Annotated in this window: 100 protein-coding genes (2 of these 100 running past the window's edge); 53 read left to right on the plus strand and 47 right to left on the minus strand. The window is 57.3% G+C overall.

Features of this window, described 5'->3' with window-relative positions:
- Nucleotides 1-14 carry the 3' portion of a fumarylacetoacetate hydrolase family protein gene (locus Z945_RS0109480; protein WP_025051867.1) on the plus strand. The gene continues 697 nt to the left of window position 1, outside the view, so only the last 14 of its 711 coding nucleotides appear in the window; its start codon lies beyond the left edge, outside the window; it ends in the stop codon at nt 12-14.
- On the plus strand, nt 11-658 hold the full coding sequence (gene maiA, locus Z945_RS0109485; protein ID WP_025051868.1) for a maleylacetoacetate isomerase: 648 nt from the start codon (nt 11-13) through the stop codon (nt 656-658). Before Z945_RS0109480 ends, maiA begins: the two co-directional genes overlap by 4 nt.
- On the opposite strand, the gene Z945_RS0109490 is transcribed toward maiA, so the two are convergent.
- Genes Z945_RS0109490 through Z945_RS0109510 form a run of 5 tightly spaced genes read right to left on the minus strand, consistent with a single transcriptional unit; the run spans nt 659 to nt 5,801 of the window.
- A complete protein-coding gene (locus tag Z945_RS0109490; protein WP_025051869.1) occupies nt 659-1,468 on the minus strand; it encodes an alpha/beta fold hydrolase in 810 nt (269 codons plus the stop codon). It abuts the gene before it with no gap.
- Nucleotides 1,461-2,450, minus strand: a complete 990-nt coding sequence (locus tag Z945_RS0109495) for a P1 family peptidase (RefSeq protein ID WP_025051870.1) — start codon at nt 2,448-2,450, stop codon at nt 1,461-1,463. The genes Z945_RS0109490 and Z945_RS0109495 overlap by 8 nt, the downstream gene beginning before the upstream one ends.
- The gene (locus Z945_RS0109500; RefSeq protein ID WP_025051871.1) at nt 2,447-4,045 is read right to left on the minus strand and encodes an ABC transporter ATP-binding protein; all 1,599 of its coding nucleotides are present in this window, start codon (nt 4,043-4,045) and stop codon (nt 2,447-2,449) included. Before Z945_RS0109500 ends, Z945_RS0109495 begins: the two co-directional genes overlap by 4 nt.
- Complete coding sequence (locus Z945_RS0109505; protein WP_025051872.1) at nt 4,042-4,857, minus strand: ABC transporter permease; 816 nt, start codon at nt 4,855-4,857, stop codon at nt 4,042-4,044. The genes Z945_RS0109500 and Z945_RS0109505 overlap by 4 nt, the downstream gene beginning before the upstream one ends.
- On the minus strand, nt 4,854-5,801 hold the full coding sequence (locus tag Z945_RS0109510; RefSeq protein ID WP_025051873.1) for an ABC transporter permease: 948 nt from the start codon (nt 5,799-5,801) through the stop codon (nt 4,854-4,856). Before Z945_RS0109510 ends, Z945_RS0109505 begins: the two co-directional genes overlap by 4 nt.
- A 266-nt stretch (nt 5,802-6,067) precedes the next feature.
- Between Z945_RS0109510 and Z945_RS0109515 the strand changes: the two genes are divergently transcribed.
- From Z945_RS0109515 to Z945_RS0109525, 3 genes are all read left to right on the plus strand, one after another.
- Nucleotides 6,068-6,475, plus strand: coding sequence for an HdeA/HdeB family chaperone (locus tag Z945_RS0109515; protein WP_025051874.1), 408 nt, complete (start codon nt 6,068-6,070; stop codon nt 6,473-6,475).
- A 96-nt stretch (nt 6,476-6,571) separates the two neighbouring features.
- The gene (locus Z945_RS0109520; RefSeq protein ID WP_025051875.1) at nt 6,572-7,690 is read left to right on the plus strand and encodes an acetoin utilization protein AcuC; all 1,119 of its coding nucleotides are present in this window, start codon (nt 6,572-6,574) and stop codon (nt 7,688-7,690) included.
- A gap of 30 nt (nt 7,691-7,720) precedes the next feature.
- Entirely contained in the window at nt 7,721-7,936 is a 216-nt protein-coding gene (locus Z945_RS0109525) for a DUF2805 domain-containing protein (RefSeq protein WP_025051876.1), read from the plus strand.
- 63 nt (nt 7,937-7,999) lie between these two features.
- Here the strand turns inward: Z945_RS0109525 and Z945_RS0109530 are convergent, their stop codons facing one another.
- The gene (locus Z945_RS0109530) at nt 8,000-9,478 is read right to left on the minus strand and encodes an ABC transporter substrate-binding protein (RefSeq protein ID WP_025051877.1); all 1,479 of its coding nucleotides are present in this window, start codon (nt 9,476-9,478) and stop codon (nt 8,000-8,002) included.
- A 144-nt stretch (nt 9,479-9,622) separates the two neighbouring features.
- Between Z945_RS0109530 and Z945_RS0109535 the strand changes: the two genes are divergently transcribed.
- The gene (locus Z945_RS0109535) at nt 9,623-10,870 is read left to right on the plus strand and encodes an Hsp70 family protein (RefSeq protein ID WP_025051878.1); all 1,248 of its coding nucleotides are present in this window, start codon (nt 9,623-9,625) and stop codon (nt 10,868-10,870) included.
- Here the strand turns inward: Z945_RS0109535 and Z945_RS0109540 are convergent.
- Nucleotides 10,867-12,147, minus strand: coding sequence for an acetylornithine deacetylase/succinyl-diaminopimelate desuccinylase family protein (locus Z945_RS0109540; protein WP_025051879.1), 1,281 nt, complete (start codon nt 12,145-12,147; stop codon nt 10,867-10,869). The genes Z945_RS0109535 and Z945_RS0109540 overlap by 4 nt on opposite strands.
- Nucleotides 12,148-12,192: 45 nt before the next feature.
- On the minus strand, nt 12,193-13,446 hold the full coding sequence (locus tag Z945_RS0109545; protein WP_025051880.1) for an aminotransferase class V-fold PLP-dependent enzyme: 1,254 nt from the start codon (nt 13,444-13,446) through the stop codon (nt 12,193-12,195).
- A gap of 125 nt (nt 13,447-13,571) precedes the next feature.
- Between Z945_RS0109545 and Z945_RS0109550 the strand changes: the two genes are divergently transcribed.
- Complete coding sequence (locus tag Z945_RS0109550) at nt 13,572-14,432, plus strand: formate/nitrite transporter family protein (protein ID WP_025051881.1); 861 nt, start codon at nt 13,572-13,574, stop codon at nt 14,430-14,432.
- Nucleotide 14,433: 1 nt separating this feature from the next.
- The gene (locus tag Z945_RS0109555; RefSeq protein ID WP_025051882.1) at nt 14,434-15,360 is read left to right on the plus strand and encodes a YihY/virulence factor BrkB family protein; all 927 of its coding nucleotides are present in this window, start codon (nt 14,434-14,436) and stop codon (nt 15,358-15,360) included.
- Here Z945_RS0109555 and Z945_RS0109560 read toward each other — a convergent pair whose 3' ends face one another.
- From Z945_RS0109560 to Z945_RS0109580, 4 genes are all read right to left on the minus strand, one after another.
- Nucleotides 15,361-16,089: a Crp/Fnr family transcriptional regulator gene (locus tag Z945_RS0109560; RefSeq protein WP_025051883.1), complete on the minus strand. Its 729-nt coding sequence runs from the start codon at nt 16,087-16,089 to the stop codon at nt 15,361-15,363.
- Between the two features lie 405 nt (nt 16,090-16,494).
- On the minus strand, nt 16,495-16,866 hold the full coding sequence (locus Z945_RS20070; protein ID WP_025051885.1) for a phage holin family protein: 372 nt from the start codon (nt 16,864-16,866) through the stop codon (nt 16,495-16,497).
- Nucleotides 16,867-17,181, minus strand: coding sequence for an ElaB/YgaM/YqjD family protein (locus Z945_RS0109575; RefSeq protein ID WP_025051886.1), 315 nt, complete (start codon nt 17,179-17,181; stop codon nt 16,867-16,869).
- Nucleotides 17,182-17,301: 120 nt separating this feature from the next.
- Nucleotides 17,302-18,111, minus strand: coding sequence for a response regulator (locus tag Z945_RS0109580; RefSeq protein ID WP_025051887.1), 810 nt, complete (start codon nt 18,109-18,111; stop codon nt 17,302-17,304).
- A 111-nt stretch (nt 18,112-18,222) separates the two neighbouring features.
- Between Z945_RS0109580 and Z945_RS20955 the strand changes: the two genes are divergently transcribed.
- The 3 genes from Z945_RS20955 to Z945_RS0109595 are packed head-to-tail and all read left to right on the plus strand — an operon-like array spanning nt 18,223 to nt 20,656.
- Nucleotides 18,223-18,378, plus strand: coding sequence for a NepR family anti-sigma factor (locus Z945_RS20955; protein WP_025051888.1), 156 nt, complete (start codon nt 18,223-18,225; stop codon nt 18,376-18,378).
- On the plus strand, nt 18,375-18,935 hold the full coding sequence (locus Z945_RS0109590) for an RNA polymerase sigma factor (protein WP_025051889.1): 561 nt from the start codon (nt 18,375-18,377) through the stop codon (nt 18,933-18,935). Before Z945_RS20955 ends, Z945_RS0109590 begins: the two co-directional genes overlap by 4 nt.
- 2 nt (nt 18,936-18,937) lie before the next feature.
- Nucleotides 18,938-20,656, plus strand: coding sequence for a sensor histidine kinase (locus Z945_RS0109595; protein ID WP_025051890.1), 1,719 nt, complete (start codon nt 18,938-18,940; stop codon nt 20,654-20,656).
- A gap of 317 nt (nt 20,657-20,973) precedes the next feature.
- On the opposite strand, the gene Z945_RS0109600 is transcribed toward Z945_RS0109595, so the two are convergent.
- Nucleotides 20,974-21,525 carry a cupin domain-containing protein gene (locus Z945_RS0109600; RefSeq protein ID WP_025051891.1) on the minus strand — a complete coding sequence of 184 codons (552 nt, stop codon included), beginning with the start codon at nt 21,523-21,525 and terminating at the stop codon, nt 20,974-20,976.
- Between the two features lie 185 nt (nt 21,526-21,710).
- Here Z945_RS0109600 and gabT point away from each other — a divergent pair, with 185 nt between their 5' ends.
- Nucleotides 21,711-23,129 (plus strand): 4-aminobutyrate--2-oxoglutarate transaminase, encoded by a 1,419-nt coding sequence (gene gabT / locus Z945_RS0109605; protein ID WP_025051892.1) that lies wholly within the window; start codon nt 21,711-21,713, stop codon nt 23,127-23,129.
- A 65-nt stretch (nt 23,130-23,194) separates the two neighbouring features.
- On the opposite strand, the gene Z945_RS0109610 is transcribed toward gabT, so the two are convergent.
- Nucleotides 23,195-24,811: an FMN-binding glutamate synthase family protein gene (locus tag Z945_RS0109610; RefSeq protein WP_025051893.1), complete on the minus strand. Its 1,617-nt coding sequence runs from the start codon at nt 24,809-24,811 to the stop codon at nt 23,195-23,197.
- Nucleotides 24,812-25,223: 412 nt separating this feature from the next.
- Here Z945_RS0109610 and Z945_RS0109615 point away from each other — a divergent pair, with 412 nt between their 5' ends.
- The 7 genes from Z945_RS0109615 (at nt 25,224) to Z945_RS0109645 (ending at nt 36,676) form a co-directional block, all read left to right on the plus strand.
- Nucleotides 25,224-26,183: a TAXI family TRAP transporter solute-binding subunit gene (locus Z945_RS0109615; RefSeq protein ID WP_025051894.1), complete on the plus strand. Its 960-nt coding sequence runs from the start codon at nt 25,224-25,226 to the stop codon at nt 26,181-26,183.
- A gap of 111 nt (nt 26,184-26,294) precedes the next feature.
- Nucleotides 26,295-29,045 carry a TRAP transporter permease gene (locus tag Z945_RS0109620; RefSeq protein ID WP_025051895.1) on the plus strand — a complete coding sequence of 917 codons (2,751 nt, stop codon included), beginning with the start codon at nt 26,295-26,297 and terminating at the stop codon, nt 29,043-29,045.
- Between the two features lie 163 nt (nt 29,046-29,208).
- Nucleotides 29,209-30,321, plus strand: coding sequence for a carbon-nitrogen hydrolase family protein (locus Z945_RS0109625; RefSeq protein ID WP_025051896.1), 1,113 nt, complete (start codon nt 29,209-29,211; stop codon nt 30,319-30,321).
- A 77-nt stretch (nt 30,322-30,398) separates the two neighbouring features.
- Nucleotides 30,399-33,134 (plus strand): aminotransferase class I/II-fold pyridoxal phosphate-dependent enzyme, encoded by a 2,736-nt coding sequence (locus tag Z945_RS0109630; protein ID WP_025051897.1) that lies wholly within the window; start codon nt 30,399-30,401, stop codon nt 33,132-33,134.
- A gap of 17 nt (nt 33,135-33,151) precedes the next feature.
- Nucleotides 33,152-34,609 (plus strand): biotin carboxylase, encoded by a 1,458-nt coding sequence (locus Z945_RS0109635; RefSeq protein WP_025051898.1) that lies wholly within the window; start codon nt 33,152-33,154, stop codon nt 34,607-34,609.
- 13 nt (nt 34,610-34,622) lie between these two features.
- Complete coding sequence (locus tag Z945_RS0109640; protein ID WP_025051899.1) at nt 34,623-35,594, plus strand: C45 family autoproteolytic acyltransferase/hydrolase; 972 nt, start codon at nt 34,623-34,625, stop codon at nt 35,592-35,594.
- Nucleotides 35,591-36,676 (plus strand): CaiB/BaiF CoA transferase family protein, encoded by a 1,086-nt coding sequence (locus Z945_RS0109645; RefSeq protein ID WP_025051900.1) that lies wholly within the window; start codon nt 35,591-35,593, stop codon nt 36,674-36,676. The genes Z945_RS0109640 and Z945_RS0109645 overlap by 4 nt, the downstream gene beginning before the upstream one ends.
- 32 nt (nt 36,677-36,708) lie before the next feature.
- Here Z945_RS0109645 and Z945_RS0109650 read toward each other — a convergent pair whose 3' ends face one another.
- Nucleotides 36,709-37,269 carry a type 1 glutamine amidotransferase domain-containing protein gene (locus Z945_RS0109650; RefSeq protein ID WP_025051901.1) on the minus strand — a complete coding sequence of 187 codons (561 nt, stop codon included), beginning with the start codon at nt 37,267-37,269 and terminating at the stop codon, nt 36,709-36,711.
- 114 nt (nt 37,270-37,383) lie between these two features.
- Between Z945_RS0109650 and Z945_RS0109655 the strand changes: the two genes are divergently transcribed.
- The 12 genes from Z945_RS0109655 to Z945_RS0109710 all read left to right on the plus strand — a co-directional run bounded on the left by Z945_RS0109655 (nt 37,384) and on the right by Z945_RS0109710 (nt 49,402).
- Nucleotides 37,384-38,031 (plus strand): paraquat-inducible protein A, encoded by a 648-nt coding sequence (locus Z945_RS0109655; protein ID WP_025051902.1) that lies wholly within the window; start codon nt 37,384-37,386, stop codon nt 38,029-38,031.
- 11 nt (nt 38,032-38,042) lie between these two features.
- Nucleotides 38,043-38,645, plus strand: coding sequence for a paraquat-inducible protein A (locus tag Z945_RS0109660; RefSeq protein WP_025051903.1), 603 nt, complete (start codon nt 38,043-38,045; stop codon nt 38,643-38,645).
- Nucleotides 38,642-40,726: a PqiB family protein gene (locus Z945_RS0109665; protein ID WP_025051904.1), complete on the plus strand. Its 2,085-nt coding sequence runs from the start codon at nt 38,642-38,644 to the stop codon at nt 40,724-40,726. Before Z945_RS0109660 ends, Z945_RS0109665 begins: the two co-directional genes overlap by 4 nt.
- A 2-nt stretch (nt 40,727-40,728) precedes the next feature.
- Nucleotides 40,729-41,292 (plus strand): PqiC family protein, encoded by a 564-nt coding sequence (locus tag Z945_RS0109670; RefSeq protein WP_025051905.1) that lies wholly within the window; start codon nt 40,729-40,731, stop codon nt 41,290-41,292.
- Nucleotides 41,293-41,467: 175 nt separating this feature from the next.
- Nucleotides 41,468-41,953, plus strand: a complete 486-nt coding sequence (locus Z945_RS0109675; RefSeq protein ID WP_025051906.1) for an MgtC/SapB family protein — start codon at nt 41,468-41,470, stop codon at nt 41,951-41,953.
- Nucleotides 41,954-42,000: 47 nt separating this feature from the next.
- On the plus strand, nt 42,001-42,555 hold the full coding sequence (locus Z945_RS0109680; RefSeq protein ID WP_081780985.1) for a DUF421 domain-containing protein: 555 nt from the start codon (nt 42,001-42,003) through the stop codon (nt 42,553-42,555).
- 49 nt (nt 42,556-42,604) lie between these two features.
- The gene (locus Z945_RS0109685; protein WP_025051908.1) at nt 42,605-44,257 is read left to right on the plus strand and encodes an FAD/NAD(P)-binding protein; all 1,653 of its coding nucleotides are present in this window, start codon (nt 42,605-42,607) and stop codon (nt 44,255-44,257) included.
- A gap of 80 nt (nt 44,258-44,337) precedes the next feature.
- On the plus strand, nt 44,338-45,696 hold the full coding sequence (locus Z945_RS0109690) for a Y-family DNA polymerase (protein ID WP_241434487.1): 1,359 nt from the start codon (nt 44,338-44,340) through the stop codon (nt 45,694-45,696).
- Nucleotides 45,697-46,194: 498 nt separating this feature from the next.
- Nucleotides 46,195-46,704 (plus strand): hypothetical protein, encoded by a 510-nt coding sequence (locus tag Z945_RS0109695; protein ID WP_025051910.1) that lies wholly within the window; start codon nt 46,195-46,197, stop codon nt 46,702-46,704.
- Nucleotides 46,701-47,099, plus strand: a complete 399-nt coding sequence (locus Z945_RS0109700; RefSeq protein WP_025051911.1) for a phage holin family protein — start codon at nt 46,701-46,703, stop codon at nt 47,097-47,099. The genes Z945_RS0109695 and Z945_RS0109700 overlap by 4 nt, the downstream gene beginning before the upstream one ends.
- Nucleotides 47,089-48,390, plus strand: a complete 1,302-nt coding sequence (locus tag Z945_RS0109705; protein ID WP_025051912.1) for a DUF3618 domain-containing protein — start codon at nt 47,089-47,091, stop codon at nt 48,388-48,390. Before Z945_RS0109700 ends, Z945_RS0109705 begins: the two co-directional genes overlap by 11 nt.
- Before the next feature lie 64 nt (nt 48,391-48,454).
- A complete protein-coding gene (locus Z945_RS0109710; protein WP_025051913.1) occupies nt 48,455-49,402 on the plus strand; it encodes a YihY/virulence factor BrkB family protein in 948 nt (315 codons plus the stop codon).
- A 168-nt stretch (nt 49,403-49,570) separates the two neighbouring features.
- Here the strand turns inward: Z945_RS0109710 and Z945_RS0109715 are convergent, their stop codons facing one another.
- The 4 genes from Z945_RS0109715 to Z945_RS0109730 all read right to left on the minus strand — a co-directional run bounded on the left by Z945_RS0109715 (nt 49,571) and on the right by Z945_RS0109730 (nt 54,235).
- Nucleotides 49,571-50,668, minus strand: a complete 1,098-nt coding sequence (locus tag Z945_RS0109715) for a C45 family autoproteolytic acyltransferase/hydrolase (RefSeq protein WP_025051914.1) — start codon at nt 50,666-50,668, stop codon at nt 49,571-49,573.
- A 1-nt stretch (nt 50,669) separates the two neighbouring features.
- Nucleotides 50,670-51,677, minus strand: a complete 1,008-nt coding sequence (locus Z945_RS0109720; protein ID WP_037970923.1) for an extracellular catalytic domain type 1 short-chain-length polyhydroxyalkanoate depolymerase — start codon at nt 51,675-51,677, stop codon at nt 50,670-50,672.
- Between the two features lie 23 nt (nt 51,678-51,700).
- Nucleotides 51,701-52,117 (minus strand): CopG family transcriptional regulator, encoded by a 417-nt coding sequence (locus Z945_RS0109725; protein ID WP_025051916.1) that lies wholly within the window; start codon nt 52,115-52,117, stop codon nt 51,701-51,703.
- Nucleotides 52,118-52,186: 69 nt separating this feature from the next.
- Nucleotides 52,187-54,235: a catalase gene (locus Z945_RS0109730; RefSeq protein ID WP_025051917.1), complete on the minus strand. Its 2,049-nt coding sequence runs from the start codon at nt 54,233-54,235 to the stop codon at nt 52,187-52,189.
- A 336-nt stretch (nt 54,236-54,571) separates the two neighbouring features.
- Here Z945_RS0109730 and Z945_RS0109735 point away from each other — a divergent pair, with 336 nt between their 5' ends.
- Nucleotides 54,572-55,090: a DUF421 domain-containing protein gene (locus Z945_RS0109735; protein ID WP_025051918.1), complete on the plus strand. Its 519-nt coding sequence runs from the start codon at nt 54,572-54,574 to the stop codon at nt 55,088-55,090.
- 77 nt (nt 55,091-55,167) lie between these two features.
- Here the strand turns inward: Z945_RS0109735 and Z945_RS0109740 are convergent, their stop codons facing one another.
- From Z945_RS0109740 to mutM, 15 genes are all read right to left on the minus strand, one after another.
- On the minus strand, nt 55,168-55,425 hold the full coding sequence (locus Z945_RS0109740) for a DUF3253 domain-containing protein (protein ID WP_025051919.1): 258 nt from the start codon (nt 55,423-55,425) through the stop codon (nt 55,168-55,170).
- 555 nt (nt 55,426-55,980) lie between these two features.
- Nucleotides 55,981-61,848: a DUF3320 domain-containing protein gene (locus tag Z945_RS0109745; RefSeq protein ID WP_025051920.1), complete on the minus strand. Its 5,868-nt coding sequence runs from the start codon at nt 61,846-61,848 to the stop codon at nt 55,981-55,983.
- Nucleotides 61,849-62,133: 285 nt separating this feature from the next.
- Nucleotides 62,134-62,736 (minus strand): DUF433 domain-containing protein, encoded by a 603-nt coding sequence (locus Z945_RS20075; protein WP_025051921.1) that lies wholly within the window; start codon nt 62,734-62,736, stop codon nt 62,134-62,136.
- A gap of 73 nt (nt 62,737-62,809) precedes the next feature.
- A protein-coding gene (locus Z945_RS0109755; protein ID WP_420911456.1) for an IS3 family transposase occupies nt 62,810-63,939 on the minus strand; the annotation gives its coding sequence in 2 pieces (ribosomal slippage) (nt 62,810-63,696 and nt 63,696-63,939; 1,131 coding nt in all).
- Between the two features lie 135 nt (nt 63,940-64,074).
- Nucleotides 64,075-67,485: an AAA family ATPase gene (locus Z945_RS0109765; protein WP_025051924.1), complete on the minus strand. Its 3,411-nt coding sequence runs from the start codon at nt 67,483-67,485 to the stop codon at nt 64,075-64,077.
- Nucleotides 67,482-68,696 carry a metallophosphoesterase family protein gene (locus Z945_RS20080; protein ID WP_025051925.1) on the minus strand — a complete coding sequence of 405 codons (1,215 nt, stop codon included), beginning with the start codon at nt 68,694-68,696 and terminating at the stop codon, nt 67,482-67,484. The genes Z945_RS0109765 and Z945_RS20080 overlap by 4 nt, the downstream gene beginning before the upstream one ends.
- Before the next feature lie 781 nt (nt 68,697-69,477).
- On the minus strand, nt 69,478-71,019 hold the full coding sequence (locus tag Z945_RS0109775; protein ID WP_025051926.1) for an anti-phage dCTP deaminase: 1,542 nt from the start codon (nt 71,017-71,019) through the stop codon (nt 69,478-69,480).
- Between the two features lie 354 nt (nt 71,020-71,373).
- Nucleotides 71,374-71,703 (minus strand): hypothetical protein, encoded by a 330-nt coding sequence (locus tag Z945_RS20480; protein ID WP_152541099.1) that lies wholly within the window; start codon nt 71,701-71,703, stop codon nt 71,374-71,376.
- Nucleotides 71,704-71,907: 204 nt separating this feature from the next.
- Nucleotides 71,908-74,322: a DNA topoisomerase (ATP-hydrolyzing) subunit B gene (gene gyrB / locus Z945_RS0109790; protein WP_025051927.1), complete on the minus strand. Its 2,415-nt coding sequence runs from the start codon at nt 74,320-74,322 to the stop codon at nt 71,908-71,910.
- An 81-nt stretch (nt 74,323-74,403) separates the two neighbouring features.
- Nucleotides 74,404-75,513, minus strand: coding sequence for a DNA replication/repair protein RecF (gene recF, locus Z945_RS0109795; protein WP_025051928.1), 1,110 nt, complete (start codon nt 75,511-75,513; stop codon nt 74,404-74,406).
- Nucleotides 75,514-75,572: 59 nt separating this feature from the next.
- A complete protein-coding gene (gene dnaN, locus Z945_RS0109800; RefSeq protein WP_025051929.1) occupies nt 75,573-76,691 on the minus strand; it encodes a DNA polymerase III subunit beta in 1,119 nt (372 codons plus the stop codon).
- A gap of 132 nt (nt 76,692-76,823) precedes the next feature.
- Nucleotides 76,824-78,176 carry a chromosomal replication initiator protein DnaA gene (gene dnaA, locus Z945_RS0109805; protein WP_025051930.1) on the minus strand — a complete coding sequence of 451 codons (1,353 nt, stop codon included), beginning with the start codon at nt 78,174-78,176 and terminating at the stop codon, nt 76,824-76,826.
- Nucleotides 78,177-78,682: 506 nt separating this feature from the next.
- Nucleotides 78,683-78,946, minus strand: a complete 264-nt coding sequence (rpsT, locus tag Z945_RS0109810) for a 30S ribosomal protein S20 (protein WP_025051931.1) — start codon at nt 78,944-78,946, stop codon at nt 78,683-78,685.
- 514 nt (nt 78,947-79,460) lie between these two features.
- Complete coding sequence (locus tag Z945_RS0109815) at nt 79,461-80,237, minus strand: enoyl-CoA hydratase (protein WP_025051932.1); 777 nt, start codon at nt 80,235-80,237, stop codon at nt 79,461-79,463.
- A 62-nt stretch (nt 80,238-80,299) separates the two neighbouring features.
- Nucleotides 80,300-81,151 (minus strand): bifunctional DNA-formamidopyrimidine glycosylase/DNA-(apurinic or apyrimidinic site) lyase, encoded by an 852-nt coding sequence (gene mutM / locus Z945_RS0109820; RefSeq protein ID WP_025051933.1) that lies wholly within the window; start codon nt 81,149-81,151, stop codon nt 80,300-80,302.
- A 93-nt stretch (nt 81,152-81,244) separates the two neighbouring features.
- Between mutM and ubiE the strand changes: the two genes are divergently transcribed.
- Both ubiE and ubiB read left to right on the plus strand, forming a co-directional pair.
- A complete protein-coding gene (gene ubiE / locus Z945_RS0109825; RefSeq protein ID WP_037970931.1) occupies nt 81,245-81,988 on the plus strand; it encodes a bifunctional demethylmenaquinone methyltransferase/2-methoxy-6-polyprenyl-1,4-benzoquinol methylase UbiE in 744 nt (247 codons plus the stop codon).
- Nucleotides 81,985-83,517, plus strand: a complete 1,533-nt coding sequence (ubiB, locus tag Z945_RS0109830; RefSeq protein WP_025051935.1) for a 2-polyprenylphenol 6-hydroxylase — start codon at nt 81,985-81,987, stop codon at nt 83,515-83,517. The genes ubiE and ubiB overlap by 4 nt, the downstream gene beginning before the upstream one ends.
- Before the next feature lie 18 nt (nt 83,518-83,535).
- On the opposite strand, the gene Z945_RS0109835 is transcribed toward ubiB, so the two are convergent.
- Nucleotides 83,536-84,714 carry an acetyl-CoA C-acyltransferase family protein gene (locus Z945_RS0109835; RefSeq protein ID WP_025051936.1) on the minus strand — a complete coding sequence of 393 codons (1,179 nt, stop codon included), beginning with the start codon at nt 84,712-84,714 and terminating at the stop codon, nt 83,536-83,538.
- Between the two features lie 125 nt (nt 84,715-84,839).
- Here Z945_RS0109835 and Z945_RS0109840 point away from each other — a divergent pair, with 125 nt between their 5' ends.
- Nucleotides 84,840-85,838 carry a phosphatase domain-containing protein gene (locus Z945_RS0109840; RefSeq protein WP_025051937.1) on the plus strand — a complete coding sequence of 333 codons (999 nt, stop codon included), beginning with the start codon at nt 84,840-84,842 and terminating at the stop codon, nt 85,836-85,838.
- On the opposite strand, the gene Z945_RS0109845 is transcribed toward Z945_RS0109840, so the two are convergent.
- The 3 genes from Z945_RS0109845 to Z945_RS0109855 all read right to left on the minus strand — a co-directional run bounded on the left by Z945_RS0109845 (nt 85,835) and on the right by Z945_RS0109855 (nt 89,463).
- Nucleotides 85,835-86,569: a metallophosphoesterase family protein gene (locus Z945_RS0109845; protein WP_025051938.1), complete on the minus strand. Its 735-nt coding sequence runs from the start codon at nt 86,567-86,569 to the stop codon at nt 85,835-85,837. The two genes, Z945_RS0109840 and Z945_RS0109845, sit on opposite strands and share 4 nt — an antisense overlap.
- A gap of 76 nt (nt 86,570-86,645) precedes the next feature.
- Complete coding sequence (gene serA / locus Z945_RS0109850) at nt 86,646-88,241, minus strand: phosphoglycerate dehydrogenase (RefSeq protein ID WP_025051939.1); 1,596 nt, start codon at nt 88,239-88,241, stop codon at nt 86,646-86,648.
- Nucleotides 88,242-88,323: 82 nt separating this feature from the next.
- On the minus strand, nt 88,324-89,463 hold the full coding sequence (locus Z945_RS0109855) for a phosphoserine transaminase (RefSeq protein WP_025051940.1): 1,140 nt from the start codon (nt 89,461-89,463) through the stop codon (nt 88,324-88,326).
- A 157-nt stretch (nt 89,464-89,620) separates the two neighbouring features.
- Here Z945_RS0109855 and serB point away from each other — a divergent pair, with 157 nt between their 5' ends.
- Complete coding sequence (serB, locus tag Z945_RS0109860) at nt 89,621-90,496, plus strand: phosphoserine phosphatase SerB (protein WP_025051941.1); 876 nt, start codon at nt 89,621-89,623, stop codon at nt 90,494-90,496.
- 2 nt (nt 90,497-90,498) lie between these two features.
- Here the strand turns inward: serB and Z945_RS0109865 are convergent, their stop codons facing one another.
- The gene (locus Z945_RS0109865) at nt 90,499-91,479 is read right to left on the minus strand and encodes an asparaginase (RefSeq protein ID WP_025051942.1); all 981 of its coding nucleotides are present in this window, start codon (nt 91,477-91,479) and stop codon (nt 90,499-90,501) included.
- Nucleotides 91,480-91,662: 183 nt separating this feature from the next.
- Here Z945_RS0109865 and Z945_RS0109875 point away from each other — a divergent pair, with 183 nt between their 5' ends.
- The 4 genes from Z945_RS0109875 to Z945_RS0109890 all read left to right on the plus strand — a co-directional run bounded on the left by Z945_RS0109875 (nt 91,663) and on the right by Z945_RS0109890 (nt 94,351).
- Nucleotides 91,663-92,187 carry an invasion associated locus B family protein gene (locus Z945_RS0109875; protein ID WP_025051943.1) on the plus strand — a complete coding sequence of 175 codons (525 nt, stop codon included), beginning with the start codon at nt 91,663-91,665 and terminating at the stop codon, nt 92,185-92,187.
- A 119-nt stretch (nt 92,188-92,306) separates the two neighbouring features.
- Nucleotides 92,307-93,485, plus strand: a complete 1,179-nt coding sequence (gene rlmN / locus Z945_RS0109880) for a dual-specificity RNA methyltransferase RlmN (protein WP_025051944.1) — start codon at nt 92,307-92,309, stop codon at nt 93,483-93,485.
- The gene (locus tag Z945_RS0109885) at nt 93,486-93,965 is read left to right on the plus strand and encodes a protein-tyrosine phosphatase family protein (RefSeq protein ID WP_025051945.1); all 480 of its coding nucleotides are present in this window, start codon (nt 93,486-93,488) and stop codon (nt 93,963-93,965) included.
- A 173-nt stretch (nt 93,966-94,138) separates the two neighbouring features.
- Nucleotides 94,139-94,351, plus strand: coding sequence for a hypothetical protein (locus tag Z945_RS0109890; RefSeq protein ID WP_025051946.1), 213 nt, complete (start codon nt 94,139-94,141; stop codon nt 94,349-94,351).
- Nucleotides 94,352-94,375: 24 nt separating this feature from the next.
- On the opposite strand, the gene Z945_RS0109895 is transcribed toward Z945_RS0109890, so the two are convergent.
- Together Z945_RS0109895 and Z945_RS20610 are read right to left on the minus strand one after the other, a co-directional pair.
- Nucleotides 94,376-95,221 (minus strand): LOG family protein, encoded by an 846-nt coding sequence (locus tag Z945_RS0109895; RefSeq protein ID WP_025051947.1) that lies wholly within the window; start codon nt 95,219-95,221, stop codon nt 94,376-94,378.
- Nucleotides 95,222-95,251: 30 nt separating this feature from the next.
- The gene (locus tag Z945_RS20610; protein ID WP_161634087.1) at nt 95,252-95,389 is read right to left on the minus strand and encodes a hypothetical protein; all 138 of its coding nucleotides are present in this window, start codon (nt 95,387-95,389) and stop codon (nt 95,252-95,254) included.
- Here Z945_RS20610 and dapD point away from each other — a divergent pair.
- The 3 genes from dapD (at nt 95,388) to Z945_RS0109915 (ending at nt 96,929) form a co-directional block, all read left to right on the plus strand.
- Nucleotides 95,388-96,215: a 2,3,4,5-tetrahydropyridine-2,6-dicarboxylate N-succinyltransferase gene (gene dapD / locus Z945_RS0109905; RefSeq protein WP_025051948.1), complete on the plus strand. Its 828-nt coding sequence runs from the start codon at nt 95,388-95,390 to the stop codon at nt 96,213-96,215. The two genes, Z945_RS20610 and dapD, sit on opposite strands and share 2 nt — an antisense overlap.
- Nucleotides 96,216-96,273: 58 nt before the next feature.
- Nucleotides 96,274-96,528, plus strand: a complete 255-nt coding sequence (locus Z945_RS0109910) for a GlsB/YeaQ/YmgE family stress response membrane protein (protein ID WP_025051949.1) — start codon at nt 96,274-96,276, stop codon at nt 96,526-96,528.
- Between the two features lie 62 nt (nt 96,529-96,590).
- A complete protein-coding gene (locus Z945_RS0109915) occupies nt 96,591-96,929 on the plus strand; it encodes a hypothetical protein (RefSeq protein WP_025051950.1) in 339 nt (112 codons plus the stop codon).
- 6 nt (nt 96,930-96,935) lie between these two features.
- Here the strand turns inward: Z945_RS0109915 and Z945_RS0109920 are convergent, their stop codons facing one another.
- A complete protein-coding gene (locus tag Z945_RS0109920; RefSeq protein ID WP_025051951.1) occupies nt 96,936-98,030 on the minus strand; it encodes a Hint domain-containing protein in 1,095 nt (364 codons plus the stop codon).
- Nucleotide 98,031: 1 nt separating this feature from the next.
- Nucleotides 98,032-99,612 carry a Hint domain-containing protein gene (locus tag Z945_RS0109925; protein ID WP_025051952.1) on the minus strand — a complete coding sequence of 527 codons (1,581 nt, stop codon included), beginning with the start codon at nt 99,610-99,612 and terminating at the stop codon, nt 98,032-98,034.
- Nucleotides 99,613-99,897: 285 nt separating this feature from the next.
- Between Z945_RS0109925 and dapE the strand changes: the two genes are divergently transcribed.
- From dapE to Z945_RS0109950, 5 genes are read left to right on the plus strand one after another with little or no spacing between them, the layout of a single operon-like run.
- Nucleotides 99,898-101,043, plus strand: coding sequence for a succinyl-diaminopimelate desuccinylase (gene dapE / locus Z945_RS0109930; RefSeq protein ID WP_025051953.1), 1,146 nt, complete (start codon nt 99,898-99,900; stop codon nt 101,041-101,043).
- A complete protein-coding gene (locus Z945_RS0109935; protein WP_025051954.1) occupies nt 101,040-101,456 on the plus strand; it encodes a GNAT family N-acetyltransferase in 417 nt (138 codons plus the stop codon). Before dapE ends, Z945_RS0109935 begins: the two co-directional genes overlap by 4 nt.
- The gene (locus Z945_RS0109940; RefSeq protein WP_037970836.1) at nt 101,453-102,034 is read left to right on the plus strand and encodes a TIGR04282 family arsenosugar biosynthesis glycosyltransferase; all 582 of its coding nucleotides are present in this window, start codon (nt 101,453-101,455) and stop codon (nt 102,032-102,034) included. Before Z945_RS0109935 ends, Z945_RS0109940 begins: the two co-directional genes overlap by 4 nt.
- 21 nt (nt 102,035-102,055) lie before the next feature.
- Nucleotides 102,056-104,314, plus strand: a complete 2,259-nt coding sequence (gene rnr / locus Z945_RS0109945; RefSeq protein WP_025051956.1) for a ribonuclease R — start codon at nt 102,056-102,058, stop codon at nt 104,312-104,314.
- Between the two features lie 49 nt (nt 104,315-104,363).
- A complete protein-coding gene (locus Z945_RS0109950; protein WP_025051957.1) occupies nt 104,364-105,635 on the plus strand; it encodes a lytic murein transglycosylase in 1,272 nt (423 codons plus the stop codon).
- A gap of 29 nt (nt 105,636-105,664) precedes the next feature.
- Here Z945_RS0109950 and Z945_RS0109955 read toward each other — a convergent pair whose 3' ends face one another.
- Together Z945_RS0109955 and Z945_RS0109960 are read right to left on the minus strand one after the other, a co-directional pair.
- The gene (locus tag Z945_RS0109955) at nt 105,665-107,062 is read right to left on the minus strand and encodes an aspartate aminotransferase family protein (RefSeq protein WP_025051958.1); all 1,398 of its coding nucleotides are present in this window, start codon (nt 107,060-107,062) and stop codon (nt 105,665-105,667) included.
- 63 nt (nt 107,063-107,125) lie between these two features.
- Nucleotides 107,126-107,836 carry a GntR family transcriptional regulator gene (locus tag Z945_RS0109960; protein ID WP_025051959.1) on the minus strand — a complete coding sequence of 237 codons (711 nt, stop codon included), beginning with the start codon at nt 107,834-107,836 and terminating at the stop codon, nt 107,126-107,128.
- 144 nt (nt 107,837-107,980) lie between these two features.
- Between Z945_RS0109960 and Z945_RS0109965 the strand changes: the two genes are divergently transcribed.
- The 5 genes from Z945_RS0109965 to Z945_RS0109985 are packed head-to-tail and all read left to right on the plus strand — an operon-like array spanning nt 107,981 to nt 113,328.
- Entirely contained in the window at nt 107,981-109,066 is a 1,086-nt protein-coding gene (locus Z945_RS0109965; RefSeq protein ID WP_025051960.1) for a polyamine ABC transporter substrate-binding protein, read from the plus strand.
- Nucleotides 109,067-109,126: 60 nt separating this feature from the next.
- The gene (locus tag Z945_RS0109970) at nt 109,127-110,263 is read left to right on the plus strand and encodes an ABC transporter ATP-binding protein (RefSeq protein WP_420911457.1); all 1,137 of its coding nucleotides are present in this window, start codon (nt 109,127-109,129) and stop codon (nt 110,261-110,263) included.
- Between the two features lie 43 nt (nt 110,264-110,306).
- Nucleotides 110,307-111,182 (plus strand): ABC transporter permease subunit, encoded by an 876-nt coding sequence (locus tag Z945_RS0109975; RefSeq protein ID WP_025051962.1) that lies wholly within the window; start codon nt 110,307-110,309, stop codon nt 111,180-111,182.
- Nucleotides 111,179-112,000 carry an ABC transporter permease gene (locus Z945_RS0109980; RefSeq protein ID WP_025051963.1) on the plus strand — a complete coding sequence of 274 codons (822 nt, stop codon included), beginning with the start codon at nt 111,179-111,181 and terminating at the stop codon, nt 111,998-112,000. The genes Z945_RS0109975 and Z945_RS0109980 overlap by 4 nt, the downstream gene beginning before the upstream one ends.
- Complete coding sequence (locus tag Z945_RS0109985) at nt 112,000-113,328, plus strand: NAD(P)/FAD-dependent oxidoreductase (protein WP_025051964.1); 1,329 nt, start codon at nt 112,000-112,002, stop codon at nt 113,326-113,328. Before Z945_RS0109980 ends, Z945_RS0109985 begins: the two co-directional genes overlap by 1 nt.
- Here Z945_RS0109985 and Z945_RS0109990 read toward each other — a convergent pair.
- Nucleotides 113,325-114,002, minus strand: a complete 678-nt coding sequence (locus Z945_RS0109990) for a flagellar hook capping FlgD N-terminal domain-containing protein (RefSeq protein ID WP_025051965.1) — start codon at nt 114,000-114,002, stop codon at nt 113,325-113,327. The two genes, Z945_RS0109985 and Z945_RS0109990, sit on opposite strands and share 4 nt — an antisense overlap.
- Nucleotides 114,003-114,014: 12 nt before the next feature.
- Nucleotides 114,015-115,343 carry the 3' portion of a flagellar hook-length control protein FliK gene (locus Z945_RS0109995; protein WP_025051966.1) on the minus strand. The gene runs 201 nt beyond the window's last position, so only the last 1,329 of its 1,530 coding nucleotides appear in the window; its start codon lies beyond the right edge, outside the window; its stop codon occupies nt 114,015-114,017.

The raw sequence follows: 115,343 nt of genomic DNA on the forward strand, positions 1-115,343 counted from the left end.
GTCCGCGTCCATGAGCGATCTGGCCCTCCATAACTACTTCCGATCTTCGACATCTGTCCGGGTCCGCGCGGCGCTGAACCTCAAAGGTCTGGATTTCGATTACATACCGCTGGCCCTGTTGAAGGGAGAGCAGGCGAGTGCCACCCATCTTGCGCTGAACCCGTCGGGGCTTGTGCCCACATTGGTCACGCCGCAGGGGCCCTTGCCGCAGTCACTTGCGATCCTTGAATGGCTGGATGAAGAACACCCGGAGCCGCCGCTGTTGCCTGCCGATGCATGGGGTCGGGCGCGTGTCAGATCGCTCGCGCAAATCGTTGCGCTGGATATTCATCCGGTCAACAACCTGCGCATTCTCAGTTATCTGGAAACGGAGTTCGATGCCGATGCCACCGCCAAGGCCAAGTGGTTTCGCCATTGGGCCAGCGCGGGCATGCAAGCACTGGAAATGCGGTTGGCGTCCGAGCCGGAGACCGGTGACTTCTGCCACGGCAATACGGTCGGTCTGGCCGATCTGTGCCTTTATGCGCAGGTCATTAACAACGCACGGTTCGAGGTCGACATGACAGGCTGCCCGACAATCAGTCGCATTCATGCCAATTGCATGGCGGTTCCTGCGCTGGCGCGGGCCGCACCGGCCAATCAGCCGGACGCGACCTGATTATGCGGCAATCGGGTGGGCATTAAGGAATGCCAGCAAATGCTCCGCTACTTCCTCCGGGGCATCCCACACGATTGAATGGCCGGCATGGGAGATATGGGCTTCGGTAAGATCGGGGATCGCCGCAAAGCTGGGTTGAGCCAATTCCGGCGGTATCATTAGATCCTGACCAGCATAGAGAACTAGTGCAGGGCATGAAATTTCAGCCATTTTCGCTTTAGGTCGGAAGGCACGAAAGGCCTCAACCTGATGTGCCATTCCGTCCGCGCTTTGCGCATGAGGGTAGGCAAGAGCCGCTTGCAGGGCGTCTTCGATATTCTGACTGTTTTCGAAAAAACCGTTCCCGAACAGCCAGGGATAAAGCGCGCGCAGCCATGTTTCTTCGCCACCAGGCGCACGCCGCACCGCCAGCAATGCGTCAAACACACCCGCCGTGCGCGGCGAGCGCACGCGACCCGAAGCCAGTACCGTCGCGGTGGCGGCACGCTCTGGCGCGGCATGCGCAATCTCCAGCGACAGCAGGCCGCCCAGCGAATGACCCCCCACATGAAAACGATCAAATCCCAGATGGTCCATCAACGCCAGGGCATCGGTTGCCATCAGCGCGCAGTCTGCGGGAGCATCCCATGGGGTCGTGCGCCCGGTGGTGCGGTTGTCTGGCCGGATCACAGTGAAATGCGGGGTCAGCAAAGGCACCAGAATTGACCACGCGGCAGAGTCGCTCAGCATCCCTGCCAGCAGCAAAAGGGGCGGACCGCTGCCGTCGATCTCGTAATGCAGGGTGACGTCGTCCAGGGGCAATTCAGGCATTCAGGTCTCTCCAACAAGGCAGCAGATCGCCGGTGGCGGGCGTCGCTTCAAAGATTGCGCGGCCAATGGCGCGGGCCAAACACAGCGATGCCGCATGGCCGATCAGCCCTACATCGCCGGCAGGCCGGGCATCCGTAGACAAGGCAAAAACCAGATCACCGTCGAAGGGTGTATGCGCAGGAACGGTCGCACGCCCGATCCCGTCATGGGCGGTCACAGCCACACGCTGACACTGCGCTTTGGTTAGCGCGGCATCGGTGGCGACGATAGCGATCGTGGTATTCTCGCGGGGGGACAGTGCCTTGGTCTTACGGCTGTCGCGGCTCAGGCCGAGGCCGCTCGCCGGGTCCGGCCCCAAGCCGCCAAATTCACCGTTCATCTCGAAGGGCGCGGCATAGAAATATCTGTCGCTTGGTGTGGTGACAGCCCCCACCGGATTGGCCGCAACCAGCGCGGCAACTGTACTTCCATCGGGCAACACGAGAGAGGCAGAGCCAAGCCCACCTTTCATCATCGCACTTAGCGCACCTGTTCCAGCGCCCACGCTGCCCAGCGCAAAATCATAGCCCACCGCGTCAAAGGCGGCGCGCCCCAGGGCGCTGTAGGGGTTCTCGGCCCAGTCCTTTGCACCGCCATTCAGCAGATCAAACAGGATCGCGCCGGGAACCAGCGGGATCGTCGCTGGACCAACGCGAAAACCGCGCCCCGCCACGCGCAACCGATCCGCCACCCCAGAGCAGGCATCGAGGCCGTAAGCCGATCCGCCAGACAAAACCAAGGCATCGACCGCCGCAACAGATTTATCAGGGGCCAGCAAATCTGTCTCTCGTGTGCCAGGGGCACCACCCATGACGTGGACGGATGCCGTAAACGGCTTATCCCCGAGCAGGACAGTCGCACCGGATTTTAGCGCGTCATCCTGCGCATTACCGACCCGCAAACCGGCGACATCCGTGATCAGGTTCTTGGGTCCGGGGGTCATGCGGGTACTCCGATATCTGGCAGCACGGGCGCGGCTGCAATCAAGGTTTGCGTATAGATGTGCTGCGGGTTCTCGAACACCTCGCGCGTTGGTCCCTGCTCGACAATCTGGCCTGATTTCATGACCAACACACGGTCGGTGACACTGCGCACCACGGACAGATCATGCGAGATGAACAAATAGGTCAGATCATAATCGCGACAGAGTTCAGCCAACAGATCAAGGATTTGCGCGCGCACTGAAACATCAAGCGCCGAAACAGCTTCGTCAAAGATGATCAATTCGGGGCGAATGATCAGCGCACGGGCGATGGCGATCCGTTGACGTTGGCCGCCTGAAAACTCGTGGATGTACTTATCGCCATCGGTGGCGCTCAAACCGACAGCCTCCAGTGCCTCCGCAACGGCATGGGTGCGGGCGGCGCCGGTAGGCGGATCCTGCAATAGATGAAAGGGTTCAGTGATCAGTCGCGCAACGCGATGCCGTGGATTGAAACTGCCGAACGGATCCTGAAACACCACCTGCATCTTTCGCCGCACCACCAGATTGGGTTGGTTGCCGGTGAATACAGGCTCCCCATCCAGAGTGATGCTGCCATTCTGGACCTGCTCCAGCCCCAGAATAGCGCGGGTCAGGGTCGATTTTCCACAGCCGCTTTCGCCGACCAGACCCAGACGCTCACCCCTTTGCAGAGTAAAGGACACATCATCGACCGCCCTGAATGAACCGGGCGGGCCAAACGGCGTCTTACGCGGCAGACGGTAATCCCGCGTGATGTTGCGTACTTCCAGCAAGGGCAGGGGCGCGGGTGCGGCGGGCAAAGTCACCTCGTGGGACGAGGCGGCAAAGAGCATGCGGGTATAGGGATGCCGCATGTCGCGCAGCAGATCGCCGGTAGCCCCTTGCTCCACAATCTCGCCCTTGCGCATGACCACAATACGGTCCGCCATATCAGCCACAACAGCCAGATCGTGGGTGATGATCAGCAGGCCCATACCATCTTCCTGCACCAGCGATTTCAATAAATCGAGGATTTGCGCCTGCGTGGTCACATCCAATGCGGTGGTCGGCTCATCCGCGATCAGCAAGCGGGGGCGCAAGGCGATGGCCATGGCGATCACCACACGCTGACGTTGGCCGCCGCTCAGTTCATGCGGAAAGCGCGACAGGGGAAAGCGGTCTTGCGGCAACCCGACGCGGGCGAGGGTTTGCGCTGCGCGGTCTTCGGCCTGCGCCAAGCTGACCTGCGGTTCATGTATGCGGATGGTTTCGGCAACCTGCGCGCCGATGGTCTGGACCGGGTTCAGCGCGGTCATCGGCTCCTGAAACACCATGCCCATGTCATTGCCGCGCATCTGGCACAGGTCTGCTTCGCTCAGCCCGGTTATGTCTTGCCCCGCCAGTGCGATCCACCCGTCGGTATGAGCGCCCTTCGGCAACAGCTGCATCACCGCAAAGGCGGTCATGGATTTGCCCGATCCGCTTTCGCCGGTGATCGCGACGATCTCCCCCTCGGCCACGGACAATGATACATCGTGCAGCACCGGATAGCTCTGGATCGACAGGCTCAGCTGATTGATTTCCAACAATGTCATGCGCGGCTGACCCTGAGACGCGGATCAAGGTAGTCGCGCAAGCCGTCGCCCATCAGGTTGAGACCCAGAACTGTCAGGATGATCGCAAACCCCGGGATCAGCGCCAGATGCGGCGCGACGCTGACCAAGGTCTGTGCATCGGCCAGCATCCGACCCCAGCTGGGCGTGGGTGGTTGCGCTCCAAGCCCGACATAACTCAGGCCCGCCTCCGCCAGAATGCCCAGAGAAAACTGGATGGTGCCCTGCACGATCAGCAGATTGGTGACGTTCGGAAGGATATGTTCAACCGAAATGCGCGTGGCATTCTTGCCCGCCACACGGGCCGCCATGATGAATTCACGCTGCCAAAGCGACAGCGCGGCACCACGGGTGATACGGGCAAAGACGGGGATGTTGAAAATACCGATGGCAATGATGGCATTGATTGCACCTGCGCCGAAAATTGCCGTGATCAGAATGGCGATGACAAGGCTGGGAAAGGCAAAGACCAGATCGTTGCCCCGCATGATCAACTCGTCTACAAGCGTGCCCTGCCGCGCGGCGGCCCAAAGCCCCAGTGGTACACCAAGCCCCATCCCGATGCCCACCGCCACAAGCGCCACAGCAATCGAGGTGCGTGCGCCAACCATGATCATGCTGAGGATGTCGCGGCCAAAATGGTCGGTCCCCAAAAGATGCGCGGCATAGGGGGTGCGCAGTTTGTTAGGAATATCGAGTGCGGTGTGATCAAACGGCGTCCAGAAAAAGCTGACAGCGGCGGCTACCACAAACACGGCCGATAACGCGGCACCCAGGATCAGATTGCGTCTCATGCCCGCGACCTAAGCCGTGGATCGACGGCGGCATAGGCCAGATCGACCAGAAAGTTCACGACAATGACCGAAAAGACCAACAGCATGACGACGGATTCAACTACAATCAGATCGCGGGCCGAGATGGATTGAAACACCAGCCGCCCGAGACCCGGCAGATAGAACACCTGTTCAATGATGATCGACCCCGCCAGCAGAAAAGAAAACTGTAATCCGATGATGGTCAGCACCGGAATGAGCGCGTTGCGCAGCCCGTGCCGCCAAAGCGCCTGTCGCGCCGTTAAACCTTTGGCGCGGGCGGTTCGCATGAAATCTTCGCCCAAGACATCCAGTAGGGACGACCGCATGACACGGGCAAGGATTGCGGCTTGGGGCAATGCAAGGGCGATGGCAGGCAAGGTCAGCGCGTGCAGACCGGCCCAGAACCCCTGGTCCCAGCCGACAAAACCACCAGCGGCGAACCAGCGCAGATTGATAGCAAAGATCAGCACCAGCATCATTGCAAACCAGAAATTCGGCACGGCGACACCCAGTTGCGTAGCCCCCATAACGCCGATGTCACCTGCCTGCCCCCGTCTGCTCGCCGCATAAATCCCGGCGGGAAAAGCAACCAGCGTGCTGAGCGCCAGCGCATAAAGTGCAAGCGGCAAAGAGATCCAAAGCCTGTCCCCAATCATCTGCGATACCGGCGTGCGGTAGGTGTAGGATGTGCCGAAATCCCCGCTCAGCATGCCGGTTACCCAGGTCAGATACCGTTCCGGTTTTGAGGCATCGAGGCCAAGTTCGCTGCGCAGCGCGGCCAGTGTTTCAGGTTGCGCATTCATTCCCAACATAAAGGACGCAGGATCACCTGGTGCCACCTCGATGACCACAAAGATCACGATGGACGCAACCGCGAGGCTGATCACAAGCGAAAGCAAGCGTTTGAGGGTATAGCGCAGCATCGGCGTGAGGTTAGGTGCAGCGCTTGGCGGCGTCCAGTACCCATCGTCACGGCGGGTTATTCTTTGGCGGGTATGGCAACTTTTGCCGTGTATCAGGGCACCAGGAGGGGCTTGGATTAGAAAGAATGTGAGAATTTATTAGACATATAAAACAATTAGTTACGGACCATAGAATCACCTTTGATCGTAAAGCATGCTGTATGCGGTGGAACAAATGCCGACGGCATTTTGTTGATTACCCAACTTGAAACGAAGAGGAGATCAACATGACACACACACTTAAAACACTCGCCGCCGCTAGCCTGCTGACCGCATTCTCTGCGCCCGCATTCGCCGCGACAGAAGTTGATTTGAACAGCATGTCCTGTGAAGAGTACAACCAGCTTGGTGGCGCTGACCGTGACCGCGTCGCTGTACTGGCTGTAAAAGAACTGAACGATGATGTAGTACCAAGCGATGGCACAGCAACCGCAACCGAATCTTCGGTAGGGACCGCAGCCGAGGAGAGCAACTCAGCAGCTTCGCAGGGTTCCGCAACGGCCTCATCGATTGCAAATGCAGACGATGATCTGACTCGCATGCAGGAAGAGATAGGCGTGCTGAACCGCACATGCGCACGCAGCGCTGATGCGATGATCCTTGAAGCCGCAGCCGGCCAAGACGGAACGCGTTAATATCAATATGTTTTGAAGACAGAGGGTGCCTGGTTAGGCACCCTTTTTCTTTGGGCAGGCTCTGTTTTTTACGGCCCTGCAGGCTAAGTTTCGGACATGGAATTGCCGCTGTTCATTGGGCACGAAATTTTCCGGACCTCCAGCTATGGGCGCTGGCATCCGCTTCGGGTGCCTCGGGTGTCCACTGTTATGGATCTATCCCGCGCATTGGGGTGGTTGCCATCCACGCAGTTCATTACATCACCCCGCGCCAAACCGGCCGCTTTGCATTTTTGGCACACGCCCGCCTATGTTGCGGCCTTGCAGCGCGTGCAGGCGACACAAGATGCGACGGAAGCAGACCGCAAACGCCATGACATCGGCAGCGTGACAAACCCCGTTTTCCCGGAAATCTTTACCCGTCCTGCCACAGCCGCGGGCGGGTCTATTTTTGCCGGGGAACTGCTGCGCGACGGTGGGGTGGTCTATAACCCGCCCGGTGGCACCCACCACGGTATGCCCGATCGCGCCAACGGGTTTTGCTATCTTAATGACCCCGTTCTTGCGATGTTGAGCCTGCGTCATCATGGTGTACGCCGCATCGCCTATGTAGATATTGATGCGCATCATCCTGATGGGGTCGAGGCCGGTTTCGGCGGCGACCCTGATTGCCTGATGATCTCTGTCCACGAAGACAGGCTTTGGCCGCGCAGCGGACCGGTAGAGAACGACGCAGGCGGTAATGCATTCAACATGGCGGTGCCGCGCGGGTTCAATGACAGCGAAATGGCTCTCGTGCGCGACGTACTGATCCTGCCGAAAGTGGAAGCGTTCAAGCCGGATGCAATTGTTTTGCTGTGTGGTGCGGACGGTGTGGAAGAAGACCCGCTGTCGCATATGAAACTCAGCAACAACGCACAACTTGACGTGCTGCGCGGGCTGATGGGCATGGCACCGCGATTGCTGGTTCTGGGCGGTGGTGGGTATAACCCTTGGTCCGTGGGGCGGCTTTGGACGCAGGTGTGGGGCATATTGAACGGGCTGGACATACCCGATGTCTTGCCGTCCGAGGCTGAGGGGGTGCTGCGCGCCCTGCGCTTTGACGGCAACCGGCGCGGCAAGAACCCGCCAGAGCATTGGTTTACCACTCTCAAGGACGCGCCGCGCCCCGGTGTGGTCCGACCGGAAATAAAGCAGACATTGGCGACATTGCTGGCTCGCCCTGACTTGCCTTGAAAAAGAGCAGGGGCGGCTACGTTCATACGCATGACACAAACCGCGGATCTGTCCCCCGAAGATATCAGTGCGATAATCGAAATGGCGCTATCGGATCATACCAGTTTTGCGACCATTCAGCTGGAATACGGGCTTCGAGAGAAGCAGGTGAAAGCACTGATGCGCGACACGCTGAAACCCGCCAGCTACAGCGCATGGCGCAAGAGGGTCAGAGCGTTTGGCGACCGGCGCGAGGTCTATAAGTAGCCACGCCGACGCGAAAAAGGCCCCCGATTGTCCGGAGGCCTTTCGTAAATACAGGGATCAGGATCACTCGGCCCAGCTGACGCCCGTCAAATCAGCCGCCTGTGTTGGCGCATCTGCCCACAGTCCTTGAACCCCGGCTTTTGCCACCGTCGGGGCGGCCAGTTGGAACAGGTAGCCGTTCACGTAATCATCTGCGATGATCTGTTGCGCCTCTTTCAGCATGGCTGTCCGCTCTGCGGGGTCTGCCGTCACGTTGAGCGTGGCGATCAGCTCCTGAAAGGCAGGATTGTCGTACTGAAAATAATAGTCAGGGTTGGCATAGATGCCGATGTCCATCGGCTCTGTGTGGCTGACGATGGTCAGACCAAAATTCTTGCCTTTGAACACAGTTTCAAGCCACTGCGCCCATTCGACGTTGCGGATCTCGGCCTTGATGCCCACTTGCGCCAGTTGTGCCGCGATAATCTCGCCGCCGCGCCGCGCGTAGGAAGGTGGTGGAAGGTCGAGTGTGGTCTCGAACCCGTCGGGGAAACCAGCCTCGGCCAGCAACGCCTTGGCTTTCTCGGTGTCGTAGTTCGACTGCGCAGTCAGATCGACATAGTCGGGGTTATGTGGCGCGAAGTGGGTGCCGATCGGCGTGCCCAGCCCGAACATGGCGCCATCAATAATCGCCTGACGGTCAATCGCATGGGCCAGTGCCTCGCGCACCTTCACGTTGTCAAAGGGAGCAATCTTGTTGTTGGTTGACAGGATCGTCTCCCCCTCGGTCGAACCGACGAGCACCTGAAACCGGGGGTCCGCTTCGAATTGCGGCAGGTTCTCAGGAGCAGGGAACCCCGCGAACACATCGACATCCTCTGCCATCACTGCGGCAAAAGCGGCGGTGGGATCAGAGATGAACTTGAATGTCGCGGATGCCAGCGCGGGCGCTTCGCCCCAATAGGCGTCATTGCGTACCAGCTCGACCTTGTCGCCCTGTGTCCAGCTGCCGAATTTGAAGGCACCGGTGCCAACGGGCGCTTGCTTGATGTTTTCGATGCTTTCGGGGGCCACAATCACTGCGTCGCCCCAGGCCAGGTTGAAAATCATGCTGCCGTTGGGCTCTGACAGCTTCACCTCGACCGTCATAGGGTCAATCACGGTGACATCCGATATCGCGGTGTAAAGCGCCTTCTGCGCATTGGCGCTGTCCTCGGCCCCGATCCGGTCAAGGCTGAACTTGACATCTTCGGCGTCCATCGTAGTGCCATCGTGGAAGGTTACGCCCTCACGCAGCTTGAAGGTGTATGTCAGCCCGTCTTCTGAAATTTCCCAGCTTTCGGCGAGACCGGGTACAACCGATCCGTCCGACATAAAGCGCGTCAGCCCTTCGAAAACATTGGAATAGAGCACCGAATCGATGGCCCCGGCCGCGGCGGAGGTCGGGTCCATATGTGGCGGCTCCAATTGCAGTGCGACGGTGATATCGTCCTTGGCAACGGCGGCACCGGCCATGAGGGCGGCGGTACTGGCACCAAGCAGAAGGTGGCGAAGGTGGAACATGGGTGGTCTCCCTTGGGTGTTTTTTATCAAAGTTAGCCAAAAGCGGTCAGCGTGACCAGCCTTCCGTAACGCGGCAGCGATTATCGGTGTTTGCCTTCGGTGATATTTGGATTTAGGGACAGCCGCTTGACAGGGAGGCGCGGCATGTCTGGTGTTCTGGGTATTGATTTTGGCACGTCCAATTCGGCGGCGGGCATTTGTGTTGATGGAAAGCCGCATCTGATCGCGCTGGAAGGCGATGCCGATACCATGCCGACGGCTGTATTCTTCGATTACGATGCCAAGGAAATGCTGCTTGGCGCACAGGCAAGCGATGCACTGTTGTCGGGTGACGAAGGGCGGTACATGCGGGGGCTGAAAAGCCTGCTGGGCACCAATCTGATGCGCGAGAGCCGGATTCTGCTGGGCGAGCGCCTTGATTTCATCGACATCGTCGCGCGGTTTCTGGCAAGGCTCAAGGCGCGTGCCGAAGCGGCCACGGGCCGGAGCTTTGACACAGCGCTGTCGGGCCGCCCTGTGCGCTTTCATTCCGTGGATAAGCGCCGGGATGCACAGGCGCTGGTGGATCTGACCGAATGCTATCACCGAGCCGGCTTCGATACGGTGCATTTCATGAACGAACCCGAAGCCGCCGCACGCGCCAACCGCGATGTGCTGGCCCCTGGTGATCTGGGTCTGATCGTGGATATCGGGGGCGGCACCTCGGATTTCACCCTGTTCCGTCAAAAGGGCGAGACCGAGATCGACATTCTGGCCAGCTACGGCGTGCGGATCGGCGGGACTGACTTTGACCGACGCCTGAGCATTGCCCGCGTGATGCCGCAACTTGGCATGGGCAGTGCGATCCGCCACGCGTTTGGCGATGACACCCATATTGCGCCCAATGGCATGTTTAACGATCTGGCGACTTGGGCGAAAATTCCGTTTCTTTATACCGCTGACACCATTCGCGCGGCGAAGGACCTGCACAAATACGCGGTGCACGAGGGCCGTATGGCGCGTCTGGTCAAGGTGCTGGAAGAAGAACTGGGCCATGATCTGGCCTTTGCAGTTGAGGCGGGTAAGATCATGGCCAACACCCCCGGCGTGGAAAAACCGGTGATCCGCATGGACATGATCAAGCGCAAGGCGGTGCTGCCGCTGCCAGCCGAGATGATGACCGCCAAGCTGGCCAAACTGGCAAGTGGCATCGGCGAGGCCGCAGAGGCAACGCTGGCGCAGGCGCAGGTCAGTCCGGATGCGGTAAACAAGCTGATCTTTGTCGGTGGTTCAAGCCTGATGCAGGTGGTTGAGGACGCGCTGACATCGCGCTTGCCTCAAGCCGAAGTGCATCGCGGCGCGGCCCTGACGGCAATTGTGGACGGTCTGGCGCTGGCGACGGTCGAAGTCTAATTCTTGGGCAGCAACAGCGTTTCCAGCGCCGCACCCATTACGCAAGCGCTGTCGATCATATCGTCAATGCCGATATATTCATCGGGTTTATGCGCGAGATCGAGGATGCCCGGCCCATAGGCGATGCAGTTTTTCAAAGTGCCGATCCGGTCAATATGCTTTTGGTCATAGCTGCCGGGTGAGGCCACATATTGCGGGTCTACGCCCATCACGTCGTGAATAGCCTTGGCCACGGTTTGCACGACCGGCGCTTCCTTGTCCGTCATTGAAGGCAGCACTGAATTCCGCTCGGTCAACTCATAATCAAAGTTGGCGCGAGTAGCCTTTAGACCGTCCAGCAATCCCGTCACTTCGTCGCGCACCTGATCCAGCGGCTCTTCGACCAGAAAACGCCGGTCAATTACGATGCGACAGGAATCGGGTACGCAATGGGCTTGTAAGCCGGTGAATCCCGGCTCCGGCTCGTTTTCGCCGCCGTGGATCGAGTTGATGTTCATCGTTGAGTTGCGCGCACCTTCGGGGACGACCGGCATTTCGGTGTACCGCGCCGCCATCGCGGGAAAGAGTTTGTCTTCGAACTCTTGCAGCACTGCGCCCATGTGGCGGATCGCACAATCGCCCAGAAATGGCATGGCACCATGGGCAATCTCGCCCTTTGTTTCAATCTCCGCCCACCAGCCGCCGCGATGGCCGAGACAGATACGATCTTTGTTCAGCGGCTCGGGGATAATGACATGCTGGACGCGTGCGGGGTTAAAGTACCCCTGTTCGGCCAGATAGGCCACACCGCCGTAACCGCCGGTTTCTTCATCCGCCGTGCCGGAAATCTCGATTGCGCCTGCAAAATCCGGATGGGTTTCGATGAACGCCTCCGCCGCGATGATCGACGCGGCAAGCCCGCCTTTCATATCGCAGGTGCCGCGCCCGTAAATCTTTCCGTCCGACACCTCGGCTCCGAAGGGATCAAAGGTCCAGCCCGCCCCGACCTCAACCACATCCGTATGGCTGTTGAAATGCACACATTCGCCCTGATGCGCCCCTTCGCGCCGGGCAACGATGTTCCAGCGCGGATATTTGTCGCTGTCGCCTGGGGTGCCGTAGGCGCGGACCCTTTGCGTCTCGAACCCATGTGCGGACAGACGTCTGTCCAGATATTCGCATATCAGGAGATAATCCTGACCCGGCGGGTTCAGCGTGGGCATGCGGATCAGGTCTTGGGTCAGGGCGATCAGATCGTCGCGCTTGGCGGTGATGGCGTCAGAGAGAGCTGTTTTCATACCTCTACCGTTTATCGGATCGGACAATTTGGCAAGCCTTGTCCCCTAGCCAGAGATTTCTTTCATCGCCGCAAGCAGGCTGCGCACCTCGTCCAGCGTATTATAATGGCACAGCGACACACGAACAGCGGCGGGCAGCCCAAGCGGATCAAGAATGTTACCGGAATAATGGTCAGCTTTGCGAATGTGAGTGCGGATCCCTTTGGCGTTCAGCGCATCGACGATGTCGGCAGCAGGCACATGATCCAGCGCAAAACAGACCAGCCCTTCACGGTCGGGATTGTCGCGACCACCCAGAATGGTCACCCCCGGCAGATCGGCAAGACCGGGCAGGTTGCCGTCGCCGTTCAGCATAGCTTCGGTCAGTGCATGTTCATGGGCATGAATGGCGGTACCTGCTGCTTCGATCCGCGCGCGCGCATTACTGGCGTTTGATAACTCGCCACCCAACCAGTCTATATAGTCGACCACATCGGTAAAGGTGGCATAGGCGCCCGTATCGCGCGTGCCCATTTCCCAGTTGCCCTCTGGCCCGCCTTTGAGCGTTTCGATGGGCAGGGCTGTCAAGCGATCAGAAGCCCAGGCCACTCCGTAGCCATGACGCGAGAAAACCTTGTAGGGCGACACGACATAGCCATCGATATCATAGCTGGCGATGTCGATATGTCCGTGGCTGGCGTGCTGGATGCCATCAACGATGATAAAGGCGTTGGGGGCGACGGACCGGATTGCCCCCGCAATGCCGGCCACGTCGTTGGCGATTCCAGTGACCGGAGAGGTGTGCAGGATCGTGGCGACCTGCACCTCGGGCGTCATTGCGGCGGCGTAGGCCTGCGGTGTGACTTGTCCGGTAGCATTATCATGCTGCACGTTGATATAGGGTTTGCCCGTGACCTTGGCCCAATGCTGCGCGGCACTGCGTGACGCGGGATGTTCGACAGAAGACCCGATCACTGCACCACCGTCCGGCGTGCCGCTGACCGCTGTACGGATCAGACGAAAAGTCAGCTCTGTCCCTGACTCGCCGACAAAGAATTGTCCGTCAGGCGCATTGAAGAACACAGTCATTTTCGCTTTGGCCCGTTTGATCACATCCACCAGCGCAGCAGAGGCCGCATTGCCACGCCCCTGATTGTCAGGGATTGCCGCGTAGAGACCGGACGTTTCCACCACCGACTTGAGCGTTAGCGCCCCGCCGGCATTCTCGAAAAAGATGCGCCGGCCCTGAAATGGGCATGTGTCGACATGCGCGAACCTGTCGCGTATGGCATTCGTCAGGTCCGTAGATTGAGTAATCATTTTGCATCCTTTCGCGTTTGCCGCATCATTCCCGAAAGAAGCAGACCCGCAAGAGAAGATTGCAGCCTGTCAAATGACGCCGGACGCTCTAGATACACTCCAAGCGTAAGAAGAGTTTGAGAGACATGGCCCCTTTACCCACAAAATTCACCAGACAGCAGACGAAGGAAAAGGCCAAGGAGCAGAAGTCTATTGATAATGCAGCGGGATTATCCCCAAAGCTGATATATGAGGTGATCCGGCGCGAGGGTGAGGAAGAGCTTGCGCGCACAAAGCGGTCCTTGCTGTGGTCCGGTATAGCTGCGGGTATGCTGATCAGCCTGTCGGTACTGGGCGAAGCGATCTTGCGGACCTACCTGCCCGACACGCCCTCCCGCTATCTAGTCGAGAATCTGGGCTATTCGCTGGGGTTTCTGGCCGTGATCATGGGCCGAATGCAGCTTTTTACCGAAAATACGATCACGACAGTTCTCCCTTTGATGCGGGAGCGGACTTTGAACATGTTCGGTTGCATCCTGCGCCTATGGGGCATCGTCCTGATCTCGAACGTCATAGGGGCGTTTTTTGCGGCCTGTTTGTTTGTGTTCACTCCTGCGATTTCACCGGACATCCTGCCCGCGATTAACGAACTGTCGCATCATGCAACCAGCATGGGGGCATGGCAGGGGTTCTGCCGCGCGATCCCGGCGGGCATTATCGTGGCGCTGCTGGTTTGGATGCTGGCACAGGCCGATCAGGCGGCATTTTTCCTGATCCTCATCTTCACGTGGCTCATCGCGGCAGGGGATTTCACCCATATTGTGGCGGGATCTGTCGAAATGGCGGTGTTGATGGTTCAGGGTGAACTGGACATCGACAATGCCCTGTTCGGCTTTTTTCTGCCGGTATTGGCCGGGAATGTGTTCGGCGGCACACTGATTTTCTCGCTTGTCGCCTGGGGTCAAGTGCGCGACGAAGTGGAAGAACACGATCCAGCGGAGCTTTAAAGTGGCAGCGAAGACATCCTCATTCGGCTTTCGCCTGTATTGGGATGCGCTAATGGGCAGCATCGCCCACATCGGTGACTGCAACCTCTCGCTGGTTTCTGCGGGTGTGGCCTTTTTTTCGATGCTTTCGCTCTTTCCGGCCTTGGCAGCGCTAATCGCGCTTTTGGGGTTGGTGTCAGACCCCGTTCTTGTGGTGGCACAGATAGAAGACATGCGAGGGCTGTTGCCTGACGACGTGTACGACATCATCAATGCCCAAGTCGTGAGCCTGGTGACGACCAGCAGCGATACATTGGGATGGGCTGGCCTCGTATCTCTTGGACTGGCCTTGTGGTCGGCGCGGGCCGGGGTCGGTGCGATGGTGACGGGACTGAACGCGGTCTATAGCGAACGCAACCGCAACACTGCAAAGCACTATCTGAGGGCGCTGTTCCTAACGGTCGCATTGGTTGCCATCGGGATCATTGCCTTAATCAGCCTTGTGGTAATTCCGGTATTTCTGGCGTTCTTCCCGCTCGGGGTTGTCGGCACGCTCCTGATCGACGCATTGCGCTGGATCGTGGCACTGTTTGTTTTGTTTGCCGGGATCGGGCTGTTGTACCGATTCGGTCCCAACCGGAAGGCCGCGAGGTTCAACTGGCTATCCCCGGGCGCGGTGGTTGCGGTGCTCTTTTGGGTCATTCTCTCTTATGGCTTTGCCTTCTATGTCGCCAATTTCGGCAACTACAATCAGGTCTATGGTTCGATCGGTGCAGTGGTGGCGATGCTGATCTGGCTCTGGATGAGCAGCTTTGTCGTTCTGTTCGGCGCATCTTTGAACGCGCAAATCGAATTGCGAACCCATATCGACAGCACAATTGGCCCGGATAGACCCGTAGGTCAGCGCGGTGCCTACGTGGCGGATACAATCGTCGATGTGGATGTCTGATTACATCAGTGGTCGCTGTTGCGGCATGTCAGTTGACGTAATACCAAGCTCGGCCAATTTATCCAGATTGTTGATCTGAAGGATGCCATCTTGCCAGGCAGCAAGCTGATGATCCTTCAATTTTGCCAGAGTCTTGTTCGTATGCACAAGTGACAGGCCCAAAGCATCGGCGAGATCCCGCTGCGTGAAGGGGAACGATAACTGATTATGCGTCACCAATCCCAGCGCATGGCCGCGCAGGAAGACGCGCACCAAGGCCCATGAAACCGCTTGAATGGCGGTACGCTGACCCAAAGTTGCAAGGGACTCGCCCAGAAAGTGCTCTTCGACAGCGGACAGCCATGTAATGTCAAAGGCGCGGGAGGGGTGCGCGCGCAAAAAGCTCCAGAACTCAGAGCGATCAAAGACACAAAGGCGCATATGGGTGCGGGCTTCGACGGAGTGACCCATTTCCCCCAACACACCGGCCTGAAGGCCGATGAAATCACCGGGAAAGACAAAGCTGAGGACTTGTCGTTCGCCGTTCTCGAGCATCTTTTCCCGAATGCCCATGCCGGACAGGGCTGTAAACATCTGCGCTGCATTGGACCCTTCCATCAGCAGCGGAGTACCGGGATCGACTGTCAACTCACCGACCTTGAATTTCTGCATATACTCCAGCTCTTCCCGTGACATCGTCTTGAACAGATCTTTGCGGTGAAGCGGGCAGTTCTCGCATTGGGTTGTCATGAAAAATCTGCCTTCTGGTATGTCACAGTTTAATGCGGGGCTTTGATTACTTGGGGTAAGTATCAGCTTTAAGGGAGAGTATAACGCTGATGCCGTTCCTCGTATACGAACCAGATCATTTTGTAAGAGCTGATATTTGCGAAACCATCGCAATGACCTTTCAAGGGCAAGCTATTGCAATCGCAGACGACTTTGAAAGTCTTGCGGAAACGGCCAACGTGTTGGGCGGTCCGTTGATTGCTGTGCTTTCTGTGCCGTCCGACAAAATGCCCGAAGCATCAAAAGCTTTGCAATCCGGGTCGAAGGACGTGAAAACAATTTTCATTAGTGACGGAACGACAGGCGAGAGTAAGACGCAGTCTGACGTCTCGTTCCTGATACGGCCTTTCAGCTCCGAGAGCCTACTTAGCTTGATCCGGAACGCGTCTTTTGACCTGCAGCAAGCCCAGAAGTGAAGGCTGCAATCAGTTCCGGGACCATCGCGCCAGGTTCGTGACTTGCCGGTTTCGAGGCCTGTTGTGGCTTTGACTTAGGGGCCTCGTGTGCTTCACCGGCAGATGCAATACCCACAAGGATCAGGCCAAGGCCCGTGTATACACCACCGATGATCAAAGCTGTGTTGAGCGAAGTTGTCACTGTAATCAAAAATAGCCAAGCTGCGGCGGTCAAAAACCCCAGCCCGATGCCGATACAGATAGCACCGCCCGCACCGAACGCGGCTTTGCGGGCAGTGCGGGACGCTTTGCGCTGCGCCTGATGGATCAAGCCGGCGATCATTTAGCGACGTGCCGAAAACATACCGACAAGAAAACCCAGGCCCGCGGCGATGCCCAATGCGGTGGCTGGCTGTGTGCGTACAAATTCTTCGGCGTGCAATTGGGTTTCAAGTGCCTTGTCCCGGCCTTGGTTCGCAAGATTGGCTGCGGTTTCCTTGGCCGCGTCGCGCACTTCTGCCGTTTTCGCGGTGCCATAGTCAGCAACCGAAGACGTCAGCGCGGCCAAGTCGTTTTGCAAAGCTTTGATCTGCTCGGACACCTCCTGCATAGAGATTTCTGCGCTTGCGCCATTTGCGGATTTCGATGTGGTGGCCATAAATAGGGCCCTCCTGTTCAAAGTTCTTTCTCACCCAAACGCTGCACTGCGACATTTGGTTCCGAGAAACAAAAAGACCCCAGCCTAGGCCGGGGTTTTCTCTTGATTTCCAGCCTGTGATCAGGCGTTGAGCGTTTCAGTGCTTGAAAAGAACATCGCCTGAGACACTGACGAAATGACCTGATCCACAGAGTAAGGTTTGGAAATCAGGAATGCCGGTTCTGGCTTGTCCCCTGTCAAAAGCCGTTCCGGGAAGGCTGTGATAAAGATCACCGGACGTGCGCCTTGCGCTTGCAGTATATCGTTGACCGCATCAATGCCGGATGAGTTATCCGCCAGTTGGATGTCCGCAAGGATAAGGTCCGGCAGATCTGCTTTCGCTAAGGCGATTGCTTCATCACGTGTCCGCGCAACACCGGTAATCCGGTGTCCCATGTCCGCAACGATGGATTCGATGTCCATCGCGATGATCGCCTCATCCTCGATGATCATCACCGAACCCGACGCGCTGTCCGCCATCTCGTTCCGGGCGATGGAAATAAGCTCTTCCGCTTCCGACTGGGTCACGCCAACGATCTCGCCAACCTCGGAAAATGAGAACCCTTCGATCGTATGCAGCAACAACGCTTCGCGGCTGTTGTTGGTCAGGGTCGCAAGACGGCGCTGCGCTTTGGCATGGGCACCGTTTTCTCCTTCTTCCACGGGGGCACCAGCGCTTGCCCAAATGCTGTATAGAACCTTGAAAAGTCCGGTCTTTACATCATGTCCATCAAGGACGGAGCGGTCAGCGAGGATCGCTTCCAGTGTTGCGGCTGCAAAAGTATCTCCACTTTGCTGGCTGCCTGTCATGGCGCGAGAGAAGCGCCGCAGATACGGAATGTTTGCCCCAAGTTGATCACTGATGTTTTGGGGGTTTGCACCTTCGCTCATTTAAGCAGTCCTTTTCTTAAACTTTCTTGGAACCAAACAACGAAGGGTGGCGTTTGGTTCCCGTGTGGGTAAAATAAACTAAGCGGTAGCCGCTAACCAGAGGTCAAAGTTGTGACAAATAGTAGAAAAGACGAGCGTGAGCGGGCCATCGACGAGAATCTGAAGCGGGTGTTTGATCAAACTCTTGAAGAGGGTATACCGGATCGCTTCAAAAATCTGCTCAATCAGCTCAAGCAACAAGAGTCTAGCCCGGAGTCACAGAAGTGAGTGCCCCCGCAGACCCGCGCGACGAGTTGGTAGAACACCTGCCAGCCATGCGCGCATTTGCAATCAGTTTGACGCGCAACGGTGCTATCGCTGATGACATGGTGCAGGACACTCTGGTCAAGGCGTGGACAAACATCGAGAAATTTCAGGTCGGCACGAACATGCGGGCGTGGTTGTTCACCATCCTTCGGAACACTTATTATTCCAACCGTCGCAAAGCCAAACGCGAAGTGGCCGATGTGGACGGAATTTTCACCGAAAGCCTTGCCGAAAAACCCGCACACGATGGTCATATGCAGATGGCCGACTTTCGTCGTGCATTGTTGCAACTGAAGGACGAGCAACGCGAAGCGCTGCTTTTGGTTGGTGCATCTGGTTTTTCCTACGAGGAAGCTGCCGAAATGTGTGGCGTTGCTGTCGGAACGATCAAAAGCCGGACAAACAGGGCGCGTGCGCAACTTGCCGAGATATTGGGTCACAATGACAGTGAGTCGCTAGAAATGACCGACGACGCAACAATGTCTGTCCTTTCGGCGTCCAAAGTTTCCAGCTTCTAAAAATGACCTCCGGCTTTTTCAGCGGTCAGCTCATCCGAGGCCTTGCGCTTCGCGTCCTGTTTTTCCTTTCGTTAGCTCTGTTCCCCATCGGTTTGATCGCCGTGGGACAGACCCAGCAGATTTCAAAGCAGAACCGGACCAATGCGGAGCTATCTCTTTTAGCGATTACAGAACAGGCGTCCTCTGCTGAGCGGCAAATCCTTCAGGAAGCGTTTAGTGCAGGTGATGCGCTTTCGTCGATTATCCCGAGCTATCGCGAGAACCTCGGCGCCTGCCGCGACCTTTTCGGCCAATATCAGATGGCAAACCCTCAATATTCGGTTGCCGGTTTCATAGAAATTGATGGCCGTGTTCGTTGCTCTTCTATGGATGAGGCCTATGACGTCAGCGACAATCCCGTTTTCAAAGCTCTTGTCGATCCGCCTGAAAGACAGGCGGTAAGGGTTGAATTCGGAAGCATATCAAGACGACCAGTTACTGTTGTATCCGTGCCGGTGTTTGACGGCGAAGAGCTGGCGGGCCTGACCTTTGTTTCTATCCCGTCCGAGACGTTCAGCGCAATTGAAGAAAGCCCACGTGCCCTATCCCCCTTGGCACTGATGACCTTCAATTCCAAAGGGGCTATTATTACGTCGGAGCGGGGTTATGAAGATGTACAGCAGGAGCTGCCTGCCGATCTAGCGCTCAAGGTCTTTGTTGGCGATAAACCGACTGTGTTCGAGGCCAAGAATGCGCTTGGGCAAAATCGCGTCTATGCGGTCCAGGCTATAGTGCCGAACACGATTTATGCAGTCAGTGTGTGGCCGGATTCGACGCCGTTCCTCAATCCGTCCATCTTGGTAAAGATGACGGCGCTTTTGCCCATCGCCATGTGGGCCGCCAGTTTGATCGTCGCCTTCTGGGCGCTGAACCGGCTCGCCATTCGGCATATTCGTAAACTTGGTCGTCAGATGCGTCGGTTTGCTTTGAACCGCAACTTGCCGCGTACAACGCTGGGCGCGGGCGTTCCGACCGAACTGGTCGATATGGAGGCGGCATTCATCGGAATGGGCGAATCCATTCTGCGGGACGAGGCCACGCTTGAAGACAGCCTACGAGAAAAGAATATTTTGCTGAAAGAGGTCCACCACCGGGTGAAGAACAACCTTCAGCTTATTTCTTCGATCATGAACATGCAGATCAGGCAGGCGCGTACGGAAGATTCGCGGCTCGTTCTTCGGCGGCTTCAGGAACGTATCCTCAGTCTCGCAACGGTGCACAAGAACCTCTATCAGAACGATGATCTTGTGCGCGTTGATGCCTATATCCTGCTGCATGAAGTGGTAAATCAACTTCTGTCGGTCGGGCTGGCCCCCGGTTCACGGGTAAAGGTTACGCAGAACTATGCGCCGATCACCATTGATGCAGATGATGCCGCACCGTTGACCCTGTTGGTTTCAGAAGCGATGACGAACGCCCTGAAATATGTGCCGCAAAACGAGGATGGCGCTTTCATTGATATTCAGCTGACCTCAATCGACGATGAGAATGCGCAGCTCGTGTTGCGCAACACGGTGGGGGGCATGCCGCAAGAAGAAGGTACCGGTTTAGGCTCGCGCCTAATCGATGCGTTTTCCCGTCAGTTGAACGGGCAAGTGGAAGTCACGCAATCCGATGACGTCTTCCAACTGACGATCACTTTTCCTGTCCCACAAGCGGCAAAACAACAGCTTGATTACTAAGTTCATCAGATCGTGGTTTGGTCCCGAAAGCACAGGTTTTCTGCGTTTGCAAAGTAAGTCGGAACCTTTCCAAGCCCAAGCTGGTTTGTTTTTCGACACGACTAATGGAAAGGCTCAACATGACTACCGATATCTTCATAGGTGGCTTGGCGAGTTTGATTTTAGCGGCGGCTATTATTGTCCTGCTTACAACGACAACCCAGGGGCAAGACTCCAACGGATACGGCAAGAGGTCGGATAAGAATTCGAACTCTAAATCAAATCGTTAAGTGACTGATCCACGACACAAAGGCCTCGCAGAAAACTGCGGGGCCTTTTCAAAAGCTCGGTGGCGTACACGCACTGATTACTTCGCAGGTATCATCACTTCGATTGCGAAAACGGTGCGGCAATTTGCTATCAAACAAATAGCCGTCCCCGGCACCAAGCACCGACACCTGACCATCTACAGTCACCTCGATTGATCCGCGAACAACGATGCCGGCCTCTTCACCTTCGTGGGATAAGGCTTGGGGCCCGGTATCCGCACCGGCGGGGTATGTTTCATGCAGAACCTGCAAAGTATGATTCTGTGCATCACCCAGCATGCGCAGCGAAAGCTTCGCGCCGCTGTCTGGCGTGATTTCGGTAAATTCAGTAGATTTATAGAACACCTTAGGCGCCTCGCCTGTTTCGATGGTCGAGAAAAACTCGGCCATAGAGATCGGAATGGCATCGAGCAGACTTTTCAACGACGCAACCGAAGGGCTGGTGCGATTCTGTTCGATCAGCGATATCGTCCCGTTTGTCAGCCCGGCCCTGTTCGCCAGCTCGCGTTGAGACAACCCTTTTTGCTTTCGGATGGTCTTGAGTTTGTGTCCGATGTCCACTTGGGCGATCCTTGCTGCTGTCTGCACCGTTCGTAGCGCCGGTTGATTGTGTTGTCACAGGCAAAATTCAGCCCGTTCAGCCAAAATTCGTCATCCACCGAAAATCAACAATTGACAAGTATATTAAACGGGATGATAGGATTTTTTAAACGCACGATTTGCGTCCCAACCAAAGGATTTCAGATATGTCCGGTACTGCCAAGAAAACGCGCCGCAAGGCCGCTCCGAAAGCCAAGAAAACAACAATGGCTGAAGTGAACCCTGTTGTGGATACGATTGTATCCGATGCGGTTGCCGCGACACAGGTTGAGATGACGAATGCACAGTTGATTGCACGTCGCGAGGCTGCTGTGCCCCGTGGTGTTGCGTCTGCCGCGCCGATCTACGCCAAATTTGCTGAAAACGCCGAGCTTTGGGACGTTGAAGGCAACCGCTTTATCGACTTTGTCGGCGGTATTGGTGTGCTGAACACCGGTCACCGTCACCCCGGTGTTGTGGCTGCGGCCAAAGCGCAGGAAGACCTGTACACACACACATCCTTCCAGGTCGTACCATATGCGCCTTATATCGAGCTTGCCGAACGTCTGAACGCACTGGCCCCCGGCCATGCGCCCAAGAAGACGCTGCTGGTCACAACAGGTGCCGAAGCGGTTGAGAACGCTGTAAAGATCGCTCGCGCTGCCACAGGCCGTCCGGGTGTGATTGCCTTTACCGGTGGTTACCACGGTCGCACACTTTTGACGCTTGGTATGACCGGCAAAGTGTCGCCTTACAAAAAAGACGTGGGTCCTTTCCCGGCGGATGTTTTCCGTGCGCCTTTCCCAAGTGCCCGTGACGGGATTACTGTTGAAGATGCGATCACCGGTCTCAAGAACCTGTTCCTGACGGATGCGCAGCCCAGCCGTGTAGCCTGTATCATCATCGAGCCTGTATTGGGCGAAGGCGGATACACACCTGTTCCGTTCGACATGATGCGCCAACTGCGCGAGATCTGCGACGAGCACGGTATCTTGCTGATTGCTGATGAAGTGCAGGCAGGTTTTGGTCGTACGGGCACCTGGTTCGCGATTGAGCATTCCGGCGTTGTGCCTGACCTGATCACCGTGGCGAAATCCATGGCCGGTGGCTATCCGCTGGCTGGCGTTATTGGTCGTGCCGATGTGATGGACGCGATGGAGCCGGGCGGTCTGGGTGGTACCTACGGCGGCAACCCCGTTGCCTGTGCGGCAGCCTTGGCCGCAATTGACGCCATCGAAGGCGAAGGCCTTCTGGCCCGCTCCGCCGCGATGGGTGAAAAACTCAAAGCGCGTTTTGCCGAGATTGGCGCACGTTCCGCACCGTTCCGGTTCTGGGACATTCGTGGCTTGGGTGCGATGGTTGCGGTTGAATTCGTGACCGATTTTGACAGCGCCAATCCCGATGCCGCCTTTACCAAGAGCGTGATCGCTCACGCGATGAGCCGCGGTTTGCTGCTGCTGAGCTGTGGCATGCACGGCAATGCGATCCGTGTGATGGTGCCGCTGACAGCTTCCGATACGATCGTCGAAGAAGGTCTGGCGATCTTTGAAGCGGCTGTTCAAGCCGCGGTTGCTGATCACGCCTAAGCGATAAGGCTTCGTAATTGAAAAAGCGCAGTGGGAAACCGCTGCGCTTTTTTGTTGTGATCAGGCTATTCGATTGGCGCAAAGGAATCCGCGCGCGCCCGTGCCCAGCGACTTTTGTTTCCGCGAAAGTCTTCCGCTGTATCGTCCAGCAGATACCCTTCCGGCAAATACCCAAACACATCGTTGCCCTCGACCATACTCTTGTCGCCCTGACGTAGCATCAGGTGATAGGGCAAAAACCCGCTTGGATGGTCCAGACCGGCGGCCCCTGTCATCTCGCCCAGCGCTTCCATCGTATTGCGGTGGAACCGCGCGACCCGTTCGCTTTTGTGCGGAATATTCAGCGCTCGCATGCGAACCTCGTCCTGGGTGGCCACGCCGACGGGGCAGTGATTGGTGTGGCAAGCTTGCGCCTGAATACACCCAATCGAGAACATGAAGCCGCGCGCCGAATTGCACCAATCCGCGCCAAGGGCCAACGCCCGGGCAATATCAAAGGCCGAGACAACCTTGCCCGCTGCGCCCACCTTGATCTCGTCACGCAAGCCAGCGCCGCGCAGGGTGTTGTGAACAAAGGTCAGCCCTTCGATCATCGGCATCCCGACATGGTTTGAAAATTCGACAGGTGCCGCGCCCGTGCCACCTTCGGTACCGTCCACAATGATGAAATCCGGGTTGATACCGGTTTCCAGCATCGCTTTGACGATACACATAAACTCCCGCCGATGCCCGATGCACAGCTTGAAACCTACCGGTTTGCCCCCCGACAATTCACGCAACTGGCCGATGAACTCCATCATCTCGATCGGGGTTGAAAAGGCGGAATGCGCGGCGGGCGATATACAATCCTTGCCCATCGGCACGCCACGCGCCTCGGCAATCTCTGGCGTGATCTTGGATGCTGGCAGCAAACCACCATGCCCCGGTTTCGCACCTTGGCTCAGCTTCAGTTCAATCATCTTGACCTGATCAAGCGAGGCGGTTTCGCGGAATTTTTCTGGATCGAAAGATCCGTCCGCTGCCCGACTGCCAAAATAGCCGGAGGCAAGTTGATAGATGAGATCCCCGCCGCCCGCTTTGTGATAACGACTGACCGAACCTTCGCCCGTATCATGAGCGAAACCGCCCAGCTTGGCCCCGGTGTTCAACGCTTCGATGGCATTCGCCGACAGCGAACCAAAGCTCATCGCGGATATGTTGTAAAGTGAGGCGGAATAGGGCTGTTTGCACTGCGACCCCCCGATGGTCGTGCGAAAATCATAGTTATCGATGTGCACCGGTGCCACCGAATGTGTGACCCATGAATAGCCGGCATCATACACCCGAAGCCGCGTCCCGAAAGGCCGCGCATCCTCCTGGCCTTTGGCGCGTTGGTAGACGAGCGAGCGGGCATCGCGGCTGAAGGGTTCTTCGTCCTGATCGGACTCGATCAGGTACTGCCGGATCTCGGGGCGGATTCCCTCGAAAAAGAACCGCATGTGCCCCAACACCGGATAGTTCCGCAGGATCGAATGCTTCGTCTGGAGCACATCGTAGATGCCCATCCCGGAAAGCACTGCAAAAAGTGCGAAAGGCAGGATGAACCAACTGCTCCAGCTGAACATTAGGACAAACGTCAGTAAGGCAAGAAGGATCACTCCGGCAAAGGTCGCAAATCTGGTCATCAGGCGAAGGTCGGGCATGTAAGTGTCCTATGTACAGCAGGTTTGGGTCATTTCTTAACTGACGGTGAACGTGGCTTTGCGCAAGCCTTTGGTAGGGCAGGAGCGCTGCACGACCAATAAAGAAAAGCCCGAATATACCGCAGGCACCGTCCCCTAAATGTTTAATATACTAGGCAATTGTATGATTTTCTATTTATTCACGGAGCAATTGAAAACCTTCCTTGTGGATATTTAAAAACCTGCCTACGCTCGGATTCAGATTCCTTAACGTTCAGCCCAAAATGCGGGACTGATCGCCATAGGAGCAGGGGTATGATCCCGGTGAGCCCTGACGGTAACAACCGTCTTTCTGGTTTGCCTGCGCCATATCTCTAACGACGAGAGGTGCCGGGATAGGCATCTTTCGATAGACAAAATAAGGGAGAAATGCATGAAACTGTTTAAAATGCTCGCATTTGCCGGAGCAATGGCCGCAGGCTCGGCGGCAACGGCACAAGAGAAATTCATCACCATTGGTACCGGCGGCCAGACCGGCGTTTACTTTGTTGTGGGTCAGTCAATCTGCCGGTTGGTGAACCGCGGATCGGCCGAGCACAATCTGAAATGCACAGCGCCTTCCACGGGTGGGTCAATTGCCAATATCAATGCCATCAAGGCTGGTGATATGGACATGGGCGTTGCTCAGTCCGACTGGCAGTTCCACGCCTACAACGGCTCTTCTCAGTTTGAGGGCGACAAGTTCGACAAACTGCGCGCGGTCTTTTCCGTACACGGCGAGCCATTCAACGTGATCGCCCGCAAGGACAGCGGCATCAAGTCGTTGGATGACCTGAAGGGGAAGCGCGTCAACATCGGCAACCCCGGTTCCGGTCAGCGCGCCACGATGGAAGTCGTCATGGACGCCAAAGGCTGGACGCTGGATGACTTTGCGCTCGCTTCCGAGTTGAAGCCTGCCGAGCAAGCCGCCGCGCTGGGCGACAACAAGGTCGATGCCATCATCTATACCGTGGGCCACCCCAACGGCTCCATTCAGGAAGCGGTATCAACAATTGATGCAGAACTGGTAAACGTTGGCGGTCCCGAGATCGAAAAGCTGATCGCGGACAACCCTTACTACGCTGCGGCCTCCATTCCTGGTGGCATGTACAAGGGTACGGATGAAACAGTGAACACCTTTGGTGTGAAGGCGACATTCGTGACCTCTGCTGACGTGGACGAAGATACGATCTATCAGGTTGTTAAAGCCGTGTTCGATAACTTTGACCGCTTCAAGCGTCTGCACCCAGCGTTCGAAAACCTGACCGAAGAAGAGATGATCTCTGGCGGTCTGTCTGCGCCACTCCACGCTGGTGCGGCGAAGTACTATAAAGAGCGCGGCTGGATGGAATAATCCAACCGATCTTATGCACGACCCAAGGCGGCGCTTTAAGTGCCGCCTTGTGGCCCCGACCGGGCCGAAAAACGCACCTGCGATAACGTGGGGCAACAGGGGGACGACACAATGACAGACAACGATCAGCAACAAGCCGCTGCCGTGGAAGCCGAGGCCGCAGGGCGCGGCGGGCTGAGCCAGGCAGAGCTTGACGAACTTGTCGCGTCTTCTGACACAGGTGGCAGGAATGTAAGCGGCCCCGTCGGCATGTTGCTGATGTTGGTAGCCCTCGCCTGGTCCCTCTTTCAACTTTATATCGCTTCGCCGTTTGGGCTTTTTAACGACACGCTGGCACGGTCCATCCACCTTGGCTTTGCGATTTTCCTCGGGGTGATGATGTTCCCCGCCGCCCGCACAAAATTCCAGGTCGCGCTTGGTGTGATTGTACCGCTGGCATTGGCCGCACTATTCATGATCGCCGCCAAGGATGGCGTTGCGACATGGTGGATCCCGATTCCCGCCCTTGCGGTGGCAGCAACAGTGGTCTTGGGGTCGCCCAAGAATCACATTCCTCTTTGGGAATGGGCGTTGGCCATCGTTGGCACAGCCGCCGCTTTGTATCTGTTCCTTTTCTACCGTGACATCGCCACCCGCGTGGGTGCGCCGATCATGCAAGACTATGTTGCCGCCGTTGTCGGCATATTGATCCTGCTTGAGGCGACGCGCCGTGCGCTTGGCCCTGCGCTGATGATCGTCGCGTCTGTCTTTCTGCTCTACACTGTGCTTGGTCCGAACATGCCAAGCATCATCGCACACAAGGGGAACTCCCTGTCCGAGATTGTGAACCACCAGTGGATCACCACCGAAGGCGTCTTTGGCATCGCGCTGGGCGTATCGACGTCTTTCGTATTCCTCTTTGTGCTTTTCGGATCCCTTTTGGACCGTGCGGGCGCTGGCAACTATTTCATTCAGGTTGCCTTTAGTCTGATGGGTCACATGCGTGGCGGGCCGGCGAAAGCAGCGGTGGTGGCCTCTGCCATGACCGGCCTGATTTCCGGCTCTTCCATCGCGAACGTGGTGACCACCGGTACATTTACAATTCCGCTGATGAAGAAGGTCGGCTTCAGCTCCGAAAAAGCCGGCGCTGTCGAGGTTGCCTCTTCGGTTAACGGGCAGATCATGCCGCCTGTGATGGGTGCTGCGGCTTTCCTGATGGTCGAATATGTGGGCATTCCTTATTTCGACGTGGTCAAACACGCCTTCCTGCCTGCGGTCATTTCCTACATCGCGCTGGTCTACATTGTACATCTTGAGGCGATGAAAGCCGGGATGCAGGGTTTGCCTCGCGCCTATACACCCGGTCCGCTGCTTCAGCGTCTTGTCGGGATTGTGTTCGCCATTATCGCAATCTGCGCGCTGTCTTTCGCGGTCTACTACGGCATGGGCTGGATCCGCCCCGCCTTCCCTGAAACGGCGTCTTACATCATCTTTGCCTTCATCACGCTGATCTATATCGGCCTGCTATATGTCGCGAGCAAAGAGAAACCGCTCAAGATGGACGATCCGAATGCCGAGGTAACTTCGCTGCCGATGCCCGGTCCTACTGCACGGTCCGGTTTGCACTTTATCCTGCCGGTGGTTGTTCTGGTCTGGGCGTTGATGGTGGACCGCCTTAGCCCCGGTTTGTCGGCCTTCTGGGCGTCGGCTTATATGGTGTTCATCCTGCTGACGCAGCGCCCGCTGATGGCGATCATGCGCGGCGAAAGCAAACTGGCATCGGACATCAAGGACGGTTTCCTAGATCTGATTGATGGACTGGTCACGGGTGCCCGCAACATGATCGGGATCGGTATCGCCACGGCGACTGCCGGTATTATCGTGGGTGCGGTCAGCCAGACCGGTGTGGGGTCTGCCCTTGCGGACGTGGTCGAAGTGCTGTCGGGCGGAAATATCCTTGCCATTCTGGCGCTGACGGCTGTGCTGTCGCTGATCCTTGGTATGGGCCTGCCGACCACGGCGAACTACATTGTTGTCTCTGCCCTGCTCGCGCCTGTCATTGTGACGCTGGGACAGCAAAACGGCCTGATCGTGCCGTTGATCGCGGTTCACCTGTTTGTCTTCTACTTCGGCATTATGGCAGATGTGACGCCGCCTGTTGGCCTTGCGTCTTTCGCGGCGGCAGCCGTATCGGGCGGTGACCCGATCAAAACCGGTGTGGTGGCGTTCTTCTATTCGCTGCGCACCGCGGCGCTGCCATTCCTTTTCATCTTCAACACAGAACTTTTGTTGATCGGCGTCACATGGGGGCAGGGATTGTTTGTTTTTGTCGTTGCCACGATTGCGATGCTGCTGTTCGCGGCAGCCACCCAAGGCTGGTTCCTGACGAGAAACCGTTTCTACGAAACGATCGCGCTGCTGCTTATCGCCTTTACGCTGTTCCGTCCGGGGTTCTGGATGGACATGGTTTCCGCACCCTATGACGAGGTTGCACCCGTCGAGATACAGCAGGCGGCAAATGATACCCCGGCGGGTAATGATCTGCGGCTGCGCATTGCGGGGATGAACGATTTGGGGGATCCAATTGAATTCGTCGCGATCCTGCCGATTGGCGAAGGTGCGACGGGTGCCGAGAAGCTGGAGAACGCGGGACTTGTGTTCCGGGAGGATGGCGACAAGATGATCATCGACGATGTGAGTTTTGGCTCGCCTGCGCAAAATGCCGGCCTGGACTGGGATCAGGAAGTGCTGCGCGTGCTCAAGCCCGTCTCTCAACCGAGCAAATATTTCATGTTCATTCCAGCGTTGCTGCTGCTTGCGCTGGTGGTGTTCCTGCAAAGGGGCCGGGTCGCCCGCGCACCGAAACAGGCAGTGGCGGCGTAGCTGTCATTTTTGGGCAACGCTCATATCCGGCTCATGAAGTCGTGTTAATCAGGGGCGACTTCCCCTGTTTCCCTCCGTCCCATATGGGCGTATGGGACGTGCAAAGCGGCGTTTATGCTTGGGGTGTCTCCCCAATGCGCCGTATTTCACGGAGTAACCAGATATGACACCTTTCGCAATTGCCGGCGTGCAGATGTACGTCAACGCCCTCGAATCCAATGTCGATGGCATGATCCACCGCCTTGATATCCTCATGGCCCGTTTTCCATGGACACAGATGGTGCTGTTCTCTGAGCTGGCACCCTTTGGCCCGCTCGATAAATTCGCGCTTCCGCCGGAAAACGAGACGATCGAACGCTTTCAGGCCGCAGCGGCCAAGCACCGCGTCTGGCTGATCCCGGGGTCGATGTTCTTGAAAGACCCGAAAGACGGCCGCGTTTACAACACCTCGGTGGTGATCAACCCCGAAGGTGAAGTGATCCGCCGTTATGCCAAGATGTTCCCATTCCGCCCTTACGAGGCCGGAATTGCGGCAGGTGCCGAATTCTGCATCTTTGATGTGCCGGATGTCGGGCGCTTTGGCCTGTCGATCTGTTATGACATGTGGTTCCCCGAAACCACGCGCCAGTTGACTTCTCAAGGTGTTGAAGTGCTCTTGCACCCGGTGCTGACGGGTACCACCGACCGCGATGCAGAGCTTGCGATTGCACGTGCCACGGCAGCGCAATTCCAGTGCTACATCATTGATGTGAACGGTTTGGGCGCTGGTGGTGTCGGTAAATCCTGTGTGGTTGATCCAACGTCGATGGTGCTGCACCAATCCGCAGGGCAAGAAGACATGTTCCCGATCGAGATCGATCTGTCGATGGTACGTCGCCAGCGCGAGGCGGGCATGAAAGGTCTGGGGCAGGTTCTGAAGTCCTTCCGTGACCGTTCGACAGATTTTTCCGTTTATGACCGGAACAGCGGAACCGATGCATTCCTCCATACGTTGGGCCCCCTAGAAATACCACAACAGGGGAACCGCGCGGGTCTTCACGTAGATGTGCCTGCGCAACGCGTACCAGATGCACCAGCCTTCAAGGGACAAGATGCGACGCCGGGTTTTGCGATGAACCAGCCTGAGTTTGCGCCGGAACCCCTTCCCAATCCAACAGCAGGGACCGCTTCGGAACCCGAAGTTGCCCCGACACCAGCGGATCCGTCCGCTGCTATGCCCAATCCACCCGTTAAGCCCGGCATTCTGACGGGAACGGAACAATCATCCAGCGGCTGAACTGAGGCAAAACGGCCCGGCGCTTTAACGCGGCGGGCCCGAATGCAGCAGGGTCGCCGCTAAGCGGAGAAGACACGATGCATTCGATGAACGAATATTCCTCAGCGATTCAGTTGCGATCTGATCGATGGAGCGCGTTGCGTGAGGCAACGAATGCGATGACCCGAGATCCGGGTTCAAGAGACAGCAAAAAGCTATCGAAGCAGATTGAAGAACTGTTCACATCGCTGGCAATGATCGAAGCGTATTGGGCGTTCCCCGGTATGCAGGCTTTTGATCACTTGCGGCGGCAATTTGACCACGGCAGCTATGAAGACTTGGCCTTTGCTGTAAGTCGCGTCACCCGCGCCCTGACAACGGGGGCATATCGTCGTCGGCATATACCGCTGGACCGTGATAGCGTTGAACAGGAAGATGACGACGAGGCGATGCTGCCGCCGGAGGCGCGCGCACTGGCCAAGCCCTATTTCGAGGTGCTGATCGTTGATGATGTGAATGACCAGCAAGAGCGCTGGCTCAAGACCAATGTCGCACGGATGCGCCGCAACGAAGATCAATTTATTTACGAAGCAGTTGTCGTTCCCAGTATTGAGGACGCTTTGATCGCGGTCCTGTTCAACCACAACATTCAGGCCATTGTCGTCCGCCCCGGCCTGACGCTGAAATCAACGACAGATCAAGACATTCTGACCCGCTACCTCGCTCGTGCAGGCGGCCGCGAAGAGATCGAGGCGATTCTGCCTGAAAACTATGGGCCCGAGCTTTGCCGGATGATCGCCAAAGTACGTCCCGAACTTGACGCCTACCTGGTCACCGAGCGGTCAGTCGAAGATATCGCGGGTCACGATCTGGGTATTTGTCGGCGGGTTTTTTACAACCAAGAAGACTTTATGGAGTTGCACCTAAATATCCTGCGCGGCGTGCAATCACGCAATAAGTCTCCGTTCTTCACGGCGTTGGTCGAATACTCAAAACAGCCCACCGGTGTCTTCCACGCCATGCCGATCAGCCGTGGTAAGTCGATTACCCGGTCACATTGGATCCAAGATATGGGTGCCTTCTATGGCCCCAATATCTTTCTAGCGGAAACCTCGGCTACCTCGGGCGGGTTGGACAGCCTGCTGGAACCGCATGGACCAATCAAGGAAGCGCAAGAGCTTGCCGCGCGGGCCTTTGGATCAAAGCAGACGTTCTTTGCCACAAACGGCACCTCGACCTGTAACAAGATCGTTGTGCAAGCCCTGATCAAACCCGGTGATATCGTCCTTGTCGACCGCGATTGCCACAAATCGCACCACTACGGTATGGTGCTGGCTGGCGCTCAGGTCTGTTACCTCGACAGCTATCCGCTGAATGAATACTCCATGTACGGGGCGGTGCCGCTGCATGAGATCAAGAAGCAACTGCTTGAGCTGAAAGCGGCGGGGAAGCTGGATCAGGTTCGGATGCTGCTGCTGACCAACTGCACCTTCGACGGCCTGATCTACAATGTTGAGCGGGTGATGGAGGAATGTCTGGCCATCAAGCCTGACCTGATCTTCCTCTGGGACGAGGCATGGTTTGCTTTTGCCCGGTTCAGCCCAACCTACCGCCAGCGCACTGCCATGAACACGGCCAACACGCTGCGAGCAAAGCTGCGGACCGAGGCGCACGAGCGGATGTATGAAGCACAGCAAAGTTTGTTGGCCGATGCAGACGATGAAACACTGTTGAACACGCGTTTGATCCCGCCACCCTCTGCCCGCGTACGGGCCTATGCCACGCAATCGACACACAAAACCCTGACGTCGCTGCGGCAAGGTTCGATGATCCATGTCAACGACCAGGACTTCAAAGGAGAGGTCGAGCAATCTTTCCACGAAGCCTACATGACGCACACGTCCACTTCGCCCAACTATCAGATTATCGCATCGCTGGATGTCGGCCGCCGACAGGTTGAATTGGAAGGGTTCGAGTTTGTCCAGCGCCAGGTCGAGGCTGCAATGTCCATGCGCCGGGCAATTTCCGATCACCCTCTGCTCAGTAAGTATTTCAAGGTTCTGACAGCGGGCGACATGATCCCCGAAGAACACCGGGAGAGTGGTGTCACCAGCTACTACGACACCGAACAGGGCTGGACCGATATGTGGGACTGCTACGAGAAGGACGAGTTCGCGCTTGATCCGACCCGTGTGACCCTTGCGGTTGGCGGCACCGGTTGGGATGGCGATACCTTCAAGACGCAGATTTTGATGGATAAATACGGCATCCAGATCAACAAGACCTCGCGCAATACCGTGTTGTTCATGACGAATATCGGCACCACCCGATCAAGTGTTGCCTATCTGATCGAGGTGCTGGTTGAGATCGCCAAATCGCTGGACGAACGTCTGGACGATGCAAGCCGGATGGAGAGATTGTCGCACGACAAGCGCGTGACAAACTTGATGGAACACTATCCCCCATTGCCCGACTTCAGCCGGTTTCACGAAGCGTTCAAGGCCCAAGGCACGCCCGAAGGAGACATCAGGACCGCTTATTATCTGAGCTATGATGACAACAACTGTGATTACCTTGATCTCGACGGATCGCTGCGGGATGCGATGGAGGCGGGCAAGACCATCGTATCGGCTTCATTCATCATCCCCTACCCGCCGGGCTTTCCGATCCTGGTGCCGGGCCAGGTCATCAGTGATGAAATTCTGTCGTTTATGCGCGCGCTCGACGTCAGCGAAATCCACGGCTACCGGCCTGACTTGGGCCTGCGCGTTTTCACGGATGAAGCGCTGGAAAGTGTGAAACCGAAACATTTGTCTCAATCACCGACTGCTTAAAGAAAAGGACCAATTAAATGGCTACAGTTCTGAAAAATATCTCCGAAATCCGCCGGTTCTTTCACCGCAACGAAGACCCAGTCTATTTCATCTCGGCGACCAACTTTAACCTGTTGGGCCTCGATGAATGGGTCAAGAACTTCAAGTACATCTGCTATATCGACTGCTACGGCGGCAAGCACCCGAACGTGTTCTGCCCTTCGGAACAGCCGCATGCGGAATTCCAGTCTATCGAGGACATCAACAACTACCTTCTGCAGCACAAGGAAGTCATCGACTTCATCAAGCGGCGCGGAGGTAAACCCAAATTTGTTTTCCTGATGTTTGACGAGGAGACAGAGCGTTTGTCCAAAGAGTTGGGCGCGACGGTTTGGTTCCCGAAGGCCAAACTGCGCACGTCGATGGACAACAAGATCGAGACTGTTCGCATCGGCAATAAAGCAGGCGTGCCATCGGTGCCGAACGTGCTGGCCGAAGTGAAGTCCTATGAAGACCTGCAAAAGACCTGCGAAAAAGCGGGGATCGGCCATGATTTGGTGCTGCAGTCCGCCTTTGGCGACAGTGGCCACACGACATTCTTTATCAAATCCGAAGCTGACTTCCGCCGTCATGAGAGCGAGATCATCGGCGAAGGCGAAATCAAGATCATGAAACGCATCGACTGTCGCGGTGCGGCGATTGAGGCCTGTGCGACAAAAGAGGGCACAATCGTTGGTCCGCTGATGACCGAGCTGGTGGGCTTCAAAGAGCTGACCCCCTACCGTGGTGGCTGGTGTGGCAACGAAATTTTGTCGACAGCCTTTCCGCAGAAAGTACGTGACCGGGCGCGCGAGTTGACGTTCAAATTTGGTGAGCAGCTACGCAAGGAAGGGTATCGCGGGTATTTCGAACTCGACTTCCTGATCGACAAAAAGACCGGCGACCTGTGGCTGGGCGAGTTGAACCCGCGCATCACGGGCGCGTCTTCCATGACAAACCACGCGGCCTTTGCGCATGCGGATGCGCCATTGTTCCTGTTCCACCTGCTTGAATTCTCACGGAAGAAATTCAATCTGGATGTGGATGAATTGAACGCGCGTTGGGCAGATCCCGACAATATCGACAGCTGGTCGCAGATGGTGATCAAGCACACCGAGGACAGCGTCGACATCTGTACTGCCGCACCTGAAACCGGCATCTACAAGATGAAGGAAGACGGCAGCGTCGTCTTTGACCGCTTCGACTATCACCGCCGTGCGGTGGAATCCGAGAACGAAGCGTTCTTCCTCTCGATCCTGCGTCCGGGTGAGTACCGCTATGAAGGGGCCGACATCGGCATTCTGGTGACGCGAGGTCGCTCCATGACCAAGAGTTTCCAGTTGAATGAACGTGCGAAAAAGTGGATTCACGGAATCAAGCAATCTGTGGATGGCAAACCTCTGCCTACCGCACAGGCTGGTCCCGCTCTCGCAGATCCGGCGTTCAAAATCCTGTAACCGAAAGGCTCCGATGTACTGGCGCGCCCTAGATATAGAATCGCCCGGTCCCAAGTGGGCCGGGCTTTTCGCTGAATATTGGCCTGACTACCGCAAGTGGTGGCTGAAAGAGGGCGAAGGCGCGCGCCCGACCTATGGCCAATCGCGGAAGGCGCTCGCCACCCATATGCCGGAACTGATCCCGCTATACGAAGACCTGTGTACCCAAGCGGGCGGAAGCGACATGGCGGCGCGGTTTCTTAGCTTCTACAACCCACCACCCTATCTGTCTGGCTGCTCGCAGGCGATTTGGGCGGGCAAAGAGCCGGTCATGGTGCGTAACTACGACTATAACCCTAATGCCTTTGACCAATTGGTGCTGAACACGAACTGGCAAGGCCGGCAAGTGTTGGGCACTTCGGACGGGCTTTGGGGTCTTGTGGACGGGATGAATGACGCAGGCCTATCCATTTCTCTGACATTCGGCGGACGACGTTTGGTGGGCGAGGGCTTTGGCGTGCCGCTTATCCTGCGATACGTTTTGCAAACCTGTGAAACGGTGGACGAGGCGACCACCGTACTTGCCCGTGTGCCGACGCACATGAGCTATAATGTCACCGTGCTTGACCGCAAACGCAACTATGCGACCGCGATGATGGCCCCGGATCGCCCGGCGCTGATTACCCATGCAGCTGTCGCCACGAACCATCAAGAGAACGTCGAATGGATCAGCCATGCGCGGTTCACGGCAACGGTGGAACGCGAGCGGTTTTTGCTGAACCGTCTGCGGATGCACAAAGATCCCGAAGAAAAGTTCATCGCGGCATTCCTCAAACCGCCGCTTTACTCCACAGCCTTCTCAGCAGGTTTTGGTACGCTTTATACCGCCGTGTATCGCCCCAGAAAGCGTGAGATGGAATTGCGCTGGCCCGGTACGATCTGGCCGCTTTCAATGAAGGACTTTGAAGAAGGTGCCCGTGAAGTGCTGGTGCCGGGGGCCGCATGAGCAAGGGTCCACTGGCATCCCTACGCGTGGTCGAATTCTCGGGGCTGGGTCCTGCCCCTTTGGCTGGGCAACTGCTTGCTGATCTTGGGGCCGATGTCATCACCGTCGATCGCAAAGTGGCCCCGGCCGATCCAACGGACATCAATCGGCGCGGCAAAAAATCCGTGGTACTTGATCTGAAATCCGAGGCTGGACTGCGTGATGCCTTGGCTCTTATTGCTACTGCAGATGTGGTGATCGAGGGGTTCCGCCCGGGTGTGATGGAGCGGCTGGGCCTTGGTCCCGAGGCATGTCCAAACACGCTGATTTATGCCCGTATGACCGGCTGGGGCCAGACCGGACCGTGGTCGCGTGTGGCAGGGCACGATATCAACTACCTGGCTCTAACGGGCGCTTTGCATGCGATGGGATCGGGCGACGCGCCGCCTGTACCACCGCTGAACCTCGTGGCCGATTACGGCGGCGGGTCGATGTTCCTGATCTTTGGCATCCTATCGGCGGTCATCGAACGGGGCGTGACCGGCAAGGGCCAGGTCGTTGATGCGGCAATGGTCGATGGCGTGCCTGCGATGATGGGGCTTATTCACGGGATGCTGGCCCAAGGGCGCTGGACCGAAACAAGGAGCGCCAATTGGCTGGATGGGGCCGCACCGTTTTACCGCTGCTACACCTGTGCAGATGGTAAATTCATCGCGGTCGGCGCGCTTGAACCTCAGTTTTATTCTATCCTGCTCAAAACCCTCGGCCTTGATCCAGATTATCTGGCTTCGCAGAACGACCAAACAACTTGGAGTGACCGCACCGCAGAATTCGCGGCAACGTTTGCGACACGTTCACGCGACGAATGGGCCAGTTTGTTCGATGGATTGGACGTATGCGTCGCGCCGGTGCTTGGCTTTTCAGAAGCAGCCCAGCATCCGCATATGGCCGCGAGAGGTGTGTTTGCTGCGCCATCAGGCGTTCAACAGGCCGCACCTGCGCCACGCTTCAGCGGGTTCACGCCCCAGCCTGTCGCCCCGCCCAATGCCATCGGTGCAGATACGCAGAATATTCTCTCATCACTCACGAAAAAGGCCCCCTGAAACAGGAGGCCTTTCACTAACTAGGCGCGTACTTACGCTGCTTTGCGCTCGTGATCGCCTTCTTCGATCTCTTCGACGACTTTGCTCACGAATGCGTCCAGATCTTCGGGGGACCGGCTTGTGACAATTCCTTGGTCCGCGACGACTTCGCTGTCTTCCCAGTGGGCACCTGCATTTTTCAGGTCAGTAGAGATTGAGCCGTAGGATGTCGCCTTGCGTCCTTTAATGATACCGGCTTCAACAAGCAGCCATGGCGCGTGGCAAATTGCACCAATGGTTTTGCCGTGGTCAGCAAATGACTTCACCAATGCGACTGCATCTTTGTTGGCGCGCAGAATGTCTGGGTTGATCTGACCGCCTGGCAGGACCAGCGCATCATAGTCAGCTACGTTCACGTCTGACATCGGCAGATCGGCATCTACTGACGCACCCCAATCACCGTTATCCCAACCTTTAATCGCTTCACCATCGGTAGTGGCGACGTGAACCGTGGCACCTTTGGCCTTGAGGTCTTTCAGCGGGACTTCCAGTTCCGACTGCTCGAAACCGTTGGTGGACAGGATCAGGATTTTTGCTTCTGTAATCTGTGTCATTGTTTACCTTTCTTCATTGCGCTGCATTGCGCTTCGTTCTGACAACGCACCGATCTGAAGAGTGTTCCGAGATTGCAGTGTTACCTGCGATAAAAGGCTCTATATTGGTCCGGTATGAAAGATTTCTCCGAAACACGCAGCGATATGATGCTGGACGACATTATTGTCTGTCCGCAATGCGATGCCGTGTACCGGATGAAAAAGCCTGAACATGGTGAAAGAGCCAGTTGTCAGCGTTGTCACAAAGTGTTGATCGCTCCGCGGCGAAATGCGGGCCTGCATATCATCGCAGTCTCGCTAGCGGTTCTCTTCTTGATTATCGGCGCGGCGGTCTTTCCGTTTTTGACGATTGACGCCGCTGGAAACAAGAACGCGGTTTCCATCCTCGACGCGGCGCTGGCGTTCTCGGGGGGGCCGATGATTGTCCTCTCATTGGCAACCGCGGCGCTGATCATCTTTGTTCCACTGCTGCGGGTGATGTTGACGCTCTATGTGCTGGTGCCGCTGGTTCTGGATCAACCAGCGGGACGCTACGCAATTCCGGCATTCCGTCTGTCCGAAGCGCTTCGCCCTTGGTCGATGGCAGAAATTTTCGCAATCGGGTGTGCGGTGGCGCTGGTAAAGGTTTCGGATCTGGCGCAGGTTGGCTTTGGCCCCGCGTTCTGGATGTTTGGTATTCTCGTTGTTCTCGTGATCGCGCAGGACAGCTTCATGTGTAAGTGGTCAGTATGGCATCGTCTGGAACATCCCAAAACATCGTAAGCGCGCGTGATATGGGCATTGTTGCCTGCCGCCGTTGCACGAAGGCCTTTCGGATGGGCACAAAAGTCTGTGACCGGTGCGGGCACAAGTTGCGCTCGCGCCATCCTATGAGTCTGCAAACCGTTTGGGCCTTCTGGCTGATGGGACTGATATGCTACATCCCGGCCAATACCTATCCGATGCTGCGCACCCAGACGTTATTTCAAGTCGATGAGAGCACGATCATCGCGGGTGCCGTGGAGATCGCGCATCATGGCAGCTATGGGATCGCCGCCATCATCCTTTTTGCATCGGTGGTGATCCCGCTCGCCAAGTTCTGGGCGGTGGCATATCTGGCCGTCAGCGTGAAGAACCCCACGCGGGTCTCGAACCAACGCCGCCAGCTTTTGTATGAAGTTGTCGAATACATTGGCCGCTGGTCCATGATCGACATTTTTGTGGTTGCGATCCTGTCGGCTCTGGTGCAACTCAACACATTGGCGACAATCAACCCCGGAATGGCGAGCATATTCTTTGCCTTGTCGGTCATTTTTACGATGTTGTCAGCGCAGGCCTTTGATTCCAGGCTTATTTGGGACGTACAGGCCAAATCAGGAGGCTCGGACGCAGCATGAGTGATCAGGTACCAGAAGTCTCCGTATCACCGGCACGCAAAGTGTTCCTGAGCGGTGCATCCTTTGTCTGGGTCATCCCTTTGGCGGCCTTGTTCATCGCGCTGTTCGTGGCGTGGCAGAACTTCAACTCCCGCGGTCCTTTGATCACGGTCGAGTTCGAGAAAGGCGCAGGCATCAAGGCAGGCGAAACTGAATTGCGCTACCGAGATGTGACTGTAGGTGTTGTCGAAAAGGTCGGGTTCACGGATGGGCTGGGCAGCGTCAGCGCGAGCATCCGTCTGGACAAGGAAGTTGGTCCGTTTGTCGACAATGGTTCGGTTTTCTGGATCGTTCAGCCTGAAGTCTCTGCGCAAGGGATAACCGGGCTAAGCACCGTCTTGAGCGGCGTCTATATCGAAGGGTCATGGGACGATAACATTGGCGGCGAGGCGGATACCTTTCAAGGATCGTCAGAGCCGCCCTTGATCCGTCCGGGGGAAGGCGGGCTCGAGATCGCTTTTCGCACGGTTGCGAACGGTCAATTGACGGACAATGCGCCAATCCTGTTCAAAGGGATCGAGGTCGGCAAGGTCGGTCGCGCCCGCATCGCACCGCGTGGCAACTTCGCGATTGTCGAGGCGTTGATCTATGAGGAGCACCGCCAGCTGATCAACGACTCTACGCGGTTCTGGGACACCTCGGGTTTCAGTGTCAGTATCGGTCCTGCCGGTGCCGAGATCGACTTTTCCTCAATCGCTACGCTGATCGGCGGCGGTATCACATTTGATACTTTCGTGTCAGGCGGCGGCCGTGTGTCCGATGGTACGGTATTCGAAATCTTTCCGGATCGCGAAACCGCACGAAATTCTGTTTTCAGCACCTCGGAGGTCGAGCCGCTTGAGCTGAGCGTCATCTTTGATGAGAACATCGCGGGTCTTGCTGTCGGTGCCCCGGTGGAGCTGAGTGGTCTGAAAATCGGTTCGGTCGAGGCGCTTTCGGGCGTGGTAGACTATGACCAATTCGGTGACAGCCGTGTGCGCCTGAACATCAATATTTCCATTCAACCCGCCCGCCTCGGCCTGCCGGACGAAGTGAGCGCGGAAAGCGCATTGGCTTTCCTGCAAAACCGTGTGGCCTCTGGGCTGAGGGCACGTTTGGCTTCGGCGAGCCTGCTGACCGGTGGTCTGAAAGTTGAATTGGTGATGGTGCCGGATGCGCCGGCTGCGCGCCTTACCGGCGAAGTTGGCAGCTTTCCGATTCTGCCCACAACAGAGAATGAAATGTCGGATGCGGCTGCCACGGTCGAGGGTGTCTTTACCCGCATCAACAACCTTCCCATTGAAGAATTGCTGAACGCTGCGATCAACTTTCTTGATTCCGCCGAAGGGTTCATCTCGAACGAGGATCTGCGCGAGACCCCCGGCGATGTCCGGTCGCTCTTGAGCGAATTGCAAGGCCTGGTTTCATCCGAAGATGTGCAGGGCATTCCTGTCAGTCTGAATGCAACCTTGCAGCGGGTGGAAACACTGGTCGCGACGATCGAGCAGCAAAGCATCGCAGAGCGCCTTTCAGAAGTGCTGAGCGCGGCTGCAACGGCTGCCACGGCGGTCGAGACATCCGTCGAAGGTGTGCCGTCGCTCATCGCCCAGATCGAAGCGGTCGCGGCCAAGGCTGAAACACTGGAAGTCAACGAATTGGTCAGCGAGCTTACGGCGCTCACCCGTTCCGCTGATGCGGTCGTCGGCGCGCCGGATGCCGCGGCTTTGCCCGGCTCCTTAAAGCGTGCCCTGGACGAGCTGAACTATACCTTGCAAGAACTGCGCGAAGGCGGTGCAATCGAGAACGTGAACCAGACGCTGGCCTCTGCCCGTAATGCGGCAGACAGCATTGCGGTGTCATCCCGCGACCTGCCGCAAATCGTCAATCGCCTGACCCAGCTGTTCGCACAGGCCGGGCGGACCATCGAAGGGTATAACAAGGGGGATGAGCTGAGCCGTGAGGCCGCATCCACCATGCGTGATATTCAAAAGGCGGCAGATGCCCTTGCATCTCTGGCCCGCACCATCGAACGTAATCCCAATTCTCTTTTGCTCGGAAGATAAATATGACCTTCGCTGCCCGCCTCATTTCAATCTTCCTTTTGCCACTGCTCGCGGCCTGCGGATCGGCTGACAGATACGCTGTGACGGCCCCTGCGGTCATCGAAAAAACGAACATCAGCTTTGCCGCCGTTGAGGTGCGGGATGTCTCTTTGCCCAGCTATGCCGCTGCGGACGAAATCACGATCCGCGCCGCTGACGGCACGCTGACCAGCTCTTCGGACGTGTTGTGGGCGGATGCGCCTGAACGCGCCATCGCGCTGGAACTCAGCCGGAACCTCGCGCGGATGACCAACCGCCGCGTTGCTTCCGAACCTTGGCCGTTCGAGGCTTTCCCGGATGCACGGCTCGAGATCAGATTCGCCGAACTTGTCGCGACAGAGGCGGGTCAATTTGTGACATCGGGCCAGTATTTTGTCGCCGTTGCCGATGGTCGTCGCGAGCGGTCGGGCCTGTTTGACCTGAGCGTCGCCTTCGATCCTGCCGGTGGGCCGAATGCAATCGCCCAAGCGCGCGGTCAGTTGATTCTTGATCTGGCCCGCTACATCGCGCTTAACGGGTTGAAGTAAACGTTTACCGGAAAGTCATGCGCAGATTGGCGTAAACCCCAATTGAAGCCGTGCAACATTAAAAACGGATTGAACTTCAACGCTACAAGATCATCTAAAGGTCAGGCGGGGGTTATCCCTTTGATATGATTACCGGGCGCTATCCTCCGCCACGTCGCAGATAAGGAACATAGCGTTGGGTTCGGATTTTTTAGCAAACATCGGTTTCAGTTTCGAACAGACCGATTGGTTCTTGAGATTAATCGTCGCCCTGCTCGCAGGCGCTATTCTGGGTTTGGACCGGGAAGTCAGGCAACGCCGGATTGGTATTCGAACCTATATGATGGTGTCCTTGGGATCTGCCATTTTCACAATTGTATCTGTTGAAATGTCTCAGGACCTTCAAGCGTCTGACATGGCCGCAGATCCGACGCGCGTGATCCAGGGTTTGATGGGCGGGCTGGGTTTTCTCGGAGCAGGCGCGATCATTCAGGGTAACAAGCGGGTCGGTGGTATGGTCACCGCCGCAAGCCTCTGGGTGGCAGGCGCGCTCGGGCTTTCCGCGGGGATGGGCTATGGCATGTTTTCACTGGTCTGCGCAGGGTTGGCAGCTGCTTTGCTTGCAATCAGCCGGTTCATGGAGCATCGGGGTTCGGCAGATAGGCCGGACTTGAACGATTAAAAGACAATCGTATGTTCCTCAGCAGATGACGATGCAAAGGAATGGCAATGATAAACGATCCAATTTTCTTTGATGGGTTTGATGGCCTCCTGCGCACCATTTGCGCGGCGGTGTTCCTTTATGTTGCGGTGGTCGTCGCGGTGCGGATCTTCGGCAAACGTTCGACCTCACAGATGAATAATTTCGATTGGATTGTGACGGTGGGCATCGGCTCCCTGATGGCGTCCGGCGTCATGCTGGAGGACGTTACCGTTATTGAAAGTGTGGCAGCGATTTATGTTCTGCTGGGGTTGCAATGGGCGTTGACCAGATCGATGCTGTCCTCCGATGAGGTGACGAAAGCGATCAAATCGGAACCTACTTTGCTGCTGCACCGGGGCGAGGTGATCGAAGCGGCCATGAAGCGCGAGCGTCTGACGATGGCTGAACTGCATGCCGCCGTGCGTGGCGCTGGTTTGAGCAGGATTGAAGATGTACAATGGGTCATTCTGGAGACCAACTCTTCGCTCTCTGTTATTCCGAATACGCAACCTTTGGACGATCCCAGCGTTCTGAGACATGTCGCTGGTGCAGAGCAATTGGTGCAACAGGAACCAGGTTAAGCCGGATGGCGAACGCGGACCCGCCGCTGAGTTTATGGAAAGTCATCCCATGACGGACAGAATTGATCTGCGGGTCGCCATCGTCGGGTTCGGCCCCCGCTCTCTTGGTGCGCTTGAATCGCTCATAGCTAGGGCGATGTACCAAGACGTATGTCTGTCAGTCGATATATTCGATCCCTGTGCCTGGCCCGGAGCGGGGCCGAACTACAGCCCGGATCAAAGCGAGCTTTGTATTCTGAACATTCCGGTCCGGGCTGTGGACTATCCGCCGCCCTCGTTTTTAGCCGGTGATTTTCCGTACTTTGCGGATTGGGTTGGCGAGCGGTTTGGATCTGATGCGTTTCCGCCCCGATCTTGCGTTGGCGCATATTTTTGGGAACGGTTTGTAGCGGTACAGCAAAGTTGCCCTGCCCATATCACGGTGGCCTGCTGTGATCAGAAGATTGTGGAATGTGAACCTGGCACCGCCGGTTGGATGCTTGGGTCGGCTGCACGACAACACGGGCCCTACGATGAGGTGCTCTTGTGCCAAGGTCAGCCATCAACCGAATCCGACCCGCAGATCGTCCGGTGGACCGAACATGCAGCGCAGAACGGCTTTGATCTTTTGTCAGCCTATCCAGCGAATGCCTTGCTGAATGCGGCGCAGGGTTGGAGCGATAAGGTTGTCGCGACCCGTGGTTTGGGGCTCTCCACGCTCGACGTGTTGCGATTGCTTACCAAGGGCACGGGCGGCGCGTTTGAAGGTGGTGAATACAAACCGTCGGGCCGGGAGCCTCGCGCCATTCTCCCGTTTTCCCTTAACGGAAAATTACCTGTCGCCAAGCCCGCAACGGGTGATCTGGATAGGCGCTATGACCCCACAAAGGCCGAACGATCAGCGTTCAGTGTTGCGGTTGAGGACGCGCTTGGCAAGCCGCCGGAGCATGCCCTCCGTATCATTTGTGACGCATTGATTGAGCCTGCGACCCGAATTTGTAGTGAATTACAAAGCGCGGATACCGGCGACGATGTTCGCCGTTGGCTGGAGATCGAGCGCAGCGATCCCGGTGCGCAGGACGTGCTTGACGGCGTCGACGCGCTGAAGGTCGATATCGAGATGGCCCATGGTCGGACCCCCCCTTCGGCAGGGTACGCTGTGGGTCAGGTCTGGCGCAAATTGCAGTATGAATTGCGCGAGATCTTTAACGGCGCAGAGATTGACGTAGATACCGCCGTTGCCGTCATAAAGCTGGATGAAGGGTTCAAACGCCTGAGTTACGGGCCGCCGGTAAGAGCGGCAGAAGAGCTTCTCGCGTTGATCAAGGCGGGGACTATCAGTCTTTGCGTTGTTGAGGATCCAGCCGTTGTTCTGGGACCGGAGGGATGGCAGCTGGTTGAAGAAGACGACAGGATGACGGCGCAGGTTATGGTTGATGCTGTCATCCCCAATCCGGCATTGGAGCATGTTTGCGATGATCTGATACGATACTGTATGGATGCCGGACAGATTGTGCCAGTTGCGGAAGGGATGGGGGCGAACATCGCGCCAGATGCGCAATTGCGCGACAAATCAGGTCAAACAGTCAGAGGTCTGAGTATGCTTGGCCGCTTGACCCTCGGCAGCGTGATTGCTGTCGATGGTCTGCACGATTGTTTTGGTCCGTCCGCCGACCGATGGGCCAATGCTGTCCTGAACCGCAATCATGTAACTGAGGGCTGACAGCCAATATTGCCGTGCGAATCGATCTTCGGGACGCTAGTATGTTCTCCTAATGTTCTGACGGGGCGAAGGTCTAATTCATGCCTGACCATATGCGCGGCAAAGCACAGGGGATCGAGCGGTTATACCTCGACTTCGATAGCTTCTTTGCAACAGCTGAGCAGTATCTTAACCCCGATCTGCGCGGCAAACCTGTTGGCGTGGTGCCGCTGGATTCGCCGAACACGGGATGTATCGCCGTTAGTCGCGAAGCCAAAGCGCGGGGTGTCAAATCAAGTGCCACGATCCGTGCAGCGCGCCAGATTGCACCCGACATGATATTTGTTGTCGCGCGTCACGACGTGTACGTGCGGCTGCACAACCGGATACTGGAGGTGATCGAAACATGTCTGCCGGTCGCAAATGTCCGTTCTATTGACGAACTGGTCTGTCATCTACTGCCGAGCGAGGCAAAGCAGGGTGAAGCGCTGGCCAACCGCATCAAACAAGCGCTCGCTGACAATTTTAGCCCGGTTCTGACCTGTTCCATCGGCATGGCGCCGACCGAACTTCTGGCGAAAATAGGGGCGGAGATGAACAAGCCCAACGGGTTTGCAGAAATCCATGCGGACGCCTTGCCACATGCTTTAAATGCGCTTTCCCTATCTAAACTGCCCGGTGTTTCGGACGGGATGGAAAAGCGTCTAATCGCTGCTGGGGTCCACTGCTTTGAAGATCTGTGGCGACTTGCCCCGAAACAGGCCCGTGCGATCTGGGGTAACGTCGAAGGGGAGCGGTTCTGGAACGGCTTGCACGGTTTCCACGTCGAACGCCCGAAGACAAAGAAACGCATGTTCGGTCACAGTCGGATGCTGCCCACGGATTGGCGCACGCCTGACAAGGTCGAAGCTTGCGCCCGCCAATTGACAATGAGCGCAGCCAGACGGCTACGGCGTGCGGACCTGTTTGCGACGAAAGTTACGCTGTCGTGTCGGGGCGGCGGCTATCGCAGCGCCACCGGTAGCCGCAAGGACGATCAGCGGTGGGAATGGCATGCACAGCTTTTGCCAGCGCGCGATGATCGAACGTTCCTGCGGACACTGCGCAGTGGATTGCAAGTCGCGCGCAAAGAGATGGGTTTTCGCCCCCGCTCAATCAGCGTGATGTTGCACGGCCTTGAGGAGGAGGCGTTGATGACCGGCGATTTGTTCGATGTTTCGCCTGCGCGGCATACGGAGACAGGCCCGGCCCGGAAAGCGTCGGCGGACTGGGAGCGTATCAGTGCGGTGATGGACAAACTGCGCATAGCCCACGGACCGGATTCGATTTCACTGGGGCCACGGTGCGACGTGCCGGGCGGGTACCTCGGGGCAAAGATCGCATTCGGCCGGATCCCCGACGCCGCAGATTTCAACTCGGCTGCGGTTCCTGACGAGCAGACCCATTTCTGCTCTTTTTAGGCTTTTCGCCTCCATAGCTGGAAGCAGACCGAGAGCTACTGTCGGAATAAATTGCTGGCATTGTGGTCGGAAAAACTGACACGGAAGACCGGCGACCCCGACAAATTTCTTGACGGTAGTGCGCCTTAAACCCACTTTCTGCGCCATAGTTAAGTTAGGTCGAAGTGCGGATACTCGCAGGCCCAGGTGTCATGCCGGGATGCAACGCACCTCCTGCATTTCATAGCTACAAAAGATGCAAAACCACCGTGAGGGTTGGTGATGTTCCTGATCAGGCAGACCCTTTTAATCACCACTTCTAACGACAAAAACCCGCGCGCTCCTACCATCCCCTTTCGGAATTCTCGCTAAAGGCGTGGAACGCTTCGACGACTTCACGCGTTCGTCATTAACATTTTGAGGCACGTGAAGGAGACGCAAATGCACAGCATCATCGATCTGATCGTCGTCACTCCATCTGCTTTGAATCCCATTACTTAATCGAAGAGGAGGTCTTCAATGAATACCGCTCCAAACAACACGACTGACAAAGTCAAGAAGACTGCCGCCAACGCGGCGGAAGGCCTGAAATCCGGCGCGCAGGACGCTGCTGAAAAGGCCGCAACAGAGGCATCGCAATATGCTGACCAAGCAAAAGGTGCCGCAGCGGATGAAGTGAAAGGTGTCGCTTCTGCCCTGCGAACCGCAGCAGACGAAATGCGAAGCGGGTCGCCACAAGAGCGTACCATGAGCCAGATTGCAGACGGCTTGGCAGATGCTTCGGACTCCATTCGCGGTAAGGATCTGGGCGAAATGGTTGGATCCATTTCCGACTTTGCCCGACGCAACCCCATCGCGTTCCTTGGCGGCGCGGCGCTGCTCGGCTTTGCGGCGACGCGCTTTGCCAAAGCATCCAGCGAAAACAATCGTCACACCACCGCCGTCGCACCGCTGAACAATGCGCAGGACTTGCCGCACGCGCAGTCCGCCGTGGTGGGGCGTCCAACACATCTGGGAGATCGCTCATGAATACCGATACGAACAAATCCGCAGGGGGCCTTTTAAACGATGCTTTGGCGCATGTGAGCTCTCTGGTCCGCAGCGAAGTTGATCTTGCACGGGCCGAAGTGAACGAAAACCTGAAAAGCGCCGGTGCTGCGATTGGCCTGATTGTCGGTGCTGTTGTCGTTGCATTATCAGCGTTGAATGTCCTGACCGCCGCGCTGGTGGCTGCATTGGCTGAAGCCGGACTTGAAGCGGGCTGGGCGGCTTTGATCGTCGGCGTGCTACTGGCTCTCGTCGCTTATGGCATGGCGAACAAGGGCACAAATGATTTGAAACTCAGCAGCTTGGCACCATCGCGTACAGCGAAGAACGTAAAGCGTGATGCCGAAGCCGTGAAGGAGGTTTACGATGACAAATGAACACAGAAGCTCAGAAGAGATTGAACGCGAGATCGAACGTGAACGCGCGGGTCTGACAAACACGCTCGACGAACTGCAAAACCGGTTCTCTGTAGATACGGTTGTGCGCCAAGTATCAGAGCAGTTTCGCGCAAACGGGGGTGACATCGCCCGATCCGTATCGCGCAGTGTAAAAGAAAATCCCGTCGCCCTTGCCCTCACCGGTGTTGGTTTGGCGTGGATGATTTTCGGAAGCGGTTCGCGAGAGGACCGCCGTGGTTCACGGGTCGACTATAGTGACGACTACCGCCGGACTGCCCGCACCCAAGCACGCTCGATGCGCGACCGCGAAGACTACGGCACTGCATCAACGGACTATGCCGGATCTCGCCATCACACGGGGTATTCCGATGACACCGGGTTCCGCCGGGCAAACCCCAGGGATCCGTACTACGATGGCCCCTATGCTTCGGATGATCTACCGTCTTGGGCGCGCAGCACAGATAGCCATTCAAGCGACAACGGTCAGGGCGTGGGCGAGCGGCTAAGTGATGCTGCCGGTAACGTATCGGACAAAGCCTCGGCCGCAGCTTCTTCTGTAGCTCAGAAAGCAAACGACCTCGGATCTTCAGCGCGAAATACAGCGAGTGATTTTGGCGATGACGCACGTGAGAAAGCAGGCAATCTCGGATCTGCCGCGCGAGCTAACGCGGCCGCTGCAGGTGCTGCTATATCTGACAGTGCCAACGCCATCGGAAGCAAGGCCCGTGATGTCGGGTCGGCCGCAGCAGACCGTGCTGCAGCGATGCGGGCGCGATTGGCGGAAGGAACCGAGAATCTGTCCGAAGAGGCGCGCCTGAGGGTTATTGCTGCACGTGAAAAAGCGATCGAGGCACGCGATGCTGCTATAGCGCAAGCCCGACGCAGTAGTGCACGTGCGTCCGACATGTTTGAGGATCAGCCATTGGTTGCTGGTGCTCTGGCAATCGCCGTTGGCGCGGCGATCGGTGCAGCTTTGCCCCGGACCCGGATCGAAGATGAGTACCTTGGTGAGCAGAGCGACAATCTGATGCAAGAAGCCGAGCGCGTTTTTGCAGAAGAGAAGCAAAAGCTTGGTAAGGTGGTCGATGCGGCGAAAGACGAGGCGCAGACCATCGCAGACGAAGTCAAATCTGATGCGAAGGATGCAGCAGGCGAAGCGAAATCTGTGGCAGGTGCTGTAGCAGACAAAGCCAAGTCGTCAGCGCAGCGCGTTGTCGATACCGCAAAATCGGAAGCTGACAAGCAAGGTGTTGGCAAACCCAACGCGTAATCCAGTCTAGACAAACGGCCCGTTGTGAGAGCAGCGGGCCTTTTCCCATTTCACGGAGGTCATTATGTCCCGAGGTCGCCAAGCTGATAAGCCCACTGGTATTCCGGTTCGCGGTTGGAAGGACATTGTATTCCGCGTCAAAGACGAAATCGCATCTGACAACGTAGGGCTAATCGCAGCAGGTGTGGCCTTTTATGGTCTTCTCGCTCTTTTCCCCTCAATTACTGCCATGGTCGCGATAAGCGGCCTTTTGGTCGAACCCAACATGCTCGTCGAACAACTCAATAGCCTCTCTGGTCTGGTCCCCGAAGAGGTGATCACGATCATGACGGCCCAAGCCACTGAGGTCGCGGGATCGCGGGAGGGAGGGCTGGGGCTTGCTGCCATCCTCGGTATTCTGGTCGCGCTCTATTCTGCGTCAAAAGGGATGGCGAGCCTCATGCAGGGCATCAATGTCGCCTATGACGAAGATGAAAACCGCGGGTTTTTTAAACTCAAGCTGGTGACTTTCGGTCTGACCCTGTTTCTGATTTTTGGACTACTCGTGTCTATGGCCGCGATGCTAGCCTTGCCCGCAGTCCTGTCCTTCATCGAATTAGGGCCCATCGTAGAGATTACGCTGACCGCTGCCATGTGGGTCGGGCTGGTGCTTTTGACGATGTTCGGTCTGTCCGTCCTCTATAGATACGCGACATCTCGTGATAATCCCGAATGGTCCTGGGCCTCTGCTGGCGCTGCTGTGGCCTGCCTGCTTTGGATCATCGCATCTGCCGGCTTCGCATTCTATGTCGGGAACTTCGGGTCATACAACGAAAGCTTCGGTGCGCTAGCGGGTGTCATTGTACTGCTGATGTGGTTCTGGATTTCCGCTTTCATCATCCTGCTGGGGGCGGAGTTGAATGCAGAGATGGAAGCGCAGACGCGCAAGGATACAACAGTTGGTAAAGACCTTCCGATGGGTGATCGTGATGCGATCAAAGCGGATCGCCTTGGTGAAGCAGAACGGGCGTAAGCTGATTTTTGATGACCATAGAGAACCCGAACTTCGCGTTCTCAAACCCTAGCACGTTAAGGACATCGTCAGCTTTAAGATCTCTGCACCATTCGGACCTGCTAACCCAAGTCGTAATATAGAATTGCGAGGGGGCAGGCAGCTCTGCCCGCCCCTTCGCAAATATCATCATGCAGCGTTTTGCCAATTCGGAACAAACGTCCGCCAGTCGGGTATTTCACCGCGTGCATAGGCTTCGCCAACGGCCTGCCAGTCGATACCCAGAGGATCTGCAGAGGTACCAACGGTGTTGGTATAGTGAATGGTCCGCTGCCCTTCCTGAAAATCATCGATGCTCTGTTCCCAGGCTTCATTGGTCCAATGTAAAACCATGGTACTTGTGACCGGGGCATACTCAGCTGTGAAGAGCGTGCCGAACCCTGCGGAATACCGGTCCTGCTTCAAGGGCGTTACCTTGAAGTTATCGACCAGTTTTTCCGGGGTCTCGCCTGCGGCAAGTAAAGTTTTCAGCGTCTCGGCACGCCCGTATGTGTCCGTAAATTCGGCACGGTCCGGCTTTGTTCCGTTGCTTTGATGGTTGGTCGCAAGCGGAACAGGCTGAACCTCTGCACCGCCCCCGGCGTAAAGCTCGACCGACGCGGTGTTGCCGGAGGCATCCGCCACAAGCACGTTGTAGCCCATGTGTGACGGCACGCGGTGCAGCACGGCAAGCGCCTCTTCGACCGTATCGCAAGTCTCCAGCACATACCGCAAGATTGTCGTGATGCCAAAGCCGCATCCGGTGTCCTGTCGCCCGCCATAGGCCAGCGCAATGCTCAGCCCGTTCTCATTGATACCGTCCGAAAGGCCCCAAAGGAATTCGACCATGCCCATGACCTTTTTGCCGCGCCATGCCGTGTGCAGAAGCAGCCCTTCGTTCAGGTCCGGCGACAGATCATAGTTGCGGACCAACCGAACATCCGTGTCCGATACGGCGCAGGCAAGCGAACAGCCGCCCAGATAGTTTGGCGGGCACCAGGTTGATAGAAACCTTGCTGCGCGGTCCGATCCGCCCGCAAGTTCGGTCAGCGCGGCGTGGGTCTCGACCAGTTCGGGCATGTATTCGGCAAGTTTCGCTTCGCATTCTGCGCGGGACGGACCGCTGTCGCCGCCACGTGCGATGAACCAAGGTTCGTAGGCGGGCCAGGAGCGGTTCCAACGGGCCTGCCATTTGGGACCAGGCGTTGTTTCGGATACTGCATCGAAAAGCATAGAGTGGGATGTCATGTTAAACCTCGTTCTGTGATATGGCTTTGAAAAAGCGGAGCATTTCAGCGCTGGCATCAGGGCCGTTTGCATCAGTGTAGGAGCCATTGGGATTGCCCCCGGACCAGGCATGCCCGAGGCCGGAAATCTCCCAATGCTCTGTCAGCGGCGTGCCGTTGTCGGACAGGGTAATCGTTTGGTTAAAGGCTTTGCCGCCCTCGGTGCCATTGTTCACAATCTGGGTCTGCTGCCCTGATGCGCTGTCGAGCACATCGTTGATGATCCTGCTGCCATTCGCGGGAGCCACCGTGTGATCGGCGGTCCCGTGAAACACGATTGTCGGAATCACCGTGGCGGTCTTTGTCTGGGACGGTCGGGAGCCATTGCCTCCCATCGCTGCAAAAGCTTCGTTCACGCCCCGCGCACAGCCGTATGGCAGCCCGGAATGCACCCCCACGGCTGTAAAAACATCACCGTAGGTTTGCCCCAGGATGACAGCCATTGCGCCGCCCGCTGAAAGGCCCGCAACGAATGTACGCCCCTTCGGTACATTGTTTTTCGTCGCAATCTCTCCAGCTAGGCTTGCCAGTATTGCCGGTTCGCCCCGCTCGCGTTTTTGATCGGTGCCGCTGAACCAGTTCCAGCAGGACTGTGCATTGTCGCCACGCGATTGCGCAGGAAGAACGACGATCATTCCGGTCTGCGTGGCGGTCTTGACGATATCTGTTCCGGTTGCAAAGTCATCGGGCGTTTGGGTGCAGCCGTGCAGCATCATCAGGACACCGTTGGCCGGCCCTTCCGGCATATGCAGAACATATTCACGCGATCCGGCCGCACAGGTGTACCGCTTGCGCGATGTTGCAGGCGCGGAGGGGTATGTCTTGGTACCAGCAGGTGAACCGAACCTACCATCAGGCATAAGTCCATGCTGTCGAAGCGTCTGTTCCACCAGCGTCTGCGCGTCCAGCTTGGCAGTAGGCCGCACGCGATCCATCGCCCAACGCATCGCGTCGGCGTTCAAATTCATCATCATATTTATCCTAGGTTAGGGGGTCAGCTAATACGATCAGCCAGTGCGGTTTTCACTTCCTTACTGGCCTGCAAAGCACCCAGTACGTTGATGGAGCCGATGGTCTGTTTAGCCAATTCGGGGGTGACGTCATGGGCAATACGGGCAAGGCCCACGACCTTGACATGCAGCATTTCGCCGGCGTCACGTACAGCTTCAAGGTCCGCGACGGAGTAGTCCCGCAACCCGAGTTCCATTGTATGACGGTCTATAGTGCTGGACACGTCCGGTTCGTGCGCGTCCAGCTGTTTCCGGATTGCGGTGCGGATCAAATCGCTGCGGTTGGAATAGAACCCTTCCTGTACCAGCAAGTCGATCCGCCCCAGATCCACAAATCCGAGATTGATAGTGATCTTTTCGTTATCGGGCTGTTTGCCCCGTAGGTTTACAACGTTTGACATCATGTTTCTCCATCCATGTGGATGGTATATAGATGTCTTACAGATGTGCACAAGGGGGCATCAGACCAATTAGCCCTTCATTCGGTCCCAGTAGCGCAAAGCGCGACAGGATTTTACAAAAGCATCGGCATTATTCAGTTCGATCAAACCTTCATCCGATTTGCCAGACAGGCCTGCCGCATCGAACAGCGGCTGGGCCGCATTGGTAAAGCCGATGAACTTGGCGTGTGCATAGGCGTCGCTGAGGAAATCCTTGGCGGGTTTCATCGCCGCAACAGACTTTGCCATGTCGTCGGACAGAACAATCGCAACCGCGTCGTAGACAACTGAAGGACCGCCATCAATCTTCTCGTCTGCTGGTTTCACACTGCCATCTGACAACTTTGCACCTTGAATATGCGGTGCGATGATTTCAGTCATAGCGCCTTCCTCTTTGAATGCGCTTTCAAGGGCGCTGATCAGGTCGGCATCCGCACCGTCACAGATAAAGATGCCCAACTTGCGTCCGGCAAAGCTGTTTGGGCCATTCTTGAGAATGCTGAGCGCATCGGAGGGTGCCACATCAATCGGCTCGCGCGCAGGGGTTGCCGCCTTTGGCATGTCTGTGATCCCGAGCCCCTTGGCCACCGCAGAGGCCAGATCGTCATGCACATTCATCAAATGGCTCAGCATCCGCAGCCGGATTTCTTCACGCTCGACCTTGGACAGTTCAAAGGTATAGGCGGCAGCGATGTGATCACGCTCCGTATCCGTCTGACTGATATAGAACTGCCGTGCCTGACTGTAGTGATCCGCAAAAGTTTCCGAGCGGGTCCGCTGTTTTTCACCAGCGACGTTTTCTGGATAGCTGTTAAAGCCCACATCAGGATTTTCACGCGGCCCTGCATCTTCGCTCCAGCTGTTTGGCTCGTAGTTCACGCGCCCTTTGGGGTTGTGCATCGCCATGTGACCGTCTTGCTGGAAGTGCCGCATGGGGCACTTCGGCGCGTTGATTGGAATATGGGTAAAGTTCGGACCACCAAGGCGTTTGGTTTGGGTGTCGAGGTAGGAAAAGTTGCGGCCCTGCAGCAGAGGGTCATTAGTAAAATCAATGCCGCGCACAATATTCTGTGTGCAGAATGCAACCTGCTCGGTCTCGGCAAAGAAGTTCTCAACGTTGTTGTTAAGCGTCATGGTGCCGATGATCTGGACCGGAACGTCTTCTTCGGGGATCAGTTTGGTTGCGTCCAAGATGTCAAAGTCGAAGCTGTCCGCGAATTCATCGTCGAACACCTGAATGCCAAGATCCCACTGCGGATAGTCACCCGCGTCGATGGAATCCCACATGTCGCGGCGGTGGAAGTCCGGGTCCATGCCGTTGATTTTCAGCGCCTCATTCCAAACGACAGATTGCAGGCCTTGGCGGGGCTTCCAATGGAACTTCACGTAGTGAGATTTGCCTTCGGCGTTGACCAGCCGGAAGGTATGAACGCCGAACCCTTCCATGAACCGCAAAGAGCGGGGGATCGCACGATCCGACATCGCCCACAGCGTCATATGCGTGGCTTCCGGAGTCAATGAGATGAAGTCCCAGAAGTTGTCATGCGCTGATTGCGCCTGTGGAAAGCCGCGATCCGGCGCAGGTTTGACGGAATGGATCAGGTCGGGGAACTTGATCGCGTCCTGAATGAAGAAAACAGGGATGTTGTTGCCAACCAGATCCCAGTTACCTTCCTGAGTGTAGAACTTAACCGCAAAGCCGCGCACATCGCGGGCCAGATCGGGCGAACCTGCACTGCCTGCAACAGTGGAGAAACGGGTGAAGACAGGGGTCTTTTCGCCCTCGCGCTGGAAGATATCGGCGCAGGAAAGCTCTGGAATGGCTTTGGTCAATTCAAACGTGCCATGGACGCCATAGCCGCGTGCATGCACAACCCGCTCCGGGATACGTTCGTGGTCAAAATGGAAAATTTTCTCGCGCAGAATATGGTCTTCAAGCAGAACCGGGCCGCGTGGTCCTGCAGTCAGCGAGTTCTGGCCGTCGGCAATCGGGCCGCCTTGGGCCGTGGTCATGGTCTGGTCGCGATCATCAGTCGTCTGGTGGGACGGGCCGCCTTTATCAAGTTCGGTCTTCTTCATGGTCTATCTCCCTTTGAGTACATTTACCAAGTCGAGGGGGTGTCCAATCAATGCACATCGAAGGCGTACTCTTCGACGTTGCTATTCCTGAAGTGCCGGCCAAGAGCTTTGGGGTTGGTGTGTTTTAAGGTGGCGAGCACTGCGTGGAACTTCCGGGTCTGTGTGCTGATTGGTTGTTTCCAAACGTTGGCGCGGTGTCATCGGTTCCACAGGAAGACGGCGCAAAGAATAAAGTATTCATCACGGGCGGTTTAAACCTGCTGCAACGCCCTACATACTAAACCAGCGCAGGCTTGAAGCAGCCGGTTCGTATATCGACAAAAGAAAGTAGGCCGCATGTTTGTATCAGCTGAGGTTTTAGATATCATATTGAGGGCAGTGGTCCTATCCGCCACGGCCGTCATCTGGGTGGTTCTGGTTGTGCGGGTTGTCGGACTGCGCGCATTCTCAAAAATGACTGCATTCGACTTTGTGGTCACAGTTGCCACCGGGTCTTTGTTGGCCGGTGCCGCCCAGGCGACCTCATGGTCGGGGTATTTTCAGGCTTCCCTCGCCATAGCGAGCTTGCTCGGTGTCCAGTACATTGTGGCCCGCGTGCGCAAATCCTCTGACGCGTTTGAAAACGCCGTTCAGAATTCGCCGGTTCTGTTAATGCGGGACGGCGTGTTTATCAACGAGGCCCTTACCAAGACACGGGTCGCGAAAAGTGACCTGATCGCGAAATTGCGAGAGTCGAATGTACTGGAGTATTCGCAGGTACGGGCTGTTGTTCTTGAAACGACGGGAGATATTTCGGTTCTTCATGGCGAAAAACTACAAGAAAAGCTCTTGGATGGCGTGGAGCAGGTTGGGTAAGTCCTTGGAGGGACGCTGCACGGGCTGAGGTGGCCTCGGTAACTCACGATCGCTGCTATGCTCGGCAGCGGCGCACGTCAATCCTTGATAGCAATTCTATAAATCCCGGAGAAGGTGTCGGGGTCAACCACCTCCCCGCCCTTCTTGATATCTATCTTGCCTGCTTTCGCCAATTCAGCGGCAACCTCTCGCATCGGCCCCATCAGCGGTCGCCATGTCCGTTCGTCAGCGCCACCAATATGCCTCGCAACTTCGGAAGGACAGATGGTCTTGTCCGGTCCGCGCTGCTTCGTGAGATCGAGCGTGGCGCGGATGAGCGTATCCCTGTCAGTCATAAGCCGGATGATCTGCCTGGTGTTGGATGGGTAACCCTACACTTTGTGTAGGCGCGCGCGTATTCTTGCGCCCCGCGCAACGTTTTTCAATGACTTAGCCATGGTAATAAGCGGATAATTTTGCGCCACCTGAGCGCATAATTTTGCGCTTATACCAAGTTGGCATGCCGGAACTGCTCATAGTCGCAAAGTAGCATCAAGCTCGTAGCCTTCTGCCTTTGCTTCTGTCGATATAGCGACGGTATTCCATCCACTATACCAGTATAGTGGGTGGAATACTTGAATATATCGCAAAAGCGTCATTGATCGGGCGGTACCGCAGGTAACCATTTTTAGCAGTAGTTTGACACGCAATTGCAGTTACAGACAAATCCGAAAAATTGTCTGTAACTGCGCAGGGGCATCGATCACGTTAAGAGCCCAAAGAGGGCCGTACAACGCGACGCTGTTGCTCATGTGTCTGCCAGAACCGTGAAATTGGTCGAGCCTCCTGATCGTGTTCGCTTTGGAAAGTTACAGATCGCAATCTCGATCTTCCTGTGGAGCTTCAGTGCTTCACATCGAAGCCGTTTCAGTCCGCCATTTCATACACGTTTCAAGATAGCTTCGACTGTCGGCTGTCAAACGCTGCAAGCCTGCCAGGCGCGATAGATCGCGCGCCGGGTCGTCGCTTTGTTCGAGCGTCTCTGCATTGGCGTCGTAAAGCCATGCAATTTCGGCGCGTGAGATGTCGCGGATGCTACGATTAAGGTTAGCCTGGAACGGCACACGGTATGAGTGACTGCCCTTGCTCCATGCAAAATCGACGCCGTCCGCATTGTGAATATCAATGCACGCCAATGCCGCGCGCACCTGTTCAACGATACGTCGCCCAGTACGTTGCCATCCATGTTTTTGAGCGACACGCCGGGAAAGGAGCGTTATTGGAAGTGGTCCTTCGTTCTCGACGATATCCTCTATGAGACGTTCAAGGCGCGGGATGTAGGCCGCATCGTAGAATTGCTCCGGGTCCGGAGATAGATCTCCGAATTCCTTCGTTTCGCCTGCTTCTATTAAATCATGTTCCGGACGTTTAACGCCTGCAACAAGAGGTTCTTCGCGAGGTTCGAGTAAATCCATTATTGGATCAGGCACTTGCTCCAGTTCCGCCGGAGCTGTCACCATTTCAGTTGCTTCACTTTGTTCGACAGGTTCGATTCCGTCGGTCGGCAATTCCTCTTCAAATAAAGTAGCTCGGGTGGCATCTTCTTCCGCGCGCCTTGCCCGGTCGTCCTCCAGATGGTTCGTCAGCGCGTCATGGATACGCTCCACGACGGCCTTTGGGTTCTTGAACCAATCAGTCGACCAGATGCGCAAAATCTTCCAGCCGAGGTTTTCCAGAACAGCTTGTCGTACTTTATCCCGGTCTCTGGCCGTGGCAGAGCCGTGATAGGTCGCCCCATCGCATTCGATCCCTGCAAGGTAGACGCCCGCATGATCCGGATGCACGACGCCCAAGTCGATACGGAAGCCCGAGACGCCAATTTGCGGTCGTAATTCCCAACCTTTCGCCTCGATGGCCGCCTTGATGGCCGCCTCAAAGACGTTCTCCACAGGGCCGAGCGAACCATCGTCTTGCGAAGGAAGTGCAACTGCCCCACGTGCCGCGAAGTCCAGGAAACCCTTAAGGTGCTTTACGCCAAGCGCCTTTGTGCGGGTCAAATCGATCTGATCCGCACGAACCGAGGCAAAGATGTGCAACTCCTGCCGGGCGCGGGTAATAGCTACGTTCAGCCGCTTCTCCCCACCATCGCTATTGAGAGCACCAAATGCCATCGAAAGCTTACCTGCGTGATCCGGACCGAAGGTGGTCGAGAACAGCATGATGTCGCGTTCGTCCCCTTGGATGTTTTCCAGATTTTTAACGATGACGGGTTCTTCGCGATCGTCTTCAAAGAACCATTCCAGTTCGGGATTCTTGCGGCGCTCCTCATCCAGCAGGTCGAGGATCAGCCCTTGTTGCTCACCGTTAAAGGTGATGACGCCAAGCGTGAGGCGCTCTTCTTCAGGCAACAGGAGCCATTCTGTCAACCGGCGCACAACCATACGGGATATGGCTCGGGCCTCGTCCTCGTTAGTGCGTCCCATGCCACGGGCATAAGTGCCATTTATCTGGTGCAGCTTTACTGCTTGGGATTCCGTGGCTGGTGACGGAAAGGTCACCAGTCTCCCGCCATAGTAATGCCAGTTGGAGAATGCGATTAGTGATTCATCCCTGCTCCGGTAGTGCCAGTCAAGTTGCTGGGTCGGTATGCCCGCAGCCGACACCTCGTCAAGAATCGAAGCGAGGTCTTTTTCGCTTTCTGGCAGATCCTCTTCGGGGTCATCATTACGACCAAAGAAATTGGTTGGAGGCAGCTGCTTGGGGTCACCAACGATAATAGCTTGCCGTCCTCGTGCGATGGCGCCAATCGCGTCCCAGGTTGTGATCTGAGACGCTTCATCGAAGATTACGACATCAAAGGCAGCTTGCCCCGCAGGCAGGTATTGCGCGACAGATAACGGTGACATCAACACACATGGTGCGAGCTTGGTGAAGGTATCAGGCATTTCTGAAACCAGGGATCGGATCGGCATACTGGGGCGTTGCAGGCCGAGCTGGTGGCGCAGGGTTCCCAGCTCGGATTTACGAGCCACGCCATCGCGAGCGGGTAAACCATGCCGGATGCGGTGAAGGACTTGCCCTGCTGCCATCTCAGTAGCACGATCGTCGAGGGCGCGGAACTTGTCGATCGCGTCCTCATGGGACCAGTGGGAAAAGCCCCGCAGCGCTACTTCTGCGTCCATGGCCCGCGCTAGCCACCACTGGGCGTAGGCCGTGGTGAAAGCTTCTTCGGCGGAACAGGTCAGACTTCGGGCTTCGACAGTTTCGACCAGAGAGGACAATCCTGCCCCGCAGGCTTGATTGCGGACGTTGATCCAACGGGTCCAGTCCTCCAAAGCCGCGCGGTTCTCCAACGTTTGATCAAGCAGCTGGGTGAGCTCATCAATTGAATACTTTGTCGGGTCGGTGCCTGCTACTTGCTGGAAGGCATCCGCCTGAGTGATCCAATGTTGATGAAGCCTACTAAAGCCATCCAGGGCTGCCCGTAGGTCGCCAGTCTCGCGGCGTGCCAGTGTGAGTTTGACCTCAGACCATCGTGAGTGATCCGAGACCTTGGGCGCCAGCGGGTCGGTCACCGCTCTGAATTGCTGCGCCTCACCAATCAACTGGGCCAAACGATTGGCGTCGGTTCCGGCCTTTTCGAAAGCGGGGCAACTGGCCAATGCAATCGTCTCGATGTCGCCGTCGATCCGCCGCAGGGCATCGAGACCGGCAATGTCGTTACTCGGATCAGCCTTGCCACCTGTAGCGTAGGTCTGCAGCAGCTTTCGCACTGCGGATTTGGCGAAGGTTGAGAACGGCCAGAACTTGGTTTGGGCGCGTCGCCAGTCAGCATCCATCTGATCGAGCGGCATCGTGCTCAGTCGATCCAAAGGATAACTTGCCGATAGTGCCGCGGACGCGGTGCGATACGCGTCCAACATTGGGGCAAGTCGTTCACTTTCCTGGACCGCGTTCGACAGGTCCGTCTCCAAGCCCCAGCTTACATCGGAACCGGTGGCCGGCCACCCAGAAAGAGCCACCAATGCTTCAAGCCGCTCCTTGGTCAGAGCATCTTCAGTTAACCCACACAAAGCAGTTATGGCGGTCGCTTGCTCTGCCATCTCGCGAGTGGCCTTTCGCAGGTTCTCCGAGCGCGACAAAAGCTCAGTTTGCCAGCCAAAGGACCACTCTTCAGCACCGACCAGTGGCAAAGCAGGTCGGTCCTGAACAACTTGGTGATAGCGCCCGATCGCCTCGGCAAGGTCCCTTAAATGCGCATAGCTCTCGGCGTCGTGGGCATCCTTGTTGTCGAAGGACAGCTCAAAAGAAACCTCTGTGCGCGCAGCGTGGCCCACCGCTTCATAGACGTTAAATCCCTGTGTACCCTTGCGGTGAAGGGCGGTAACGTACTCGTTCAGCTGAGTGCGTGTGACCGAAAGGTCATCAGTCACACGAATCCATTCGTCCTCCGACACACTGCCCTGTCGATCCCAGCTACGCCCCAATTGATTCAGCACAGACTTTCGGTCTGCCTTGTTGGAATGGAGTTCTAAGACGGCATCGCCAAGCCCATGGGCCGATAGGCGACGATGTACGACGTCCAGCGCCGCGGATTTTTCGGCAACAAAAAGCACTGTTTTTTCAACAGCGAGACACTGCGAAATGATGTTCGCAATAGTTTGGCTTTTGCCGGTTCCTGGAGGGCCGATAAGGACAAAATCATGCCCGTCCTGTGCAGCAAGGACGGCCGCCAACTGTGAAGAATCCGCAGGCAACGGCGTGAACATATCTCGTGGTGCGACCCGTCGGTCCACATCAGCGGCCGTGGGAAGTGCGGCCGCACCTTCGGCAAGGAATGGCTCGGTTGGATTGTCGACGAGGTGCTGTACCAGTGCATTGTTGCGCAGGCTGTCCGTCCGCTCCACCAGGTCTTTCCACATTAGGAACTTGGCAAAGGAGAAGGTTGACATAGCCAGTTCCTCCACCACCTCGAACCCCGCCACGTCGCGCACCTTGCGTCGCATGATTTCAAAGATCAGCGGCAGGTCGTAGCCGCTCTCATCACGCGGCAACTCTCCTTCAAGTTCCGGGATATGAAGGTCAAAGTCGCGCTTGAGGAATTCGAGGAGGGTCGCGTTCAGGCGGACGTCGTCCTCATGGTGCTCGATGATGAATTCGGATTGGGCCGAGCGACGCGATACCTTCACAGGGATGAGCAGCAATGGAGCGCGATAGCTGCGTGTATCGGTGTCTGTCTTTTTCCAACGCAGAAACCCTGCGGCGAGAAACAGTGTATTGGTCCCGCCTTCCTGCATGTCGCTCTTGGCCTTGCGGAAAAGCCCGAGAAGGCGGTTGTTTGTATCTTTTCCTGTCAATGGGACAGCCAGTTGTCCTTTGGCAAAGGCATCGCGCGCGACCTCTTCGAGCAGCTTAGGCTCTTCCTTGTTTAGCAGGTCACGCTGCCCGACTGGGTCTTCGTCCTTGAGTGCAAGAGCTTTGAATTTCTTTCCTTCGGCCAATTGGTCTTCAAGGCCCGAAACGTCCGGACAGACAAAGGGAATTGTCTGTTTGGTATCGCGGAAATTCAGCAAGCGGTTGCGCAAGGATAGATCCAGCAGCTTACGTTGCCAGCGAGAGATCCGATCTTGTGGGGTCTTCGGATCTTCATCTACGAGATCACCAGGCAGGAAATCGAAAGCCAGCGGCTTCGGCAAGGCCGACGGCGCAGCTTCGATCTGTTCAACGTCATGGTCTTCCTCGGTGCTATGGGATGCAAGAGGCCGAATGCGCGCGACGCGTGCCCGCCGAACATCAACTGCCAATTGGAAGGTATGCTCATTGCGTTCAGCCGTCAGGTCACGTCCGACGCTGACTGCCTGCTCCAAACCGATAGTTGGTCGCTTTGTTAGAAGTGTCGTCTCCATGGTGATAAATTCGCGGGCGTCAATGGCCTTGCGCACAGTCATGACATCAGGTTCCGTCACCTGACCGAAATCGCGTTCGGTAAGCCAAACACCTGTCCAAGCGTGTCCCTCAGAAAATAGAACCACCGAGTTCAACCCAGCCGCTTCGAAACACGCAGCAAGCAACAAGGAACTGTCCAAGCAGGTTGCAAGCCCTTCTGATTTAACGCGCGCTGGGCTGCGAACCTTCTGGCCGCGTGTCTCGAAAGATGCTGGAGGATAGGCATAGGTCAATCCAAGCGCGGTGGTCGCAGACCAGATTGCTCCCGAAAGCATCCACGCACGGCCTGGGTCTTTCGACTGGTAGCCGTCAATTGCGCCGCTTTGTCCGCCTCGCTCCAGCAGCCGACCGGCCTCCTTCAGGATGGCTGCCACCACCGCATCATTGGGCGAGACATAAGCAGCCAGCAGATGGGCCATATCTCCGATGCCGCCCCATTCGTCCCGAGCCAGCATTTCGATCCGACGGTCTTCGCGAAACAGTTCCGTGTCACCGGCGGATACCGTCAATTGCAATTGGCCAAACTCTGCCTCGTTCAGCCCGGATAGGAGCGCGTCGTTTAAGGGCGTTTTGAGATCAGACAGTTTCCGTTCTTCGCCTGGGCCAAGCCGATCCAGCGTCCAGGTTTTCGGCTTGATGACAGAAGGCGTGCTCTCAATCGTAATAGAAAGGTTCTCCAGTGGCGCATCTGTCCCATTGGCTAATTTAATCTCGCGAAGGATTGAAACGCCGTTCTGGGCAGAGGAGAAATTGATTTTCTCCGCCGTAGAGAAAGTTACCCTGAGTTTCTGATCTTCCTCGGTGGTAATTATTGGATCAACGAAATCTGACATGATTAAACTCTTTGTAAGTATGGCTCGATGCTGCACACGCTACTCTGCGTGTCAATCTGTAGTGAAGGTGCGCATGCTAAAGATAAGATTTGAACTACAGAAATGGCTCGCAGTTCGGAGAGTTTGATAATTGTCCTATGCACATCCCTCACAGATCTATGTACATAGGAAACTTACATCAGTCGCGAGCAATGAGGCCCGCATCAGAGGGTCGTTTCAATCTCCATGGGGATCAAGGCAGCAGCGGTTTCGGCGGCCCTTTCCAGGTTGCCAGAGAGAACAGAGTCAACCTGGGACATTACTGAGCGGATGAGCCCTTGCATATAGGCTTGCCTGTTCAAGATGCTCTGCCGACAGGCTTGGAAAATTCTCCAAAATGTAGTGAACGGTTTCAAACTTGCAGAGATCCGCTAATTCGTAAACACCAATTCGTGTTCCGCGCATGACCGGCAGCCCACCCCTAATTTCAGGATCGAATAGGACTGCAGCCTCGGCGCTTGCCAATGAGGCCATTCTTGAAACCGTCTTCGAGACCGAGCCAGCCAAATCAACGCGCAATATGCCTTTCTCGAATACACCCTGCTTCGATGAGCTTCTCGCTACATCGCCAATTTCTCGCAGCAATTGACGGCGGAGCCGAGGACTAAGAAGGTGTCCGACCGCCAGGTCAAAATGTACAATTGGGCACGCGATCGGTTTGAGCATCTGCTGGGAACCGCTAACAGCCTTCTTTGATTTGGAAAATACGGACTTGGGAAATCCACCTTTCTTGATCATTCGGACCACAACCTTGCGATCCACGTCAACGACCGCAGCGACTTCACCCAAGTTGAATGGTCGTAAAATCGATTTTGGCAGATCCGAGAACGTTCTGAAATCGGATTTCATTGCGTCGCCTTTCGTATTAAAGCCAAGTCGGAAAGTGGACCTGTCGCGCTTTCGTGCCGCCCCAAATGCTCGTTTAAGCCACTTTCCTTTCGAAAGCGACGGGGTTTTTCCAGCCCAATGCTGAGTGCCGTCGACGCGGATTGTAGAACCCATTGATGTACTCGAAAATGGCCATCTCAGCCTGCCTTCTCGTTTCCCACGACCGTCGCCAGATGAGCTCGGCCTTGATGGTTTTGAAGAACGTCTGGACGGCGGCATTGTCGTAAAAATTGCCTTTGCCGCTCATGGACACCTTGAAGGCATTCTGACGCAGGATTTTCTGGTAGTCGTAGGAACAATATTGCGACCCGCGATCCGTGTGATGAATGCAGCCTTTGGGCGGTTTTCGGAACGCGATGGCCATGCTCAAAGCCCTGATCGCAAGGTCGCGTTTCATCCGGTTGCTGACAGCCCAGCCAATGACGCGCCGTGAATGCAGGTCCAAAATCACGGCCAAATACAGCCAGCCTTCGTGGGTCCAGATATAGGTAATATCACCAGCCCATTTCTGGTTTGGAGCATCTGCGTTGAAGTCGCGATCCAACAGGTTGGACGCAATGTTGAACTTATGATTGTAATCGGTTGTGGCCTTATGTTTGCGGGTTCTAATGGCTGATATGCCGTTGAGGCGCATCAATCGGCCTACGCGACGATGGCCAATATCCAGACCAATCTCTTTCAATTCCTCAGTCATACGCGGCCTGCCATAGCTGCCGAGTCTGAGACGAGATTGTTCCCTTGTGTGGGCCAAAGTCACCATATCAGACCGCTGCCTACGGCTTGCAGGCCGAGTGCGAAACGCACGCGGACCACGCGGGCTGACATTCATAACATGGCACATCCGGCCAACAGAAAATGCAGATCGGTGCTTTTCGATAAATCTAAACCTCACGGCTTTTGCCTCGCGAAGAACACCGTGGCCTTTTTTAGGATTTCCCGCTCCTCCTTGAGAATGCGGTTCTCACGCCGAAGCCGGTCATTCTTTTGGGCGAGGCTCAAATCTTTCTTCGACACCACATCCGTGTCTCGGTGCGCTGCAATCCATTTATTCAGCGTCGACATCCCGACGCCCAGATCATCAGCCACCTGCTTACGCGTTAGCCCACTGGTCAGGGCGATACGCACCGCATCTTGCCGGAATTCATCCGTTCTTCCCGTGCTCATAGTTCGTCTCCTTTGCTGCCCATTATGCTATCAAAGGAGCGGCACCAAACCGCGACAGGTCCATATCTCATCGTCGGCATGAAGTGTGCGCGCAGCAGGGCAGGTGAGCCGCAATCCCAAGAGGTCCTAATCGGGTCAGGCCGCTACGACATCCCGGCCGGGCAACTCAATCACTCGCACACCGCTGATCCTGGCTCGCGCCATCTCCACCAGATGAGCGTGATGGGTGAACAGGATGGCCTGTCCGCGGCTGCCCAACTCTGCCGTCAGATCAAGGGCGGCGGCGGCGCGCTGATCGTCGAAGCTCTCGAGGATGTCGTCCGTGACGAATGGCAGCGGCCCAGCGTCGCGCACGAAGGCCGCGTGGCCCGCGATCCGCAGCGCGAGATAGAGTTGTGCGCGCGTTCCTGTCGACATCCCGTCGGCCGGCACCGAACGTCCCTCAGAAATCCCGACAAGCCTTTCGTCCTGCCCCCGCACCCATGTGTCGAGCCGAGACCAGACGCCGCCGGTTAGTCTGCGGAACGCAGCCTCGGTGTCGGCCAGCATCGGGCCCCGGCGGCTTTCACCGAGACGTCGCAAAGCGGTCCGCGCAGCTGCCGCGCCGATCGCGCGCATTATTGCCTCTCGTGCGCCGCCGGTCAGGTCTTCCAGGATCGCGGCCCGCTCTTGATCGGCCTCCGCCCCGCCGCCGGCCATCAGAGCCGAGGCAAGCTTCTGCTGCGCGGCGCCGGCTTCTCGGTCCGCGGTAGCGCTCGCACCTTCGGCGCGCGTCAGGTCGTCAGCGAGTCCGGCACGTCGAGCAGGATCGAGGATCGCCTCTTCTTCGTCGAGCCTCACCGCATCGAGGCCCCGTCCGGTCTCGGAGTTCTCCGCCTCCGCGCGTTGTCGCTCGCGACGCAGGCCGTCCCGCTCCTCGAGCCTGGTGACAAGTTGGTCGGGCGGCACGTCGCCGGGCATTTCCTGACCGGCCAGTAATTCCGATATGCGCCTTGCCGCCAGATCTTGCGCCGAGCGTGTGTCTTCTACCGCAGTGGCAGCGTCGTCACGCTGCTTGGTGGCGACGACGATCTCCGCCTCAATGCGCTCCGCCTGGGTCCGGCGCTGGTGTGCCGCCCGCACCAGTGCCTCGGCGGTGACGGCAGGCCCGACTACCTCGCGAATGCGCGGTGCGACCGCCTCGAAGGTTTCCAACGCCTGCTCCATACGCCCGATCCGGTGATCCAGTTCGCGCACCTGATCCAGGGTATTCGCGAGCTCGGCGGCCACCGGCAGGGCCTCGCGCAGGGCGACCGGGGACATCCGCGCGGCCCAGGTTCCTGCTGTCACCTCGGCGAGAGCCTCCTTGCGCGCCGCGAGCCGCTCCTGCGCACGCTTCACCTTCCGGTCCAATTCGGCTCTCTGTTCCTCTTTGGTCTGCCAGCGCGCGAGGGCCGTCCCGGCCTCGCGCAGCTCCGACAGTCGCGCCTTCGCGGCGACGCCAAGGGGCATGTCGTTTAGAGACGCACTGCTCGCCGCCAGAGCCTTTCTCACCTTGCGTTCCAGGTCTGCCCTTCGCTCCTCTGCTCGCCCGAGTGCCGCAGTGGCGGCGCGCTGCTGTTCTGCCGCATCCAGCGCGAGCGCCAACGCTCGGCGGCGCGGCAGAAACGCCTCCGGCGGGGTGCTTGGGTCGAGCAAAAGACGCGGCGCGAGCGCTGCAAGCCGGTCACTCACGGCCTCGCTCTTTTCCCGTGCCGCCGCGGCGGAACGCCCGGCGACGACTTCCTCGGCGCGGGCCGTTTCAAGCTCCTCGGACCGACGCAACAGCAAGGCGCGCGCCTCGGCCCCCTCCGCGTGAGCTGCCGTGGCCTCGTCGTCGGCGCGCATTGCGGCCTCGAATGTCTCGGCCGTTTCCACGTCGAGGGCCGCGCGGTGCGTGGACCATGCCTGTTCCCTCGCACACCTCCTGCGCTGGATGTCCGCGATGTCCATTGCCGCAGGGTTGGCCGCTGCGGCAGCGTGGCGCGCTTCGGCTGCCCCGCGCGCGGCAATCGCATCGTCGCGCAGTTCCTCGGCAACTGCCTGCGCATCGCCAGTTCGCGCCGCCGCTTGCACCGTCGCCGAGACCTCCTCCTCGGTCGGAAGGCCCTCCGGCGCCAAATCTGTCTTCCAGCCTTCGGGAAGGTCCGCCGCGGCCATCCCGGTTGCCGAGACGGCCTCTGCCGCGTTTTCGCGAAGCGCCTCCACATCGGGGGCCTCGGCGCCCAGGCGTTCCCACGCCTCGGCCAGCGCCGCTTCTCCCTGTGGGGCGGGCGGCGCATCGCCCTGCCCATCCGCCGCGTCGGCCAGTGCCTCCTGAGCGCCGCGCAGATCGTGCTCCGCCTCCCTCACCTCCTGAAGCTGCGACGCCAAGAGGTCGAGCGTTTCCGGAGCGAGGCGCGTGTCTTCTGCCGCCACCTCCGGGCCGCCCAACCGTCCCGCCAACGCGTCAGACGCTGTCGCGAGTCGATCGCGCTCTGCGCGCCGCTTCTCCAGATCCGCCTCGGCCCCCGCAACGCGCAACAGCAGCGGCTGGTCGTCGAACCGCAGTCCATCCAGATCGTCGAGCAACGGGCTGAGATCGAGCCCTTCCGGATCGGGCATCAGCTCCTCCGACAGCAGTCTGGACGCTTCGGCACGATCCTCCGTGGCGCGGCGTTCTCGTTCTGCGGCCTCTCGCGCTTCCGCGGCGACGCGTACCACCTCATGCGCGGCACCCTGCGCCAGGTCGGGACCGGCGGGATAGCTCGCCAGGGCTTCTGCCAGATCCGCCTGACCCGCACGAAGGTCCCGCCGCCGCGCTGCCGCCTCGGCGTAGGCGATCGCTCGGCGCGACTCGGCCACGGCCTCGCGCGCATCTTGCACGGCCGCCTCTCGGGCCGTCGCTTCGGCGCGGAGTTCGTCAAAGCGTGTCGGCGAGAGCCGCCGATCGCGCATCTCCGTCTCCAGTTCCTTCAGCCGGCGTTTCGCGATCGGAAGCACCTGCGCGCTGCCCCCCTTCTTGTAGAAGTGCTCGACATCCTCGCTGATCTCGTCCAGCGCGCGCGACAAGCCGGAAATCCCGCTGGTGCCGGCATGGAGGAGGCGGCCGAGATCGCCCTTCGCGGCGGCGATCTCCTCGCCGCCGGACCGCAACACGGCATCGTCCAGCGAAAAGCGGGTTCGGTAGGCGTCCCTGTCGAGCCCATGGAGCAATGCCGCCAGGCGGTGCTCGGTCATCTCGCGTCCAAAGTCATCTGTTAGGGAGCCGGTATTTCGTGCAGTGCGTTGCAGCACGAGCGGCCCTTCCGCCGTCTCGAGCTCGGCCCCGACGAGCAGGTCCTTACGCTCGAAGCGAAAGGCATACGGGTGGCCTTGCCTCTGGAACCCGTAGAGCAGGTCGAGCCAAGCGGCAAAGGCGGTGCTCTTGCCGGCCTCGTTGGGTCCGAAGACGATCGTGACGTCCGTCCTCTCGCCCGCGGCCCCGAAATCCAGAGAAATGTCCTCGAAGCGGCCGTAGCGCGCGAGGTCGAGCCGGCGCAGCCTCATGTTCCCTCCGCGAGTGCCAGGCGCGCCGCGACGGCCGCCAGGCCTTCCTCTATCAGGTCATCCAGCTCTCCGGGGTCAAGCACCTCGCGCAGCTCTGCCGGCATAACGTCCCGGAGGTCCGTCAGCATCCGCTCCGCCTCATTCCTGAAGCCGGGGCTCAGCGCCTCCTCCCGCATCGTCGCTGCGAGATCACCAACGAGAGCGGGCGCGGCGGGCGCCTGTCCGGGCTTAATGAGCACGCGATCGAGATGCAGACCCTCCACGTCCTCGGCCAGCACCTTGAGGAAGCGCGCCGCCTCACCGGAACGCGCCGAGTAGACCTGCGCACCGGGCCCCGATAGCGTGACCCTCAGCACCGACGGGCCATCGCCGGCGCGGGCGGCGGCCAATGCTTCGCGCACCCGGTCCGCCTGGGCCTCCAGCGCCTCTTCCCCAGGCATGGGCACCTCGATCTCGCGGAATGCCACCAGTTCGACGGGGATCGCCTCAGCTCGCGCTCCGTGACCGTCGATTTCGACAAGCGTGACCGAACCACCTTCCGCCTCGCGGATGTGCCGACCCTGGGGAATGCCTGCCATGACCGCGAGCACGCCATGGCCGCGCCACTCCTGTCGCTTGTGGATGTGCCCCAGCGCCCAGTAGTCGTAGCCATGGCCGAGCAACTCGGAGACCGAGCAGGGTGCGTAGGGATCGTGCCCGCTCGTCCCGTCCGGCGAGCAGTGCATCACTCCGACGTTTATCCGACCGGGCACTGGCGTCGGATATCGGGGCAGGAAGCTCCGCGTCTCGGGCTGGCCGCCATGCGACAGGCCGTGGTAGCTCACGCCGCCCACGTCAACCGTGGGCCGGTTATGATCGAGGAGCATCACATTATCCCCGAGTGGGCCGTATCGCCCATGATCGAGCAGCCCGTCGTGGTTGCCGCGGATCAGGATCGCCGGAATGCCAGCAGCACCCAGTCGCGATAACGCTACCGTCAGCACCGTCCTCGCAGCGACATCAGGCACGCCACTGTCGAAAACGTCCCCTGCCAATACCAGCGCATCGACCTCTTTCTCGATTGCGATATCGACGATCTGCCGCAGCACGTCCCGCGACGCCGTGCGCAATCGTTCTCCGAGAATGGGATCACGAAGCGCCACCGAACGGAGCGGAGAATCGAGGTGAAGATCGGAGGCGTGCAAAATTCGCATACCCGGGAGAATATTCATCCCATTACAAACCACAACTCTTTGCTCTGAATTGCAGGCCCCTTTCGTCCACGAACTTCGCCTATCAGATTCTCAACTTCCTTGAACTGACCTGAGCCATGGTATTCGCGGCCGAGGCGAGGATTGTCCTGCCGTGCGCCGAACAGACAAATCGTCGCGAACGAAAATGCGAGCCACGTCTACTCGCGATGCGGCGGAATGACTTTGCGCACTGGGTCGAACGTCCCATGCTGGTTAGCCAGAACCGGGCACCTACTGCGACGAAGGCTATGGACTGTTCCGGTCCAAACCAGTCATTTGTGTAAGACGCCGCAGATGGCTGGGCCCAACTCGCAACCAACATTGATCTCAAGGAGTTACCGGGCAGCAGCCCCCCGCTGAAGCGGTAGCGTAAGAAGGAAAAGGCAGCACGGTTGAACACTTCCCAGATGCGTATTGCAGGGTTAAGGTGCGCAGCCCGCATCCCTGACACCAGTAGCGTTGAATGCCGGTGCGCTTTCGTCCCTACTTCTGTCTGTATTCGACACCGCAGGACGGGCACGGTTTCTCGTGGGTTGCGCGCGCTTCGATCTCGGAGATCGCCTATGTTTTTTGTCGAAGATCCATGATCACTACCTGGGCATGCTCGATCTGAGCATGGGTTCAGATCGCCGAGTTCATCCAAGAGACGTCGAAAGTCGTGGTGTAGCAGAGGGTGTCTCCATGTCGTTCACGGAAGAATGTTGGCCATTTTTTATATAGCGATACGCGCCAACCTCCTATGCGAACACCCCCAAATACTTTAGTCGCTGTCGGTAGTTTCATCCACGACCAATTGTTGCATAAATTGCCCGAGAGTGGAGAGGATCGCGTTCGGCTCACGAGCAACATGAAGATTATCTCTTTGCGCCAGCATCGGGCGAGGCTCTCCAAAGAACCAGTCCACGACAGCGCCATTTCTCTTCCTTTTTCCCTTCCTGAATATTTCGGCATACCGTTTTGGTGAGATCCCTTCAAAATGTTGGAACTTAACTCGCCCCTTTTCGGCCCCATCTATTGATATCGAATCAAAGTGAGAGCTCGACGCCTTGCTTTTGGGATAGGGCTCAATAAAAACCACTCTCTTTATACCAGACGCTACAATGTGTTTGGCACAATTGTGGCATGGAAAAGTAGTTACATAGATTGTTGCATCTTGAAGGGATCGTCCCAGCCTGGCCGCATCGCAGATGGCTGTCATCTCAGCATGGGTCATTCTCCCATACTCAGTTATGTCCGAAATCAATGCGTTCTCAGCAGCGCTCGATAGCTTCTCAAGAACTTCAGTGGCTGTCAGATCGAGCGAGCTTTCGACCACTCCTTCACGCTGCAACTGGGTGAGGAAATCTACAATTATACGCTTCTTTTCAATACTGTTCTGTTCGTTGCCCCGCTCAATGTCACGGGCTTTGTCTGGATCGGTAAACCAGTAGTTTCCGCCGCCAGCCTTCGGAACCTCGTTACATCCTACAGATATGATGTCCCCCTGGGGGGTGGTGATAGCCGCCCCTACCTGTCGAGACAAATCAACTGATCTCAAAGATGCGGACGACGCCATAAACGCTCCGAACTCGTCGCAATCCGGAGATTTCGCATTGTCTCCGAAGAGCGCCCGGACGAAGTGTATTGTCTTGGATGCAAGCTGCGCCTTATCGCCGCCGTCGACAAAGTAGTCGCCGAGATGAAAGATATCCCCCACCTGCTGTCCGAAGTCTTGCCCTTCTTCGAACTCGTCAATGTCTATGAGTTCGATAGCTTCTTTCTGACATCGATGATGTTTTAAGTCCGGCCGAGCAGCTCCAATTCTGGTTTCCAGGTTTCGAATTCTGGATTCCTTTTCTAAAAAAACGGATACCTGAATAAATTTATCCCCATACAGCGTCCGCAGTAACTCCACTTCGTCGCGCCTCTTTAGTTGCCTTATGATGTAGGCTTGCTTAGGGATGGCTGGAACCACGCTGTCCTCATCACCCCCTGAGGCAACCTTTTGCTTGCTACGGCGATATTCTGAAATTTCCTTAATTGCCAATCCGGCTAATGCAGCTCCATTATTTGCCGTCTTGCAGAAGGTGTTTGCCTCAGAAATCTTCTCCTTGAGATCACTGTATAGCTTCCCGTTCTCGCTTTCCTTCCTATACCGATCAATCAGTTTTGTTATATGAACCAAATGTGAATCGTAATTTACGTGTTTCAAAGCGTTGAAAAGCGCCTCTTGCACGTTGTCCATATCCACGCCGATCGGGCCGACCAACCCGATAACCAGTTCGGGGTGCTTAACGTCGTCGTAAACAGTGCTGGAGCTCATCGAATATCTCACTAAGAACCGTTTGGAATTTTCAACGAAGATGCGTGCAGTTGAATAAGGGGTCAACCTTAGTTTGTCGAACTGCGACGCGTTGGGAAAAGAAGGAACCAAATGTGGGGCACATGAGTAGCTATCAGGAGAATTCTGTGAGCGCGGCTCTGCCGAACAGGAAACAGTTGGCCCATTGTCGTTAGATAGCCGTTGACCTCGTCGGTGTGCCGGTCGATTAGAACTTGATCCGATTCAGTGAGTGATTCATTGTGAACGAAACCAGGGAGAACGACATGCAGGCAGCAACTTCAGAGGTCCAAGTTCCACAAGATCGGTCGAAGCAGTTCGAGCCAAACGATAGTTTTATACAATCACTTCAAAAGCTTGCGAAGGAAGTTGCTTCTCAAAACGAATACGTTCGGCACCAGCTGGAAGCAGTGTTTCAGCCTCGCTGATATTGTTCCCATCCTTGGGCGCCAATCCTTTAGAGCATAACGGTGCGGCGCCCGCATGGCGCTGCTGAAAGTCCACCTTTGGCCTTCTGGCTCCAATTATATTCTGACCTTCGCGTTTGGTCTGATGTCCGAACCGTGACGGATCTCCCTCTCGTGCTGCCCATAGTTGTGTGATGGCTCGTATAAATTCTTTGCTTTCCGAGCTGAACTGCCCACTGCGAACGAGTTTGATGGGCAATGGGGCTTCCAGAGGGCACAACAGGGTGCACTTCTGAGAAGATGCAGGTGGTCGGTCACCGAACGAGCCAACCATCCTATAGTAACCGTTTCGAACACAGCTCTGTTTTAGCGGTTGAATTTATGAAGAAGTCTTATTGCGTCGTGGTATCGCCGCGCAAAAAATATGCGCGCCGCAAAAAAATATGCGCTCACCTACACTTTGTTAGAAGTCGAGGTTTTCAACACTGAGCGCGTTCTGTTGGATGAATTCGCGCCGCGGCTCCACCACATCGCCCATCAGCTTGGTAAAGAGGTCATCGGCTTCGGCCATATCCTCGACCTTGACCTGCAACAACGTGCGGGCGTCAGGGTCCAGCGTCGTTTCCCAAAGCTGATCCGGGTTCATTTCACCCAAACCTTTGTAGCGCTGCAGCGATAGGCCCTTTTCGCCTTCGGCAAGGATCGCATCCAGCAGGTCCATCGGCCCTTTGATTTCCTGCACGCGGTCTTTGCGTACCAGTGTCGCGGGAAGGTCATAGACGTCCTGCAAATGCTCTGTGAACGTGCCGGATTTCCGTGCCTCGCCCGAGCGCAGCATCTTGCCATCCAGCGTGCGTACTTCTTCGACGCCGCGCAGGATACGGGCCAGTTTGATCCCGTGGTCCTGCGTGATCCGACCCTGCCAGCCGCGTTCGTATTCAAGCGCAATCAGGTCAAGCCGCTTGGCAACCTTGTCGGCCACCCCTTGCAGGTCACTCTCCACAGCACCGGGCACAAAGGCACCGGCGATGGCAGCCTGTTCGAGAATATGGCGCGGATAGTGGGTTGGGAAGGCATCGAGGACGCGGCGCATCTGGCGGGCCAGTTCGACCACGCGGGCCAGATCCTGACCGCTGATTTCTTCTCCATTGCCCTGACGCAGCATGGCACCATCAATGCCCTGCGTAACCAGATATTCTTCCATCGCGGCCTGATCCTTGAGATAGACCTCGGATTTGCCGCGCGACACTTTGTAAAGCGGCGGTTGGGCGATATAAAGGTGCCCGTTTTCAATCAGTTGCGGCATCTGGCGATAGAAGAAAGTCAGCAACAAGGTGCGAATATGCGCCCCGTCGACGTCCGCGTCCGTCATGATGACGATCTTATGATAGCGCAGCTTGTCGATGTTGAATTCATCCCGCCCAATACCGGTGCCCAAAGCCATCACCAGATTGCCGATCTCCTGGCTGCCCAGCATCCGGTCGAACCGCGCACGTTCCACGTTCAGGATCTTACCCTTAAGCGGCAAGATGGCCTGTGTCTGGCGGTCGCGCCCTGTCTGGGCAGAGCCCCCGGCGCTGTCACCCTCGACAAGGAAGACTTCAGTTTTTGACGGGTCTTTTTCGGAACAATCCTTAAGCTTGCCAGCAAGGAAATTCACATCCATCGCTGTCTTGCGGCGCGTCAGGTCCCGCGCTTTACGGGCGGCCTCTCGCGCATGGGCGGCTTCAATAATCTTGCCGACGACGATACGGGCCTCGTTGGGGTTCTCCTCGAACCACTCGGCCAGCTTTTCGTTGACCAGCCCCTCGACCGCCGGACGCACTTCCGAGCTGACCAGCTTGTCCTTCGTCTGCGAGCTGAACTTGGGGTCTGGCACTTTGACCGACAGCACACAGGTTAGTCCCTCGCGGGCATCATCGCCGGTGAAGGTGACCTTTTCCTTTTTGGCGATGCCAGAAGACTGCGCATAGTTGTTGATCGTCCGCGTCAGCGCCCCGCGAAAGCCCGCCATATGCGTGCCGCCATCGCGCTGCGGGATGTTGTTGGTAAAGGGCAGGACGTTCTCGTGATAGCTGTCGTTCCACCACATCGCGACCTCGACGCCGATGTCGTCTTTCTCGCCGGTAATGAAAATCGGCTCTGGCATGACGGAGGATTTGTTCCGGTCGAGGTATTTGACGAATTCCTTAACGCCACCTTCATAGAACAGATCCGCCTTAAGCGGTTCGGCGGGTCGTTCATCGGTCAGGATGATCCGTACACCGGAGTTCAGGAAGGCCAATTCGCGCAGGCGCTTTTCCAGCGTCTCGAACGAATATTCGAGGTTTGAAAATGTGCTGGTCGCCGCCATAAAGCGGACTTCGGTGCCGGTGCGGTCGGTCGGGCCAACCACGCTGAGGTGTTCGGTGGTAAAGCCGCCCTCAAACCGTGCCACATGCTCCTTGCCCTCGCGCCAGATGCGCAGTTCCAGCCAATCGGACAGGGCGTTCACAACAGACACACCCACGCCGTGCAAACCACCGGACACTTTGTAGGAATTGCTGTCGAATTTACCGCCGGCGTGCAGCTGGGTCATGATGACTTCGGCGGCGGAAACGCCCTCGCCTTCGTGAATACCTACGGGAATGCCGCGCCCGTTATCGCTGACTGAAACGGAGCTGTCTTCGTGAATTGTGACGTTCACCGCATCAGCGTGACCGGCCAGAGCCTCGTCAATTCCGTTGTCCACGACCTCATAGACCATATGGTGCAAACCAGAGCCATCGTCGGTGTCACCGATGTACATGCCAGGGCGCTTGCGCACCGCTTCTAAGCCTTTGAGAACCTTGATAGAATCAGCGCCATATTCTTCTGGCGTCTTGTTTTGCTCGGACATGCGGAAAAACCTTTGTTTGTTGCCGCATTTATAGTGGTTTTTGAGGGGTTTGTCACGCAGATGGCACAAGATTTTGTGGTGTCAGGCCGAGGGTGGATCGACTTGCCTGACAGTCGAGGTTCCCTGGCTTTCCGTCACCTCCAATCGCTGTGCGCGGTCGCCCAAAGCGGCGAACATTTCGGGTCCGGTGCCGGTCATCCAGGCCTGTGCACCCAGGCTGCAAATCTCGTCATAAAGCGCCGCTTGCCGATTGGCATCCAGATGCGCGGCGACCTCATCCAGCAGCAAAACCGGTGGCGCACCAAGCTCGGCCGCAAGGGCGCGGGCGTTGGCAAGGATCAGCGACACCAAAAGCGCCTTCTGCTCTCCGGTAGAGCAATCACGGGCGGGTACATCCTTCGCCGCATAGACACCATAGAGGTCTGCGCGGTGCGGCCCGATCAACGTGCGCCCGGCGGCAAGGTCGCGCATGCGGTTTTCGGCCAGCGCTTCCTGCAAGTCCTGCGGTGAAGACGGCATATCGCACTCAAGGGTCAGGTCTGCGGTTGGGAAAGCGGTTTCGGCCTGTCCCTGTGCGGCAGCAATCGCAGCCAGCGCATGAACGCGCCCGGCGTGTATCGCGGCACCGGATTCGGCCATCCGCATCTCAAGCGCGGTGTACCAAGACGGTTCGCGTACCATATCCTTCAGCAGACGGTTACGTTCGCGCATTGCTTTTTCATAAGACAGTGCGTGTTCCGCATGTTCCGGCAGAAAGCTGAGTGTCATGCGGTCCAGAAATCGCCGTCGCCCTTCGGCCCCTTCGATCCAAAGCCTGTCCATCGCAGGGATCAGCCACAGTACTCGGGCCAGCCGCCCAAGCGCTGTCTGCGGTGCAGCCTTGCCGTCAATGCGGGTTTGGCGCGCGGCACCTCCTTCTGACCATATCTCAAGCTCATGGGTCTGATGCGGCGCGTTCAGCAGGCCGGTGATTTTCCAACCCAGTGCCTCCGGTCTGCGGGTCATATCCTGCGCGCTTGACCGGCGGAGTCCGCGACCGGGGGACAGCAATGAGACGGCTTCCAAGATATTGGTCTTGCCCGCCCCATTAGGGCCGAAGATGGCGACCGGCCGCGCGTCACAATCGATCACGGCACGCTTATGCGAGCGGAAGTGAGACAGCGTAAGGTGCGAAAGCGTCAGGCTACCCATCGACGGCCTCGTTTTCTTTTAAAGAAAACGGTCGGAAACTTTTAAAGTTTCCGCACCCGTCACACACGCATTGGCATCACAACATAGACCGCTGACATATCATTGCCTTCGCGCATCAGTGTCGGATCACCCGAGGAGTTGAACATAAATACCGCGTTCTCGCGGTCCACTTGGCTTGCGATCTCCAGCAGGTATTTCGCGTTGAACCCGATCTCCAAGCGCTCATCGCTATAGGCCACGGCAAGCTCTTCTTCGGCGGCACCGCTGTCGGGCGCGTTGACGGACAGGATCAGGCGGTCTTCATCCAGTTGCAGCTTTACCGCGCGGGAGCGTTCGGAACTGACAGTCGCCACACGGTCCACAGCCTGAGCAAAATCGGCAGCGTCGACTTCCATCTTGCGGGTGTTGCCCTGTGGAATGACGCGTGTGTAATCAGGGAAGGTGCCGTCAATCACTTTAGAGGTCAGGGTAATCTCGGGTGTGGCGAAACGCACTTTGGTCTCGGAGACAGAAACGGCGATCTCGACTTCATCATTGTCCAACAGCTTGCGCAATTCGCCCACGGTCTTGCGTGGTACGATCACGCCGGGCATCTCGGCAGCACCCGATGGCATATCCGCATCAATGCGGGCCAGACGGTGCCCGTCTGTGGCCACACAACGCAGCACCTTGCCGCCCTCCGCATCAGCAATGTGCATGTAGACGCCATTCAGATAATAGCGGGTCTCCTCGGTCGAGATGGCGAATTTGGACTTGTCGAACAACCGGCGCAGTACAGGGGCCGGGGCCGAAAAGTTAGACGCATATTCAGAGCTTGCCATCACCGGGAAATCTTCTCGCGGGAGGGTGGCGAGCGAGAAGTTGGAGCGCCCTGCTTCAACTGTCATGCGGCCCGCCGCGGTGTCTGCGGTCAAAGCGATCAGCGCGCCATCCGGCAGTTTGCGTACGATTTCATGCAGCAGGGTGGCTGATACGGTCGTAGCACCCGCGCGTTCGACCTGGGCGCCGACCTTGTCGACCACTTCGATGTCCAGATCAGTGGCGCGGAAGGAGACATCGCTCCCCTCGGCCTCGATCAAGACGTTAGCGAGGATCGGTATGGTGTTGCGGCGCTCCACCACGGATTGGGCCTGATTGACCGCTTTCAAAAGCGCTGCCCGTTCGATGCTGAATTTCATGTGCCTTCTCCCAATGGACTGCCGGGAAAGGCAGACTACCCGGTTCCCCCGCTTGCACAAGACTTTTGGTGCTTTGCGGGGGTGATTGCAAGAGAGGGTTTAAGGGTCTGTCGGTGGGTGATGCCGTGCCGCTCAGGATTTGAGTGCACGCCCCAGCAGTTCGACGTCTTCGGCAATCTGGCTGTCCGATTGCTTAAGCTCTTCTATACGCCGCACACCATGCATGACGGTGGTATGGTCGCGCCCGCCAAAGCGCCGACCGATTTCGGGCAGGGACCGCGTGGTCAGTTGCTTGCTGAGGTACATCGCCACCTGCCGGGGCCGCGCATAGCTGCGCAGTCGCTTGGGGCCGATCATGTCGCTCAGACGGATGTTGTAGTGCTCGCTAACTTTGCGCTGGATTTCTTCAACAGTGATCTTGCGCTCGGACGAGCGCAGCACATCGGCCAGACAATCCTGTGTCAGGTCCATGTCGATCTCGCGCCCGACCAGTGAGGCAAAGGCAAAGAGCCGGGTCAGCGCACCTTCAAGCACACGCACATTCGAGGTGATGCGATGGGCAAGGAATTCCAGCACGTTGTCCTGCACCTCCAGACCGGGATAGGTCTTTTGCTGCATCTCAAGCTTGCTTTGCAGAATGCCGAGGCGCAATTCATAATCGGTCGGGTGCAGATCTACGACCAGACCACATTGCAGCCGCGACTGGACACGCTCTTCCAGATCCTTGATGTCGGTGGGTGCGCGGTCGGCCGAAATGATGATCTGTTTGTTCTGGTCGACCAGCGCATTGAACGTGTGAAAGAATTCTTCCTGTGTGCTGTCCTTGCCGGCGATGAACTGCACATCATCCACCATCAGAACGTCGACCGAGCGGAACAGCTCTTTGAAGTCCATCATCTTGCGCTCACGCAGCGCTTGGACAAAGCGGTACATGAATTGTTCGGCTGACAGATAGAGCACGTTCATCTCGGGTTTGCGTTCGGCCAATTCGCGGGCGATGGCGTGCATCAGGTGGGTCTTGCCCAACCCTACGCCGCCGTACAGAAACAGGGGATTGAAAGTGACCGGACCACCTTCGGCGACGCGACGGGCGGCGGCATGGGCCAGCTCATTGGGTTTACCGACGACGAAGTTGTCAAAGGTGAAGCGCTGATCCAGCGGCGCAGTGCTGCTTAGATCGGCACGGGCAGGTTTTGTTGCGGCAGCAGTTTGGCGTGTGGCTGGGGCTTTGGGCTCCACGCTCTGGGTCTGCAGCATGTAGTTCAAACGGGAGGCTTCCAGCCCTTCGGCCTTCATCTCGTGGAGGATCAGATCAGAATAATTCTGGCTGACATAATTGCCAAAAAAGTTGGTGGGGACATGCAGTGTCGCGATCCCGTCTTTGACTGCACCAGGTACGATAGGGTCGATCCATGTTGTGTAGTTGTTCTGACCCACTGTCTTCAGAAGCCGTTGCCTGATGTCTGCCCATTGATCTTGCGTCATAACTGCCTTTGCATCCCATTCTTCACCGGCCCAGTCCGGCGTATTTCAATTGACCGCAGGCCACCGATCCGGTCCCAACACTGAAACCGAAGGCGTCCTGTGGACGGTCTTGGAAAGACTTCCCAACACTTTGTGGCGCCCTTTTGGCACCTGTTTGTCAGACGGTCTTTCCGTCATGTCGTAATGTGACAGGGCAAACGTGCGGCAGCACGATATGCAGTTCACCACGCCCGTTAATCGGGCTTATGATGGACCCTGGTTCTTCGGATGACACCGCACAATGCGTCCGTTTCCCAAAGCCTGTCCCCCCAGCGATGCGACTCGCTGACATGTAGGTACCAAGCAGAACGGGTTCGCTTCAACACATCTTCAATCTTGACTCTGTTATTGTGAAAAAGAATCTCTCGGGTTCGTGACCCGATGATTATCCACAAAAAAAGGCGCCAGAAACTGACGCCTTCTTTTTCAATCTATTAGCCGATTCGCCATATGGCAAAAGGGTTGGATCAAGCCAGTGCTTTGACCCGTGCCGACAAACGCGACATTTTCCGCGAGGCGGTGTTTTTATGAAACACACCTTTGGTGACGCCGCGCATCAGTTCTGGCTGTGCTGCTTTCAGCGCCGCAACTGCATCATCTTTAACACCGGAGTCGATGGCTTCTTCGACTTTACGCAGATAGGTGCGGATGCGCGAACGACGGGCTTTGTTAATCTGGAAACGCTTCTCGTTCTGACGTGCGCGCTTCTTTGCTTGTGGTGTATTGGCCATGCTGATCTACCTTCGGTTCATTCAAAATTTCGGCGCGTTACGCCAAACCTTGACCGCTTGAAACGGCTCCCCGGCGGGGAAAGGTGATTCTAGCCAAAGCGGGCTGCACGCGCATGTATGATGGGCCTATAGCGGGGTTTGGGTTGGGTTGTAAAGGTGGTGGATTGGGAACGGGTTGCCAGAGCATGGCGTGCGTGAAGCTGAGCAGCGTCCGGAGGCCAGGATCTAGAGCATAGACAGCACTTTGGATCGGTCAGATTCTGCCTATGCCTTTGTGCGTGGATGCATCTGACCTAGGTCAAGATGGAAAAGGAGAAGCTCATGTCCCAAGAAACATGGATCATATTCACAATCGCGATTGTTATCGTGGGTTTTCTGGCTTGGCGGACTTGGCGTTAAGGGCCCGTCCTCTTTCACCGAATTTGACAGTTGCAGCGAAGTCATGTGGACCCATTAGAGACACAGGTGGAGCGCAGGCAAATCCCGACCCCACATCCGGCTTGCTGCAATGCCCTCACTTATCTCGGAACTGCGCCTCGCGCTTTTCCAAGAAGGCATTCATGCCTTCATTCTGGTCCTCAGTCGCGAACAGCGAATGGAACATGCGGCGCTCGAACAACAAACCTTCGCGCAACGGCATCTCGTAGGCGCGGTTCACGGCTTCCTTGACGACCATCACAGAAACCATCGACTTTTCCGCGATCTTTTGTGCAGCGCTCATGGTTTCTTCCATCAGCTTTTTCACGGGTACGACACGGGAAACCAAGCCCGACCGCTCTGCCTCTTCGGCGTCCATGAAACGGCCTGTCAGGTTCATGTCCATCGCTTTGGACTTACCCACCAGACGCGTCAGACGCTGGGTGCCGCCAATGCCCGCAACCACGCCCAGATTGATCTCGGGCTGGCCAAATTTAGCGGTTTCGGAACAGATGATAAAATCGCACATCATCGCCAATTCGCACCCGCCGCCCAGCGCATAGCCGGACACGGCGGCGATGATCGGCTTGCGCACGCGCATGATCTGATCGGTCTCTGGTGTGAAGAGATCACCGGTGAAGGCTTCGACGAAGGTCTTGTCCTTCATCATCGCAATATCGGCCCCGGCGGCAAAAGCTTTTTCCGAGCCGGTGATCACAATACAGCGGACTTTGTCATTTTCCTGACACCCTTTCAGGGCATCGGCCAGTTCTTGCATCAAAACATCGTTCAGCGCATTCAGCGCATCCGGACGGTTCAGCGTGACCAGTGCCACATGATCGTCCACATCCAGCGTGATCGTTTCGTAAGCCATCGGGCAGCTCTTTTGTTGTTGCTCAGGCGTCTTTGAATATCACGGGTTTAGCATGGTTCAAGCTATCTTTGGCATTGACTGCAATAGAAGGACGACCGGCCAGACTGTACGATACGTCTTATGACATGACCGCAATCGGGTGTGCGACATAGCTCTCCCTCGCGGCCATAGACGTCAAAGCTGTGCTGGAAGTATCCCAACTCACCATCTGCTTGGCGAAAGTCGCGTAGGGACGAACCGCCCGCCTCGATCGCCTCGGCCAGCACATCGCGGATGATCGGCACAAGTGCTGCAACGCGACCTTTTGAAATACGTCCGGCTTTGCGTGCGGGATGGATACGGGCCCGGTAAAGCGCTTCACAGACATAGATATTTCCAAGGCCTGCAATCAAACGCTGATCCAGCAAAGCCGATTTTACCGGCGTGTTGCGGCCTGCAAAAGCGGCGATTAGGTGGTCTTCGTGAAAGTCATTGCCAAGCGGCTCCGGCCCCAGCGGTGCCAGCAGTTTGTGCTGCGCGGCTGTGGCGGTTTGCATCAGGTCCATTGCGCCAAAGCGGCGGGGATCGTTGAAGGTGATCCGCGCCCCGTTATCCATGTGAAACACCACATGGTCATGTTTTTCTGCTGCCGGATGATCATGCGTAAACTGACCCAGCGGATCGCCGGAAACCAGCATCCGGCCCGACATTCCAAGATGAATCAGCAGTGATTCCCCTGACGCGAGATCAGCCAGAATATACTTGGATCGCCGCCGCAGTTGCATCACCTGCTGGCCGGTCAGCCGTTCCGCCATCTGTGCTGGGAACGGCCAGCGCAGATCAGGCCGGTTTACGTCGGCCTGCGCAATTGTCGCACCCTGCATCGCAGGTGTGAGCCCGCGCATCACGGTTTCAACTTCGGGTAACTCTGGCATGACGTCTCCTGCTTTCAGGACTGCGGCAATTGGCTGTTTGTATCTAAGGCTTTGGCGCTATATCTCACCTTTGACAATATCGGGACGACAGCCATGAACGACAAGACCACGCATTTCGGTTCGCAAACCGTGCCCGAGGACGAAAAGGCAGGCATGGTCCGCAGCCTGTTCTCCGATGTGGCGAACAAATACGACATCATGAACGATGTGATGAGCGTGGGCATCCACCGTATCTGGAAAGAAGCGATGATGGACTGGCTTGCGCCTCGGCCCGGTCAAAAGCTGCTGGATGTGGCGGGCGGCACGGGCGATGTGTCCTTCAAGTTTCTCAAACGTGCAGGATCGGGGCATGCAACGGTTTGTGATTTGACCGAGGGGATGCTGGTCGAGGGGCGCAAACGCGCCGAAGCGGCAGCGATGCACGATAGTCTGGACTGGGTCGTCGGCGATGCGATGGCGTTACCGTTCGAGGACAATACCTTTGACGTCTATACCATCAGCTTTGGCATCCGGAACGTAACCCGTCCTCAGGAAGCGCTAAACGAAGCCTACCGCGTCTTGCGCCCCGGTGGTCGCCTGATGGTGCTGGAATTCAGCCAGTTGCCCAACCCGATGATGCAAAAGGCCTATGACCTTTACAGTTTCAACGTGATCCCCCGTATGGGTCAGGTGATCGCAAACGATCGCGACAGCTATCAGTATCTGGTCGAATCGATCCGCAATTTCCCCGATCAGGATACCTTTCTGAGTATGGTGCGGGAGGCTGGATTTGAACAGGCCAAGTACCGCAACCTGACCATGGGCATCGCCGCCCTGCATTCCGGTTGGAAGCTTTGAGGGGGCCGCACAACATATGGCGGCTCATCCGCACCGGTGCCACGCTGGAACGCGCCGGCGCGATGAATGTCGTGCTGGATGCCTTCGAGGCGACGCCGGCGCTGCGCTTTGTCGCCCGTGCGCTGGGTCTGCCGTTCAAATATCTGGGCTATCGCGGTGATCCGACGATGCCGCCTGCCACCCGTGCGCTGACAGCGCTTGGGCCGGCGTATATTAAATTTGGTCAGGTGCTTTCCACCCGGCCAGATGTCGTGGGTGACGAACTGGCCGTACAACTGCGCGTGTTGCAGGACAAACTGCCACCTTTCAGCATCGAGGAAGCCAAGGCCGAAGTGCAGCGCGAGCTGGGTATGCCGGTCGAGGAGATATTCTCGGAATTCAGTGAACCCGTTGCCGCCGCCTCCATCGCGCAGGTCCACAAAGCGCGACTGGTCGACAGTGGCGAGGAAGTCGCGGTCAAAGTGCTGCGCCCCGGTATCGAAAAGGCGTTCCGCAAAGACGTGGATGCTTTTTATCTCGCCGCCCGCATGGTCGAGATTTTTTCACCTGGAGCGCGGCGTTTGCGCCCGATGGATGTTATTGAACACTTCGATGGCGTTGTGCGTGGCGAACTGGACTTGCGGCTTGAAAGCGCTGCAGCATCCGAATTTGCCGCCAACACCAAAAACGACGAAGGGTTCCAGCTGCCTGCAATCAAGTGGAACCATTCTTCGCGTAGGGTGATGACGCTGGGCTGGGCAGATGGTGTGTCGATGGGCGACAATGCCGCGATTGATGCAGCGGGCCATGACCGCGTAGCCCTCAGCAACCGGGTGCTGCAACTCTTTCTGAACCACGCCCTGCGCGATGGCTATTTTCACGCCGATATGCACCAGGGCAATCTCAAGGTCGCGCCCAATGGCGATATCATCGCCTATGATTTCGGCATCATGGGCTACATCGACGAATACACCCGCCGGGTTTATGCCGAGATTCTTTATGGCTTCATCCGGCGCGATTATAAACGCGTGGCCAAGGTGCATTTTGAAGCGGGCTATGTGCCTGCAGACAAAGACGTGGATGAATTTGCCCGCGCCCTGCGTGCTGTAGGAGAGCCGATTTTCGGCATGGATGCCACCCGCATTTCCATGGCGCGGCTGCTTAGCTATCTCTTTGAAGTCACAGAGCGTTTCGGGATGGAGACCCGTACTGAACTGATCCTGCTTCAGCGTACAATGGTGGTTGTGGAAGGAGTGGCGCGGTCGCTGAACCCGCATATGAACATCTGGGAAGTCGCCAGCCCGATTGTCACCAGCTATATCACCAAATCCATCGGTCCTCGTGCTGTCATTACCGACCTGACAAACACCGCGATGGTGTTGGCCCGCTTTGGCCCCCGCCTGCCCGGTTTGGTCGAAGAAGCTTTGATGCGGCAAACGAACCCGCCACATGTGGATCGGCGTCCGCGCAAGCGATGGTATGCTTTGGCCGCTGGCTTGGGGGCTTTTGGTGGCGCGGGTCTTTTGGTGGTGCTTGACGCGCTGCTGTAACACAGCGCGTCACACAGTTCACATCCGTTCAATCGCCAGCGCAATGCCCTGACCGCCGCCGATGCACATGGTGATCAGCGCGCGCTTGCCGCCGATGCGTTCCAGTTCGTAAATCGCCTTGACCGTGATGATCGCACCGGTGGCCCCCACCGGATGGCCCAGCGCGATGGCACCCCCGTTCGGGTTCACTTTCGCCGGCTCGAACCCGAGGTTTTTACTGACTGCCAAAGCCTGCGCGGCGAAGGCTTCATTGCTTTCGATCACGTCGAAATCTGCCGCTGTCAGGCCAGTCTGCGCCAGCAGTTTTTCAACCGCCGGAACAGGGCCGATCCCCATCACTTCAGGGCGCACGCCAGCATGCGCATAGCCGATGATGCGCATCAGGGGCTTCAGCCCGGCCTTCTCTGCCGCCTCTGCCGTAGCCAGCACAACCGCCGCACCGCCATCGTTGATGCCGCTGGCATTCCCTGCTGTCACGCTGCCGTCCTTCTGGAACACGGGCCGCAAACCGGCGAGCGCTTCGGCGGTGGTGGCCTTGGGGTGTTCATCGACCTCGAAAGGGACCATATCGCGTTTCACGCGCACGTCGACCGGGGTGATCTGATCGGTGAAGTATCCAGCGTCTATCGCTGCCGCCGCACGGCGTTGCGATTCCAGCGCAAAGGCGTCCTGATCTTCGCGGCTGATCTGATGCTCTGCGGCGACGTTCTCAGCCGTCACGCCCATATGGCCGGTCCCGAAGGGGCAATTCAGTGTGCCCAGCATCATGTCGACGGTTTTGACATCGCCCATTTTCTGGCCCCAGCGGGCATCGGGCAGAATGTAAGGAGAGCGCGACATTGTCTCGGCCCCGCCTGCAAGTGCGAAATCCGCATCCCCCAGCATGAGCGATTGCGTGGCAGAGACAATCGCCTGCACACCCGATCCACACAACCGGTTCACGTTCATGGCTGGCACGCTGTCAGGAATGCCCGCCTGCATGGCCGCCACGCGGGACAGATACATGTCACGCGGTTCGGTGTTGATTACATGACCAAAGGCGACGTGGCCGATCTGCCCCCCTTCGACGCCTGCGCGCGCCAAAGCGGCCTTGCTGGCCGCGGTGCCCAGATCAATCGGTGGCGTTCCAGCCAATGCGCCGCCGAAGGTGCCGATGGCGGTCCGTGCGCCACCCAGAATTACAATCTCTTTTCCCATGTCGGTTCCTTTGCTGATGTTTTCGCAAATATGTGGGCAAATGACGGCTCTGTCATGCTGAACCTGCCGTCACAGGCGCAGAGAACACCTTTTTGCCGGCGCATTTGACCTGTAAAGAGGGTGGCATGTTAAAGAAGATACTTCACACTACCGTCTGGCGCAGCGAACAAATATTGGACCGGCTGCGAGGCCAGCGTGACAAACGCCGGATCATAGAACCCTATATCGGCTACGCCACACCCGATCATCTGGTGCTGCGCGGGCGCGTCCTTACGGCGCTGCGGCAGAACAAGCCGAAACCGGATCAATCCCGTTGGACCAATTTCAAGCAGATGTTTGCGTTGTTTTTAACCGATGAGGTTGCCGATGTCGAAGTCACGGCAGGGGGCGTCACAGCGTTTTCCGATGCCGAAGGGTATTTCACCTTGCTTTTGCCCCGCGAGGATCAGACCGGCTGGCAAGAGATCGGGCTGCGGATTGTAGGCGAGGATGCAACCGCGTCTTGTCCTGTGTTGGTCCCCGGCGCTGATGCCGCTGTTGCCGTCGTGTCCGATATCGACGATACGGTGCTGGAAACCGGTGCCTATTCACTGATGCGCAACCTATGGACATCGCTGACCGGCAATGCGCTGACCCGTCATATCTTTTCGGACGCGCAACGGTTTCTGGCGGATATGTCTGAAGGGGGGCGTAACCCGGTTTATTTCGTCAGCTCCAGCCCGTGGAACCTTCATACCTTTCTGACCCAGATTTTTGATCGGGCCAATGTGGTGACGGGGCCAAAGTTCCTGCGGGACCTGGGCGTGAGCGAGACCCAGTTCATCACCGGCACACATGGCGACCACAAGGGCAGCAGCATTGATACACTGCTCGCTGCCAATCCCGATGTGCCGCATGTCTTGGTGGGGGACACGGGGCAGCACGATGCCTATGTCTACCGAGACGCCATTCTACGCCATCCCGGACGCATTGTTGCTGTGGTCTTGCGGGAACCCGGTCCTGGTCCGGACGCTGACAGTCTTGCCGCCATGCGAGAGATCAGCGCCACCGGTACGTTGGTTTTGCATGGGCCAACCTTCGACGGGTTTGCACAGAAGCTACAGGCCGCGTTGGCCCAGACCTAAGGTGCGGGAGCCAGTTGCACGCGCCCCTGGTCGGTCAACAGCCAGCAGTTTTGTCCTTCAAAAACCGCAACGGTCAGCGGTTTGCCGTATCCGGCACCCGAATCCAGATTGACCCGGTTCCCGTAATGGGTGGCCTGTTCGACAGGCGTGTGGCCGTGCACGATCAGCTTGGGATGCGGCGCGGTCACCTCATGAAACTCCTTGCGGATCCAGATCAGGTCTTCTTCATCCTGATCGTCAAGCGGCACACCGGGGCGAATGCCTGCGTGGACAAAAAACAGATCTTCGGTCTGGATGCTGAGTGACAAACTGCGCAGAAATGCCAGATGGGTGTCCGGCACGGCAGCCAGCGCCATGCGGTGCACGTCCAACATGCGTGTGCGACCATCAAATTCGACGCCGTAAGAAGCAAGTGTCGTATCGCCGCCAAGACGGGCATGAAGCCAATAGAGTTCGGTCGGCAGATAGGCCTCGTGACGGGGGTAATCCTCCATGAACCAGCTGAACATCCGGTCATGATTGCCCATGATGAAAGACCAGTTGCGGCCTTGCGCCTGTCCGTCAACCAGCCTGTCGATCACACCGCGGCTGTCGGGACCGCGATCGGTATAGTCGCCCAGAAATACGATCCTGGCATCCGCCCCGCCATCGGCCTCGATCCGGGCGAGCGCATGCTCAAGCTCGGTCAGCTGACCATGAATGTCACCTATGGCATAGATCGGTTGTGTCACAGAGCGGTCCTTTTGGATGCAAAACGCCCGCACCATGACGGGGCGGGCGTTTGTGTTGTTAACACTGGAAGGTGGATCAGGCCACGTCGAATTGCAGCGGCTTCACCTGCCGGAACAGGCCGGTCGCCTTGAGCTTGTCCAGAACCGGGCCGGGCACAGGCGCGTCGACATAAAGCAGGGCAATCGCTTCGCCCTTCGATTCAGCGCGTCCAAGGGTGAAGTTCGCGATGTTCACATCGTTCTCGCCCATTGTCTGTCCTAATGTACCGATGATACCCGGCACGTCTTCGTTCGTGGTATAGAGCATATGCGCACCGATTTCGGCATCAATCTGGATGCCTTTGATCTGGATAAAGCGCGGCTTTCCGTCGGAAAACACGGTGCCCGCCACTGAACGCTCACGCTTCTCCGTGACCACGGTCACCTTGATGTACCCGTCAAAGACGCCGGATTTGTCCTGGTTTGTTGTGCTGATCTGGATGCCTTTCTCACGGGCAACCACCGGGGCGCTGACCATGTTCACATCAGGATTTGCACGTTTCATGATACCTGCGACGACGCCGCAGTTCAGCGCCTCAAGGTTCATGTCGGAAACTGTACCGTCATAAAGGATGTTGATCGCTTTGATCGGTTCATCCGTCATCTGACCGACAAAGGCACCAAGGTGACCGGCAAGATTGATCCAGGGCGTCATCACCTGCGCTTCTTCTGCCGTAACGGACGGCATGTTCAGCGCGTTGCTGACAGCACCTGTCAGTAGGTAGTCGGCCATCTGATCAGCAACTTGCAAGGCTACGTTTTCCTGTGCCTCGGTCGTTGCCGCGCCAAGGTGCGGGGTGCAAACCACATTGGGCAGGTTGAACAACGGGTTTTCTGTCGCTGGCTCTTCTTTGAACACATCAAACGCCGCACCTGCCACATGGCCGGACTTCAGCATGTCGGCGAGCGCCTCTTCGTCTACCAGACCACCGCGTGCACAGTTGATAATACGCACGCCTTTCTTGGTCTTGCCGAGGTTTTCGCGGCTGAGGATATTGGCGGTCTGGTCGGTATAGGGCACATGCAATGTGATGAAATCAGCCCGGGCCAGCAGTTCCTCCAGTTCGACCTTTTCGACGCCCATCTTCTTGGCCTTCTCTTCGCCAAGGAAGGGGTCATAGGCCACAACCTTCATTTTAAGGCCATGGGCACGGTCACAGACGATACCGCCGATGTTGCCTGCACCAATCACGCCCAGTGTTTTGCCAGTCAGCTCGACACCCATGAACTTGGACTTTTCCCATTTGCCCGCATGGGTCGATGCGCTCGCCTCGGGAATTTGACGCGCCACGGCGAACATCATTGCAATCGCGTGTTCGGCGGTGGTGATCATGTTGCCGAAAGGTGTGTTCATCACGATCACACCTTTTTTCGAGGCGGCATCCTTGTCGATATTGTCGGTGCCGATCCCGGCGCGGCCAATCACCTTGAGGTTGGGCGCATTGGCGAGAATCTTCTCGGTCACTTTGGTGGCAGAGCGGATCGCAAGACCATCGTAGTTGCCGATCACTTCGGCCAGTTTGTCTTTGTCCTTGCCCAGATCGGGCTGGAAATCGACGTCGATGCCGCGGTCGCGGAAAATTTGAACAGCTGCTTCGCTGAGGCTGTCGGAGATAAGTACCTTGGGAGCCATGGTTTTGGTCCTTCATTGTATAGGGTCGCGTATTCAGCCATCGGCTGTTCTTACGCAGAAAAGATGATGTTCTGGAGTGAGGTCAAACAGAAATTTCGGTTTCAAATGCCCAGGCAAGCCACGGCAGCATCGCCGCAACATCCGAGGTTTCAACCGTACCGCCACACCAAATGCGCAACCCCGGAGGGGCATCGCGATAAGCGCCGACATCAAGCGCGACATTCTCGGTTTCCAGCCTCTTGGCCACGGCTTTGGCGAATGCAGCACCATCGGTGATGCGGGCATCATTGAATTTCAGGCACACAGAAGTGTTGGAGCGTGTCGCCGGATCCGCAGCAAGGAATTCGACCCAGTCGTGGTCCGCCACAAAATCAGCGATGGCTTTTGAATTGGCATCGGCCCGTGCGATCAGACCTTCCAGCCCGCCCACAGTTTTGGCCCATGTCAGTGCTTGCAGATAATCCTCAACACAGAGCATTGATGGGGTGTTGATCGTCTCGCCCTTGAAGATGCCTTCGATCAGCTTGCCGCCTTTGGTCAGGCGGAAAATCTTGGGCAGCGGCCATGCGGGGGTGTAGTTCTCGAGCCGCTCAATCGCGCGGGGCGACAGGATCAACATGCCATGCGCCGCTTCGCCGCCCAGAACCTTCTGCCAAGAGAAGGTCGTCACATCCAGCTTGTCCCACGGCAAGTCCATCGCGAAAGCGGCCGAAGTCGCATCGCACAGCGTCAGACCCTTGCGTTCCGCCGGGATCGCATTGCCATTTGGCATACGCACGCCGGAGGTTGTGCCGTTCCAGGTAAAGCAGACGTCATTATCATAGTTCAGCGCGGCCATATCGACGATCTCGCCATAGTCGGCGGTATGCGTGGTCGCTTCGATCTTCAGCTGCTTCACCACATCGGTGACCCAGCCTGCGCCGAATGATTCCCATGCGACCATTTCGGCAGGGCGTTCGCCCAGCATGGTCCACATGGCCATCTCGAACGCGCCGGTATCGGATGCAGGTACGATGCCGATCTTGTAATCCGCAGGCACGCCCAGAATGTCACGGGTCGTTTCGATCGCTTCCAGCAGCTTGGCTTTGCCAACGGCTGCACGGTGGCTGCGGCCCAAAGGCGCGTCAGACAGGTTTTGCAAATCAAATACGGGGGGTTTGGCACAGGGGCCGGATGAAAAACGCGGATTAGCCGGCCGCGTTGCCGGTTGTTCAATAGCCATTGATGCTATCCTCTCAGATATGCGCCCTTCGTTGGGGAAGGGTGTCCCACGGATGCGTTTATGGGGATGCACGCTCTGGCACAATCTAAAAAACGAGGCTAAACCGCCGCTCGTTCGCATTTTAGCGACATCTTTGGCGCGGATCGGAAACTTGCCTATGTTTACAGTTGTCTTGCTTACCTCACCGGCAAAGCCATCGCTGGATCCCGCGCTTGTCGAAAGTCTGCGCAATGCTTGGGGCGGAGGGGATGCCATCTGGCTGGCACCGGACGAAGCGGCTGAATTTGAACTGGCCCAGATCCCCGAGAACTTCTGGCAGGTCTGGGAAAGCTGTCAGGCGCTGGGTGTCGATATGATCGCCGTTGAGACCCGAACCCGCACCAAGAAAATGCTGTTGGCTGACATGGACAGCACGATGATCCAGCAGGAATGCATCGACGAATTGGCCGATGAAGCCGGTGTCGGTGCCCGTGTCAAAGAAATCACGGCGCGAGCCATGAATGGCGAATTGGATTTCGACGGTGCTCTGCGAGAACGGGTCGGGTTACTGAAAGGGCTGAATGCCAGCGTGATCACCAAGGTGTTGAACGAGCGTATCACCTATATGCCGGGTGGCAGGGCGCTGTTGGCCACGATGAAGGCTCAGGGTGGCCATGCGGCATTGGTGTCAGGTGGCTTTACGGCCTTTACCGAGAAAGTCGCTGAAACGCTTGGGTTTGACGAGAACCGCGCAAATACGTTGATTGCCGAAGGTGGTGTGCTGACAGGGGAGGTTGGCCAGCCGATCCTTGGCAAACAGGCCAAGGTCGACGCGCTTGAACAGATCACGGCCCGCCTTGGGATCACTGAGGATGATGTGATCGCCGTGGGCGATGGGGCCAATGATCTGGGCATGTTGGGCCGTGCGGGTCTGGGTATTGCGCTGCACGCAAAACCACCTGTTGCCGCGGAATGCGACCTACGGGTGAACTTCGGTGATTTGACGGCGCTACTGTATATTCAGGGTTACGCTCGGGTAGATTTCGCGGCCTGAGGTTACAGCAATCCCGCTGCTGGCTTGAGAATACCTGTCTCGATTCCGCGCCAGTTCTTGATCGGCGCATTCAGGCGTTTGAGCGTAGCGGGGTGGTTCGGGTCCAATACACCGAGCCGTACCAAAAGTGCTGCAATCGCACATTCCGCCGCCCGCGTCGTGCCGCAAGCCGCTTTGAGCGCGATACCCATCTTCTGCTCGGGCAAGATCGCGATAAAGAACCCTTCGGCCCCGGTTTTCAACGCAATTTTGCCGTCCATCGCCCGCATCAATTCAGTGCAGGCTCTGGTTTCACCGGCGACCAGTTCGGGGTGCAGGCGCATCGCCTGATGCAACCGCGCCTCGGCGGATCCTTCGGGTGCTGCGGCGAAGTGGGCCATGGCACGGGCCATACCGTGCAGGCTGCATGCGTGGTTGGGGGCGGAGCATCCATCAATCCCGTAGCCGGGAGAGGTTTCACCGGTCACTGTCTCAAAAGCCTCAAGGCAGGCGCGCTGCACGGGATGGGCAGGATCGACATAATCGGGAGCGGCCCCCATATGCTGTGTCAGCGTGAGAAAGCCGGCGTGTTTGCCTGAGCAATTGTTATGTATCTGGCAAGGTGCCTGATGCGCACGGATCAACCCGTCACGGGCGGGGATGTCGGCGGGCTCTTGTGGCCCGCAGCGAAAGGCCTCATCGGTCAGGCCCAAGGTTTCAAGCCAAGCACCAACGCGGTCCGTATGAATGGCCGCCCCCTGATGGGACGCACAGGATAACGCAAGCTGTTCAGTGGTTAGACCGTGTTTGTCTGCCGCACCGGAGGTGAGCAATGGCAGCGCCTGAATCATCTTGGACGAAGAACGCGGCAAGATCACTGCTTCGGGATTGCCCCATGCATCTACAATCTGCCCCGTGTCATCGCAGATGACTGCATGACCTGAATGAACGCTTTCGAGGAAACCGCCGCGCCAGATTTCTGCGAAAGGGGCCGCATGGGTCATCATTCACCTATTTGTTAAGCGAAAACCTGCCAATCAGGGTTTCGTCTGTCGCCTGTTTGGCGTTAATATGCTTTTTGTCGAACAGATAACAGGCACTTGCATTGAGAGCGGTCAGCAAAGTACCGCCATTGAGGTCTGAGAGCGTATTGAGGTCAAGGACAGCTGGAGGCTGGACAGATGGGAATGATGAACAAGTTTGGGGTTGTGGCAGGGCTTTGTGCCTTGATGGCGACCCAAGGCGCGGCGCAGGATCAAAGCACGAACCGTGTGGCGGCTAAGACCGACTGGAGCGTTTTTGTAGAAGATAATCCGACTGAGTGTTGGGGGGTCTCGACGCCCAAGGAAACCGTGAATTCGCGCGATGGGCGCGTGGTGGCGGTGAACCGGGGGCAAACGCTTTTGATGGTATTTTACCGGCCTTCTGCGGGTGCCAAAGGTCAGGTCGCCTTTACCGGCGGATACCCCTTTGCATCCGGGTCTACCGTAACGATGAATATCTCGGGCAATAGTTTTGAGCTGTTCACCGAAGGGGAGTGGGCATGGCCCGCGACCACCGATGATGACTCCAAGATCATCACCGCGATGAAACGCGGTGCGGATGCGGTGCTTTCTGGCCGGTCCGGTCGTGGTACGGCAACCAAAGACACATTTTCGCTGCTGGGCTTTACTGCGGCAGTCGAGGACGCTGCGAAACGCTGCGGCGGCTAAGCTGAAAACCGGGGGGCTGACGTGCAGTCCCCTTGGTCAAATCAGTGAGGCCCGCGCCCTTTTGCAAAATGCGCGCCATCCTATATAGCAGGCACATCCCAAAGAGGTTGAGTCGCACCATGTCCGTTTCCGCACCGATTACCCAAGACGTCCATACCATGCCGCGCAAATTGCCGGAGGGGCCGCAAAACCTGATCGGTTTGACGCGTGAGCAAATGCGCGACGCGTTGATCGCTAGCGGCACGCCCGAAAAGCAGGCCAAGATGCGTGTGGGCCAGATCTGGCAGTGGATCTATCAATGGGGCAAGCGCGACTTTGCCGAGATGACAAACCTGTCCAAAGCGTTCCGCGCTGAACTGGCCGATACCTTTGCGCTCGAGATCCCGGAGGTGGTGACCCGGCAGGTGTCCGAAGATGGCACACGCAAGTATCTGGTGCGCATCGCGGGCGGGCATGAGGTTGAGGTTGTCTATATTCCCGAAGACGGGCGCGGCACGCTTTGCGTTTCGTCACAGGTGGGCTGCACGCTGACCTGCTCGTTCTGTCATACCGGCACGCAAAAGCTGGTGCGCAACCTAACGGCGGCGGAAATCATTGGTCAGGTCATGGTCGCCCGTGACGATCTGGAGGAATGGCCAGAAGTAGGCGCGCGCAGGGTTGAAACGCGATTGCTGTCTAATATCGTCCTGATGGGCATGGGTGAACCGCTTTATAACTTCGAGAACGTGCGCGATGCGATGAAGATCGCGATGGACCCGGAAGGGATCCAGCTAAGCCGCCGGCGGATCACGCTGTCTACATCGGGGGTCGTGCCGGAAATTCACCGCACGGCGCAGGAAATCGGATGCCAGTTGGCGGTCAGCTTTCACGCCACCACAGATGATGTGCGGGACAAACTGGTGCCCATCAACAAGCGCTGGAACATTGAGGCGCTGCTGGATGCGCTGCGCGAATACCCCAAGGTATCGAATTCAGAGCGTATCACCTTTGAATATGTGATGCTGCACGGCGTGAACGACAGTGACGCAGACGCCCATCGTCTGGTTGAGCTGATCAAAGGTATTCCGGCCAAAATCAATCTGATCCCGTTCAACGAATGGCCCGGCGCACCTTATAAGCGGTCGTCGAACAATCGCATCCGTGCTTTTGCCGAGATCGTTTATAACGCAGGCTATGCATCGCCCGTCCGCAAACCGCGCGGCGAAGATATCATGGCGGCCTGTGGTCAGCTGAAATCAGCGACTGAGCGCGCCCGCAAGTCGCGCAAGCAGATCGAGGCTGAAGCGGGTCTATCCTGAATGACGCACCCGGTTTTTGCTGTACCGCTTAGGTACGGCAAACTGTCGATCATGCCCTGTCCACCTGCGGATGATGTGACATTCCTGATGGCGCGTTTGGCAGCATCGGGGGTCACGGATGTTGTTTCCCTGCTGTCGGCAGAGGACATTGCGACGCTACGCCTGGATGCCGAGCCGCAAGCCTGTGCTGCAGCAGGGATCGCATTCTGGTCTTTCCCGATTGAGGACTTTGGGTTGCCTGATCCCGCTCGTTTTAATGATCTGATCAAAGACTTGAATGACCGTTTGTTGGGCGGCGCGCACCTTGTTGTGCATTGTCGGGCCGGGATCGGTCGGTCCGGAATGGTTGCCGCGGCTTTGCTGATGGCACAGGGGGATACAGCCGCTGTGGCCATCCAGAAAGTTAGCACTGCGCGAGGTGTTTCAATTCCCGACACAGTGGAACAAGGCAGATTTATCACCTCGCTACAAAAGTCGTGAAAAGTGTTCGAAGTCTAGGTGCTTGTAGTTGATCGAAAATAAGTGATTTCTACTCAGGGTTACGTGACGTTCTAATCCACCAAAAGACCCTTGTTCTGCCGTATTCCCGCAGAACTCCTGCCACGGTTGGAAAAGAGATTGTTTCTCATCGGAACGCAATCAGGAGACAACCCATGTCTGTCATGTTTAACAAAGATCCCTTCATCACCGCGCAAGTGATTGAATTGGTGCTGCGCGAGCGCGAAAGCGCATTGTCGGCCCGCGAGTGGAAGCACCGTTTGGCGGGCTACGGCTATGCCATCAAAGACACTGATCATGGCCAGGTCGTTGAAACCCTGCCGCATCATGTTGAAATCGGTGTTCTTCCCGCAGCAGCCAGCGCCTGATCCCGGATTGATTTCGGGGTGAGTCTATCTGCCGGGTATTGAATCCCGTGCGGTAGGGGCGTCCCAGTTTTCGATCAACGTCATCGCCTCTTCGGCCGTTTCGACAAAGTGGAACAGGTCCAGATCTTCGGCTGAAATCGTGCCTGCATCAGCAAGCGCATCCCAATTGATGATCTTTTGCCAAAATGCCTTGCCGAACAGCAGGAAGGGAATGCGCTTCATCCGTCCGGTTTGAATTAGCGTAAGCGATTCAAACAATTCATCCATTGTCCCGAACCCGCCGGGAAACACGCAGACCGCTTTCGCCCGCATCAGAAAATGCATTTTGCGGATCGCGAAATAGTGGAAGTTAAAACACAGCTCCGGCGTGACATATTCGTTTGGCGCCTGTTCATGCGGCAACACGATGTTCAACCCGATAGAACGGCCACCGGCATCCATCGCGCCGCGGTTGCCCGCCTCCATCACACCCGGCCCGCCGCCGGTGACGATCACATCGTCGGTCCCGCCATTCTCCATTGATCTCAACGTCATCAGCCGCGCGAATTCGCGTGTTTCATCGTAAAAGCGCGATAGTTCCGCCAGCGTTTCTGTTCGTGCGGTATGTTTTTGCGCCGGTGCCGGGATGCGTGCGCCGCCGAACAGCACGATCGTCGAGGTGATGCCCTCTGCATCCATCATCATTTGTGGCTTCAGCAATTCCAACTGCAGGCGCACGGGCCGCAATTCTTCGCGGCACATGAAATCGTCATCGGTAAAAGCAAGCTGATAGGCAGGCGCACGGGTTTGCGGCGTGTCGGGTACGGATTCGACCGATGCGATATCAGAATGGGCGTCGCGCAGCGGATGGCGGCGTTTGTCGTTTGTCATGAATGTCTCCGGAAATTGTCTGCGCCAGCGTTACGCGGTTGGTGCGAAACTGCAAGCCGATGTCGTGGCAGGGCCGCCGGCTTCAGGCATATCATGCTCGATCATTGCGCTGCGGGCCTGCCACAGGTATAGCGCCAGAAATCCATTCACCAGCAGGAGCCGCCCCATGTCCAACGCCCAACTTGAGATCGCCATCGAGGCTGCATGGGATACCCGTGATCAGATCACGTCGTCTACGAAAGGCGAGCAGCGCGACGCCATCGAAGAGACGCTGAATGCGCTCGACAGTGGCAAGCTGCGCGTGGCGGAAAAGCAGGAAGATGGCAATTGGCACGTAAACCAGTGGGCCAAGAAGGCCGTTCTGCTGGGCTTTCGCATCAAGGATATGGAACATCAGGAAGGTGGCCCGCAGGGTGCCGGCTGGTGGGATAAGGTCGATAGCAAATTCAAGGGCTGGGGCGATGCGCAGTGGCAAGAAGCAGGTTTCCGCGCCGTGCCGAACTGCGTTGTGCGGCGCTCGGCCTATATTGCGCCGGGCGTTGTTCTGATGCCGTCTTTCGTCAACATCGGCGCTTATGTCGACAGTGGCACCATGGTGGACACCTGGGCGACCGTTGGTTCTTGTGCGCAGATCGGCAAGAACGTGCACCTATCGGGCGGCGTTGGCATTGGTGGTGTGTTGGAGCCGATGCAGGCAGGGCCGACCATCATCGAGGACAATTGCTTTATCGGTGCGCGGTCCGAAGTTGTCGAAGGCTGTATCGTGCGCGAAGGATCTGTTCTGGGCATGGGTGTGTTTATCGGCCAGTCGACCAAGATCCTTGATCGTGAGAGCGGTGAAGTCATGTATGGCGAAGTCCCCGCCGGGTCAGTTGTTGTTGCAGGCACCATGCCGTCGAAGAACAACGTGAACCTTTACTGCGCAGTCATCGTCAAGCGTGTGGACGAGCGGACACGTTCAAAAACATCGATCAACGAGTTGCTGCGCGACTAAGCGGGAACGATTTCCCAGTCCGGGCGTTTGGCTCCTAACTAATTTAAAGGATACGAAAATGACCGGACTGGGATGGTTTGCTGCACTTATCGTTGGAGGACTTGCCGGTTGGCTGGCCGGCAAATTTATGGACCGACGCCATGGGCTGTTGCTGAACATCTTTATGGGGATCGTGGGTGCAATGCTGTTCAATGCGGTTTTGGTGTTCATCTTTGGATCCACATTGGGCGGCTGGGTCGGTCAATTGTTTGTCGGTTTTGTCGGTGCCTGTGTCCTGATCGCGTCGATAAGAGCGTTTGGTAAGTCGGGATAACCCTTTCCAAAAATTGTAGATCACGCTAGGGCTGCCTTCCGTAAAAGAAGGTGGCCTTTGTCATGTCAGAGCCTAAAAAGCCCAAGAAACCCTCGCGACAACAGGTTTATACCCTGCTTGTTCAGATCGGTCGCAAGGACGGTGACGGATTACCAGACAAGGCGACGGGTGCCGCGCTGATGTGTTTTGCGTCGGGTATTGATGAGGCCGAGGCCGTACGCGAGACAGTGGCCATTCTGAAACAGGCAGACACCAACCCGCTTGATGTGTCAGGCTATGGTACGCTTGCCGAACGCGAAGCCGAGGGCCACGAGATTGATGATGAAGAGCGCGGATTGATGAAGCGGGCGCTTGATGAAAACTCGGTGATCATCGCGCAGATGACCCCGTTCTTTGATTAAAAGATCCTAGGCGGCGCGGCGCCGCGCAAGATGGATCGCATCGTACCACCGCAGCACATGATGCGCAGGGCGCGGATGCTCTGGCAAACGTGCGCGGTCAAAGGCGTGCAGCAGGCTGCTCTGCAAATGTTCCTCATTCCGCCTGATCCGCCCGACATAGATGCTTTCCACCGCGGTGCCCGCCGCGATGAGGGTTTCGTGCCGGGGTAGGAGCAGTTGCGCATAGTTGATGACCGGCCCGCAGGGTTCGGTCAGAGCGGCAAACCCGTTGACCAGATGGCGCGCAGGCACCAGGACAGCCTCTTGACTGAACAGATATTCGACTTCGGGTCCGTCGATGATCAACCGTTGGTCGGGGGCCACAATAACATCATCCTGAAGCCCGAAATACGGCGCACGCAGCCGTATGGGTCGATAGCTGCCCCGCGCGGGCACATGCCGCTGGACCCGTTGCAGCACCGGCACCACGCCATCATCACGGGTGTTGACCGTATCGCCGCGACGCAGGCTTTGCACGGTCTTGTAGCCCCAAGGGGTGGCGAGCGGTGTGCTGGGTAACAGCGTCGGCATCGGTCCAATCGGTTCGATTTGATCGGAAAGTGCCGCAAAGATCATGTCGGTCGCAAAAGTCTGGCCATTGCGACCCAACATCAGATCGCGAATGTCGTCCAGTGACAGGGGCTGCGGGTTATCCAGATAAACGCTGGACACATGGGTTTCTTCGGGCATTTCCAGCGTCATGCGGCCCCAGTTTACTGTGCTGTCCCAAGAATAGGTGATGCGCACCACATCGGTGCGTCCCGCCTCGCGGTGCTGGATCGCGGCATGGGCAATGGCGTCACCCTGCACCTGAACCAGCGCAATGCCACCACCGGGGATCGCTTGAAAGGTCAGACTGCGCAGGCTGGGGTAGGTGTTTTTGTACCCAAACAGCACCTGCGGACGACCGTCAGCCGACAGCCGTGTTTCGAACATGATACTGCCACGGGTCAGCAGGCTGTGCGGATAGTCGGGCAGGATTGGCGTATCCATTTTGTCGATGCCCAGACCCCGCAAAGAAAACCGCCGGTCCTCGTGATCACAAAGTGCGAGCCATGCCATCTCAGGCCACCTTGGCCGCGCGCAGCAGGTCCGCCTCGTATCGCTTTAAGGTGCGCCGCGCAGCGGGGGAATAGCCACTGCCGGTCTCGGCATCTATCTCGGGAAAGATCGCGCAAATCTCGTCGACGATCTCGCGCTCGAAACTCTTTGTGGTTTGTGGACCGGGTAAAAAGCTCTCGGTCTCCAGCCCTTCCGAGAAAACCACCTGATGGCGGTCAAACAACAGATGCACATATGTCACTTCGCCCCCCGGCCGCCGCCGTACGGAACGGTCATTTACCAAATCGCGGGCGGCCACCAGCACTTCTGCTTCACCGAAAAGCAACTCCGCCAGATTGTCACGGATCAGCACCCGGTGCAGCGGCGAGACAAGCAAGTCGCGATGTGTGCCGAATGTGTTGGCGCGTATGTGGATCGGGGCAAAATCGCCCGTTGCTGCCACCTGTCGGGTGCCAATCCAGCGTAAGGGCTGCGGTCCGTCATCTTGGGTCAGCACCAGATCACCGGGGTGCAGCATTTCGGCGGGACATTCTCCGCCCGGGGTGGCAATCAAAGTGCCGGCAACAAAGCACGGCACACCCGTGGCGTTTACAAAACCAACATCCGTATCGACACCGTTGTCGATGGTATAGGTGAAGTTGAAGTTCTCGACGTCGCCATCGCCCGTCACCGTAAAGGTGCCGTCGGCGTTTAGCTTAACGGTCTGACCCGTTGGCAGGGTGATCGTGTCGCCCGCTGCAACATCGACGCCGTTGATTTGTGTGATGGTCAGCGTGCCCGGGCCGTTGTTGATGTCATTCGCAAGAACATCAATCACCTTGTCGCCTTCGGGGAAGAGATCGATGTTATCTGATATGGCAACAAGATCGGTCTGGACTGAATCGCCTGCGATCAGCAGGTTTGAATCGAAATTGCTGTCCGCCACGTCGCCGATCGCGATCCGCATGGAATTCACCACACCAGGATTGACGTTCATCGTCAATGTCAGCGTGATGGTAAAGCCGTCCATCTCAGTGTTGAATTCGTCATTCTGGTTGTTGACGTACATGTTGATGTTGTTGGACGTATTTACGTTGCCCGGGTCTACATCCCCGTTGCCCACGTCCATCGGAACAAGGGATCCGTTGATCCAGATACCAACAAAATCCTGATAAATCGAGTTTTCAAACTCGGGGTATTCCTCGGACGAAAAGACGAACTGCATCGTCATCGTATCAGTGTCGGGAATGAAATCTACATCTAGCGTAGCGGCGTCATATGTTCGTGCGCCGGCAGCGGCATTGTACTGTCCGAAATTATCGGTGCCGCTGGTATTGGTTGAGGTGTTCGTGTTCTGGTTGGATTGCCCGTTGGAATTTGTGAAATCCTGCGCGTTGCCTGTCGACATGATGATGCCGGTATCACCGGGCGTAACACCAGGAGCGACACTGTTGCCGTTTGAGTAGGTCCCGGCGCTGTCGATATCGCCGTAGTATGTGGCACCTGTTACCGTCACACCATTGCCGAAAATGGTTTGCGCTAGATCCGTCGCTGTCGTGCCTTCGCGCATCGTATTAATCGGAAGTTCTGATGCCGCTACCATTGTCCTGCCTCACACCTTGGGCCCGGAAAGCAATGCTCAGCGCAGCATCAGACGCATGAAACGTCCGTCACTGTCATGGTAATGTGCGGTGCGGTCGGCCCTGTTTTCAGGTGCTCTGTCGCGGTGCGGTACTGCTGATGCCCTGCCTCGGGTCATATTATTGACATAATGTTAACAGCCCGCAGGTCTGCTGTTAAGCATTTCTTGCGCAGGCCCCCTTGGCACCGCGCTCTTTTCGCCACAAAAAGAGGGCGTTGCCTGTAATTCACACCGAAAGGAGCCGTCATGGCCCCCGTCGATCCTGCCGACCTCACTGCCCAACTGGTGCGCTGCGCCTCTGTCACCCCTGCCAACGATGGCGCGTTGGAGGTGCTGGAGACCCTGCTTTCGGATGCTGGCTTTGACTGCGCATGGGCGGACCGCGGTGGGATCAAGAATCTCTTTGCCCGTTGGGGCAACAAGGGCAACACGCGCTCTTTCGGCTTTAATGGTCATACGGATGTGGTGCCTATCGGCAATCCGGATGATTGGACCATGCCACCCTTCGGGGCCGAGGTGAAAGACGGCATCATGTACGGTCGCGGCACCACTGATATGAAATCGGGTGTCGCCGCCTTTGCAGCTGCCGCCGTCGATTTTGTGCGGGATACGCCGCCGGATGGATCGGTGATCCTCGCCATCACAGGCGATGAGGAGGGCGATGCAACTGACGGCACGACGGCACTGCTGGAACATATGGAAAAGCACGGCGAGCGGATGGATGTCTGCCTAGTGGGAGAACCGACCTGCCCGGAAGCGATGGGCGAGATGATCAAGATCGGGCGGCGCGGGTCCATGACAATTTGGTTCAAGGTGATCGGCAAGCAGGGTCACTCCGCCTATCCGCACCGCGCCAATAACCCGTTGCCCGCGATGGTGCGCTTGATGGACCGGCTTGCTTCGCATGAATTGGATCAGGGTACCGACCATTTCGATCCGTCAACGCTGGCGGTGGTGACTGTGGATACAGGCAACCCCGCGACCAACGTCATCCCCGCCTCTTGCGCGGCGACAGTGAACATCCGGTTCAATGATACCCATTCCGGAGCCAGCCTGACCGAGTGGATTGATGGAGAAGTGACGAAAATTCGCGATGCATTCGGTGTGCAGATCGAGACCAAAGTGAAGATTTCCGGCGAAAGCTTCATCACGCCGCCGGGCGATTTGTCGAGCTTGGTTGCCACGGCGGTCGAGGCGGAAACCGGCGTGAAACCGCAGCTGTCCACTACCGGCGGCACCTCGGACGCTCGGTTCGTCAAATCGCACTGTCCCGTGGTCGAATTCGGGTTGGTCGGACAATCCATGCATCAGGTCGATGAGCACGTCCGCGTGGAGCATATCCACCAGCTCAAGGCCATCTACGGCCGCATCCTGCGCGACTATTTTGCATGAGTGTTGCTGTCGCTCTGACCGATGATATCGCCGCTTGCCACCATCTTCGGCGGGTGGTTTTTATCGAGGAACAAGGCGTGTCGGAAGCCGATGAGCTTGATGATCTGGATGATCAAGCACTGCACCTTCTGGCGAAAGATAAGCAGGTTCCGGTTGGCACCGCCCGCATCGTGATCCTTGACGGCACCGCCAAAATCGGGCGGGTCTGTGTGCTGCCTTCGCATCGCGGCACAGGCCTTGGTGCGGCACTCATCTGCGCGGCGCTGGATGTGTCGCGGGGCAAAGCGGTGCGGGCAAAGCTGGGGGCACAGACACATGCACTTGGGTTCTATCAGGCGCTGGGGTTCACTGCTGTCGGGCCGGTCTATGATGACGCAGGTATCGACCACCGCGATATGGTGCGCGACCTGTGAACGGAACATTGATCGTGATGGTCAAAGAGCCGCGCCCGGGACGTGTGAAAACCCGTTTGGGCCGCGACATCGGGATGACTGCCGCCGCGTGGTGGTTTCGCCATCAGACACAAAGCCTGCTGCGTCGCATTGAAGACCCGCGCTGGCAAACGGTTCTGGCCGTCTCGCCCGACCGCGAGGGCTTGAGCAGCCGCATCTGGCCTGCGCATCTGCCGCGCTGGGCGCAGGGGCGAGGCAATTTGGGTGACCGTATGGCCCGTATGTTGGCCTGTGCGCCCGGTCCTGCCTGCGTTATCGGTGCGGATATTCCGGGCATCACCTCGCGCCACATTGCCCAGGCTTTTGCCGCACTTGGGGATCATGATGCGGTTTTTGGTCCGGCCCCGGACGGGGGGTATTGGTTGATCGGTCTGAAACACCCGCGCCGCCCGCCGCCAGCGTTTTTCGCAAATGTACGTTGGTCTACAGAACACGCATTGTCCGACACCAAGGCCACGCTGCCCAACCATCGCATCGCCCATGTCGCAACCTTGCAAGACGTGGATACCCTGCGCGATTTGCCCATGACGCGCCGCTAGCCGCGTGATACGCCTCTGAGCATGAGCAAACTCCCTACCAAAGCCGAGATCCTCGACTGGATCGAACAGAACCCCACCCTCGCGGCCAAGCGCGACATCGCCAAGGCCTTTGGCATCAAAGGTGCTGCTCGGATTGATCTGAAACGCATCCTTAAGGAACTGGAGGCGGAAGGGCATCTGGAAAAGCGCAAGCGCAGCTATGCGGACCCCGATCGGCTGCCGCCTGTTTCTGTTCTGATGGTCACAGGGCCGGATGGGCAGGGCGATTTGTTTGCCAAACCGATGGAATGGCAGGGCAGCGGGGTAGAGCCGCGCGTGCTTGTCATCCCCCGAGCCTCTGACCCGGCGCTGGGCGAGGGCGACCGCATTCTGGCGCGGCTGACACAGGTGAAGGGCGACGATCACCACTATGAGGCGCGGCTGATCCGACGGATCGGGACGAACCCCAAGAAGGTTCTGGGTATCTTCCGCAAGAGCACCGAAGGCGGGCGGATTGTGCCCATCGACAAGGGTGCCGATCGCGAATGGGTCGTGGCCGACAATGCAACGGGCGGGGCCAAGGATGGCGAGTTGGTCGAGGCCGAACAGGCGGGGCCAAAGGGTCGCATGGGTCTGCCCAAGGCGCGGGTGATCGACCGGCTGGGCGATCCTTCCGCGCCCAAGGCGGTATCGCTGATTGCAATCCACCAGCACGGTATCCCCGATGATTTTCCCGACGAGGTGATCGCCGAAGCTGACGCCGCCAAACCGATGGGCCTGAAAGGCCGTGAAGACCTGCGCGATCTGCCGTTGATCACCATTGACCCCTCGGATGCCCGCGACCACGATGATGCCTGCTATGCCCATGCGGATGAAGACCCCAAAAACGAAGGCGGCCATGTCGTCTGGGTCGCGATTGCCGATGTGGCGGGCTATGTCACGCCCGGTTCCGCGCTGGACCGCGAGGCGCGCAAGCGCGGCAACTCCACCTATTTCCCCGACCGCGTGGTGCCCATGCTGCCGGACCGCCTGTCGGGCGATCTGTGTTCGCTGCACGAAGGCGTGCCGCGCGCCTGTATCGCCGTGCGCATGGTGCTGGGCGCAGCCGGCAACAAGCTGGGTCATACGTTTCACCGCGGGCTCATGCGCTCTCCTGCGTCCTTGCATTACGAAGAGGTGCAGGATGCCATCGACGGGCAGCCGAATGACCGCACAGGCCCTTTGCTTGAGCCTGTTTTGCAGCCGCTTTATGCCGCCTATGCCGCGCTTAAAGCAGCGCGGGGCCGCCGCCAACCGCTTGATCTGGATCTGCCGGAACGGCGCGTGGAACTGGCTGAAGATGGCACCGTTAAATCCATTAATTTCAAGGACCGGCTGGATGCCCACCGCCTGATCGAGGAATTCATGGTGCTGGCCAATGTCGCCGCTGCCGAGACGCTGCTGGAAAAGAAAGTACCGCTGCTGTTCCGCATCCACGAAGAACCAACACCCGAAAAGCTTGAAAGCCTGCGCGAGACGGCACAGGCCGCTGGTTTTACGCTGGCCAAAGGGCAGGTGCTTCAGACCGCGCACCTTAACAAGCTGTTGAACGATGCCGCAGGCTCTGACGAGGCTGAGTTGATCAACCTCTCTACCCTTCGCTCCATGACGCAGGCCTACTACGGCCCCGCACATATCGGGCATTTTGGCCTCGCTTTGCGGTCTTATGCGCACTTCACCTCACCCATCCGCCGATATGCGGATCTGATCGTGCACCGTGCTTTGATCACCGCACATGGTTGGGGCAAGGACGGCCTGCAGCCCGAAGATTTCGAGACACTGGAGCAAACCGGTGCGCATATTTCCGACACCGAGCGGCGCTCGATGGTGGCGGAACGCGACACGACAGACCGCTATCTTGCATCCTACTTGTCTGAGCGTGTCGGTAACGAATTTTCTGGCCGGATCAGCGGCATCGCCCGCTTTGGTGTGTTCGTAAAGCTGGATGAAACAGGCGCTGATGGGTTGCTGCCCATGCGGTCACTGGGCCGCGAATACTTTCACCATGATGCCGAGGCGCAGACGCTGATGGGGTCGGACACCGGCATGATTATCTCGCTGGGCCAGCGGGTCAAAGTGAGGCTGGCCGAAGCAACGCCGGTCACGGGTGGTATCCTGCTCGAACTGCTTGAGATCGAAGATCAGAAGGTGGCGCAGGGCCGCCGATCACCGGCAGGGCGTAGCACCCCGCGCCGCAAATCTGCCAAGGCCAAACAGAAAAAAGACAAGATCAAGCGCAAGGTGACGCGTACACGGCGCTGATAGCTCCGTGAACGGGCTTAGATTAGCGTAACGGGAAAAAGGCGGTTTCATGCGGCGTTCAGTTTCTCTTGCAACGGTTACTGCAATCCTCTTGTCGACAGGGGCGGCGATGGCGACGGGCCCTATGCAGTCCATCAGGCCAGCAGAGCGGAGCGTTCAAGCGACATCCGAGACGCCAAAAGCTGCCGCACCCAGCACGCAAGGTTTGCGGACCTGGGTTCAGGCGTTTCGCGCCCGCGCTTTGAAGCAGGGCATTGCGGCATCTACCTTTGATACTGCCATGCGCGGTCTGACATACGACAGCGACATCATCCGACGCGACCGCAATCAGGCCGAGTTCACCAAGACGATCTGGGATTACCTTGATACCGCTGTGTCCGACCTGCGCATTGCCAACGGACGGAAGGCCTTGGCAAAATGGAACACCACGCTGGATCGGATCGAGGCGCAGTTTGGCGTTGAAAAAGAAGTCGTGGTTGCGATCTGGGGCCTAGAAAGCGCTTATGGCACCTTTCGCGGGTCCGCGCCTGTTATCAACGGTCTGGCGACATTGGCTTTTGACGGAAGGCGGGCCGCGTTTTTTGAAAGCGAGTTGATTGATGCTTTGCGTATCCTGCAGAATGGCGATGTCTCACCGGGACAGATGACTGGAAGCTGGGCAGGTGCAATGGGGCATACGCAATTCATGCCCTCTTCTTTTCAGGCTCACGCAGTTGATTTCGACAACAACGGAACGCGCAACATCTGGGGTGATGATCCGGTAGATGCCCTTGCTTCGACGGGCGCCTACCTCAGACACTTTGGCTGGACGGCGGACCAGCCTTGGGGGGTGGAGGTGCAGTTGCCTAAGGGGTTCGATGTATTGCTGGCAGACCGTAAGATCACCAGACTGCCAAGCGAATGGGCTGCCCTTGGGGTGACACCTGGCTCGGGTGAATTCGAGGATGCCCACGGTATGGCTTCGGTCCTGCTGCCAGGAGGTGCCGAAGGTGCGGCTTTTCTAATTTTCTCTAACTTCGCAGTTTTGGAGAAGTACAACACCGCAGACGCTTATGTAGTCGGCGTTGGGCATCTGAGCGATCGGATCGAAGGTGGTCCTGCCATCGCGCACAACTGGCCCCGACGATTGCGCGCGCTTAGCAAGGGCGAGCGGATCGAGTTGCAGGAGCGTTTGACCGCAGCCGGCTTTGACACGGTCAAGATTGATGCCAAAATGGGTCCATTGACCATCGACGCCGTGCGACGGTTTCAGCAGTCGCAGGGCGTGTTGTCAGACGGCTACCCTTCGTTGATGGTGCTCGACCGGCTGCGCGGATTGTAGGGCGGGGTTCACCCCGCCCTACATCCGGCTCAGGATGCAGCTTTGAGCATATCTTTATCTTTGAGGTCTTTGTAAGTCGCATCCAGCGCTTGCTTAGCACGGGTGGCGAAAACGTCGATTTCCTTTGGTGTGATCACCAGCGGGGGTGAGATGATCATCCGGTCGCCCACATGGCGCATCACCAGATTGTTGGCGAAACAATGCTCGCGACACATGTAGCCGACGGTCCCTGTGTCGCCCGCAAACCTGGCGCGGCTTTCCTTGTGCGGCGTCAGCGGCAATGATGCCATCATCCCGCATTTGTTTACCCCGCCCACAAGGGGATGCTCCCCCAGTTCTTCGAGCGCCGCGTGCAGGGCAGGGGCCGCCACGTTGCGGACATGCGAAAGAATGTCCTCTTCTTGCATGATGCGCAGGTTTTCCATCGCCACAGCAGCACAGACGGGATGGCCGGAATAGGTATAGCCGTGGTTGAATTCGCAGGCGTTGATCACTTCTGCAATCTCGTCCGATACAATCGACCCGCCGATGGGCGCATAGCCGGACGACAGCCCCTTGGCGATGGTCATGATGTCGGGCGTGATGCCCATGGTTTCTGAACCGAACCAGTTGCCGGTCCGGCCAAAGCCACAGATCACCTCGTCTGCAATCAACAGCACGTCATACTTTTTACAGATGCGCTGAATTTCAGGCCAATAGGTGCTGGGCGGGATGATCACGCCACCCGCACCCTGAACCGGCTCTCCGATAAAGGCAGCGACGTTCTCGGCACCCAGTTCAAGAATTTTTGCTTCCAGTTCCTGCGCACGGGCAAGGCCGAATTCTTCGGGTGTGTGATCGCCGCCTTCAGCCCACCAATCGGGTTGACCAATATGATGGATACCCGGGATCGGCATACCGCCCTGCGCATGCATATAGGTCATGCCTCCCAAAGAGCCGGACCCCATGGAAGACCCGTGATAGGCATTCTTGCGGCTGATCACATGGCTCTTTTCCGGCTGGCCCTTTTCGGCCCAATAGACCCGAACCATCCGCAGGTTGGTGTCGTTTGCCTCTGACCCCGATCCGGCAAAGAAGATGTGGTTCAGATGTGGCGGCGCGATCTTGGCCAATTCCGCAGACAACGCGATCACGGGCACATGGGTCGTTTGAAAGAAAGTATTGTAGAACGGCAGTTCGTTCATCTGTCGTGCTGCCACCTGACCCATCTCGGTGCGGCCATAGCCAAGGTTCACGCACCACAGACCGGCCATCGCATCGAGGATTTCGTTGCCGTCGCTGTCGGTCAGGAAAACCCCCTTGGAGCGGGTAATGACCCGCGCGCCCTTGGCGTTGATCTCGTCGCCCGTTGTGAACGGATGCATGTGATGCGCGGCGTCCAGCGCCTGAAGCTCGGCAGTGGGCAGATGGTTGGTGATGGCGGACATGATTCTGGACCTATGCAAAGGGGAAAACAGCTTTGCGTCAGAATATGATCAAATTATGCGAAGTCAATCGAATCGCCGCGGCACGCTGTCTTCTGTCAGGGCCATCTCGATCTGCTGCGCCCCCTGCGCGACATCTTCGGCCATAGCGCGCCCTGCCGCGTCCGTATCGCCTTGCGCGAAGGCCGCAAGCAAATCGGCGTGTTTGTCAGGCAAATTGCTGGTGCCAAAGCGGCCACAGACAACGCGGAGAGAAGGCCCGAACCGCAACCAGAGCCTGTCTACTGTGGCGGCCATGATGGGGGCGTCTGCTGTATCATTGATCAAGGCGTGAAAGCGATAATTGTGGGTCAGGTAGCCGCCAACATCGCCCTGCGCGATGGCTTGATTCAGGTCATCATCGCAGTCGCGCAGGCGAGCCAGAATATCGGGCCCCATGCGTGCAGCTGCCCGGCGGGCCAGCTCTGGCTCAAGAGTTTTCCGCATGAAAGCGAGTTCTTGGGCGCAAGCCACGGTCAGCACGGGAACGCTGACGCGGCGATTGCCCTGGTGGGTCAACGCCCCTTCGGCAATCAAACGGCGCAAAGCTTCGCGCACCGGGGTCATGCCGACCCCAAGCTGTGTGGTAAGCCCTTGAATGGTAACGGGCTGACCGGGTGCCAGATCACCGAACAGAATCGTCAGCCTCAGCTTTTCGTACACGGTCTGATGTGCCGGGGTCTTGCCGGTCTCACTGCCTGAAAACGGATTGGTCGAAGTGATCACATCTACGTTCATCAAAGCTTGCCTGTTCATTGCGCACATCGACGCAGCTTGCACCTCTGCGTCCTGCGTGAAACCATAAAGTATCTTGCCGTAAGAGGCAAAACTTGATCAAATTGATCCAATGCCGGGAAAACCCGGTCACAATGGGAGTTTTAGATGACATATCGTATTCTTGGTGGCGTTGCCGCCGCAGCGCTTTTTGCCGGTGCCGCGACCGCCGATGAAGTCCGCGTATACAACTGGTCCGACTATATCGACGAAAGTCTGCTGGAGAAGTTCGAAGAAGAGACAGGCATCGACCTTATCTATGACGTTTTCGACAGCAATGAAGTGCTGGAAACCAAGCTGCTGGCTGGTGGATCGGGTTATGATGTTGTGGTGCCGTCGGGCACCTTTTTGCAGCGCCAAATCACCGCGGGTGCCTTTCAGAAGCTGGATAAATCAAAACTGCCGAACATCGAAAACATGTGGAGTGTGATCAACGACCGGCTCACGAAATACGACCCTGAAGCTGCCTATGCGATCAACTATATGTGGGGCACAACCGGGCTGGGCGTGAATATCAACAAGGTCAAGGAAGTGCTGGGCGAAGATGCGCCGGTAAACTCTCTGGCCCTCGTGCTCGACCCCGCCAACATGGAGAAGCTTGCATCTTGCGGCGTTCATTTCCTTGATGCCCCGGTAGAGCTTATCCCCGCCACGCTGGCCTATATCGGTGAAGACCCCGACAGCCAGGATCTGGAAGTGATCGGTAAGACCGAGCCGGTTCTGACCGCTGTTGCTCCCTATGTTCAGAAGTTCCACAGCTCTGAGTACATCAACGCGCTGGCCAACGGTGATATCTGCGTTGCAGTGGGCTGGTCCGGTGATATCCTGCAAGCACGCGACCGTGCGGCAGAGGCCGACAATGGTGTTGAGATCGAATATTATGCGCCAAAGGAAGGTGCGCTGATGTGGTTCGACAACATGGCGATTCCGGTTGATGCGCCAAACCCCGAAGCGGCGCATACCTTCCTGAACTTCATTATGGATGCGCAAAACATGGCAGCGGCGTCGAACTATGTTTATTACGCCAATGGCAACGAGGCGTCCCAAGAGTTTCTTGAGGAAGACGTGATCGGCGATACCGCGATCTATCCTGACGCGGCAACGCTCGATAACCTCTATACGACCTCGCCCTATGGCCCCAAGGTGCAGCGTGGCGTGACGCGCATGTGGACCAAGATCAAGTCAGGTACCTGATCTGAAACGGGGCGCGGCCAACACCGGTCGCGCCCCATTCACTTGCCCGCACAAACAGGGATGCCCCGCGTGAGCCAGACCGTATTCGCCCCTTGGGATGATCCGACCGAGAAGCCTTTGATCCGGTTTCAAAACGTCACCAAACGGTTCGGCACCTTTGTCGCCATCGACGATCTGACGCTTGATATTTACGAGCGGGAATTCTTTGCGTTGCTCGGACCTTCGGGTTGCGGCAAGACCACGATGATGCGGATGCTGGCCGGGTTCGAAACGATCAGCGAGGGCAAGATCGAATTGGCTGGCCAGGACATCGGCCATGTCCCTCCCAACGAGCGCGCAGTGAACATGATGTTCCAGTCTTACGCGCTGTTCCCGCATCTGAGCGTTTGGGATAACATCGCCTTTGGCCTCAAGCGGGATCGAAAGAGCAAAGCGGAAATCGACGCGCGCGTGGACGAGATGCTCAAGCTGGTCCGGCTGGAGAAGTTTGCACGTCGCAAGCCGCATCAAATTTCGGGTGGACAACGGCAGCGTGTGGCGCTGGCCCGGTCGTTGGCTAAGGCGCCCAAGCTGCTGTTGCTGGATGAACCCCTGGGCGCACTGGACAAAAAGCTGCGGCAGGACACGCAGTTTGAACTCATGGACATTCAGGAAACCACCGGCACTACCTTTGTGATCGTGACCCATGATCAGGAAGAAGCGATGACTGTTGCCTCTCGTGTGGCGGTCATGGACGAGGGTCGCATCATGCAGGTGGCGACCCCGGCGGCGATCTATGAACATCCCAACTCAGTCTATGTGGCGGATTTCATCGGTGACGTAAACATCATCAGCGGACAGACCAACGCGTCTGGAACGGACACCTATCGCCTGAGCTGGGCGGAGGGTCAGCAGCCCGTAACCGCGACATCGGACATTACATTCAGTGAAGGGCAAAAGGCACATTTGGCAATTCGGCCAGAAAAAATTCGCATCTCGACCGATCAGCCTGTCGATGCTGACAACAAGGTGCAAGGCAAGGTGCTCGACATCGCCTATCTTGGTAACCTCAGCACGTACCACGTTGAACTGCCGGGCGGGCAGGTGATCAAAGCGCAGACGGCAAACACCCGTCGCATCGCCCGGCGTGACATTACGTGGGAAGACCCCGTGTGGATATCATGGAACGCCACAGCTGGCGTGATGTTGGCAGAATGATGATGTGCAGGGCGGGATTAATGCGGCCGGAGGACGCTGACTGATGCGCCGCTTTGCCCTGATCGCGATCCCGTATCTTTGGTTGGTGTTGCTGTTTCTCGCACCTTTCCTGATCGTTCTCAAAATCTCCCTCTCCGATGCGGCACTGGCGATTCCACCCTATGCGCCGACACTGAAAGACGGGATCGGAACACTGATCGCCGAACTGGATTTCGAGAATTTCGTCTTTTTGACACAGGATGATCTGTATTGGAAAGCTTACCTTAGTTCCTTGCGCATCGCGCTGATCTCGACCTTGCTGACGCTGCTTGTCGGTTATCCCATTGCTTACGGCATGGCCAAAGCCCCGGATGAATGGCGCGCAACATTGATGATGGTGGTGATCCTGCCGTTCTGGACCTCGTTTCTGATCCGCGTCTATGCTTGGATGGGCATCCTCAGCAACGAGGGGCTGTTGAACCAACTGCTGATCTGGCTGGGTCTGATCGGGGAGCCGCTGACGATCCTGAACACCAACACAGCGGTCTATATTGGCATCGTTTATACCTACCTGCCATTTATGATTCTACCGATCTACGCGGCCCTCGACCGGCTGGATGCTTCGCTGGACGAGGCGGCGCAGGATCTGGGATGCACGCGCACGCAAGCCTTCTGGTTGGTCACCATTCCACTGTCCAAGAACGGGATTGTCGCGGGGTGTTTCCTTGTGTTCATCCCGGCGCTGGGCGAATTTGTGATCCCTTCGCTGTTGGGCGGTTCCGGGACGCTGATGATTGGCAAAGTGCTGTGGGAAGAGTTCTTCAATAACCGCGACTGGCCTGTCGCATCGGCGGTGGCGATCATTCTATTGCTGATCCTTGTGATCCCGATTGTCCTGTTCCAGCGCAACCAGCAAAAGCAGCAGGAGGCTGAACAATGAAGCGCATGTCGTGGTTCAATGTGACCTCGTTGACGCTGGGCTTTGCCTTTCTGTATTTGCCGATGCTTGTGCTGATATTCTACAGCTTCAACGCCTCGAAACTGGTTACTGTCTGGGCCGGGTTTTCTGTCAGATGGTACGGAGAGCTGTTGCAGAACGAGGCCTTTCTGGACGCCGCATGGGTGACTCTGAAAGTTGCTGTCATCTCCTCAAGCATCGCAACAGTGCTGGGCACGATGGCCGCTTATGTGCTGGTGCGCGGCGGACGTTTTATGGGACGCACGTTGTTTTCAGGCATGATCTATGCGCCGTTGGTGATGCCCGAAGTGATCACCGGCCTGTCGCTTTTGCTGCTGTTCATCGGCATCGGATTGGACCGCGGCGTGCTGACCATTGTGCTGGCTCATACCACTTTTTCAATGTGCTATGTTTCCGTTGTTGTCTCTTCCCGGCTGGTCAGTTTTGACCGATCGCTTGAAGAAGCTGCGCTTGATCTGGGCTCTACCCCTTGGGAAGCGTTCCGTCTGGTGACCCTGCCGATCATCGCGCCTGCGGTGATCTCGGGTTGGTTACTGGCCTTTACACTCAGCCTTGATGATCTGGTGATAGCCTCTTTCACAGCAGGCCCCGCCGCCACGACACTGCCGATCAAGATTTTCTCTGCCGTGCGATTGGGTGTTTCGCCGGAGATCAACGCGCTGTCCACGATCATGATTCTGATCGTGACCATCGGCGTCGTGACGGCCTCGCTCGTGACGAAGCAAGGTGTGATCCGTGCGCAGAAAGAGGCGCAGGCGGCAGAACGTGCGCCGGTCTGATGCGGCGTATCTATCCTGACTTTGCCTATTCTGACGGACCGCGTGCGGGATGTTGGTGGGATGAAACCTGCGCGCTGCCTGACCGTTCAGCCTTAGAAAAAGACATCGATTGTGACGTGGCTATCGTCGGCGGCGGCTTCACCGGTATATCTACGGCGTTGCATTTGGCAGAAGCCGGCGTATCGGTCGCGGTGCTAGAAAGCCGATATGTTGGCTGGGGCGCGTCCGGTCGGAATGGCGGATTTTGCTGTCTCGGTGGTGGGATGCTGGAAAATGCAGCCCTTGAGCGTGATTTTGGACAGCAAGGGCGCGCTGATTGGCGGCAAGCCGAGATGGATGCCATCCGTCTGGTCGAAGAATTACTGGATCGGTTCGGGATAGATGTGGACCGCCATTCTGACGGAGAAACCCAATTCGCCCATCGGCCCCGCGACTTCGCCCGCATGCGCCGGGACGTGCAGTACTATGCTGACAGCTACGGTCTTGAGGCCCGCCTAACAAGTCCTGCCGAGCTTGCGACCGAAGGGATGAACGCGGGATTTCATGGCGCGCTAACCGTGCCCATCGGTTTCGGCCTGAACCCGAGAAAATACATCATCGGATTGGCGCAGGCAGCAGAAGATGCGGGCGCAGAGATATTCCACAACACAGCCGTCGAAGATGTGTTGCAGGAGACTGGCCGCTATCGGTTAAGAACTTCCAAAGGCAGTGTGAACGCGCAAAAGGTAATTATCGCCACGAACGGCTACTCTGCTGAAGATTTGCCTGACTGGCTGGCGGGGCGCTATATGCCAACGCAATCCAGCGTTATCGTCAGCCGCCCCATGACCCAATCAGAATTGGGCGCGCAGGGGTGGACGAGTAGGCAAGCCTCCTATGACACACGTCATCTATTGCATTACTTTCGGCTGATGCCGGATAACCGCATGCTGTTCGGTGTGCGCGGTGGGCTGATGGCGCACGAAAGTTCAGAAGCCAGAGCGCTTGCACGGGCAAGAGCGGATTTCGACCGGATGTTCCCTGCGTGGCGGGACATTGATACGCCACATGGTTGGTCTGGTATGGTTTGTATAGCGAGAAACAGGATGCCCTATGTTGGTCCCGTACCCGAAACGCCGGGCATGTTTACCAGCCTGTGCTACCACGGGAATGGCGTCGCCATGGCAAGCTATTGTGGTGCTTTGCTGTCCGATCTGGTGCAAGGCCAAACGCCCCAGCGGGTCTATCCCAAAGCGATACAATGTCCTTTGGCGAAGTTCGAACTTGGGCGTTTTCGCCGCGCCATCATGCCCTTCGCCTATGCTGGGTTTGCCCTGTCAGACCTCTAGCTGTTCAAGGGTTCGCGCAAACCGGAAACATCAGTGGCAGAAATCGCCGCTCCGCCTTCGAGAATTAGGATGGGCGCGCCGTTCTCAAGCCGAGTTTCTACAATGCGAGCAAAGGTTTCGGTGGGTTCCACCAGAATAATCTCTCCATTAGCGCGGCTTTCGATATCAAAACTATAGACCCCGTTGGCAAAGGGTTCCCCGTCAGCAGAGACACCGGCCCAATCAAGAGGTTCAGCCGACACTGGAATGGACAAACGCTGCACTTCCTGACCTGACCCGTCCCGTACCACGAGAAAGACTTCGTCAGCGATGGCCGCGGGATTCGGGTTGATCTGGATCGGTGAGCCATCGAAATAGACCGGCGCAGTGGTGCATGCTTCCATACCGATCCAACTGGCCATCTGGGCCAGATTGCTTGAACCAAGTTGTGCGGTCAGTGCAGTCAGCAGGTCGTTTGAAAGGACCTGTTGTTCCACCATGGAAAACTGCGCCAGTTGCGCAGCATATTCAGACGAATCGATCGGCTCCAGCGGATCTTGATACTTGGCTTGCGCGGTCAGCATTTTGAGAAATGTCTCAAAATCCGATGACAGCACGCTATTGTTCTGTTCGGCGGCGGCTGAACTGGTGCTGCCGGAGGTCGCCGCGCTGGCGGCAAGAGCATTGATGTCCATGATTTGTCCCGTTCAAAGTCTGATATCGAGGCCGACAGTGGCCGCGAGAGTAAGATCGATCTGATGTGCAGCAGCGTCGTGCTGGATTTCGTTGATTGTCGTTTTAGACGTCTGATGAGAACCGGTCTCGCCGCTATCGCCGGTTTGATCTGGATTATCGCCGAAGAACGAAAACGCGATATCACTATACCCGATATTCTCGAACGCGGTTTCCAGGCTGGCGATATGACGGCGCAGGAGGTCCATCGTTTCAGGACGTTCGGCAAGTACGCTGACCACAATGCCACTTTCGGAAGAGGAAAGGGCAAGCCGTACGCGACCAAGCTCTTCGGGGCTGAGCGATATCCCAACCGGTCGGTTTGGCATGTGCTGTAAAGCTTCAACGATCTGTCGGGACAGATGTTGCGGCATGTCAGTGCGTGTCAGCGGTGTCGTTCCTTGCGTTGCTTGGATCGTGGCCGCATCGGCACGAAGCCCGGTTAGTGGATCAATGTCGCTTGCGAATGCTGTATTCAGTTTCGCTTCTGGCAGGGGGGGCACCGGGGCGAGAGGGGGCGCAATTGTGAATACCCCGCTACCAGCCAAAACTTTCGGCCCAATCTGCGCATTGGCTGTCACGTTTTCGGATGCTACTGCGGCGGTCGTCCTGCCATATAATGCAGGAGTTTGCAGGCTCATACTCTTATATCCAAGTTGGGGCTTGGGTTTAGCAGGTTGTGTTGATGTGGCGGTTTTCAGTTGCTGTGTCGCATCTTGTAAAGCAGCCTCTGATGCTTTCGGGTTCTGAGACATCTCTGTTAGTGGTGCTTGCGCAATGAATGATCCATTCAGATTATATCTGTGTGCGTTGACGCCTGAGGCGTTTTCAGTCGGTAGGGATGGTGCCGGCGCTGGCGTTGAACTGCGTAGAGATGAGTCAATTTTGCTCTTTGATGCTGCCATTCTCTGAGTTGGGGTTTCAGATGAGAGGGGGACTGCTTTGGCCTCAGTGGCCTTTCCGCCTACCTGGTGTGCATCATTAGGCTTCGGAACCGCTGCATCGGGCATTGATGTGCTGGTGATGGGCTGAATAGCGTGCCCCATTTCGCGCGTGGCACCACCTTCGGTCACAGGAGGGTTTGCCGGAAGGTTCAGAACAGAAACCTTACTCATGTCCAACGAGACCCTCGTTTCTGGTACATCATTCGCCATAGCGTTGGTGCGCAGCGGCAATGTTTCGGCCTTTAGTGCCGTCGTTTGGTTGGGCTTGCTGGATTGAGGCAAATTCAGCCCGGATTCGTCGCGCGGCTTCGAACTGGCGTCATCCGCATCTATGTCCGGTGGTGCATCCGTGTCTGAATC

Source organism: Sulfitobacter noctilucae (assembly GCF_000622365.1).
Taxonomy (GTDB): domain Bacteria; phylum Pseudomonadota; class Alphaproteobacteria; order Rhodobacterales; family Rhodobacteraceae; genus Sulfitobacter; species Sulfitobacter noctilucae.

Excerpts from the sequence above, each read along its gene's own strand:
- Z945_RS0109580 (WP_025051887.1), bottom strand. The coding sequence starts at position 18,111 with ATGAGCGAAGGTGCAAACCCCCAAAACATCAGTGATCAACTTGGGGCA.
- dapD (WP_025051948.1), top strand. The coding sequence starts at position 95,388 with ATGTCCAACGCCCAACTTGAGATCGCCATCGAGGCTGCATGGGATACC.
- maiA (WP_025051868.1), top strand. The coding sequence starts at position 11 with ATGAGCGATCTGGCCCTCCATAACTACTTCCGATCTTCGACATCTGTC.
- Z945_RS20080 (WP_025051925.1), bottom strand. The coding sequence starts at position 68,696 with ATGAATATTCTCCCGGGTATGCGAATTTTGCACGCCTCCGATCTTCAC.
- Z945_RS0109985 (WP_025051964.1), top strand. The coding sequence starts at position 112,000 with ATGCGGCGTATCTATCCTGACTTTGCCTATTCTGACGGACCGCGTGCG.
- Z945_RS0109970 (WP_420911457.1), top strand. The coding sequence starts at position 109,127 with ATGCCCCGCGTGAGCCAGACCGTATTCGCCCCTTGGGATGATCCGACC.
- Z945_RS0109660 (WP_025051903.1), top strand. The coding sequence starts at position 38,043 with ATGGGCATTGTTGCCTGCCGCCGTTGCACGAAGGCCTTTCGGATGGGC.
- Z945_RS0109525 (WP_025051876.1), top strand. The coding sequence starts at position 7,721 with ATGACACAAACCGCGGATCTGTCCCCCGAAGATATCAGTGCGATAATC.
- Z945_RS0109520 (WP_025051875.1), top strand. The coding sequence starts at position 6,572 with ATGGAATTGCCGCTGTTCATTGGGCACGAAATTTTCCGGACCTCCAGC.
- Z945_RS0109950 (WP_025051957.1), top strand. The coding sequence starts at position 104,364 with ATGCGGCGTTCAGTTTCTCTTGCAACGGTTACTGCAATCCTCTTGTCG.
- Z945_RS0109680 (WP_081780985.1), top strand. The coding sequence starts at position 42,001 with ATGATAAACGATCCAATTTTCTTTGATGGGTTTGATGGCCTCCTGCGC.
- Z945_RS0109960 (WP_025051959.1), bottom strand. The coding sequence starts at position 107,836 with ATGAACGTAGATGTGATCACTTCGACCAATCCGTTTTCAGGCAGTGAG.
- Z945_RS0109855 (WP_025051940.1), bottom strand. The coding sequence starts at position 89,463 with ATGGCTATTGAACAACCGGCAACGCGGCCGGCTAATCCGCGTTTTTCA.
- Z945_RS0109910 (WP_025051949.1), top strand. The coding sequence starts at position 96,274 with ATGACCGGACTGGGATGGTTTGCTGCACTTATCGTTGGAGGACTTGCC.
- Z945_RS0109745 (WP_025051920.1), bottom strand. The coding sequence starts at position 61,848 with ATGTCAGATTTCGTTGATCCAATAATTACCACCGAGGAAGATCAGAAA.
- Z945_RS0109980 (WP_025051963.1), top strand. The coding sequence starts at position 111,179 with ATGAAGCGCATGTCGTGGTTCAATGTGACCTCGTTGACGCTGGGCTTT.
- Z945_RS0109640 (WP_025051899.1), top strand. The coding sequence starts at position 34,623 with ATGTACTGGCGCGCCCTAGATATAGAATCGCCCGGTCCCAAGTGGGCC.
- ubiE (WP_037970931.1), top strand. The coding sequence starts at position 81,245 with ATGAACGACAAGACCACGCATTTCGGTTCGCAAACCGTGCCCGAGGAC.
- Z945_RS0109610 (WP_025051893.1), bottom strand. The coding sequence starts at position 24,811 with ATGCCCGACCTTCGCCTGATGACCAGATTTGCGACCTTTGCCGGAGTG.
- Z945_RS0109620 (WP_025051895.1), top strand. The coding sequence starts at position 26,295 with ATGACAGACAACGATCAGCAACAAGCCGCTGCCGTGGAAGCCGAGGCC.
- Z945_RS0109535 (WP_025051878.1), top strand. The coding sequence starts at position 9,623 with ATGTCTGGTGTTCTGGGTATTGATTTTGGCACGTCCAATTCGGCGGCG.
- Z945_RS0109515 (WP_025051874.1), top strand. The coding sequence starts at position 6,068 with ATGACACACACACTTAAAACACTCGCCGCCGCTAGCCTGCTGACCGCA.
- Z945_RS0109510 (WP_025051873.1), bottom strand. The coding sequence starts at position 5,801 with ATGCTGCGCTATACCCTCAAACGCTTGCTTTCGCTTGTGATCAGCCTC.
- Z945_RS0109915 (WP_025051950.1), top strand. The coding sequence starts at position 96,591 with ATGTCAGAGCCTAAAAAGCCCAAGAAACCCTCGCGACAACAGGTTTAT.
- dnaN (WP_025051929.1), bottom strand. The coding sequence starts at position 76,691 with ATGAAATTCAGCATCGAACGGGCAGCGCTTTTGAAAGCGGTCAATCAG.
- Z945_RS0109625 (WP_025051896.1), top strand. The coding sequence starts at position 29,209 with ATGACACCTTTCGCAATTGCCGGCGTGCAGATGTACGTCAACGCCCTC.
- Z945_RS0109730 (WP_025051917.1), bottom strand. The coding sequence starts at position 54,235 with ATGAAGAAGACCGAACTTGATAAAGGCGGCCCGTCCCACCAGACGACT.
- Z945_RS0109710 (WP_025051913.1), top strand. The coding sequence starts at position 48,455 with ATGTCCCGAGGTCGCCAAGCTGATAAGCCCACTGGTATTCCGGTTCGC.
- gyrB (WP_025051927.1), bottom strand. The coding sequence starts at position 74,322 with ATGTCCGAGCAAAACAAGACGCCAGAAGAATATGGCGCTGATTCTATC.
- Z945_RS0109725 (WP_025051916.1), bottom strand. The coding sequence starts at position 52,117 with ATGTCAAACGTTGTAAACCTACGGGGCAAACAGCCCGATAACGAAAAG.
- Z945_RS0109885 (WP_025051945.1), top strand. The coding sequence starts at position 93,486 with ATGACGCACCCGGTTTTTGCTGTACCGCTTAGGTACGGCAAACTGTCG.
- mutM (WP_025051933.1), bottom strand. The coding sequence starts at position 81,151 with ATGCCAGAGTTACCCGAAGTTGAAACCGTGATGCGCGGGCTCACACCT.
- Z945_RS0109740 (WP_025051919.1), bottom strand. The coding sequence starts at position 55,425 with ATGACTGACAGGGATACGCTCATCCGCGCCACGCTCGATCTCACGAAG.
- Z945_RS0109695 (WP_025051910.1), top strand. The coding sequence starts at position 46,195 with ATGAATACCGCTCCAAACAACACGACTGACAAAGTCAAGAAGACTGCC.
- Z945_RS0109895 (WP_025051947.1), bottom strand. The coding sequence starts at position 95,221 with ATGACAAACGACAAACGCCGCCATCCGCTGCGCGACGCCCATTCTGAT.
- Z945_RS0109925 (WP_025051952.1), bottom strand. The coding sequence starts at position 99,612 with ATGGTAGCGGCATCAGAACTTCCGATTAATACGATGCGCGAAGGCACG.
- Z945_RS0109965 (WP_025051960.1), top strand. The coding sequence starts at position 107,981 with ATGACATATCGTATTCTTGGTGGCGTTGCCGCCGCAGCGCTTTTTGCC.
- Z945_RS0109540 (WP_025051879.1), bottom strand. The coding sequence starts at position 12,147 with ATGAAAACAGCTCTCTCTGACGCCATCACCGCCAAGCGCGACGATCTG.
- Z945_RS0109685 (WP_025051908.1), top strand. The coding sequence starts at position 42,605 with ATGACGGACAGAATTGATCTGCGGGTCGCCATCGTCGGGTTCGGCCCC.
- Z945_RS0109920 (WP_025051951.1), bottom strand. The coding sequence starts at position 98,030 with ATGGCATGGCTCGCACTTTGTGATCACGAGGACCGGCGGTTTTCTTTG.
- Z945_RS20075 (WP_025051921.1), bottom strand. The coding sequence starts at position 62,736 with ATGAAATCCGATTTCAGAACGTTCTCGGATCTGCCAAAATCGATTTTA.
- Z945_RS0109955 (WP_025051958.1), bottom strand. The coding sequence starts at position 107,062 with ATGTCCGCCATCACCAACCATCTGCCCACTGCCGAGCTTCAGGCGCTG.
- Z945_RS0109735 (WP_025051918.1), top strand. The coding sequence starts at position 54,572 with ATGTTTGTATCAGCTGAGGTTTTAGATATCATATTGAGGGCAGTGGTC.
- Z945_RS0109550 (WP_025051881.1), top strand. The coding sequence starts at position 13,572 with ATGGCCCCTTTACCCACAAAATTCACCAGACAGCAGACGAAGGAAAAG.
- Z945_RS0109765 (WP_025051924.1), bottom strand. The coding sequence starts at position 67,485 with ATGAGGCTGCGCCGGCTCGACCTCGCGCGCTACGGCCGCTTCGAGGAC.
- rpsT (WP_025051931.1), bottom strand. The coding sequence starts at position 78,946 with ATGGCCAATACACCACAAGCAAAGAAGCGCGCACGTCAGAACGAGAAG.
- Z945_RS0109505 (WP_025051872.1), bottom strand. The coding sequence starts at position 4,857 with ATGAGACGCAATCTGATCCTGGGTGCCGCGTTATCGGCCGTGTTTGTG.
- rnr (WP_025051956.1), top strand. The coding sequence starts at position 102,056 with ATGAGCAAACTCCCTACCAAAGCCGAGATCCTCGACTGGATCGAACAG.
- Z945_RS0109935 (WP_025051954.1), top strand. The coding sequence starts at position 101,040 with ATGAGTGTTGCTGTCGCTCTGACCGATGATATCGCCGCTTGCCACCAT.
- Z945_RS0109865 (WP_025051942.1), bottom strand. The coding sequence starts at position 91,479 with ATGACCCATGCGGCCCCTTTCGCAGAAATCTGGCGCGGCGGTTTCCTC.
- Z945_RS0109990 (WP_025051965.1), bottom strand. The coding sequence starts at position 114,002 with ATGGACATCAATGCTCTTGCCGCCAGCGCGGCGACCTCCGGCAGCACC.
- Z945_RS0109720 (WP_037970923.1), bottom strand. The coding sequence starts at position 51,677 with ATGATGAATTTGAACGCCGACGCGATGCGTTGGGCGATGGATCGCGTG.
- Z945_RS0109975 (WP_025051962.1), top strand. The coding sequence starts at position 110,307 with ATGCGCCGCTTTGCCCTGATCGCGATCCCGTATCTTTGGTTGGTGTTG.
- Z945_RS0109645 (WP_025051900.1), top strand. The coding sequence starts at position 35,591 with ATGAGCAAGGGTCCACTGGCATCCCTACGCGTGGTCGAATTCTCGGGG.
- serA (WP_025051939.1), bottom strand. The coding sequence starts at position 88,241 with ATGGCTCCCAAGGTACTTATCTCCGACAGCCTCAGCGAAGCAGCTGTT.
- Z945_RS0109665 (WP_025051904.1), top strand. The coding sequence starts at position 38,642 with ATGAGTGATCAGGTACCAGAAGTCTCCGTATCACCGGCACGCAAAGTG.
- Z945_RS0109545 (WP_025051880.1), bottom strand. The coding sequence starts at position 13,446 with ATGATTACTCAATCTACGGACCTGACGAATGCCATACGCGACAGGTTC.
- Z945_RS0109840 (WP_025051937.1), top strand. The coding sequence starts at position 84,840 with ATGTTAAAGAAGATACTTCACACTACCGTCTGGCGCAGCGAACAAATA.
- gabT (WP_025051892.1), top strand. The coding sequence starts at position 21,711 with ATGTCCGGTACTGCCAAGAAAACGCGCCGCAAGGCCGCTCCGAAAGCC.
- Z945_RS0109815 (WP_025051932.1), bottom strand. The coding sequence starts at position 80,237 with ATGGCTTACGAAACGATCACGCTGGATGTGGACGATCATGTGGCACTG.
- Z945_RS20610 (WP_161634087.1), bottom strand. The coding sequence starts at position 95,389 with ATGGGGCGGCTCCTGCTGGTGAATGGATTTCTGGCGCTATACCTGTGG.
- Z945_RS0109560 (WP_025051883.1), bottom strand. The coding sequence starts at position 16,089 with ATGACAACCCAATGCGAGAACTGCCCGCTTCACCGCAAAGATCTGTTC.
- Z945_RS0109615 (WP_025051894.1), top strand. The coding sequence starts at position 25,224 with ATGAAACTGTTTAAAATGCTCGCATTTGCCGGAGCAATGGCCGCAGGC.
- Z945_RS0109775 (WP_025051926.1), bottom strand. The coding sequence starts at position 71,019 with ATGAGCTCCAGCACTGTTTACGACGACGTTAAGCACCCCGAACTGGTT.
- Z945_RS0109575 (WP_025051886.1), bottom strand. The coding sequence starts at position 17,181 with ATGGCCACCACATCGAAATCCGCAAATGGCGCAAGCGCAGAAATCTCT.
- dnaA (WP_025051930.1), bottom strand. The coding sequence starts at position 78,176 with ATGACGCAAGATCAATGGGCAGACATCAGGCAACGGCTTCTGAAGACA.
- Z945_RS0109650 (WP_025051901.1), bottom strand. The coding sequence starts at position 37,269 with ATGACACAGATTACAGAAGCAAAAATCCTGATCCTGTCCACCAACGGT.
- Z945_RS0109635 (WP_025051898.1), top strand. The coding sequence starts at position 33,152 with ATGGCTACAGTTCTGAAAAATATCTCCGAAATCCGCCGGTTCTTTCAC.
- Z945_RS0109670 (WP_025051905.1), top strand. The coding sequence starts at position 40,729 with ATGACCTTCGCTGCCCGCCTCATTTCAATCTTCCTTTTGCCACTGCTC.
- rlmN (WP_025051944.1), top strand. The coding sequence starts at position 92,307 with ATGTCCGTTTCCGCACCGATTACCCAAGACGTCCATACCATGCCGCGC.
- Z945_RS0109835 (WP_025051936.1), bottom strand. The coding sequence starts at position 84,714 with ATGGGAAAAGAGATTGTAATTCTGGGTGGCGCACGGACCGCCATCGGC.
- Z945_RS0109690 (WP_241434487.1), top strand. The coding sequence starts at position 44,338 with ATGCCTGACCATATGCGCGGCAAAGCACAGGGGATCGAGCGGTTATAC.
- Z945_RS0109700 (WP_025051911.1), top strand. The coding sequence starts at position 46,701 with ATGAATACCGATACGAACAAATCCGCAGGGGGCCTTTTAAACGATGCT.
- Z945_RS0109500 (WP_025051871.1), bottom strand. The coding sequence starts at position 4,045 with ATGACATTGTTGGAAATCAATCAGCTGAGCCTGTCGATCCAGAGCTAT.
- Z945_RS0109530 (WP_025051877.1), bottom strand. The coding sequence starts at position 9,478 with ATGTTCCACCTTCGCCACCTTCTGCTTGGTGCCAGTACCGCCGCCCTC.
- Z945_RS20070 (WP_025051885.1), bottom strand. The coding sequence starts at position 16,866 with ATGATCGCCGGCTTGATCCATCAGGCGCAGCGCAAAGCGTCCCGCACT.
- recF (WP_025051928.1), bottom strand. The coding sequence starts at position 75,513 with ATGGGTAGCCTGACGCTTTCGCACCTTACGCTGTCTCACTTCCGCTCG.
- dapE (WP_025051953.1), top strand. The coding sequence starts at position 99,898 with ATGGCCCCCGTCGATCCTGCCGACCTCACTGCCCAACTGGTGCGCTGC.
- Z945_RS0109490 (WP_025051869.1), bottom strand. The coding sequence starts at position 1,468 with ATGCCTGAATTGCCCCTGGACGACGTCACCCTGCATTACGAGATCGAC.
- Z945_RS0109890 (WP_025051946.1), top strand. The coding sequence starts at position 94,139 with ATGTCTGTCATGTTTAACAAAGATCCCTTCATCACCGCGCAAGTGATT.
- Z945_RS0109595 (WP_025051890.1), top strand. The coding sequence starts at position 18,938 with ATGACCTCCGGCTTTTTCAGCGGTCAGCTCATCCGAGGCCTTGCGCTT.
- Z945_RS0109495 (WP_025051870.1), bottom strand. The coding sequence starts at position 2,450 with ATGACCCCCGGACCCAAGAACCTGATCACGGATGTCGCCGGTTTGCGG.
- Z945_RS0109715 (WP_025051914.1), bottom strand. The coding sequence starts at position 50,668 with ATGACATCCCACTCTATGCTTTTCGATGCAGTATCCGAAACAACGCCT.
- Z945_RS0109630 (WP_025051897.1), top strand. The coding sequence starts at position 30,399 with ATGCATTCGATGAACGAATATTCCTCAGCGATTCAGTTGCGATCTGAT.
- Z945_RS0109875 (WP_025051943.1), top strand. The coding sequence starts at position 91,663 with ATGATGAACAAGTTTGGGGTTGTGGCAGGGCTTTGTGCCTTGATGGCG.
- Z945_RS0109705 (WP_025051912.1), top strand. The coding sequence starts at position 47,089 with ATGACAAATGAACACAGAAGCTCAGAAGAGATTGAACGCGAGATCGAA.
- Z945_RS0109655 (WP_025051902.1), top strand. The coding sequence starts at position 37,384 with ATGAAAGATTTCTCCGAAACACGCAGCGATATGATGCTGGACGACATT.
- serB (WP_025051941.1), top strand. The coding sequence starts at position 89,621 with ATGTTTACAGTTGTCTTGCTTACCTCACCGGCAAAGCCATCGCTGGAT.